This window comes from Enterococcus sp. AZ015, assembly GCF_050499225.1.
Lineage (GTDB): Bacteria > Bacillota > Bacilli > Lactobacillales > Enterococcaceae > Enterococcus_D > Enterococcus_D entomosocium.
In genome coordinates, this window is record NZ_JBMHEX010000001.1 from 1,238,015 (window position 1) to 1,353,357 (window position 115,343).

At 41.9% G+C, this 115,343-nt stretch carries 100 protein-coding genes, 1 riboswitch and 1 other annotated feature (2 of these 102 running past the window's edge); of the genes, 71 read left to right on the forward strand and 29 right to left on the reverse strand.

Features of this window, described 5'->3' with window-relative positions; genetic code table 11:
• The 15 genes from IGK85_RS05840 to IGK85_RS05910 form a co-directional block, all read left to right on the forward strand.
• Positions 1–2,506 carry the 3' portion of a SpaA isopeptide-forming pilin-related protein gene (locus IGK85_RS05840; RefSeq protein WP_429972191.1) on the forward strand. The gene continues 1,070 nt to the left of window position 1, outside the view, so 2,506 of the gene's 3,576 nt are visible here — the last part of the coding sequence; its start codon lies beyond the left edge, outside the window; the stop codon is at positions 2,504–2,506.
• A gap of 54 nt (positions 2,507–2,560) precedes the next feature.
• Positions 2,561–4,429, forward strand: coding sequence for a SpaH/EbpB family LPXTG-anchored major pilin (locus tag IGK85_RS05845; protein WP_008379655.1), 1,869 nt, complete (start codon positions 2,561–2,563; stop codon positions 4,427–4,429).
• A gap of 22 nt (positions 4,430–4,451) precedes the next feature.
• A complete protein-coding gene (locus tag IGK85_RS05850; protein ID WP_008379656.1) occupies positions 4,452–5,357 on the forward strand; it encodes a class C sortase in 906 nt (301 codons plus the stop codon).
• A gap of 423 nt (positions 5,358–5,780) precedes the next feature.
• Positions 5,781–6,647: a ribosome biogenesis GTPase YlqF gene (gene ylqF, locus IGK85_RS05855; protein ID WP_005229614.1), complete on the forward strand. Its 867-nt coding sequence runs from the start codon at positions 5,781–5,783 to the stop codon at positions 6,645–6,647.
• On the forward strand, positions 6,631–7,395 hold the full coding sequence (locus tag IGK85_RS05860; protein WP_005236834.1) for a ribonuclease HII: 765 nt from the start codon (positions 6,631–6,633) through the stop codon (positions 7,393–7,395). Before ylqF ends, IGK85_RS05860 begins: the two co-directional genes overlap by 17 nt.
• 68 nt (positions 7,396–7,463) lie before the next feature.
• Positions 7,464–8,342 (forward strand): DNA-processing protein DprA, encoded by an 879-nt coding sequence (gene dprA, locus IGK85_RS05865; protein ID WP_008379662.1) that lies wholly within the window; start codon positions 7,464–7,466, stop codon positions 8,340–8,342.
• A 142-nt stretch (positions 8,343–8,484) separates the two neighbouring features.
• Positions 8,485–10,563, forward strand: a complete 2,079-nt coding sequence (gene topA, locus IGK85_RS05870; protein ID WP_008379664.1) for a type I DNA topoisomerase — start codon at positions 8,485–8,487, stop codon at positions 10,561–10,563.
• A gap of 152 nt (positions 10,564–10,715) precedes the next feature.
• On the forward strand, positions 10,716–12,017 hold the full coding sequence (gene trmFO, locus IGK85_RS05875) for an FADH(2)-oxidizing methylenetetrahydrofolate--tRNA-(uracil(54)-C(5))-methyltransferase TrmFO (RefSeq protein ID WP_008379665.1): 1,302 nt from the start codon (positions 10,716–10,718) through the stop codon (positions 12,015–12,017).
• Between the two features lie 119 nt (positions 12,018–12,136).
• Entirely contained in the window at positions 12,137–12,562 is a 426-nt protein-coding gene (locus IGK85_RS05880) for a hypothetical protein (protein ID WP_008379668.1), read from the forward strand.
• A gap of 13 nt (positions 12,563–12,575) precedes the next feature.
• Complete coding sequence (locus IGK85_RS05885; RefSeq protein WP_005236824.1) at positions 12,576–14,012, forward strand: flotillin family protein; 1,437 nt, start codon at positions 12,576–12,578, stop codon at positions 14,010–14,012.
• Between the two features lie 196 nt (positions 14,013–14,208).
• Positions 14,209–15,147, forward strand: coding sequence for a tyrosine recombinase XerC (gene xerC, locus IGK85_RS05890; protein WP_081487925.1), 939 nt, complete (start codon positions 14,209–14,211; stop codon positions 15,145–15,147).
• 22 nt (positions 15,148–15,169) lie between these two features.
• A complete protein-coding gene (gene hslV, locus IGK85_RS05895; RefSeq protein WP_005229630.1) occupies positions 15,170–15,712 on the forward strand; it encodes an ATP-dependent protease subunit HslV in 543 nt (180 codons plus the stop codon).
• Between the two features lie 14 nt (positions 15,713–15,726).
• Positions 15,727–17,124 carry an ATP-dependent protease ATPase subunit HslU gene (gene hslU / locus IGK85_RS05900; RefSeq protein ID WP_005236820.1) on the forward strand — a complete coding sequence of 466 codons (1,398 nt, stop codon included), beginning with the start codon at positions 15,727–15,729 and terminating at the stop codon, positions 17,122–17,124.
• Between the two features lie 13 nt (positions 17,125–17,137).
• A complete protein-coding gene (gene codY / locus IGK85_RS05905) occupies positions 17,138–17,929 on the forward strand; it encodes a GTP-sensing pleiotropic transcriptional regulator CodY (RefSeq protein WP_429972193.1) in 792 nt (263 codons plus the stop codon).
• Positions 17,930–17,940: 11 nt separating this feature from the next.
• Positions 17,941–18,816: an aldose 1-epimerase family protein gene (locus IGK85_RS05910; RefSeq protein WP_008379674.1), complete on the forward strand. Its 876-nt coding sequence runs from the start codon at positions 17,941–17,943 to the stop codon at positions 18,814–18,816.
• Between the two features lie 52 nt (positions 18,817–18,868).
• Here IGK85_RS05910 and plsY read toward each other — a convergent pair whose 3' ends face one another.
• Positions 18,869–19,507, reverse strand: a complete 639-nt coding sequence (gene plsY / locus IGK85_RS05915) for a glycerol-3-phosphate 1-O-acyltransferase PlsY (RefSeq protein ID WP_008379676.1) — start codon at positions 19,505–19,507, stop codon at positions 18,869–18,871.
• 284 nt (positions 19,508–19,791) lie between these two features.
• Here plsY and parE point away from each other — a divergent pair, with 284 nt between their 5' ends.
• From parE to efp, 18 genes are all read left to right on the forward strand, one after another.
• Entirely contained in the window at positions 19,792–21,819 is a 2,028-nt protein-coding gene (parE, locus tag IGK85_RS05920) for a DNA topoisomerase IV subunit B (RefSeq protein ID WP_008379678.1), read from the forward strand.
• A gap of 11 nt (positions 21,820–21,830) precedes the next feature.
• Entirely contained in the window at positions 21,831–24,293 is a 2,463-nt protein-coding gene (parC, locus tag IGK85_RS05925; RefSeq protein WP_005236805.1) for a DNA topoisomerase IV subunit A, read from the forward strand.
• Between the two features lie 270 nt (positions 24,294–24,563).
• Positions 24,564–26,792, forward strand: coding sequence for a formate C-acetyltransferase (gene pflB, locus IGK85_RS05930; protein WP_008379680.1), 2,229 nt, complete (start codon positions 24,564–24,566; stop codon positions 26,790–26,792).
• 104 nt (positions 26,793–26,896) lie between these two features.
• Entirely contained in the window at positions 26,897–27,652 is a 756-nt protein-coding gene (gene pflA / locus IGK85_RS05935; RefSeq protein WP_008379682.1) for a pyruvate formate-lyase-activating protein, read from the forward strand.
• A 94-nt stretch (positions 27,653–27,746) separates the two neighbouring features.
• Complete coding sequence (locus IGK85_RS05940; RefSeq protein WP_008379685.1) at positions 27,747–28,676, forward strand: manganese-dependent inorganic pyrophosphatase; 930 nt, start codon at positions 27,747–27,749, stop codon at positions 28,674–28,676.
• Between the two features lie 88 nt (positions 28,677–28,764).
• Positions 28,765–29,574 (forward strand): DUF1803 domain-containing protein, encoded by an 810-nt coding sequence (locus IGK85_RS05945; RefSeq protein WP_008379687.1) that lies wholly within the window; start codon positions 28,765–28,767, stop codon positions 29,572–29,574.
• A 197-nt stretch (positions 29,575–29,771) separates the two neighbouring features.
• Positions 29,772–30,218 (forward strand): hypothetical protein, encoded by a 447-nt coding sequence (locus IGK85_RS05950; protein WP_005236794.1) that lies wholly within the window; start codon positions 29,772–29,774, stop codon positions 30,216–30,218.
• 94 nt (positions 30,219–30,312) lie between these two features.
• Entirely contained in the window at positions 30,313–30,720 is a 408-nt protein-coding gene (locus IGK85_RS05955; RefSeq protein WP_008379690.1) for a hypothetical protein, read from the forward strand.
• Positions 30,721–30,894: 174 nt separating this feature from the next.
• Complete coding sequence (gene glgB, locus IGK85_RS05960; protein WP_051013025.1) at positions 30,895–32,829, forward strand: 1,4-alpha-glucan branching protein GlgB; 1,935 nt, start codon at positions 30,895–30,897, stop codon at positions 32,827–32,829.
• Between the two features lie 42 nt (positions 32,830–32,871).
• The gene (locus tag IGK85_RS05965; protein ID WP_016613232.1) at positions 32,872–34,014 is read left to right on the forward strand and encodes a glucose-1-phosphate adenylyltransferase; all 1,143 of its coding nucleotides are present in this window, start codon (positions 32,872–32,874) and stop codon (positions 34,012–34,014) included.
• The gene (glgD, locus tag IGK85_RS05970) at positions 34,004–35,155 is read left to right on the forward strand and encodes a glucose-1-phosphate adenylyltransferase subunit GlgD (protein ID WP_005236788.1); all 1,152 of its coding nucleotides are present in this window, start codon (positions 34,004–34,006) and stop codon (positions 35,153–35,155) included. The genes IGK85_RS05965 and glgD overlap by 11 nt, the downstream gene beginning before the upstream one ends.
• Complete coding sequence (gene glgA / locus IGK85_RS05975) at positions 35,152–36,585, forward strand: glycogen synthase GlgA (protein ID WP_429972195.1); 1,434 nt, start codon at positions 35,152–35,154, stop codon at positions 36,583–36,585. The genes glgD and glgA overlap by 4 nt, the downstream gene beginning before the upstream one ends.
• A 117-nt stretch (positions 36,586–36,702) precedes the next feature.
• A complete protein-coding gene (locus IGK85_RS05980) occupies positions 36,703–39,156 on the forward strand; it encodes a glycogen/starch/alpha-glucan phosphorylase (RefSeq protein WP_005236786.1) in 2,454 nt (817 codons plus the stop codon).
• An 81-nt stretch (positions 39,157–39,237) separates the two neighbouring features.
• A complete protein-coding gene (locus IGK85_RS05985) occupies positions 39,238–39,999 on the forward strand; it encodes a hypothetical protein (protein WP_035006818.1) in 762 nt (253 codons plus the stop codon).
• A gap of 409 nt (positions 40,000–40,408) precedes the next feature.
• Positions 40,409–43,408 (forward strand): WxL domain-containing protein, encoded by a 3,000-nt coding sequence (locus IGK85_RS05990; protein ID WP_008379703.1) that lies wholly within the window; start codon positions 40,409–40,411, stop codon positions 43,406–43,408.
• Between the two features lie 362 nt (positions 43,409–43,770).
• The gene (locus IGK85_RS05995) at positions 43,771–44,340 is read left to right on the forward strand and encodes a DUF2179 domain-containing protein (RefSeq protein ID WP_005236782.1); all 570 of its coding nucleotides are present in this window, start codon (positions 43,771–43,773) and stop codon (positions 44,338–44,340) included.
• A 104-nt stretch (positions 44,341–44,444) separates the two neighbouring features.
• Entirely contained in the window at positions 44,445–45,383 is a 939-nt protein-coding gene (locus IGK85_RS06000) for a cation diffusion facilitator family transporter (RefSeq protein ID WP_034872243.1), read from the forward strand.
• Between the two features lie 74 nt (positions 45,384–45,457).
• Positions 45,458–46,018, forward strand: a complete 561-nt coding sequence (gene efp, locus IGK85_RS06005; RefSeq protein WP_005229668.1) for an elongation factor P — start codon at positions 45,458–45,460, stop codon at positions 46,016–46,018.
• A gap of 62 nt (positions 46,019–46,080) precedes the next feature.
• Here efp and IGK85_RS06010 read toward each other — a convergent pair whose 3' ends face one another.
• Positions 46,081–47,292, reverse strand: a complete 1,212-nt coding sequence (locus IGK85_RS06010; RefSeq protein ID WP_008379710.1) for a chloride channel protein — start codon at positions 47,290–47,292, stop codon at positions 46,081–46,083.
• A 94-nt stretch (positions 47,293–47,386) separates the two neighbouring features.
• Positions 47,387–47,459: riboswitch (Fluoride riboswitch) on the reverse strand.
• Positions 47,460–47,690: 231 nt separating this feature from the next.
• On the opposite strand from IGK85_RS06010, the gene IGK85_RS06015 reads away from it, so the two are divergent.
• Positions 47,691–48,383, forward strand: coding sequence for a hypothetical protein (locus tag IGK85_RS06015; protein WP_008379712.1), 693 nt, complete (start codon positions 47,691–47,693; stop codon positions 48,381–48,383).
• Positions 48,384–48,466: 83 nt separating this feature from the next.
• Here IGK85_RS06015 and IGK85_RS06020 read toward each other — a convergent pair whose 3' ends face one another.
• Together IGK85_RS06020 and IGK85_RS06025 are read right to left on the reverse strand one after the other, a co-directional pair.
• A complete protein-coding gene (locus IGK85_RS06020; RefSeq protein ID WP_005236776.1) occupies positions 48,467–48,745 on the reverse strand; it encodes a GIY-YIG nuclease family protein in 279 nt (92 codons plus the stop codon).
• On the reverse strand, positions 48,735–49,469 hold the full coding sequence (locus tag IGK85_RS06025; protein WP_005236774.1) for a tRNA1(Val) (adenine(37)-N6)-methyltransferase: 735 nt from the start codon (positions 49,467–49,469) through the stop codon (positions 48,735–48,737). Before IGK85_RS06025 ends, IGK85_RS06020 begins: the two co-directional genes overlap by 11 nt.
• 137 nt (positions 49,470–49,606) lie before the next feature.
• On the opposite strand from IGK85_RS06025, the gene IGK85_RS06030 reads away from it, so the two are divergent.
• Entirely contained in the window at positions 49,607–50,242 is a 636-nt protein-coding gene (locus tag IGK85_RS06030; protein ID WP_005229679.1) for a lysophospholipid acyltransferase family protein, read from the forward strand.
• Between the two features lie 53 nt (positions 50,243–50,295).
• Here the strand turns inward: IGK85_RS06030 and IGK85_RS06035 are convergent, their stop codons facing one another.
• The 3 genes from IGK85_RS06035 to anmK all read right to left on the reverse strand — a co-directional run bounded on the left by IGK85_RS06035 (position 50,296) and on the right by anmK (position 53,983).
• Positions 50,296–51,387 (reverse strand): DUF871 domain-containing protein, encoded by a 1,092-nt coding sequence (locus tag IGK85_RS06035; RefSeq protein ID WP_429972197.1) that lies wholly within the window; start codon positions 51,385–51,387, stop codon positions 50,296–50,298.
• A gap of 118 nt (positions 51,388–51,505) precedes the next feature.
• Positions 51,506–52,801 (reverse strand): PTS sugar transporter subunit IIC, encoded by a 1,296-nt coding sequence (locus IGK85_RS06040; protein ID WP_008379718.1) that lies wholly within the window; start codon positions 52,799–52,801, stop codon positions 51,506–51,508.
• Positions 52,802–52,822: 21 nt separating this feature from the next.
• On the reverse strand, positions 52,823–53,983 hold the full coding sequence (gene anmK / locus IGK85_RS06045) for an anhydro-N-acetylmuramic acid kinase AnmK (RefSeq protein ID WP_008379719.1): 1,161 nt from the start codon (positions 53,981–53,983) through the stop codon (positions 52,823–52,825).
• A gap of 254 nt (positions 53,984–54,237) precedes the next feature.
• On the opposite strand from anmK, the gene IGK85_RS06050 reads away from it, so the two are divergent.
• From IGK85_RS06050 to IGK85_RS06060, 3 genes are read left to right on the forward strand one after another with little or no spacing between them, the layout of a single operon-like run.
• Positions 54,238–55,359 carry an exonuclease SbcCD subunit D gene (locus IGK85_RS06050; RefSeq protein ID WP_008379721.1) on the forward strand — a complete coding sequence of 374 codons (1,122 nt, stop codon included), beginning with the start codon at positions 54,238–54,240 and terminating at the stop codon, positions 55,357–55,359.
• Between the two features lie 2 nt (positions 55,360–55,361).
• The gene (locus IGK85_RS06055) at positions 55,362–58,490 is read left to right on the forward strand and encodes an SbcC/MukB-like Walker B domain-containing protein (protein WP_008379723.1); all 3,129 of its coding nucleotides are present in this window, start codon (positions 55,362–55,364) and stop codon (positions 58,488–58,490) included.
• A gap of 16 nt (positions 58,491–58,506) precedes the next feature.
• The gene (locus IGK85_RS06060; protein ID WP_008379726.1) at positions 58,507–61,671 is read left to right on the forward strand and encodes a DEAD/DEAH box helicase; all 3,165 of its coding nucleotides are present in this window, start codon (positions 58,507–58,509) and stop codon (positions 61,669–61,671) included.
• Between the two features lie 46 nt (positions 61,672–61,717).
• Here the strand turns inward: IGK85_RS06060 and IGK85_RS06065 are convergent, their stop codons facing one another.
• The gene (locus IGK85_RS06065; RefSeq protein ID WP_008379727.1) at positions 61,718–62,452 is read right to left on the reverse strand and encodes an HAD family hydrolase; all 735 of its coding nucleotides are present in this window, start codon (positions 62,450–62,452) and stop codon (positions 61,718–61,720) included.
• 244 nt (positions 62,453–62,696) lie between these two features.
• On the opposite strand from IGK85_RS06065, the gene IGK85_RS06070 reads away from it, so the two are divergent.
• The 5 genes from IGK85_RS06070 (at position 62,697) to pepF (ending at position 69,317) form a co-directional block, all read left to right on the forward strand.
• A complete protein-coding gene (locus IGK85_RS06070) occupies positions 62,697–64,433 on the forward strand; it encodes an ABC transporter ATP-binding protein (protein ID WP_008379730.1) in 1,737 nt (578 codons plus the stop codon).
• Between the two features lie 705 nt (positions 64,434–65,138).
• Positions 65,139–65,537, forward strand: a complete 399-nt coding sequence (gene spxA, locus IGK85_RS06075) for a transcriptional regulator SpxA (RefSeq protein ID WP_003127030.1) — start codon at positions 65,139–65,141, stop codon at positions 65,535–65,537.
• A gap of 152 nt (positions 65,538–65,689) precedes the next feature.
• A complete protein-coding gene (locus tag IGK85_RS06080; RefSeq protein ID WP_008379741.1) occupies positions 65,690–66,340 on the forward strand; it encodes an adaptor protein MecA in 651 nt (216 codons plus the stop codon).
• 100 nt (positions 66,341–66,440) lie between these two features.
• Positions 66,441–67,439, forward strand: a complete 999-nt coding sequence (locus tag IGK85_RS06085; protein WP_035006824.1) for a competence protein CoiA — start codon at positions 66,441–66,443, stop codon at positions 67,437–67,439.
• Positions 67,440–67,499: 60 nt separating this feature from the next.
• On the forward strand, positions 67,500–69,317 hold the full coding sequence (gene pepF / locus IGK85_RS06090) for an oligoendopeptidase F (protein WP_008379744.1): 1,818 nt from the start codon (positions 67,500–67,502) through the stop codon (positions 69,315–69,317).
• Positions 69,318–69,453: 136 nt separating this feature from the next.
• Here pepF and IGK85_RS06095 read toward each other — a convergent pair whose 3' ends face one another.
• Both IGK85_RS06095 and IGK85_RS06100 read right to left on the reverse strand, forming a co-directional pair.
• On the reverse strand, positions 69,454–70,110 hold the full coding sequence (locus IGK85_RS06095; protein ID WP_008379746.1) for a DsbA family protein: 657 nt from the start codon (positions 70,108–70,110) through the stop codon (positions 69,454–69,456).
• A 105-nt stretch (positions 70,111–70,215) separates the two neighbouring features.
• Positions 70,216–70,794, reverse strand: coding sequence for a CYTH domain-containing protein (locus IGK85_RS06100; protein WP_008379748.1), 579 nt, complete (start codon positions 70,792–70,794; stop codon positions 70,216–70,218).
• A 196-nt stretch (positions 70,795–70,990) separates the two neighbouring features.
• On the opposite strand from IGK85_RS06100, the gene IGK85_RS06105 reads away from it, so the two are divergent.
• The 4 genes from IGK85_RS06105 to mgtE are packed head-to-tail and all read left to right on the forward strand — an operon-like array spanning position 70,991 to position 74,748.
• On the forward strand, positions 70,991–71,659 hold the full coding sequence (locus tag IGK85_RS06105; protein ID WP_005236729.1) for a GTP pyrophosphokinase: 669 nt from the start codon (positions 70,991–70,993) through the stop codon (positions 71,657–71,659).
• Positions 71,660–71,664: 5 nt separating this feature from the next.
• A complete protein-coding gene (locus IGK85_RS06110; protein WP_301280263.1) occupies positions 71,665–72,462 on the forward strand; it encodes an NAD kinase in 798 nt (265 codons plus the stop codon).
• Between the two features lie 4 nt (positions 72,463–72,466).
• Complete coding sequence (locus IGK85_RS06115; protein ID WP_008379752.1) at positions 72,467–73,366, forward strand: RluA family pseudouridine synthase; 900 nt, start codon at positions 72,467–72,469, stop codon at positions 73,364–73,366.
• Positions 73,367–73,383: 17 nt separating this feature from the next.
• Positions 73,384–74,748, forward strand: a complete 1,365-nt coding sequence (mgtE, locus tag IGK85_RS06120; protein WP_005229714.1) for a magnesium transporter — start codon at positions 73,384–73,386, stop codon at positions 74,746–74,748.
• Between the two features lie 59 nt (positions 74,749–74,807).
• Here the strand turns inward: mgtE and IGK85_RS06125 are convergent, their stop codons facing one another.
• A complete protein-coding gene (locus tag IGK85_RS06125; protein ID WP_005236722.1) occupies positions 74,808–75,644 on the reverse strand; it encodes an AraC family transcriptional regulator in 837 nt (278 codons plus the stop codon).
• A gap of 144 nt (positions 75,645–75,788) precedes the next feature.
• Between IGK85_RS06125 and IGK85_RS06130 the strand changes: the two genes are divergently transcribed.
• On the forward strand, positions 75,789–77,540 hold the full coding sequence (locus tag IGK85_RS06130; protein ID WP_008379757.1) for an ABC transporter ATP-binding protein: 1,752 nt from the start codon (positions 75,789–75,791) through the stop codon (positions 77,538–77,540).
• Entirely contained in the window at positions 77,527–79,308 is a 1,782-nt protein-coding gene (locus IGK85_RS06135; protein WP_005236718.1) for an ABC transporter ATP-binding protein, read from the forward strand. The genes IGK85_RS06130 and IGK85_RS06135 overlap by 14 nt, the downstream gene beginning before the upstream one ends.
• A gap of 75 nt (positions 79,309–79,383) precedes the next feature.
• Here the strand turns inward: IGK85_RS06135 and IGK85_RS06140 are convergent, their stop codons facing one another.
• Entirely contained in the window at positions 79,384–80,025 is a 642-nt protein-coding gene (locus tag IGK85_RS06140) for a copper homeostasis protein CutC (protein WP_008379762.1), read from the reverse strand.
• A gap of 102 nt (positions 80,026–80,127) precedes the next feature.
• On the opposite strand from IGK85_RS06140, the gene IGK85_RS06145 reads away from it, so the two are divergent.
• The 5 genes from IGK85_RS06145 (at position 80,128) to IGK85_RS06165 (ending at position 85,504) form a co-directional block, all read left to right on the forward strand.
• The gene (locus IGK85_RS06145; RefSeq protein ID WP_008379763.1) at positions 80,128–80,970 is read left to right on the forward strand and encodes a methyltransferase domain-containing protein; all 843 of its coding nucleotides are present in this window, start codon (positions 80,128–80,130) and stop codon (positions 80,968–80,970) included.
• Between the two features lie 354 nt (positions 80,971–81,324).
• Entirely contained in the window at positions 81,325–81,828 is a 504-nt protein-coding gene (gene trmL / locus IGK85_RS06150) for a tRNA (uridine(34)/cytosine(34)/5-carboxymethylaminomethyluridine(34)-2'-O)-methyltransferase TrmL (protein WP_008379765.1), read from the forward strand.
• Positions 81,829–81,845: 17 nt separating this feature from the next.
• Complete coding sequence (locus tag IGK85_RS06155; protein ID WP_008379766.1) at positions 81,846–82,499, forward strand: histidine phosphatase family protein; 654 nt, start codon at positions 81,846–81,848, stop codon at positions 82,497–82,499.
• Positions 82,500–82,519: 20 nt separating this feature from the next.
• Complete coding sequence (gene recD2, locus IGK85_RS06160; protein ID WP_008379768.1) at positions 82,520–85,180, forward strand: SF1B family DNA helicase RecD2; 2,661 nt, start codon at positions 82,520–82,522, stop codon at positions 85,178–85,180.
• A gap of 96 nt (positions 85,181–85,276) precedes the next feature.
• Positions 85,277–85,504, forward strand: coding sequence for a hypothetical protein (locus IGK85_RS06165; protein WP_005236708.1), 228 nt, complete (start codon positions 85,277–85,279; stop codon positions 85,502–85,504).
• Between the two features lie 99 nt (positions 85,505–85,603).
• Here IGK85_RS06165 and IGK85_RS06170 read toward each other — a convergent pair whose 3' ends face one another.
• Positions 85,604–86,227 carry a response regulator transcription factor gene (locus IGK85_RS06170; RefSeq protein ID WP_008379771.1) on the reverse strand — a complete coding sequence of 208 codons (624 nt, stop codon included), beginning with the start codon at positions 86,225–86,227 and terminating at the stop codon, positions 85,604–85,606.
• The gene (locus tag IGK85_RS06175; protein WP_429968718.1) at positions 86,224–87,333 is read right to left on the reverse strand and encodes a sensor histidine kinase; all 1,110 of its coding nucleotides are present in this window, start codon (positions 87,331–87,333) and stop codon (positions 86,224–86,226) included. The genes IGK85_RS06170 and IGK85_RS06175 overlap by 4 nt, the downstream gene beginning before the upstream one ends.
• Before the next feature lie 86 nt (positions 87,334–87,419).
• Here IGK85_RS06175 and IGK85_RS06180 point away from each other — a divergent pair, with 86 nt between their 5' ends.
• Genes IGK85_RS06180 through IGK85_RS06190 form a run of 3 tightly spaced genes read left to right on the forward strand, consistent with a single transcriptional unit; the run spans position 87,420 to position 90,670 of the window.
• The gene (locus tag IGK85_RS06180) at positions 87,420–88,352 is read left to right on the forward strand and encodes an ABC transporter ATP-binding protein (RefSeq protein ID WP_005236700.1); all 933 of its coding nucleotides are present in this window, start codon (positions 87,420–87,422) and stop codon (positions 88,350–88,352) included.
• A 13-nt stretch (positions 88,353–88,365) separates the two neighbouring features.
• Positions 88,366–89,511 (forward strand): ABC transporter permease, encoded by a 1,146-nt coding sequence (locus tag IGK85_RS06185; protein WP_008379777.1) that lies wholly within the window; start codon positions 88,366–88,368, stop codon positions 89,509–89,511.
• On the forward strand, positions 89,498–90,670 hold the full coding sequence (locus IGK85_RS06190; RefSeq protein ID WP_008379779.1) for an ABC transporter permease: 1,173 nt from the start codon (positions 89,498–89,500) through the stop codon (positions 90,668–90,670). The genes IGK85_RS06185 and IGK85_RS06190 overlap by 14 nt, the downstream gene beginning before the upstream one ends.
• A gap of 52 nt (positions 90,671–90,722) precedes the next feature.
• Here IGK85_RS06190 and IGK85_RS06195 read toward each other — a convergent pair whose 3' ends face one another.
• The 3 genes from IGK85_RS06195 to IGK85_RS06205 form a co-directional block, all read right to left on the reverse strand.
• Complete coding sequence (locus tag IGK85_RS06195; RefSeq protein WP_008379780.1) at positions 90,723–91,694, reverse strand: diacylglycerol/lipid kinase family protein; 972 nt, start codon at positions 91,692–91,694, stop codon at positions 90,723–90,725.
• Positions 91,695–92,155: 461 nt separating this feature from the next.
• The gene (locus IGK85_RS06200; protein WP_005236692.1) at positions 92,156–92,404 is read right to left on the reverse strand and encodes a hypothetical protein; all 249 of its coding nucleotides are present in this window, start codon (positions 92,402–92,404) and stop codon (positions 92,156–92,158) included.
• A gap of 16 nt (positions 92,405–92,420) precedes the next feature.
• Positions 92,421–92,933 (reverse strand): membrane lipoprotein lipid attachment site-containing protein, encoded by a 513-nt coding sequence (locus IGK85_RS06205; protein WP_008379783.1) that lies wholly within the window; start codon positions 92,931–92,933, stop codon positions 92,421–92,423.
• 395 nt (positions 92,934–93,328) lie between these two features.
• Between IGK85_RS06205 and bsh the strand changes: the two genes are divergently transcribed.
• Positions 93,329–94,303, forward strand: a complete 975-nt coding sequence (gene bsh / locus IGK85_RS06210; RefSeq protein WP_008379784.1) for a choloylglycine hydrolase — start codon at positions 93,329–93,331, stop codon at positions 94,301–94,303.
• Between the two features lie 59 nt (positions 94,304–94,362).
• Here bsh and IGK85_RS06215 read toward each other — a convergent pair whose 3' ends face one another.
• Positions 94,363–94,890 (reverse strand): FUSC family protein, encoded by a 528-nt coding sequence (locus IGK85_RS06215; RefSeq protein ID WP_005236688.1) that lies wholly within the window; start codon positions 94,888–94,890, stop codon positions 94,363–94,365.
• A gap of 367 nt (positions 94,891–95,257) precedes the next feature.
• On the opposite strand from IGK85_RS06215, the gene IGK85_RS06220 reads away from it, so the two are divergent.
• Together IGK85_RS06220 and IGK85_RS06225 are read left to right on the forward strand one after the other, a co-directional pair.
• Complete coding sequence (locus tag IGK85_RS06220) at positions 95,258–95,956, forward strand: Ig domain-containing protein (RefSeq protein WP_005236686.1); 699 nt, start codon at positions 95,258–95,260, stop codon at positions 95,954–95,956.
• 628 nt (positions 95,957–96,584) lie between these two features.
• Positions 96,585–97,094 (forward strand): QueT transporter family protein, encoded by a 510-nt coding sequence (locus IGK85_RS06225; protein WP_008379785.1) that lies wholly within the window; start codon positions 96,585–96,587, stop codon positions 97,092–97,094.
• A gap of 83 nt (positions 97,095–97,177) precedes the next feature.
• On the opposite strand, the gene cbpA is transcribed toward IGK85_RS06225, so the two are convergent.
• A complete protein-coding gene (gene cbpA / locus IGK85_RS06230; RefSeq protein ID WP_008379786.1) occupies positions 97,178–97,816 on the reverse strand; it encodes a cyclic di-AMP binding protein CbpA in 639 nt (212 codons plus the stop codon).
• A 155-nt stretch (positions 97,817–97,971) separates the two neighbouring features.
• Here cbpA and rpmG point away from each other — a divergent pair, with 155 nt between their 5' ends.
• The 5 genes from rpmG to tnpA all read left to right on the forward strand — a co-directional run bounded on the left by rpmG (position 97,972) and on the right by tnpA (position 101,324).
• Positions 97,972–98,124 carry a 50S ribosomal protein L33 gene (rpmG, locus tag IGK85_RS06235; RefSeq protein ID WP_005229764.1) on the forward strand — a complete coding sequence of 51 codons (153 nt, stop codon included), beginning with the start codon at positions 97,972–97,974 and terminating at the stop codon, positions 98,122–98,124.
• Positions 98,125–98,136: 12 nt separating this feature from the next.
• The gene (gene secE, locus IGK85_RS06240) at positions 98,137–98,307 is read left to right on the forward strand and encodes a preprotein translocase subunit SecE (protein WP_005229766.1); all 171 of its coding nucleotides are present in this window, start codon (positions 98,137–98,139) and stop codon (positions 98,305–98,307) included.
• 119 nt (positions 98,308–98,426) lie between these two features.
• Positions 98,427–98,969, forward strand: coding sequence for a transcription termination/antitermination protein NusG (gene nusG / locus IGK85_RS06245; RefSeq protein ID WP_005229769.1), 543 nt, complete (start codon positions 98,427–98,429; stop codon positions 98,967–98,969).
• A 128-nt stretch (positions 98,970–99,097) separates the two neighbouring features.
• Entirely contained in the window at positions 99,098–100,588 is a 1,491-nt protein-coding gene (locus IGK85_RS06250; protein WP_008379789.1) for a DUF1576 domain-containing protein, read from the forward strand.
• A gap of 283 nt (positions 100,589–100,871) precedes the next feature.
• Positions 100,872–101,324, forward strand: coding sequence for an IS200/IS605 family transposase (gene tnpA / locus IGK85_RS06255; protein WP_008382269.1), 453 nt, complete (start codon positions 100,872–100,874; stop codon positions 101,322–101,324).
• A gap of 146 nt (positions 101,325–101,470) precedes the next feature.
• Here tnpA and sdaAA read toward each other — a convergent pair whose 3' ends face one another.
• Together sdaAA and sdaAB are read right to left on the reverse strand one after the other, a co-directional pair.
• Positions 101,471–102,343 (reverse strand): L-serine ammonia-lyase, iron-sulfur-dependent, subunit alpha, encoded by an 873-nt coding sequence (gene sdaAA / locus IGK85_RS06260; protein ID WP_008381622.1) that lies wholly within the window; start codon positions 102,341–102,343, stop codon positions 101,471–101,473.
• A 13-nt stretch (positions 102,344–102,356) separates the two neighbouring features.
• Positions 102,357–103,022 (reverse strand): L-serine ammonia-lyase, iron-sulfur-dependent subunit beta, encoded by a 666-nt coding sequence (gene sdaAB, locus IGK85_RS06265; protein ID WP_005229781.1) that lies wholly within the window; start codon positions 103,020–103,022, stop codon positions 102,357–102,359.
• Between the two features lie 318 nt (positions 103,023–103,340).
• On the opposite strand from sdaAB, the gene rplK reads away from it, so the two are divergent.
• The 4 genes from rplK (at position 103,341) to rplL (ending at position 105,741) form a co-directional block, all read left to right on the forward strand.
• Positions 103,341–103,763, forward strand: coding sequence for a 50S ribosomal protein L11 (gene rplK, locus IGK85_RS06270; RefSeq protein WP_005229787.1), 423 nt, complete (start codon positions 103,341–103,343; stop codon positions 103,761–103,763).
• A gap of 100 nt (positions 103,764–103,863) precedes the next feature.
• On the forward strand, positions 103,864–104,553 hold the full coding sequence (rplA, locus tag IGK85_RS06275; RefSeq protein ID WP_005229790.1) for a 50S ribosomal protein L1: 690 nt from the start codon (positions 103,864–103,866) through the stop codon (positions 104,551–104,553).
• Positions 104,554–104,616: 63 nt separating this feature from the next.
• Positions 104,617–104,743: a sequence feature (ribosomal protein L10 leader region), on the forward strand.
• A gap of 65 nt (positions 104,744–104,808) precedes the next feature.
• Positions 104,809–105,309, forward strand: coding sequence for a 50S ribosomal protein L10 (gene rplJ, locus IGK85_RS06280; protein ID WP_005236672.1), 501 nt, complete (start codon positions 104,809–104,811; stop codon positions 105,307–105,309).
• Positions 105,310–105,369: 60 nt separating this feature from the next.
• Positions 105,370–105,741 (forward strand): 50S ribosomal protein L7/L12, encoded by a 372-nt coding sequence (gene rplL / locus IGK85_RS06285; RefSeq protein ID WP_003127081.1) that lies wholly within the window; start codon positions 105,370–105,372, stop codon positions 105,739–105,741.
• A gap of 119 nt (positions 105,742–105,860) precedes the next feature.
• Here rplL and IGK85_RS06290 read toward each other — a convergent pair whose 3' ends face one another.
• A complete protein-coding gene (locus IGK85_RS06290; protein ID WP_005236653.1) occupies positions 105,861–106,034 on the reverse strand; it encodes a hypothetical protein in 174 nt (57 codons plus the stop codon).
• Positions 106,035–106,183: 149 nt separating this feature from the next.
• Positions 106,184–107,203, reverse strand: a complete 1,020-nt coding sequence (locus IGK85_RS06295; RefSeq protein WP_008381617.1) for a branched-chain amino acid aminotransferase — start codon at positions 107,201–107,203, stop codon at positions 106,184–106,186.
• Between the two features lie 210 nt (positions 107,204–107,413).
• On the opposite strand from IGK85_RS06295, the gene IGK85_RS06300 reads away from it, so the two are divergent.
• Positions 107,414–108,382 (forward strand): pyridoxal-phosphate dependent enzyme, encoded by a 969-nt coding sequence (locus IGK85_RS06300; RefSeq protein ID WP_005236650.1) that lies wholly within the window; start codon positions 107,414–107,416, stop codon positions 108,380–108,382.
• Positions 108,383–108,477: 95 nt separating this feature from the next.
• On the opposite strand, the gene IGK85_RS06305 is transcribed toward IGK85_RS06300, so the two are convergent.
• The 6 genes from IGK85_RS06305 to IGK85_RS06330 form a co-directional block, all read right to left on the reverse strand.
• Entirely contained in the window at positions 108,478–108,915 is a 438-nt protein-coding gene (locus IGK85_RS06305; protein WP_008381614.1) for a helix-turn-helix domain-containing protein, read from the reverse strand.
• Between the two features lie 9 nt (positions 108,916–108,924).
• The gene (locus tag IGK85_RS06310; RefSeq protein ID WP_429972199.1) at positions 108,925–109,968 is read right to left on the reverse strand and encodes an ATP-binding cassette domain-containing protein; all 1,044 of its coding nucleotides are present in this window, start codon (positions 109,966–109,968) and stop codon (positions 108,925–108,927) included.
• 251 nt (positions 109,969–110,219) lie between these two features.
• Positions 110,220–110,657, reverse strand: coding sequence for a hypothetical protein (locus tag IGK85_RS06315; protein ID WP_429972333.1), 438 nt, complete (start codon positions 110,655–110,657; stop codon positions 110,220–110,222).
• Positions 110,572–111,393, reverse strand: coding sequence for a TPM domain-containing protein (locus tag IGK85_RS06320; RefSeq protein WP_005236637.1), 822 nt, complete (start codon positions 111,391–111,393; stop codon positions 110,572–110,574). Before IGK85_RS06320 ends, IGK85_RS06315 begins: the two co-directional genes overlap by 86 nt.
• Complete coding sequence (locus IGK85_RS06325) at positions 111,390–112,511, reverse strand: hypothetical protein (protein ID WP_008381609.1); 1,122 nt, start codon at positions 112,509–112,511, stop codon at positions 111,390–111,392. Before IGK85_RS06325 ends, IGK85_RS06320 begins: the two co-directional genes overlap by 4 nt.
• Positions 112,512–112,527: 16 nt before the next feature.
• Positions 112,528–113,754: an SPFH domain-containing protein gene (locus IGK85_RS06330; protein ID WP_086299567.1), complete on the reverse strand. Its 1,227-nt coding sequence runs from the start codon at positions 113,752–113,754 to the stop codon at positions 112,528–112,530.
• A 283-nt stretch (positions 113,755–114,037) separates the two neighbouring features.
• On the opposite strand from IGK85_RS06330, the gene dnaX reads away from it, so the two are divergent.
• Positions 114,038–115,343 carry the 5' portion of a DNA polymerase III subunit gamma/tau gene (gene dnaX / locus IGK85_RS06335; RefSeq protein WP_008381605.1) on the forward strand. It continues 416 nt past the right edge of the window, so only the first 1,306 of its 1,722 coding nucleotides appear in the window; the start codon lies at positions 114,038–114,040; its stop codon lies beyond the right edge, outside the window.

Below are 115,343 nucleotides of genomic sequence, written 5' to 3' on the forward strand. Positions count from 1 at the left end.
GGATTGGTCAGGGAGTATGAATGAGATGGGACGCATCACTGAAGTAAAAAAAGGTGTGGATCGCTTTTTGAATCAAATTGAAGGAAGCGGCATTCAAGACAGTGTTTACATGGGCTATGTCGGTTATTCCAGTGATGGTAACAATTACCAAAACAAAACCTGCCAGTTAGGAAAATTTTCTGAAGTCAAAGAGACGATCCGAACGATGACGCCAGAAACAGCAGCTGGGGGGACCTTTACCCAAAGAGGGCTGCGCCAAGCTGGGGATATGCTATCAACGCAAAATGGACATAAGAAAGTCATCGTTTTGCTAACAGATGGCGTGCCGACCTACAGTTATCATGTGTCCAAAGTGCATACACAAGCAGATGGTAGTTATTATGGAACCGCCTTTTCTCTTTCTCAAGACCAGCCGATGAATACTTCACATCTCTACAACGGGTATTTTGCATCTGATCAGTACGGTAACTCTAAATGGATCAACAATACGTTTGTCGCCACGATCGGTGAGGCGATGGCGTTAAAAGAGCGCGGGATTGAGATTCACGGATTGGGGATTCAACTGCAAGGGGATCAAACAGCTGGGTATACAAAGGCCGATGTTGAGAACAAAATGAGACAGATGGTTTCTGCTGATGAAGAGGGGCATCTTTATTATGAGTCAGCCAATGAAGCAGCGGATATTGCCGACTATCTCGAGAAAAAAGCCCTTCATATTTCGGCGACAGTCACTGATGGAGAGATTACTGACCCCATTTCGCAGCCATTTTTATACGAAGAAAATAGCTTGTCCATCAAAAGTGTCGGTTCTGCTGCTCTAACGGTGCAGCCTGAGGTCACGATATCTGACAATACACTCAATGCTTCTGGTCTTTATTTAGGCGAAGGACAGGAACTGCAAATTCATTATCAAGTGCGGATTCAAACGGAAGCAGCGGATTTTAAACCAGATACTTGGTATCAAATGAATGGAGAAACGGTGTTTTATCCGAATCATCAGTCCGATCAAAAGGCATTGTTTGGTGTGCCTTCTGCCAAAGCACCTGGGAAAGAGTTGACGATCAAAAAAGTCTGGGAGGAATACGATGGCGATACGTCAAGTCGCCCAGAATCTGTCTATTTTGAAATAAGCAGAAGCCCAGTTACTAGCAAGGAGAGCTGGCAAACAGGATATCTCAAACTTACTGAGACCGATGCACAAGATCAGACAAGTTGGGAACGAAGCAAGGTTTCCGCGGTTTCTGAAAAGGATGGAACGGATTACGAAGAAACCCGTCTACTGCCGCTTTATAACAATCAAGGAGAAACGTTTAATTATCAAGTCATAAATGAACTGGCAGTATCAGGCTACGAGTCGACAAGAGTGGACGTTTCTACATGGAAAAACACAAAGACGTTTGTGCCCCTCGCATTAAATCTGATCAAAAAATCCGCTGTAGGAGAGGTGAAGCTGACAGGTGCTGTTTTTGAATTGACGGGCGCTGGAAAGACAGTAACCCTTGTGGATCAAGGGGATGGAACGTACGGGCTGCCAGCAGATACTACGTTGCAAAAAAGTCAGACGTATCGTTTAAAGGAAGTCACTGCACCGGCGGGACATCATTTGGCTAAGCAAACAGAGTGGCTGATCCATATTGATGAGCAAGGGCATGCGACGATTGATGGACAACCTGTCACACTGGTCGAGCATACGATTATCCTGGAGATTACCAATCCGTTTACAGAAATTCCAGTCGCTATTCGAAAATATACGTTGCAAAATGAGCAGCAAGTATTGTTAGCAGGCGCTGTCTTTTCTCTGCAACAAAAAACAGCAGGAGGGGATTATCAAGAAATCGCCTCAGAAACGTCGGATGATGTTGGGATGGCTGAATTTACGATCCTTGAGCCTGGCGCTTATCGTATCTCAGAAACAGCCGGTCCGCTCGGATATGATACGGTTGCCGGTGACTATGAATTTGTCGTTGGTACAGACGGAAAAATCCAGTATCAAGGGGAAAATGTCGACGGGGATGCCAACTGTTGGACCCTTACCCATGGCAATCAGTTAAAACCTTTTGATTTGGTGGTCAATAAACAGGATGAACTGGGACAAGCACTTGAGGGGGCAAAATTCCGGCTAAGTGGAAACGGACGGACTGTCGAACTGCCTGAAAACGGAGAAGCACTAGCGGTATTTCACTTCCAAGATCTCACACCCGGCAGCTATACCTTGGAAGAAACTGGTACACCCGCAGGCTATGCAGGTTTAACAGCACCTGTCCAAATCAAGATTGAAGAGGATGGTCAGGTCTTTATCGATGAAGAACGACTACCGAATCTTCTTGTTTCTGGAGAAAAGAACAATCAAATAGAATTGATCGTAACCAATCAAGTGAAAGTGTCTCTTCCTGAAACCGGAGGGAATTGGCATGGATGGATGGTCATTCTTTCAGCAAGTCTGCTAGTCCTTTTAGCTGGTAGCTATTTGCACGTTAAGCGCAAAGATAAGCCTTCATTAAAGTAATTTTTCAATAAGCGAATGAAAAACGAAAAAAAATTTAGAAGAGAGGAAAGAACAATGAAAAAGATTTTTAATCATACGAAAAAGGTTTGTCTCCTATTTTTACTTTTGCCATTTGTCTTTTTTGGAACAAAAAATCAGCAAGTGTCTGCAGAGAGCAATTTGGCACAGATCCATCTCCATAAAAAGAAAATGGTCAATCTGCCAGGTTCATTGATTCAAAATAGTGGGACTGAGATGGAAGAGTTTGATCAATACCAAGGCTTAGCCGATGTCACTTTTTCTGTCTATGATGTGACAGCAGCATTTTATGAAAAACGATCTGCAGGGGCATCCGTTGAAGAAGCCAAGCGTCAAGTTCAAACCTTGACGTCTGGTTCCCCTATAGCTAGCGGAAAAACAGATGCAGCCGGTGATTTGGTTTTTGAATTGCCGAAAAAACAAGCCGATCGGGATGCAGTTTACACCATTGTAGAAGCCCCTAAAGACGGCGTTACAACTGCTGAGAATATGGTGATCGCCTTTCCCGTATATGAAATGATCCAACAAGCTGATGGCTCATATGTTTATGGAGAAGAAGAGCTAGACACGATCCATCTTTATCCGAAAAATATCGTCACAAATGAAGGAACGCTCCTTGTGAATAAGCGAGGAACGGGGGAAAACGAACCGCTGAATGATGCGGAATTTGTTGTTTCAAAGCAAGAAGGACGCGAAAATACCAAGAAATACATTTTAAGTGCAGCCGATGGACTTTATACGTGGACAACTGACAAACAGGCAGCGTACCGTTTTTTGACAGGCAAACATTATGCTGCTGGAGACGCTGGTATCGATGTGAGTGAGAACCAAAAAGGACAGCTAAAGATTGCGCAACTAGAAACAGGCGCCTATCAATTAGAGGAAACGAAAGCCCCAAGTCAAGCCGCCTTAATCGAGGAAGAAAGAATCAAGGATTTCTCGATTGATTCAGGAAGTAACGTTACTGTTGAGCTAACAATCAAGAATGACACAACAAATGTTACAAAAACAACACCACAATTAGACGGCAAAGACGTGGAGATCGGCGAAAGAATCCAATATCACCTAACGGTCAATATCCCATCAGGTATTCAAGATAAAGTAGGAGCAGAAAACAAATACAAACATTTCCAACTGATCGATGCCCATGATCCAGCATTAACTTTTGAAAATACAGCAGAGGGAGAAACGGGCTATGCGTTGTATGACGGAGAAAAGAAAATTGATTCAACGAACTATCAAGTAACGGAAAAAGAGCATGGCTTTACGGTAACCATCAATCCAGAATTTGTGCCGCAATTAACGCCGGGAAATCAATTGCGCTTTGTGTATTATATGTATTTAAATGAACAGGCTATGCCTATCAATGGTTTTACGAATGAAGCAAATGTAGAAACGGATTTCATGACGGACCAAACGCCTCCAAGCGTGGAAGTTTTGACAGGGGGCAAACGCTTCTTAAAAGTCGATGGGGCTGTGACCGCTACCGAAGCATTGGCAGATGCAGTTTTTGTTGTACGGGATCAAGACCGTGATGATGCCAACTACCTGAAAATCGAAGAAGGAACCAAACAGGTATCTTGGGTGCAAACAGCGGATGAAGCGACGAAATTTACCACAGGGACAGATGGATTAGTTGATATCATCGGGTTAAAATTTGGCACCTACTATTTGGAAGAAGTAAAAGCACCAAAAAATTATGTACTGCTAACAAATCGCATCGCTTTTGAAGTACATGAAACGTCTTATGGAACGAAAGAGCAATTGGGAGATCCAGAAAAAGTCCCTAACCGCCGCAAAGGAACCTTACCGGCAACTGGTGGTGCCGGCACGTATTTAATGGGCGCCATCGGAGTGGTGATCGTTGGTTTAGCTGGGTGTTATTTTGTAAAACGGAAAGGGTAAGTAAATGAGATGAAAATGCACGATGACAATCAAAAGGAAAAGAAATGGCACGAAAGTACCTACTCAAAAAGTGACTTTGTTGGATGTTCTAATGGGTATTCTGCTGCTGCTAGGTGTTCTGATCATCAGTTATCCTTTTGTAAGTAATCAGCTCAACACCTTTTTGGATCAACAGTTGATCAGCTACTACCAAAGCCAAGCTAAAAAAATGAGTGAAATAGAAAAACAACAAAAAAGGAACCAGTTGGAACGAGTAAATCAAGAGCTGGCACAGCATCCCAGCAATCCTGGAATCAAAGAAACGCAAGATTTATCAGAAACAAGGGACTCAGAATCAGGCGATACACCTGATTACTATGAACGACATACGATCGGCGTTTTAAAGATCCCCGTGATTGGTGTCGCTCTCCCGATTTTTGATCAAACCACCGATACGTTGTTAAAAAGAGGAGCAACATTATTGGAGGGCGCTTCGTATCCAATAGGTGGTGAAGATACCCATGCAGTTCTGTGCGGACACCGTGGGTTAACGAGTGCAACCCTCTTTACGGATCTGCCTAAGCTGCAGATCGGCGATGAGTTTTATATCGAAACGTTTGATGATACGTTGGCGTATCAAATAGATCAGATTAAAACGGTCGCCCCTGATGATACCGAAGCACTAAAAATTGTCAAAGGCAGTGATTATGTCACCTTACTAACCTGCACACCCTATATGGTCAATAGCCATCGTTTATTGGTTCGCGGCAAAAGGGTTCCTTACAATGAAGAAAATGAAACAAGTGCCGCAAAAAAAGCAAACCAGCAGGATTTGTGGGTGCTGCTAGTTGTAAGCACCATACTATTACTACTCCTGCTGGTGATTAGCAGAATCAAAAGAAAAAAACAGCATGATTTGATCACTCCCAGTGATAAGAAGAAAAGATAGCAGGTTTTCCTCTAGATCCACTAGAAAATGACTTGTTAACCTTACTCAGAACGAAACATGTCGTGTGAAATATGGTACAATAACGAAGATAAAAGGTAGTAAAAAGCAGTCGGTCTAATGGTAAAGGTGTCAGAAAAAAGGAAGAATGAGTGGATAGACAAGCTTTTTCCAACCACTTCCCCAAAATTAAAAAGCGAGAAAGCGCGTATGACGCATGAGAATCGCGCTGAAAGCTTTACCTATGCACGAGGTTGGAACAAGAACATTGTCCTAAAGCAATTTTAGCAAAATGCCCAGTGTGACTAGTTTCTCTGATGGTTTTAGAGCAAATAGTCCTCGTTCTTGTCAGATATATACTGCATGGATTTAGACACTACTGTCTTTTTACCAATTCGAAGAAGTACCAAGGAGGAAAACGTTCAAATGACCATTCAATGGTTTCCAGGCCATATGGCGAAAGCCAGACGTGAAGTAAGTGAAAAATTAAAATTCGTGGATATCGTTTTTGAACTCGTGGACGCACGCTTGCCGATCTCATCCCGCAACCCCATGCTGGACCAATTATTACAGCAAAAACCACGATTGATTTTGATCAATAAAGCGGATTTAGCAGATCCCGTTCAAACCAAAAAATGGGAGCATTATTTCCAAGCACAAGGCTATTTAGCCTTGGCGATCAACGCCCAAGACAATCAAGGCGTCAAAGCCATTGTCCCGACGGCTAAGCAAGTCTTGAAGGAAAAAATCGCTCGTGACAAAGCCAGAGGATTGAAGCCCCGTGCGATTCGAGCGATGGTGATTGGCATTCCGAATGTCGGAAAATCAACCTTGATGAACCGTTTAGTAGGGAAGAAAATTGCTCAGACGGGTAATAAACCCGGCGTGACCAAAGGACAGCAATGGCTGCGTTTTGGGACTGATCTAGAGCTGCTAGATACGCCTGGGATCTTATGGCCAAAATTTGAAGATCCTGAGATTGGTAAAAAATTGGCATTGACGGGGGCTATTAAAGATCAGCTGATCCATTTGGATGATATCGCATTGTATGGACTTGATTTTTTTGCCCGTTATTATCCTGAAAGAATCGCCAATCGTTACCAACTAAAGGCGGAGGAAGAGGCGTTGTTAGCGCCAGACCTGTTGATGAAAATCACTGAAAAACGTGGGTATAAAGATAACTATGATCGAGGAAGCGAGCTTGTTGTCTTTGACATTCGGCAAGGAAAATTAGGCCGTTATACACTAGATCGAGTGGAGGAAATGGAAAGCCAAGATGAAACAACCGATTAAGTCAATCAAAGAGCGATTATTTGATCCAACATTTAATGACCTGGCATTTTTACAGGAATTGCAGGCAGATGAACGCGCGGGGGTCCAAAAGCTACTGCAACAATATGAGAAACAATTAGTTAAACAGCAGCTTTTGCAGGAGAAATACGAAGAAATGATGCGTTTTGAAAACGAAGCATTTCAACAAGGTGCCCGTTTTATCGCCGGTTTAGATGAAGTGGGGCGTGGACCATTAGCAGGACCCGTGGTGTCAGCTGCGGTCATTCTGCCTAAAGAATGTCAGATCTTAGGTCTGAATGATTCAAAACAGCTTTCTGCGAAGAAAAGAGAAGAACTGTTTATCGAAATTCAAAATAAAGCCGTGGCTGTCGGTATCGGTGTGGTTAGTCCTGAAGAAATCGATCGGATAAATATCTATCAAGCGAGCCGCCTGGCGATGAAAGAAGCTTTGATCGACTTAGCGGTCAAGCCGGAACATTTGCTCATTGATGCGATGACCATCGAGACCGACATCCCTCAACAAAGCTTGATCAAAGGCGATGCCCGCTCCATTTCGATTGCCGCAGCAAGTATCATTGCCAAAGTCTATCGTGACAATTTAATGAAAGATTTTCATGATGTGTATCCTTTTTATGGGTTTGATCAAAATGCTGGGTATGGGACCAAAGTTCATTTAGAAGGGTTAGCTGCCCATGGAATTTGCCCTATTCATCGAAAAACCTTTGCCCCAGTTAAACAATACCTATAAATTTCATCCAACCCTCTTTTTTTAGCGAATCTTATAAGTAAGATCACTAAGAAAAGAGGGCTTTGTTTATGAAATATCAACAAGCAACAGATTTTGAAAAACAGTTGATAAAACTGTACTACTGTCAGGGAATCGGTCTGCAAGGTTGCTGGAAGATTATTTGGCATTGGCTGGAAACAAAAGAAATGCGTTGTTCGTTGGAAGAGATGATTGCCATCGGCGTCCTTCCACAGCATAGGACGGTCTTTCGCCGATCGTGGGAGCAAATGACAGAAGAGCATATCACACAAAAGATGGGGGGACAAAACTACCTCACCTTCTTTTCAGCGGAGTATCCGATGCTTTTAAGACAAATTGCGGACCCACCATTATTACTATTTTACGAAGGAAATCTGCAATTGTTGCAAACGCCCATGATTGGATTTGTCGGCGCAAGAACAGCTTCTCGCTACGCGCGTAAAGTTTGCGAAAAGCTGATCCCGCCTTTAGTGACAGAAAACTATACGATCGTCAGTGGATTAGCAAATGGCGTCGACAGTTTTGCCCATGAATCAGCCATCAGAAATCGGGGACAAACCATTGCCGTGATTGCTTCTGGTTTGGAACATTGTTATCCTACTTCTGCGTATCCGTTGTTCCAGCAGATTCGTCAAGAACATCTAGTACTGAGTGAATATTCTCACGACACCAAACCGCAAAGACATCACTTCCCCTTACGCAATCGCATCATTGCCGGTATTTCAAAAGCAATCTGTGTGATTGAAGCTAAAGAAAGAAGCGGTTCTTTGATTACGGCACAATTAGCAATGGAAAATGGCCGAGAAGTTTTTGCAGTGCCTGGTGAAATGATTTCCGATCAGTCAAAAGGTTGTCACCACTTGATTCAAGATGGCGCAAAATGTACGATTAGTGTGTCAGATATTTTACAGGAGTTAGCCTTTTTTTGATTTTTCCAATCAACCTTCCTTGACAAACCTTTTCTTGAAAGCTATGATAAGCTACGATTTGTATGTTTCATCTGCATACGATAGGTTCACTGATTGATAGAATATAATAGTAGGAAAAATTCAGGAAGGAGCCATTCTTTATATGGCATATAAATATTTAGTAATCGTGGAATCGCCGGCAAAGGCGAAAACCATTGAAAAATACCTTGGACGAAATTACAAAGTCGTCGCAAGTGTCGGTCATATTCGTGATCTTCCTAAAAGTAAAATGGGAATTGATGTCGAAAATGACTACGAACCGCATTACATTTCGATCCGTGGCAAGGGCGATGTGATCAAAAGTCTCCGCTCAGCTGCGAAAAAAGCCGAAAAAGTCTACCTCGCAAGTGACCCGGATAGAGAAGGAGAAGCTATTGCGTGGCATTTAGCTTTTCTACTAGGGTTAGATTTAAAAGATAAAAACCGAGTCGTCTTTAATGAGATCACTAAGGATGCGGTCAAGGCAGCTTTCAAAGAACCAAGAACGATCGATGTAGATCTCGTTGACGCTCAACAAGCGCGCCGGATTTTAGATCGATTGGTGGGGTATTCATTGAGCCCGATCCTTTGGCGTAAAGTGAAAAAAGGCTTGAGTGCTGGCCGTGTTCAATCGGTGGCGCTTAAGATTATTATAGATCGTGAAAAAGAGATCCGTGAGTTTGTTCCTGAAGAATATTGGAGCATCGATGGGAACTTTAAAAAAGCCACGAAAAAATTCAAAGCCAATTTTTGGGGCCTAGATGGCAAAAAGAAAAAATTACCGAATGCTGAAAGCATAAAAGAAATCACCGATCGTCTTTCTAGTAAAGAGTTTCAAGTGACGAAGGTTGAAAAGAAAGAACGCAAACGCAACCCGGCGGCACCGTTTACCACCAGTAGCTTGCAACAAGAAGCAGCCCGTAAACTGAACTTTCGAACGCGGAAAACCATGATGGTCGCACAGCAGCTCTATGAAGGGATCGCTCTTGGTAAACAAGGAACCGTTGGTTTGATCACCTATATGCGTACCGATTCGACCCGAATCGCAGACACAGCCAAAGGCGAAGCGGCCGAATTTATTGAAAGTACTTATGGTTCAGAGTTCTCGGCGCACGGTGGCAAAAAACGCGCGAATGCACAAGGGGCACAAGATGCCCATGAAGCGGTAAGACCAACAAGTGTGATGCGTACGCCAGAAGCCATGGAGAAATTCTTAGACAAAGACCAACTGAAACTGTATCGCTTGATCTGGTCTCGCTTTGTGGCTAGTCAAATGACGCCGGCGATTTTGGATACAATGAAAGTTACCTTGGATCAAAATGGTGTCATCTTTATTGCCAATGGTTCAAAGATCAAATTTAAAGGGTTTATGCAGGTCTATGTGGAAGGGCGCGATGATGGCAAAGAAGACAAAGAGAACATTTTGCCAGAGTTAGTTGAAGGAGATGTGGTCCAATCCGTATCGATCGAACCAAAACAGCATTTCACTCAACCACCTGCCCGCTACAGTGAGGCCACCTTGATCAAAACCCTTGAAGAGAACGGTGTGGGTCGTCCTTCAACTTATGCACCAACGTTGGAAACAATCCAACGACGTTATTATGTGAAATTGACACAAAAACGTTTTGAGCCAACTGAACTTGGTGAGATCGTCAATTCATTGATCGAGGAATTCTTCCCGCAAATCGTTGATATGCATTTTACTGCTGAAATGGAAAATAGCTTGGATAGCATTGAAGCTGGGAAAGAAGAATGGGTCAAAGTCGTCGATCAATTCTACCGTCCCTTTGAAAAAGAATTGACGACCGCAGAAGAAAGTATCGAAAAAATCCAAATCAAAGACGAACCTGCAGGCTTTGACTGTGACCTTTGTGGCCATCCAATGGTGATCAAATTAGGTCGCTACGGAAAATTTTATGCCTGCAGCAATTTCCCTGACTGTCGCAACACGAAACCAATCGTCAAAGAAATCGGCGTTGAGTGCCCGGTCTGTCACCAAGGCCAAGTTGTTGAACGCAAATCGAAAAAAAATCGGTTGTTTTATGGATGTACCCGCTATCCGGACTGTGACTTTACTTCTTGGGACAAACCTGTAGGCCGTAATTGTCCGAAATGTGATAATTACTTAGTCGAGAAGAAAGTCAAAGGCGGCAAGCAAGTCGTGTGTATCAATGGGGACTATGAAGAAAATGTGCAAAAATAACTAACAGGATTCCCTGTTAAAAAAAGAATCGGCGCATTCTTTTGAACGGTCAGCCTCGATGTTGGCTGACAAAAGAAAGTGCCGGTCCTTTTGATTAATACAAGCAGTTTCTTATGAGAAGAGGCGAGCTTTTGAAATAAAAGGAGAGCACTATGAAAGAAATCAATGTTATTGGTGCCGGTTTAGCCGGAAGCGAAGCTGCTTGGCAAGCAGCGCAAGCAGGTGTCGCAGTAAAGCTTTATGAAATGCGTCCTAAGAAATCGACAGAAGCCCATCATACAAATAATTTTGCTGAACTTGTTTGTACGAATTCACTTCGGGGCAACAACTTAACGAATGCGGTCGGTGTTTTGAAAGAAGAAATGCGCCGCTTAGATTCAGTCATTATTACCTCTGCAGACAAAACAGCTGTTCCAGCAGGTGGTGCTTTAGCTGTGGATCGTGATGATTTTTCAGAGTTAGTCACCAAACGTGTCAAAGAACATCCTTTAGTCACTGTCATCGAAGAGGAGATCACTGAAATTCCAGAAGGGATTACCGTGATTGCAACTGGACCTTTGACTTCTGAACCTTTATCAAAAGCGATCCAAGCTTTTAACGGATCAGAAGGATTTTATTTCTATGACGCAGCAGCACCGATTATCGATAAATCCACCATCAATATGGATAAAGTTTATTTGAAATCACGCTACGACAAAGGCGAAGCAGCCTATCTGAACTGTCCAATGAACGAAGAGGAGTTTTATGCGTTTCGTGAAGCTTTAGTCAATGCGGAAGTGGCCCCTTTGAAAGAATTCGAAAAAGAAAAATTTTTTGAAGGATGTATGCCAATCGAAGTTATGGCTGGCCGTGGACCGAAAACCATGTTGTTTGGTCCGATGAAACCAGTTGGATTGGAAGATCCGAAAACCGGCAAACGTCCCTACGCAGTGATTCAGCTGCGGCAAGACAATGCAGCTGCTTCTCTGTACAACATCGTTGGTTTTCAAACACATTTAAAATGGGGCGAGCAAAAACGGGTTTTCCGTATGATCCCTGGTTTGGAAGAGGCAGAATTTGTGCGCTACGGCGTGATGCATCGGAATAGTTTTATGAATTCACCAGAGTTGTTACAACAAACGTACCAATCGAAAAAACGTGAAGACCTCTTTTTTGCTGGTCAGATGACAGGCGTTGAAGGGTATGTTGAAAGTGCAGCCAGTGGATTGATGGCCGGGATCAACGCTGCCAAACTTGCAAAAGGGGAAGCGCCGATCATTATGCCACAAGAGACGACAATTGGCAGTATGGCGTATTATATCACTCATGCAGAAGGCAAACACTTCCAACCGATGAATGCCAACTTTGGTTTGCTGCCAGAACTTCCAGAACGAATCAGAGATAAAAAATCTCGTTATGAAGCATTGGCAAACCGGGCATTAGCTGCCTTAGAAGAAGCCAAAGAACAACTATAAGAGCGATGAGTCATCACCTTCTTACTAATAAATGGTAAGAAGGTTTTTTTTTAATTTGTCTTGAAACTTTAATCAAGGTGACTTATGATAGACAGTAACAATGACAGAAGGTGGTGAAGATGGTGATTGGAGAATGGATTCATTTGATTCAAAACTATTTACAGCGTTTTCCTACAGTAATTCAATTTTTAGGATGGCTGATCCTTTTGGTCGGGGTCATTTTCGTTGTCTTTGTTTTATTTAGTTTGCTGTTAGGTCCCATTATGTGGCTTTACAATCGCATCACAGACAAAAACCGCAGCAATGTCATTAGTCGCAATGATTTTGTGATCGGTGAACTGACGGAAAAGATTGTCGGAGATACAATCGGCGAAGTCATGGAGATAGGGAGTCAAGGTGCACGTTCTGTTTATCCTGCACGTTTTTTTCGGGAAGAAGATCGTGAAAACAATGTTCGATTGCCAGTCGGAACCAAAGTCATCATTGTCGATTTTGATAAAAAAGGGATCGCGTTGGTGGTGGAAAGTAAAAATTTTATAGAATAGGAAGTGTTACGTTATGGTGGATACAGGATCAGCAGTAGATTTTTTAAGTAATCCGATTTTATGGGGTGTTGTCCTCGTTGTTTTATTGATCGCTTTTTTGATGATACGCTATCGCATTGGGAAACCCGATGAAGCATTGATCGTTACGGGGTCGTTTTTAGGAAAAGAAGGCATCAAAATCTTAAAAAACAGTGGGACGTTTGTGATTCCTATTGTTCAAAAAGCCCATAAATTAAGTTTATTGACCCACAAGTTAGAGATTGGGACACCAGAAGTTTATACGGAACAAGGCGTACCGATCAAAGCCAGTGCGACGGTGCTTGTAAAGGTCGGCAACAGTACCGAGTCGATCAAGACAGCTGCTGAGCAATACTTAGGCAAATCCACAGGTGAATTGGAAGATGAAGCCCAAGAAGTCTTAGAAGGTCACTTACGGGCGATTCTAGGAACGATGACGGTAGAAGCCATCTATAAAAACCGCGATGATTTTGCGGAACAAGTGCAAGAAGTTGCCTCTACGGACTTGAAGAAAATGGGGTTGGAGATCGTTTCGTTTACGATCAAAGATGTCAGCGACAGCAATGGCTACTTGGATGCGTTAGGACGCCCTCAGATTGCTGAAGTGAAAAAAAATGCCGAAGTAGCGGAATCCAATGCCTTAAGAGAAACTCGAATCAAGCAAGCTGAGAATGAGCAATTGGCACAGCATGAAGAGATCCGTCGCCAAACAGAAATCGCAGAAGCGACAAAAGATATGGCATTGAAACAAGCACAATACAAACAAGAACGCGAAGTTGCGGATGCGAAAGCGGAACAGATCGCAGTCGGCGAACAAATGAAAGTTCAATTGATCGAACAAGAAAAAAATATCGAGATTCAAGAAAAACAAGCGGAATTGACGGAAAAAGAATTGAATGCAACTGTCCGTAAAAAAGCCGAAGCGGATAAATATGTGGTTGAACAAAACGCTTTAGCAGACAAAGCAAGAGAAATCGCACGAGCACAAGCGGAAGCGGAAAAAGTCAAATTAGCTGCCCAAGCAGAAGCCGAACGAATTGAAAAACTAGGTAGTGCCGACGCGGAACGGATCGCAAAAGTCGGTCAAGCCGAAGCGGAAAGCCGTGAAAAGATGGCGATTGCTTTGACCAAACTGAACGAAGCTGGTATTTTGATGGAGTTCATCAAAGTGCTGCCTGAAATCGCGAAAGAGGTCAATGCGCCACTGAGCAATATTGATAAAGTGGTTAGCTTTGGCGGCAATGATGGTCTTCAATCAATGGGGGAAGCTGGTTTAGCGCGAACCTTTGATACGATCAAAGAGACAACCGGATTAGACTTAGTTGGGTTAATCAATGACACGATGTCCACAAAACAAGGAAACAAAGAGCTAGTTCAGGCTGTATCTGAAAGCACTGGTTCGCATCAGCCAACAACTGATCCAATCGAATAAAAGCAAATAAGTGGAAACGTATCAGTCCCTCTTTCTTTTGAGGAGAGGGACTGGTACGTTTTTCTGGCGCATTTAACGGATCTTTCTGAACAAAGATAAGAATCTTACGTAGATTCTTAGAAAGTTTTCACAATTATGTCTAAACTTTGAAATATTGATTAAATTCTGACAATTCATTTGTTTTTTTTTGTGGTCTATGCTAAAGTTATTTCGAATCATGAAAAGGGGGGTTAATTTGCAAACAGATCAGTTTCAAGAAGAGTTTTTTCGTTATCTTATTGTTGAAAGAGGGTATTCGAAAAAGACAAAAAAAGCGTATCAAGAAGATATGGGCGATTTTTTTCACTTCTTAAAAGAGTCTGGCAATGAAGACCCATTAGCAGTGGAATACCGCGATGTTCGCGTCTATCTAAGCTATTTGACGGAACGAGAGTACAGCCGTAATTCCATCAGTCGTAAAATGGCTAGTTTGCGATCTTTTTATCAGTTTCTAACCAAGCATGAGATCGTCAAAGAGAATCCTTTCGCCTACATTCATTTAAAAAAGAAAAACGCCAAATTGCCGCGTTTTTTTTATGAGAAGGAAATGGATGCTCTCTTTCAAAGTGTTGTTGGCGATGAGCCACTACAACAGCGCAATCAAGCATTGTTAGAAGTCCTTTATGGTTCAGGTTTGCGGGTCAGTGAGTGCAGCAGTCTCACACTGGGGGCAATCGATTGGGAAAGTGGCGTATTACTGATCCATGGGAAGGGGAATAAGGATCGCTATGTTCCTTTCGGTAGTTACGCACAAGCAGCAGTCAAACGCTATCTTTCCTCAGGACGCAAACAGCTGATGGAAAAGCAGAACAAGGAACACGAGATCCTTTTCGTGAATCATCTTGGTGACGGGATCACTGCAACTGGGATCGAATATGTTTTGAATCAAATCATTCGAAAAAGCAGTTTAGACAGTAAAATCCATCCTCATATGCTTCGGCATACGTTTGCAACCCATTTATTAAACAACGGCGCCGATATGCGGACCGTTCAAGAATTGTTGGGGCATGCCAATCTATCGACGACACAGATTTATGCGCATGTCACCAAAGACAGTTTACAAAAAAATTATCGCCAATTTCATCCACGCGCGTAAAATTGGTACAGGAGGAACATAAATGAAGTCAGAATTTCATTCAACCACCATCTGTGCGGTTGAAAAAGATGGGAAATTTGCCATGGCCGGTGACGGACAAGTAACGATGGGAGAACAGGTCGTTATGAAAGGAACCGCTCGGAAAGTCCGTCGAATTTACAACGGTGAAGTGATCGTTGGTTTTGCCGGCAGTGTGGCAGATGCCTTTACCTTGGAAGAAAAATTTGAAGGAAAACTAAATGAATACAACGGAAATTTGCAACGAGCTGCAGTAGAATTGGCACAAGAATGGCGGACTCAGCAGTCGATGCAAAAATTAGAGGCGATGCTGATCGTCATGAATGATAAGGAGATGCTTTTGGTCTCTGGGACAGGCGAAGTCATTTCGCCAGATGAAGGGATCTTAGCCATCGGTTCAGGTGGAAACTATGCATTAGCAGCAGCCCGTGCGATGAAACGTTATGGCGGTGAACTATCTGCCAAAGAAATTGCTGAAGGTGCCTTGAATATTGCCGCAGACATTTGTGTCTTTACGAATCACAATATCATTGTAGAAGAGTTTTAAAGAGGGATGACGATATGACAAACCAAAACAAATCACCACGAGAAATCGTGAAAGAATTAGATGAATACATCGTTGGACAAACCAACGCCAAAAAATCAGTGGCTGTTGCTTTGAGAAATCGCTACCGCCGGCTGCAATTAGATGAAAAGATGCAACAAGATGTCACACCAAAAAATATTTTGATGATCGGACCAACAGGGGTTGGTAAAACGGAAATTGCGAGACGCTTAGCAAAGATCGTTGATGCACCTTTCGTTAAGTTAGAAGCGACGAAATTCACGGAAGTCGGCTATGTCGGTCGAGACGTAGAATCGATGGTACGTGACCTCGTTGAGAATGCGATCCAAATCGTGAAAAAAGAACAATATAAAAACGTGCGGATCCAAGCAGAGAAAAAAGCCAACCGTCGTTTAGTAAAAGTCTTAGTTCCTGGTATTAAAAAGGAACAGAAAAAGAATACCAATCCTTATGAACAAATGATGAATATGTTCAACGCCGCACAACAACCAGAAGAGCCAAAAGAAGAATTGACGGATGAGATTCGCAGCAACCGTCAAGCCATTTTTGAGCAATTAGAAAAGGGCCTTTTAGACAACCGGGAAGTGACGATCCAAGTCGATGAGCCGAAAAATCAAGCACCGATGATGAACAATGGCTTAGAACAAATGGGGATCGATTTGAATGAAACCTTAGGAGCATTGAAACCGCAAAAGAAAATTGAACGCACAGTAACCGTAAAAGAAGCACGAGAATTGCTGATTCAAGAAGAATCCTCAAAACTGGTCAACGACGCGGATATTCATAGTGAAGCATTACGTTTAGCAGAATCTAGTGGCATCATTTTTCTAGATGAAATCGACAAAGTATCTTCGAAATCACAGCAGTCAGGAGAAGTTTCTCGTGAAGGGGTGCAAAGAGATATCTTGCCGATCGTTGAAGGATCGCAAGTCAATACGAAATACGGAACCCTACAAACAGACCATATCCTTTTTATTGCTTCTGGGGCATTCCACCTGTCGAAACCAAGCGATCTGATCCCTGAATTGCAAGGGCGTTTCCCGATTCGTGTGGAACTAGATGATTTGACAAAAGAAGACTTTGTTAAAATTTTAACGGAGCCCAACAATGCCTTAGTCAAGCAATACATTGCCTTGTTAGGAACCGAAAATGTCAAAGTAGTCTTTACGATGGAAGCTATCGAGAAAATTGCCGAAATTGCTTATCAAGTGAATCGCGATACCGACAATATTGGTGCTCGTCGTTTGCATACGATTCTAGAGAAACTACTTGAAGACTTATTATTTGAAGCATCTGAGATGCAAATGGGTGAAATCACCATCACAGAAGCGTATGTGGAAGAAAAACTTGCGTCCATCGCAAAAGATGAAGACTTAAGCCGGTATATTTTATAAAGGGAGCGGACCAATGAAAACATTATTAGAAAAGACAAGACAAATCAACGAATTATTGCAGCAAAAAAACACCTTTAATTTAGCTTCTGATTTGCCTTACGATAAGATGGCTGTCATTTTAGGAAACATCCTAGACAGCAATGCGTATATTATTAGCATTGACGGTAGCGTGTTAGGTTTTGTTGAGAACCATGATGTCAATAATGAACGCATCAAAAAAATGTTTGTTGAAAAACAGTTTCCTAAAAATTATACAGATTTAGTCGATCACCTGACTTCCACAGAAGCTAATGTGCCAATCAGTGATGATATGACCGCTTTTCCTGTAGAAGGCCGTGAGTTGTATCCCAACGGACTAACGACCATCGTACCGATTTACGGTGCAGGAGAACGTTTAGGTACGATCATTCTTTCCAGAATCGATAAGTCCTTTGATGACGACGATTTGGTATTAGCAGAATACAGTGCGACAGTTGTTGGTATGCAATTCTTGTACCAAAAATCCCGCAGTATCGAAGAAGATGTTCGCAGTACCACAGCTGTTCAAATGGCAATCAACACCCTTTCTTATAGTGAGTTGAAAGCTGTTCAAGCGATCTTTGAGGCATTAGAAGGCGACGAAGGTCGTCTGACCGCGTCAAGTATCGCTGATCGCATTGGAATTACACGGTCGGTGATCGTAAATGCTTTTCGTAAACTAGAGTCTGCCGGCATTATAGAATCCCGCTCTTTGGGGATGAAAGGCACCTATTTAAAAGTGCTTAACAGCCGCTTTAAAGAGGAATTGACGAAACATCAATATTAGGAGATGAGACCATGACAGTTACCATCACGGCGGGTCATCTGCAAGCAAAAATTGCAGAAAAAGGGGCTGAGCTACAAAGCTTAGTTGATACAAGCAATGACCTTGAATATATTTGGCAAGCTGATCCAAACCACTGGGGAAAGCATGCGCCAATCTTATTTCCGATTGTTGGCGCCTTAAAAGAGGACACCTATCAGCATGAGGGCAAAAGTTATCATTTGCCCCGTCATGGGTTTGCCAGAGACATGGTGTTTACTGTCGTTGAAAAACGTACAGACTATGCCTTGTTTCTATTAGAAAGTTCAACTGAAACCAAAGTGAAGTATCCGTTTGATTTTCAGCTGTATGTCAGTTACGAATTAGGCGGTGATGGCTTAGTCGTCAAATACCAAGTAAAGAATAGCGGTCAAAAAGAACTATTCTTCTCCATTGGAGGACACCCTGCATTCAACGTCCCACTTGAAAAAGGGCTGACATTTGAAGACTACTACCTTTCTTTTTCTCCAAAAAAATCACGAGTGAAATTGCCATTAAAAGGCAATTATATTGATTATGAGCAACGCACACTCGGTCAAACGAATACGGATTTACGCTTGACCCATGACATGTTTGCAAATGATGCGCTAGTTTATGAAACGAAAGGATTACATTCCTACTCGATTCGCAGTGAGAAATCGCCTCATAGTGTCACGTTAAGCTACAATAATATGCCGTATGTCGGTTTTTGGTCCACGTATCCAGTGAAATCGCCGTTTCTATGTATAGAACCATGGTGCGGTATCGCAGACACACTGGAAGCTTCCGGTGAGCTTTCAGAAAAATTGGGTATTCAAGCACTTTCGCCTGAGGAGTTATTTGAAACAAAGTACTCGATCACAGTCAAATAAAAGCAGGCAAAAAGAAGCTGAGAAAAGTCATTGCACTTTTCTCAGCTTCTGCTTATTTGTTCGCTTGACGCTTATTCAGACCAAACGGTACCCGACTTTCAGTCCCGTCTTTAATACGTGAAATATTTTCGCGATGGCGAATAAAAATAAAAATCGTTACGCCGATCGCGATGAAGGTCAGCAGCCAGTTTTGCTCAGGCAATATCGCAGGGGCGATAAAAGGCAAAACGACCGTCGATAAGGTGATCAAACACGCCGCGATCATACTGGTCAGGCTTACCATACTTGTCACATAAAGACAGATAACAAAAATCAATGAAGAATAAATGAAAAAGAGCGGATTGTATCCTAAGAGCATCCCAGCACTTGTCGCCACCGCTTTGCCGCCTTTAAACTTGGCAAAGATCGGAAAGGTATGACCTAAGATCGCGCAGACCCCAAACCAGAGCGGATTGACGGTATGGAGACCAAAGAGGACAGGCAAACTGGTTGCCAAAGTTCCTTTTAAGATATCCATTAATAAAACAACGATCCCGGCTTTCTTTCCTAAAACGCGAAATGTATTGGTCGTTCCCGTATTGCCGCTGCCGAATTGGCGAATATCTTTTTTGAAAAACAATTGGCCAATCCAAACACCCGAGGGGATCGAACCTAAAAGGTAAGCAACAATAAATAAAAGAATCGTATTCATAATAACCAACTTTCTTTGCAAGGCTAGGGCAATTTTAGCATGAAAACGCCTTTCCAACAATAAGAAAATCTTTCGCTAGTCAGGGAAAGAAGAAAAACAGCTTTCCTCGGAGCTGTGAAACACAAACAAGCCATTTTGTGACTCTAGCTTGTGCAAACAAAGGAAAAAGGATAAGATAGTTTAGAAAAATGTTCGCTTGAAAAAAGCGTATTTTGTGTTAAGATTTTTTTTGCAGTCCTTTCAGCAGTAAAAAAGGACTGATCAAGATTAAAGGAGCGGTGGGTTTGGCAAAGAAAACCACAGAATATAATGATGCTTCCATTCAGGTCTTAGAGGGCCTAGAAGCAGTAAGAAAACGGCCAGGAATGTATATCGGCTCGACCGATAGCCGCGGCTTACATCACTTAGTGTATGAAATCGTCGATAATGCGGTTGATGAGGCACTCTCTGGATACGGCAATGAAATCGATGTTACGATCCACAAAGACAATAGTATCAGTGTTCGAGACAATGGGCGAGGAATGCCGGTCGGGACACATGCATCGGGAATCCCTACTGTTGAAGTGATCTTCACAGTGCTACATGCCGGCGGGAAGTTTGGCCAAGGAGGCTACAAAACTTCTGGCGGCCTTCATGGGGTTGGTGCCAGTGTTGTAAATGCTCTATCCAGCTGGCTGGAAGTAGTCATCGTTCGTGATGGCATCGAATACAAACAGAGCTTCAAAGACGGTGGGAAACCAGCGGGTACTTTGAAAAAAATCGGCAAAACTCGTAAACCAACTGGAACCACAGTCACCTTTAAACCTGACGACACGATCTTTTCAACAACCAAATTCTCCTATGAAATTCTCGCAGAACGTTTAAGAGAATCGGCTTTCTTGCTAAAAGGGGTCAAAATCTCCCTGACGGATGAACGTGGGGAAGAACCAATTCATGAAGTTTTTTTATATGAAGAAGGCATCAAAGAATTCGTTGATTATTTAAATGAAGAAAAAGATATCTTGACCCAGGTGGTTTATTTTTCCGGTACCAAAGAAGCAATCGAGGTAGAACTTGCCTTTCAATACAATGATGGCTATTCGGAAAATGTCTTGTCCTTTGTCAACAATGTACGTACCAAAGATGGTGGTACCCATGAAGTTGGGATGAAAACATCAATGACGAAAGCTTTCAATGAATATGCCCGCAAGGTCAATTTGTTGAAGGAAAAAGATAAGAACCTTGAAGGTAGTGATTTTCGTGAAGGCTTAGCGGCCGTGTTGTCGATCCGTGTTCCAGAAAATCTTTTGCAATTTGAAGGACAGACCAAAGGGAAATTAGGAACACCCTTAGCAAGAAATGCTGTAGACAATGTGATTGGCGAGCAACTAGGCTATTACTTGCAAGAAAACAGTGAAATGAGTCAAATGCTGGTTCGTAAAGCGATCAAAGCAAGAGAGGCCCGTGAAGCTGCCAGAAAGGCGAGAGAAGAAAGCCGCACTGGAAAGAAACGCAAAAAAGGTGAGTCACTGCTTTCTGGAAAATTAACGCCTGCTCAGTCTCGTAATCCTAAGAAAAATGAATTGTATTTGGTGGAGGGGGACTCAGCCGGCGGGTCAGCGAAGCAAGGCCGTGACCGCAAGTTCCAAGCGATTTTACCGTTACGAGGCAAAGTTATCAATACAGAAAAAGCCAAGATGCAGGATATTTTGAAAAATGAAGAGATCAATACCATGATCTATACTATCGGTGCCGGTGTTGGCCCAGAGTTTTCGATTGAAGACTGCAATTATGACAAAGTCATTATCATGACCGATGCGGATACCGATGGGGCGCACATCCAAGTGCTGCTTTTAACGTTTTTCTACCGGTATATGAAACCTTTGATCGAAGCGGGAAAAGTATACATTGCTTTGCCACCTTTGTATAAAGTGTCTAAAGGGTTAGGGAAAAAGGCAGTAGTCGAATATGCTTGGACGGATGATGAACTAAGCAAACTGACCCAAAAAATCGGTAAAGGCTATATGCTTCAGCGCTACAAAGGGTTGGGGGAAATGAATGCCGATCAATTGTGGGAAACGACGATGGACCCAGAAACGCGGACGCTGATTCGGGTAAGAATCGATGATGCGGCTCAAGCAGAACGTCGCGTCACCACTTTGATGGGGGACAAGGTAGAACCTCGTCGGAAGTGGATCGAAAGCCATGTTCAATTCAGTTTAGAAGAAGATGGCAGTATTTTGGATAAAAAAGAAGATACGGTACCGGAATTAGTTGATGAAAAGTTAATGGATACCGAACAAGCAGAAAGCAAACATTTAGTTAAGGAATAGGAGGTGGTCTCTTGGAACACAGAAGCAATATACAAGAATTGACATTGGAAGAAGTGATGGGAGATCGCTTCGGTCGATATTCCAAATACATTATTCAAGAACGGGCATTGCCAGATATTCGTGATGGGTTAAAACCGGTTCAGCGGCGCATCTTGTTTGCCATGAACCAAGACGGCAATACGTATGACAAAGGCTTCCGCAAATCAGCGAAATCAGTCGGGAATATCATGGGGAACTTTCATCCCCATGGTGACTCGAGTATTTATGAAGCAATGGTCCGCATGAGCCAAGACTGGAAATTGCGTCAGATTTTGATTGAAATGCACGGAAACAACGGGAGTATGGATGGTGATCCGCCAGCTGCCATGCGTTATACCGAAGCACGACTTTCAGAATTAAGTGGTGAGCTGTTAAAAGATATAGAAAAAAACACCGTCGAATTGGTGTGGAATTTTGATGATACCGAAAAAGAACCAACGGTCTTACCAGCAAAATACCCAAATCTGTTAGTCAATGGCTCAACTGGGATCTCAGCTGGGTATGCAACGGAAATTCCCACCCATAATTTAGGGGAAATCATTGATGGAACGGTCTATTTGATCGACCATCCGCAAGCTTCTTTGGATCAGCTGATGAAGTATATTCCCGGCCCTGATTTTCCAACAGGAGGGATTTTACAAGGGAAAGAAGAAATCAAAAAAGCCTATGAAACAGGCAAAGGCAAAGTGATCCTGCGTTCGAAAACCAAGATCGAAGACATCAAAGGTGGCAAGCAGCAAATCGTTATCAATGAGATTCCCTATGAGGTCAATAAAGCCAATCTAGTCAAAAAAATGGATGAGATTCGTTTGAATAAACGGATCGACGGGATTGCTGAAGTGCGTGATGAAACTGACCGTACTGGTTTGCAGATCGTTGTCGAGCTGAAAAAAGAAGCAAATGCACAAGGAATTTTAAATTATTTATTTAAAAATACCGAATTGCAGATCAACTACAACTTCAACATGGTGGCTATCGACAATATGCGCCCCCAACAAGTCGGTTTGAAACGGATTTTAGAAAGCTACATCAAGCATCGGCGTGAAGTGATCGAAAAACGCAGTCGTTTTGAACTGCAAAAAGCCCAAAAGAGACAGCATATCGTCGATGGGTTAATCAAAGCTTTATCGATTCTTGATGAAGTGATCGCCACCATTCGCGGCAGTAAAGACAAAAAAGATGCCAAAAACAATCTGGTTGTTCAGCACGGTTTTACGGAAGAGCAAGCAGAAGCCATTGTGAACTTACAGTTGTACCGCTTGACCAATACGGATATCACACAATTGCAAGCAGAGGCGAAAGAACTTGCTGAAACGATCGCTGAATTGACAACGATTTTAAATGAGGAAAGTGAATTGCTGAAAGTGATCAAAAAGGAATTGCGGGAGATCAAGAAAAAATATTCGACACCGCGATTGACTGAGATCGAAGCCGAAATTCAAGAAATCAAGATCGAAACACAAGTTTTAGTCGCGCAAGAAGAAGTCGTCGTGACAGTCACAAGAGACGGTTATGTCAAACGCAGCAGTTTGCGTTCTTACGGTGCCTCAAAACCAGAAGAGATCGGCATGAAAGAAGGCGACTCTTTACTTTACAGCAACCAAATGAATACGTTGGATCATCTGTTATTGGTAACCAATAAAGGAAACACGATCTATCGTCCGGTTCATGAATTGCCTGATTTAAAATGGAAAGATCTAGGCGAACATATTTCGCAAACGGTTATGACACTGGCGCAAGATGAAATGATCATTGGGGTCTTTGCCTACAAAGAGATCGATCCGTTGAAAAACTTTGTGCTGATCAGTAAAAACGGCATGATTAAACAAACACGAATGACGGAATTTGAACCTTGGCGCACCTATAAGACACGGCCAATGACGATCATGAAGCTGAAAGATGAATCAGATGAATTAGTCAATGTCTTTTTGACTGATCAAACAGAAGAAATGGATGTCTTTTTAGTCAGTCATCTTGCCTTTGGCTTACGGTATTCGCTTAATGAAGTGCCCGTTGTGGGACCAAAAGCAGCTGGGGTCAAAGCGATGAACCTTAAAGCGGATGATTATCTTATCAATGGGTTGTTAGTTTATTCAGAAGGGGATACACCGATCGTTCTGATTACCCAACGTGGCGCAGCAAAACGCATGCTAGCCCAAGAGATCACCCAATTAGGACGGGCGAAGCGTGGATTGATGGTCTTACGGGAATTGAAGAAAAACCCTCATCGCGTAGTCTATATGGGGAATGGAGAGAACCAGCAGCTACTGGTAACCAACCAAAAAGGACAAGCCTTTGAAGTCATCACGAATCAAATCCCGATCAATGATCGGACCTCCAACGGCTCATTTATCATGGATGAGAAAACAGGGGGGCAAATCTACGAAGTGAAAACACAAATCAGTCCTGCAATCGCAGAGGATTCTGTACTATAAATTATAACAAAGCAACCATTCTGTACCAGTACAGAATGGTTGCTTTTTTGCCTCTTAATTAATCTTTCACATTAATAAAAAACGCACTTTAATAAAAGATTCACATTTGATAAATGCTTATAAATCAACGTTTTTAATAATAAAAATCTTAAAAAAAACTAAATTGTTCAAAATAATTCTTGAAAACACTTGCAATCATTAGGGTGTGTGTTATACTGTTCACGTAAAGCTGTTACATTAGTGAACAGAAAATTTAAGGAGGTCCATCAGATGGAACAATGGAATGGATTTAAAGGAAAAACTTGGAAAGAAGAAGTAAACGTACGCGACTTCATCCAAGAAAACTACACACCTTATGACGGAACAGATGAATTCCTAGCAGATGCTACTGAAGCAACGACGAAGCTATGGGATCAAGTCATGGAACTGAACAAGCAAGAGCGTGAAGCTGGCGGCGTATTGGATATGGATACAAAAGTCGTTTCAACGATTACTTCTCATGGACCTGGCTACTTAGACAAAAACTTAGAAACAGTTGTTGGTTTCCAAACGGAAAAACCATTTAAACGCAGCTTGCAACCATTTGGCGGCATCCGCATGTCAGAACAAGCAGCAGAATCTTACGGCTATGAAATCGATGCGGAAGTTTCTCACATTTTCCGCGACTACCGTAAAACACATAACCAAGGGGTATTTGATGCCTATACACCTGAAATCAGAGCAGCTCGTCGTTCTGGTGTAATCACAGGTCTTCCTGATGCATACGGCCGTGGCCGGATCATTGGTGACTACCGTCGTGTTGCATTATACGGAGTGGATTTCTTGATCAAAGAAAAACAACAAGACCTATTGTATTGCGGAAACGGAACCATGTCTGAAGACATTATCCGCCAACGTGAAGAATTAAGTGAACAAATTCGCGCTTTAAGCGAATTGAAAGAATTAGGAAACATTTACGGATTTGATATTTCTAAACCAGCTCAAACGGCGAAAGAAGCATTCCAATGGTTATATCTTGGTTACTTAGCAGCCATCAAAGAGCAAAATGGTGCGGCAATGTCATTGGGACGTACGTCAACTTTCCTTGATATTTATGTTGAACGCGATTTGAAAAATGGCGTGATCACTGAAGAAGAAGCACAAGAAATCGTTGACCATTTTGTCATGAAACTACGTCTTGTGAAATTTGCTCGGACGCCTGATTACAACGCATTGTTCTCTGGTGACCCAACTTGGGTAACTGAGTCAATCGCTGGTATGGGTGAAGATGGACGCCACATGGTAACAAAAAACAGCTTCCGTTTCTTACACACGCTAGCAAACTTAGGTCCAGCACCAGAACCAAACTTGACTGTTTTATGGTCAACACGTTTGCCTCATAACTTCAAAACATTCTGTGCGAAAATGTCGATCCAAACATCAGCGATTCAATATGAAAACGATGATGTGATGCGTGGACATTGGGGCGATGATTACGGAATCGCTTGTTGTGTATCCGCAATGCGCATCGGGAAACAAATGCAATTCTTTGGTGCTCGTGCCAACTTAGCGAAAACATTGTTGTATGCAATCAACGGTGGGGTCGATGAAAAATCAAAAGCACAAGTTGGACCAAAATTCCAACCAATTACTTCTGAATACTTGGATTACAACGAAGTAATGGAAAAATATGACACAATGATGGACTGGATTTGTGATCTGTATGTGAACACATTGAACATCATTCATTACATGCATGACAAATATTCTTATGAACGCATTGAAATGGCGCTCCAAGATACAGATATTCTACGTACGATGGCTACTGGTATCGCTGGTTTCTCTGTTGCAGTTGATTCATTATCAGCGATTAAATATGCCAAAGTTCGTACGATTCGTGATGAAAACGGCATTGTTGAAGATTACGAAATCGAAGGCGATTATCCTAAATACGGAAACAATGATGACCGTGTAGATGATATCGCAGTCAACTTGTTGAAAGCTTTCATGAAGAAAGTAAAACGCACAAAAACATATCGTGATGCAAAACATACAACTTCGATCCTTACAATCACTTCTAATGTGGTTTATGGGAAGAAAACAGGGAACACGCCTGATGGACGTCGTGCAGGTGCACCATTTGCTCCAGGTGCAAACCCAATGCATGGCCGCGATACGCATGGTGCATTAGCAAGTCTTTCGTCAGTTGCGAAATTACCATATGATTACTCATTAGATGGTATTTCAAACACCTTCTCAATCGTACCTAAAGCATTAGGTCGTGACGATGAGACACAACAAGAAAACCTAGCAACAATGCTAGATGGCTATGCAGCAAAAGGTGGTCACCACTTAAATATCAACGTATTTAACCGTGATACATTACTTGATGCGCAAGCTCACCCAGAAAAATACCCACAATTAACGATTCGGGTTTCTGGTTATGCGGTTAACTTCATTAAATTAACCAAAGAACAACAAGATGATGTCATTGCTCGTACAATGCACGAAGCAATGTAATAAGCAACAACTTCAGGCGGCGGACGGGAAAATCCGCCGCCTCTTGTTTTGAGAGTATCAGACGGAGCATGGTTATCCGTCGTTTCGAAGAAAGGAAGAGCATTATGGCAGTAACAGGACAAGTACATTCAACAGAAAGTTTTGGATCAGTAGATGGACCAGGTATCCGTTTTATTGTATTCATGCAAGGATGCCGCATGCGTTGCCAGTTTTGTCATAATCCAGATACTTGGAAGATTGGCACGGGTATCGAACGAACGACTGATGACGTCTTAGAAGAGGCGTTGAAATATCGCGAATTCTGGGGACAAAAAGGTGGGATCACCGTTAGTGGTGGGGAACCGTTACTTCAAATGGACTTTCTGATCGATCTGTTTCGCAAAGCCAAAGCAGAAGGGGTCAGCACAACACTGGACACTTGCGGAAAACCATTTACACGAGAAGAGCCTTTTTTCAGTAAGTTTCAAGAGTTGATGACTGTGACTGATTTGCTGTTGTTTGATATCAAACATATCGATAACAAAGCCCATAAAGAGCTGACCACCCAATCCAATGATAATATTTTGGATATGGCAAATTATCTTTCAGAGATCAATCAGCCCGTCTGGATTCGTCATGTGCTGGTTCCTTTTAGAAGCGATTATGATGACTTCTTGATCCGTTTGGATGAATTTATCAAGACGTTGAAGAATGTCGATAAAGTTGAGATCTTACCTTATCACACGATGGGGAAATACAAGTGGGATGAGCTAGGCTTGAAATATCCCCTTGAAGGGATCGAACCACCAACCGAAGATCGGGTGAAAAATGCCAAACGTTTGCTCCATGTAGATGACTATAAAGGCTACTTAACCCGTTGATCAAAACAGGAAAGAAGAGATTGCTATTGCTTCTTTCCTGTTTTTTTACTATGATTAGAAAGTGAATATCAATTGAAATAGGAGCGATGAAGAAATGTCGAAAATATTAGTATTCGGTCACCAAAATCCTGATACCGACGCTATTGGTGCAGCGATTGCCTTTGCAAACTTACAAAATCAACTTGGGAAAGACTGTGAAGCGGTGGCGCTAGGTACACCGAATGAAGAAACACAATTTGCACTAGACACCTTTAGCCTGGCTGCTCCTCGTGTAATCGATTCAGTAACTAAGGAAACACAAGAAGTAATGCTGGTGGATCACAATGAGTTTCAGCAAAGTGCGGCAGATATCGCTGATGTTACAGTGTTGGCAGTGGTTGATCATCACCGTATTGCTAACTTTGAGACAGCCAATCCGTTGTATTATCGTGCAGAACCTGTTGGTTGTACCAGTACGATCGTATTGAAGTTATACAAAGAAAATCAAGTGGAAATTCCAAAAGCGATCGCAGGAATCATGCTTTCAGCGATCATCTCCGATACATTGTTGTTCAAATCGCCAACATGTACCGATGAAGATGTAGCGGCAGCAAAAGAATTAGCGGTTTTAGCAGGTGTTGAATTGGAAGCATACGGATTGGATATGTTGAAAGCCGGCACAAATCTTGGAACGAAATCAGCCGCAGAATTGCTGGATCTTGATGCAAAAAGCTTCCCAATGGGCGGGAAAAACATCCGTATCGGACAAGTCAATACAGTCGACCTAAAAGAGGTCTTTGACCGTCAAGCAGAATTGGAAGCTGCCATGAAAGAATCAATGTCAGCAAATGGCTATGATTTGTTCTTGCTTGTTGCTACTGATATCTTAGACAGTAATTCTGAGCTATTAGTTGTTGGTGAACCAATTGCCCCAGTAGAAGCAGCGTTTGAAACGACATTAACGAACCATCGTGCCTTTTTACCTGGCGTTGTTTCTCGTAAAAAACAAATCGTTCCTCAATTAACAGCGGTTTTCGAAGGATAATTAGGATAAATGTCAGAGTGCTGGTGAGATCTGTTTTGGTAGATCAAGCCAGCATTTTTCATGATTTTTTTAATAAGGAGTACACACAGTGAAATTTTTTTATAGTCCCCATTATCGTTCGTTGCAACCGATCCTGGCATCTTCTGAATTCCATGATTTGGTTCATGTGCTTTTAAGCTGTCAGGAACCGCCGACACTACGAGAGCTAAAAGCGAAGTTTCCAGAGGTGTCATTTGATAAAACCCTTGACCGTCTGATCGCATCAGCTTTGATCATCCGCCAAAATCGACGCTATTTTTTAGGTTTTCCTGTTTATACTGAAGAAGATCAAAAGCAGCTGCAAGAAAGTGACGGTTTTTATCAAGATGCCCTTGATTGGTCAACACAAGAAATCGCTGGTTTTCTCAAAAACTTTGCGACATTAAGTAATGAAAAAAAATACTTCTATGGTTGTTTGCAGGAGGTGGAGCAGGGGATTGTTTATTCCTTGGCCCATGAAAGTTTTCAGATGATCTCATACGCAGAAGCGCCATGGCCACCAACGCTGCCGGCTTTTTTTGAAGCAAATCGCCAGCTGCAAAATCTATCGGTTTATGACGAACTAATGGATTTGATCGGCGATGTCGATCCGGTCTATTACTTAGATCAAGTAAGTGTCATCTTTGAACGTATCCGTAAAAACAAAAAAGTGCGTCCGAGTATTTTTCTAGAATCGCTTCAACAGTTGAAAATCGTTAGTTCCGAGCTAGATTTCTTGCTGGAAGAAATAAATTGTGATAATCTAAAAAACGGCCGTTATCCATCTGCTGAAAAGGATATTTTCTTGCAACGATCAGTGCTCGCTCACTTAGCGAGAAAAGCAGGTTCATACAACACGTTTTTTTTCAATGATAATTGAGATTTCTAATAATTATGTTATTTGTTTTAAATTTCCTGAATATTACAAAGCTGTTAGATGTTATTCTAATAGCTTTTTTTCTTGTTCACTAAAATGATAATTTGATGAATAAAAATTAAAATATAACGATCGTTTTGTTTGGAGATTTGATTTCTTGATGATATGATGATTTTAGAACGTTGAAAGGGGATATAAAAATGGAAGGATATAAAACGGTTGATTTTGAACAGTTGGAACGGAATAAAACGAAAGCAGAAATGATTACATTCGTATCAATGTCAGAGATAGAAGCGGCACGGCAAGCAATTACAAATGCGGGGATCGATGAAACGCGTTTTTCTGATGGAGATCTCATTCTCGCATTAAAGCAAAAGGAACGATTTGGGGCAAATACGATCGTTTCAGTGGTTATTGATTGGCTAGTGAATCAAAACTATTTAGTGAATCCCGCGAATGCCCTTCGTTATTTGGCAAAAAAAATGGCAGATGGTCCATTAACGAGTTATAAATTATTGAGTGAGGGAGAGTTTGACTGTGATGGCAATTATTACTTAATTGGTCACGCAGACAAGTCCTTGGCAGTAAATAAAGCCTATAAAGTTTACACCGATGGGCAAGTAAAAGAGCTTTGGCAAGCAAAATAATTGAAGGTGATTTCGGCTCTAGCGAAGAAGGGAAACGGCTGTAGAAGCAGTTGTTTTCGTAAAAGGATCGAAGATTGAAGGTTGTGAAGGACGCGTGAAACTAAACATTCGAATCAGCTTAGCTGGCAGTCATCTTTTGATCGGTGCATTCAGTTTGATCGGTGCATTGCTGACGCTTTATAAAGTACCAACTAGTTTTGGTACGATCCAAGTCATGTTAGGTGAAATTTATTATACCGATACGGTATTTGACCGATTTACTCAGCTTTTCTTATTGGGGATTATTAGTCTTTATACCGTAGTGACGAGTTTTTACGGGTTTCGATTCTGGTGTTTTTGCTCCGCCTCTTCTGCATTTGGGACACTGCTGGCATATGTTGAATTAACTGAGACACTTCCGGTGATGATTGTTTTCATCCTGGTTTTGGCAAGTTTGTTTCAGTTAAGTGTAGTCACATACTTCATTTTCCAAAAGCTAAAAAGTAGAGCTGAAACAGGTTGAACAGATACGTTCAAGCTGTTTTTTTCTGTCCTGAATAATTCGTTCGTATCATAGGGTTATTAGGTTACTAGAATTTTATTTTATGCTATGCTAACAGTAGAGATCGTTTGATTGCAAATGCTTCTCTATGAAAAAATGGGACAATGATCGATCGTTAAAGAATAAGCGATCAAGATGAGTCGAAGGAGGACTGATGAGAGAGTGGTTACCAAACAACAGGTACTGACTGCAGAAAAGGACTTTCTGAGCGGTGAAAATTTTTATGTCCAACATTTCTTAGGAGCCCATCAAGCGGATGACGGCTATGTGTTTCGTGTTTGGGCACCAAACGCTCAACAAGTTTGGCTGGTTGGTGATTTCAACCAATGGACAGACACTTTGCCAATGAATAAAAGGGCAGAATCTGGGGTCTGGGAGATTGAGACCAACCAAGTAAAAGAAGGACAGCTTTACAAATACAAAGTCAAACAAGCAAATGGACGAGAAGTATTGAAGATTGATCCTTTTGCTGTCCATTTCGAAGCTCGACCAGGAACTGCTGCCGTGTTGCATTCGATCCCACAAAAAAAATGGCGGGACGGACTATGGCAAGGCCGCAAAAAAAGACAGAAAATATTTAATCGACCTCTAAATATTTATGAAGTTCATGCCAGCTCGTGGAAGCACCACGAAGACGGCACCCCTTATCGCTTCTCTGAATTAAAAGATGAACTTATTCCTTATGTGAAAAAAATGGGTTATACCCATATTGAATTTATGCCTTTGATGGAACATCCATTAGGTACCTCGTGGGGCTATCAGCTGACAGGTTATTTTGCGCTCAGTTCCTATTATGGGACACCAGAAGAATTTCAAGACTTTGTAGAGGCATGCCATTTAGAAAATATTGGTGTCTTTGTTGATTGGGTACCAGGACATTTTTGTGTCAATGATGACAGCTTAGCTTATTATGACGGCACGCCGACATTTGAATACATGGATGAAAACCGTGCCAAAAATGTTCGCTGGGGTGCGATCAACTTTGATCTCGGCAAACCACAAGTCCAAAGCTTTCTGATCTCAAGTGCCTTGTTCTGGATCGAATTTTACCACATTGATGGTATTCGGGTAGATGCCGTTTCCAACATGATCTATCGCGATTATGATGAAGGTCCATGGGAACCAAATCACGAAGGGGGCAATCGCAACTTTGAAGGCTATTACTTTTTACAGAAGCTTAATTCTGTTATCAAGTTAGCCCATCCAGCAGTGGTCATGATTGCAGAAGAAAGTACGTCTGAAACCAAAATAACAGGAATGGTCGAAGAAGGCGCGTTAGGATTTGATTACAAATGGAATATGGGCTGGATGAACGATGTCCTGCGTTTTTATGAAATGGACCCGATTTTCCGTAAAGATCATTTAAATCTGCTTTCTTTCTCTTTCATGTATCGGATGCAAGAAAATTATATCTTGCCACTTTCTCATGATGAAGTCGTTCATGGTAAAAAAAGTTTGATGCATAAAATGTGGGGGGACCGCTACAAACAGTTTTCACAACTACGAAATCTCTATACGTACATGATGATGCATCCAGGGAAAAAATTGTTATTCATGGGTAGTGAATGGGGACAGTTTTTAGAATGGAAATATGATCATGGGCTTGAATGGGTCGATTTAAACGACACATTAAATGCAAAAATGCAGTTCTTCACCCAGACCTTGAATGAACTATACAAAGAAGAACGAGCCCTTTGGGAATTGGATGATCAAGAAGATTCATTGATGGTGATCGATGCAGACAACTTAGATGAAACGACATTGACTTTCTTACGACAAGGAAAAACGAAAAAAGATTTCTTGATCGTTGTTGTCAATCTGACACCAGTGGAGCGTCACGATTTTGCGATCGGCGTGCCATACGAAGGAACGTATCGAGAGATTTTAAACACTGAACGGGATGTATTTGGTGGAACTTGGGTGGCTAATAACCAAGACTGCCAGACCAGTAATGCCCCTTTTAAACAATACGACTATCAAATCAAAACAATTTTGCCTGCACTTGGGGCTTTGATTATCAAACCAGAAAAAATCAAAATGACTCGTAAAAAAGCAGTAAAGAAAGCATAAAAAAAGAGTAGAGGGGGAACGGTGAGTAGATCACCAAACAAAATGAAAACAGAAATGTTAGCAATGATCCTCGCAGGAGGACAAGGGACTCGTTTAGGGAAACTAACAAAAAATATTGCCAAGCCAGCAGTTCCGTTTGGCGGCAGGTATCGGATCATCGATTTCACGTTGAGTAATTGTGTCAATTCTGGAATCAAAAATGTGGGTGTAGTCACGCAGTACCAACCTTTAGCACTGAACAACCATATCGGCAATGGCGCCAGTTGGGGATTGGATGGAATCAGTACCGGTGTGACGATTTTACAGCCATATTCAAATTCAGAAGGCGAAAAATGGTTTGAGGGAACTGCCCATGCCATCTATCAAAACATCGCCTATATCGATGAGATGGACCCGCAATACGTCTTGATTTTGTCCGGCGACCATATCTACAAAATGGATTACGAAGAAATGCTGGAAAAACACAAAGAAAATGATGCTTCATTGACGGTTGCAGTTCTCGAAGTTCCGATGAAAGATGCTTCTCGTTTCGGGATCATGAATACTGATAAAAATGACCGCATCATCGAATTTGATGAAAAACCAGCCGAACCAAAAAGCAATCTTGCTTCGATGGGGATCTATATATTTGATTGGAGTCGTCTACGCAGTATGCTATTGAGTAACTACACAAAAGACGGCGAAATGGTCGATTTTGGGAAACATGTGATTCCTTCTTATCTAGAAAGCGGCGACAACGTTTTTGCCTATCGCTTCTCTGGCTATTGGAAAGACGTAGGAACGATCGATTCATTGTGGGAAGCCAACATGGAATTTATTGATCCAGCTATGGAGTTGAATATCCGGGATAAAAGCTGGCAAGTGTTCTCCAAAAACCCAATCGCACCGCCGCACTTTGTAACTGAAACCGGTGCTGCTAAAAATTCGCTTGTGATGGACGGCTGCTATGTTGCTGGGGAGATCGAGCACAGTATTTTATCAGAGAATGTGCAAGTGAAAGAAGGCTCGACTATCAAAGATAGCGTAATCATGCCTGGAGCGGTGATTGGCAGAAATGTCAAATTAAATCGAGTGATCGTTGGGGAAAATGCAGTGATTGGTGACGACGCAGAGATCGATGGAACAGACGAAATTGCCGTAGTCGGCTATTCTGAAATTTTAGGGGTGACGATTGATGAGAACTAATAAAATGTGTGCAATTTTAGGGAACCTACAGCGATACCAAGACTTGATGCCATTAACGGAGAATCGTCCGCTGTCGACCTTGTTGTTTGACTGCAAATATCGCTTGCTGGATTTCAATCTTTCAAGTATTGAAAATGCCAACATCAAACAAGTCTACATGATTTTCAATGAAGGAGAGACCCAGTCAGTTTTTGATCATATCGGTGGTGGAAAAGAGTGGAACTTGGACGGTGTTCAAAACCGGTTCTTTATCCACTTATTCCAAGACTCATTGAAAAAGCAAGCCGAAGGGCAAGAGTACTACTATAACGTCATTGACTATTTGGAAAAATCAAAATCAGATCACACTGTATTTATGGGCAGCAAAATCTTATGCAACATCGATTTGCGTGCTTTGCTGAAAATTCATCAACTACAAGGCAATGAAATGACTGTGGTGTATAAACGCATCGGCAGTGACAATGTTTCTGAAAGTGACTTGTTGTTTAATGTTGACAGTGAAGGACACTTAGAAGAAGCGATCCAAGCGAAAAAAGGGGAAGTTGGCTCCCTAGTCAACTTGTGTACGGATATTTTTATCATTCAAACGGATCGTCTGATCGCGGCTCTTAAAGAAGGGCAAAAAGTTGGCGCAACGGCAGATCTCGGTCAATTTTTACGAGAGATGATCTCTGTGGAGAACACTGGCCTATATGAGTACACTGGTTACTTAAGTAACATTTATGATATCTCTTCTTATTATCAAACAAATATGGACATGCTAGATGTGCATAAATTCACCTCATTGCTTTATTCGAATCAAAAAATCTATACCAAATTGAAGAATGAAGTACCAACCTATTACTCGGAAACGTCTGAGGTGAAAAACAGCCACTTTGCTTCTGGTTGCATCGTGGAAGGTATGGTCGAACAGTCACTGGTTGCTCGCCGTACGAAAATCCATCCTGAGGCAAAAGTCAAAGGTGCGATCATTTTCGGGAATAACGAAATCAAAGCAGGTGCCGAAGTCTCTTATGCGATCTTAGATAAAAATGTAACCATCGCAGAAGGTGTAAAAGTGCAGGGAACCAAAGAAACGCCGATTGTCATTAAGAAGAATTCTCATGTGACAGAAGATGTAATCGGAGGAGCAAGCGCATGAAGGTTTTGTTTACAGCAGCAGAATGCGCTCCGTTTTTTAAAACAGGCGGATTAGGGGATGTTGCAGGTGCATTGCCAAAAGAGTTGGTCAAAAAAGGCGTCGAGACAGTTGTCGTCTTACCTTATTTCACGAAAATGCCTGCCGAATACCAAGACCAAATGGAAGATTGTTTTTCCTTTGAAGTGGCGGTCGGCTGGCGCAAGCAATATTGTGGAATCAAAAAATTAGTTCTAGGCGCTGTGACTTATTATTTCATAGACAATCTCTACTATTTTGGTCGCGAACGGCTCTATGATTTTTATGATGATGGGGAACGCTTTGCTTTCTTCCAATTAGCCGTGATCGAAATGATGGAACGCATTGAATTTATTCCAGACATCGTACATGTCAATGATTACCATACGGCGATGATTCCGTTCTTGATCAAAGAAAAATATCATTGGATCCAAGCGTATCAAAACATACGCACCGTTTTGACGATCCATAACATTGGGTTTCAAGGGTGGTATAGTCGCGATATTTTACCGGATCTTTTTGGGATGGGTACGGAAAGATATGATGATGGAACCTTGCGTTTAAACGATTGCTTGAACTTTATGAAAGCAGGAATCTTGTATGCGGACCGCATCACGACCGTCAGTCCTTCCTATAGTGAAGAAATCAAAACAGCTGAGTTTGGTTGTGGTCTTGAAGTCATTTTACGCATGGAAAGTGGCAAGCTAAGCGGTATCTTGAATGGAATTGATTATGAAATGAATGATCCAGAAACCGATCCTCATTTGGACTATCCTTTCAGTGTCGAGGATTTATCAGGAAAAGCTAAAAGCAAGCGAGCGCTACAAGAACAGTTTGGCTTGCCAACTCGTAAAGAGGTTCCGCTGATTTCCGTTGTTAGTCGTTTGACCACTCAAAAGGGGTTCCATTTAGTTCTTGAAGAAATGGAAAACCTCTTGCAGTTTGATGTTCAGTTCATCTTACTAGGGACTGGCGAACATGATTTTGAAGAAGGCTTTCGCTACTTTGCGCAGAAATATCCTGACAAATGTGCTGCCGCGATTTCTTTTGATATTGCATTGGCGCAAAAGTTATACGCAGCAGCGGATCTCTTCTTGATGCCTTCGGCTTTTGAACCATGTGGACTATCGCAGATGATCGCGATGCGCTATGGTACATTACCGATCGTTCATGAAGTCGGTGGCTTGAAAGATACGGTGGATTCCTATAATCCGATCACGAAACAAGGAACCGGCTTTGGCTTCCAAGAGTTTTCACCTTTTTACTTGATGAATGCCTTAAAACAGGGGATTGAATTATATGAATCGGATCCGACAACATGGACGGCATTAGTCAAGCAAGCAATGAAAAAAGATTTTAGCTGGAATCAAAGCTCAGATCTTTATGTTGAGTTGTATAATAATATCAAAGTTTGATTGTTTTAAGACAGAAGAATCCTTGTCTGCAACAGAGCGGCTAGTTGTATGACTAGCCATTCTGGCGGCAAGAATTCTTCTTTTTTATAAACGGTTAGCATAAAGGAGTGTAACCCTATGACAAAAGAACGATTGCGTGATCTGTTAGAAACCAACGTGCACGAACTGTTTGCGATAGAGATCGATGAAGCATCACCGCAGGAATTGTTTCAGGCGCTAGCCAATGTCGTGAAGCAAATGTATTCAGAAGACTGGCGCCAGACCAGAAAAAATCTCTTGTTGGAGGACCAGAAACAAGCGTATTATTTTTCAATCGAATTTTTACCCGGCAAAATGTTAAAGAGTAATCTGTTAAATATGCAGCTGTTGGAGCAAGCGGAAGCCGTTTTTGAAGAGTTAGGGGTTTCACTTGACGATGTTGCAGAGACGGAAAAAGACATGGCTTTAGGCAACGGGGGACTCGGTCGCTTAGCGTCTTGTTTTATGGATTCATTGGCTTCTTTAGGTTTGCCGGGAAATGGCAATGGGATCCGCTATCGCTACGGATTATTTAAACAAAAATTTATTGACGGTCATCAAGTAGAGTTGCCCGATGACTGGTTGCGTTCGGGGAATGTTTGGGAAGTCCGCAAAGAAAGCAAGGCGGTGCCTATTCGTTTCGGGGGCCATGTCTATCTCGTTACCGGAGAGGACGGGAAATTAGCCCCAGTTTATGAAGGTGGCTTTACCTGGCGGGCGGTTCCTTATGATACAGCAATGGTTGGCTACCAAAATCACCATCTCAATACCTTACGTTTATGGAGTGTTGAGGTTCCTGCCGAAGATGAGGCGCACTACGCGACACTAGAATCGCGGCAAGCATTGGAAAATCTGACAGCGGTCTTGTATCCCGATGATTCCAATGAGACAGGCAAACGGACCCGGCTGATGCAAGAATACTTTTTTGTGTCTGCAGGGATCCAAAGTATCGTCCGTTATTATAAAAAATTGAATTTACCTTTGGCCATGATGAGTGAACGAGTAGCGATCCACATCAATGATACGCACCCAGCCCTTTGCGTCCCAGAACTGATGCGCATTTTAGTTGATGAAGAAGGTCTTGCTTGGGAACAAGCGTGGTCGATCACCGTGAAAGTCATGAGTTATACGAACCATACGATCATGGCGGAAGCCTTAGAAAAATGGCCCGTGCGCATGATTGAAGAAGTTTTGCCGAGAATGGATCAGATCATCAAAGAAATTGATCGCCGTTTTGTGGAAACGATGCAAGGGGTCCATCCGCAAGCCTTACTGGAACGGACACGAATCATTATTGATGATCAAGTCCATATGGCACATCTCGCGATCATCGGCAGCCACAGTGTCAATGGCGTAGCCAAGCTCCATTCTGATTTACTAAAATCAGTGGTACTCCATGACTTTTACCTTATTTATCCTGCCCGTTTCAACAATAAGACCAACGGCATCGCGCAACGGCGTTGGCTTCAGCTAGCCAATCAACCGTTAGCCAAAGTATTGGATCAGTCCATCGGTACAAGCTGGCGCAATGATCCATTAGACCTGCAACTACTCAAAAACTATTATGAGGACGAAACTGTTCTCCAACAAATTGCCGACGCAAAAATGAGTAACAAGCGTGCACTGGCACAGTACATTCAAAAAGCAACGGGCATCACAGTAGATCCGACGGCAATATTTGATGTGCAGATCAAGCGTCTGCATGCATACAAACGACAATTACTAAATCTTATGCATATTCTAAAGCTCTACTTTGAGGTCAAAGACGATCCAACTGCTGCGTTTCATCCAAGAGTCTTTCTCTTTGGTGCCAAAGCCGCACCAAGCTATCACTACGCAAAATCGATCATTAAAGTCATCAATGAAGTGGCGAATCTGATCAATCAGGATGAAACCATCAATGATAAAATCAAGGTTGTTTTTTTAGAAAATTACAACGTTTCTTTAGCAGAAAAAATTATCCCAGCAGCGGATGTCAGTGAACAAATATCATTGGCATCCAAAGAAGCTTCAGGGACAAGTAATATGAAGTTGATGCTAAATGGGGCAGTAACGATCGCCACTTTAGATGGTGCCAATATTGAGATTCGAGATGCAATCGGTGATGAAAACATCGCGATCTTTGGGCTAACCGAAGAAGAAGTGTATCAGTATTACGCCCAGCGTAATTATTCTGCCTATGCGTATTATGAGTCAGATCCACTACTACAACGTGTAGTCAATGCCTTTATTGACGGGACAATCCCCAATATCCAAGTAGAAGGACGCGAGATTTTTGATTCACTTTTGAAATACAATGATGAGTACTTTTTATTAAGAGATTTCCACGCCTATTGTGATGCACAGCATCGGGTGGATATTGCTTATCAAGATACTCATCGCTGGCAAAAAATCAGTCTAATGAATATTGCGAATGCTGGGAAGTTTTCGGCGGATGAAACGGTGCGAAATTATGCAGCAGATATTTGGCAGATCGATCCATTATTTGCCCATATCAAAGAACCAAATGCGGCAAGCTTGACGGAGTCAGTGCCTCCAAGGGGAGACAATTGAAGCGACTTCGGTTGAAATGGCGCAGTCTTTCGTGAAATTCTCTTTTATTTGTGGTATGATGAAAAAAATGCATGTAAGAGGATGAGTACAGTGGCAAATTATTTAGATGTGAAACGAAAACACTTCCGTTTTCCTGCTTATGATGATACAGACGGTGTGAAGCTTCAATCCGAGCATCGCCCCGCATTCAGTAAAGCAGATGATTGGATTTTAACCGAAATCAAAGATCCCGTGAGTCATTCTCACAAGGAAGAAAATCAATCTTTGCAGCGTAAAGTGCAGTCCAGCCAACGCGATCGAGGGCACAATGTTCGTCAAAAAGAAGAGCTTGCCAATCACCGTGCCAACTTGCCTCAGTACGGAAAACGTCCGGTGAAAGAGCAGATGCCGACAGGAAAAACCAATTTTTTTGGCAAAGAAGCGAACCATTCTTCTTATCAAGTGACTAGTAAGAAGGAAAAAGCTGAGGTTCCTGTTTCTTCGAAAAAAGAATATTCGGGACGCTCTTACTTCGTGCCTAAATATATTCCTGCATCAATTATTCCAGATGAGCAAAAACCTGAAATTACGCCGAACGATTTGATGGATGCAATGGCAAAAAAACAAGAAAGTTATTTGTTATTTGATACTGAACCAGCAGCTTATCAAGTCAAAGAAGAAAGCGATCCAACCGTCAAAAAATTCAATCGCCACCCCTCTGTTGGGATGACACGCAGCGAGTTTCGAGCCAACAATAAAAAAAATGGTGAGAAAAAACGGTCCGTTTTAGATCGATCATTAAAAGGAATGATTGAAGACGATCAACAAGAAGAATCTTCAAATGGCTATTTTCGTTCTAAATAGTAGAGACAGTTACTCTTAATAGAAGTAGTCCTTTGATCATAACGATGAATGATTTCAGCTAGATGGCGAACATCTAGCTGTTTTTTTTGTGTGCTGAAACTGCCGATTTCACAAAATACTTAGTCGAATTACATTTTTCACCGACTGAGGAATATTCTGATTTTACTAAGCAATAGCGTGGGCTATAGAATAAAGTGAAACGATCAAAACCATCGTTATTTATAATGTTTGTTATTTTAATTGGCGATTTCTTTTGTCATTTAAAATCGATGGCAGGATTGTGGTTTTCTGATCAGCCGTAATTGAAAAAAGGAAGCAAGCGTCCTGATGGTTAAAGCTGCTCTTTGGGAAGGACTGATCCATGATCGATTTCAAGGGAAAGATACGCTGAAAGGTGGGGCATCAACAAATGAACAAGAAAAAGAGAAAGGTATATTTCACCATCATTATTGGCTTACTTGGAGGACTCTACTTTTTTTCAACCATGAGTGTGTTTTCTTCAAACATTTTCTTTGCTGCACAGCTGGAGGAAGAAACGGTTGCGAGTGACCCATTCGAACCGATACGAGAGAAAGAGGCTGAGGGAAAAGTTGCCATTTATTTTGATGAATCAACGAAAGCCGGGACTGTAGGAGACATGTTACTAGTTGCGTTTCATACGGGCCGTCCCATTAGTGAAATAGCGATCCGGTTGCCGCAATCTGCGGTTTTTGTTGAAGAGGAGTTGCCAAAGGGAGTCAAAATTACGTCAACCACTGAAGAGAATGGTTGGAAACTAACGACTGATATCCCTAGAAGTGATTTTTTGGTTCCATTGGTAGTTGATACAGCAGGGGCGTTTCCATTTGAAGTAGCAGAATCAATGATAATACTTGAAATAAAGGAAGCACGGGAGACAAACCCTACGGATACACAAGAGGATGCGCTAACCGATTCGAGTGACTCCACTGACCAATTCGATCAAGAGGACAAAGAGGATCAATTACCAAAAGAGAAGGAAATAGAAAGCCAGATTCCTGACGAATCAGAGTCAGATCCTGGCAATCTATATCTGTTAGGCGACGACGTAAAAAAGAGAGGGGTTGCTAACTGGGTCGAATTTATGGCTGCAATGGTCGATCCGACGGTCAATTATATTTATTTGACAGCCAGTTTTCAAACGAACGATAATCCTCGTTTAGGCATTACGGGAATTGACGGCTGGAGCAGCAGCGCCAATCCTAATGGCGGATTAGCCTATGTTTATATCAATGCCTCGAGAGTTTCAAGAACGTTAATCATCGATGGTCTCGACACCTTTCAGATGGATCTTAGAGCCGTAGCGATCTGTTTCCGCGATTCGAGTGTCAATCCTGATTCCCCATGGGACATTACCTTGCAAAATTTGGAACTTTACCATGGAAACTTTTGGGGGGCAATTGAATATCATGATTTGAACATGTCAAATCAGCAGCGTTCAATCATTCGGTACCACAATCTCAACCATACTGGCAATCAGTTGTTTTACGGTTTGCACTCTCGAGCCAGCTTTTCTGGACATTCGGTTTCACACCAAACGCCTAGATATACATCAGACTTCAATGCTTCTTGGATGATTCACACAAATACTCAGGCGAATTTTGAAATCAACCAAATCGAGCTTCGTGAGGGAGCAAACGTCGAAATGTCGACGATCAGCTCAGGAAATCTTGATTTTTATAATACAAATGCGCGTCTCGTATTAGGGGATAATGCCCGACTATCATTAAATGCCAACGGTTCAGCTGGTGAAGCAGGCGGTGCTAATATTCGCTTTGTCGCTGGCAATGGACGCATTGAGTTAGGAAAAGGCGCGGAATTGACACTAAATACACAAAACAACAGCCCAGCAGTCATCACATCAGGCACGCCCCATGATATTCGCTTAATGGAAAAAAGTCGCTTGTCGATTGCTGCTGCAAACCGAACGTTGTACAGTCATATTTTCTGGTTAAGTGCCAATACGCATGTCACCTTAGAAGACAGCAGCACCTTAGAGGTTGAAGCAACAAATCAAAATACAACCGCAAATATCTTCCACTTCTCTGGCACGACTGGCAATCTCAACGTGGGCAAAGATGCTACCTTAGATATTCGTTCGGACAGCCCACAAGCTGTCCAACGGCTACTTTTCTTTACCGGTGCCAACAATCCCGCAAGATTGACGATCGACGATGCCAAGCGTGTCAATTTGCAAAGAACCCGCCCGATAACGACCACAACAAATGGTCTAATTGAAGGGGGAGGAATCACTGCAAAGAATCAGGCGATTCGCCAGTGGCAGCATGGAAATACAGGAGATCCATCTGATTTTCAGTGGCAACCGATTCTGTCCATGACTGCGGCGATTTCCGGAACCAACACCAATGTGACCAATGTATCTTCACTGAATGAGGAAACAAGTCGAGGGTTTGCCTCGCAGTTTGCTTCTCGTTCACAACGTCTATTATTTGAGAGAATCCCAGACATCACGGTGACCATCGATCCTTTGACAGAAGATAGAACCTTACCTAATGCCTATACGATTTCGGGAACCGCCAATCCTGGTAGCTACCTTCGATTTCAAAGAGAGGGGCTGATGCCAGAACCGACGCTTGAAACGACAGTCGATAGTGCCGGCAATAGCGAGTACTTTCACACACAAGCGGGTGAAAATGGGCACTATTTACTTGATCTATCTGATTTAGAACCTTTCCAGTATTTTACACAAGGTGAGGTGGTCACCTCTCAGGCATTTCTTGATGGTAAATGGGCAGAAGCATCAACCACTGTGGAACCCATTGGTGACGTTGACCCAAAAGATCCCCTTGATCCTGATCAACCGATTCTACCTGAAAATCCACCATTGATACCAGAAAATCGCGGGTTTATCAGTATAGACTTTGTTTCACAATTCGATTTTGGTACAGTACCGATTCGCTCGTCGACAAGCCGCTATCCGGCGCGTCCGCAACGAATTTCTTCAGTGGATGATCATGAATCAACCGAACGACCAAACTATATTCAGGTTTCCGATCGTCGATTTCTCCCAAATGGCTGGACCTTGAGTGCCCGATTATCTGAGGAAGGGTTCGTCAGCACGGATGCGTTTAAGCACTATTTAAAAGGAGCGAGTGTGCATTTGAATAATATTGAAATGGTCACCTCTAAAGAAAATCGCTCTGAAGCACCAGACTACGTTGAAGCAATTGAGCTAGGACCGCAGAACCAAGTGATTGCACGTGCCAATGAAAATCAAGGGACGGGTACTTGGATTCAACGCTATGGAAACGAGCATACCATGCAAAAAAGTGTCGAGCTGGAAATCCCTATTGGCGCGAGGCCGCAAGCAACAAGTTATCAAGGAACCCTTCGTTGGGAGCTGAGTTTCGTACCTGGTGCTGACGAATAACCCCTTGGAAAACAAGTAAGCATGTTCTGCAATCGTGAATATGATCGAACACTGTAAAAGTTGCTCAGACAAAAAGAAGTCCAGTTGCCATTGGGCTTCTTTTTTGTCTGAAACAGACGAGCGGTGGTTTAAACTGCTTTTCCCACTTTGGTGGATATGCTTTTCGATCAATAGAAGAGAGTGAAACCACAGGCAATGGACCAATGAGCAAAATCATGACATGGTAGTGATCAATGAAATCACTTAAGCACTATATCTTCCCCAGTATAAATTTTATTTAGCTATTTTAGTAATTAAATCCTGCTCAAATATTTTAATTTTCTCTTGCCTTTTGATATGCTAAGAACAAGGGGGAATCAAAGATGGAAGTTGATCTACAAATGCTGGCGATGATTTTCTTTATCAATCTCGCCTATGTTACATTGAACACACTGCGATTTTTATTGACAATGAAAGGGTATCGCGTGATTGCCCCATTAGTGAGTATGATCGAAATCACGATCTATATTTTAGGCTTATCTATGGTATTGGATCGTTTGGACAACCCGCTGAATCTCTTATTCTATGCATTAGGTTATGCTGCAGGAGTCAGTATTGGTATCAAAATCGAAGATAAGCTGGCTCTGGGCTATACAATGGTCACAGTGATCCTACCTAGTAATACGGATGAGGAAAAAAGTTTGCCTAAGATCTTACGACAAGAAGGCTACGGAGTTACACAAAGTTATGGAGAAGGCTTAGAAGGGCCACGACTGATTTTAGAGATTCTTTCCCAAAGAAAAAGTGAGAAAAAGCTCTATCAAACCATCAAAGCGGTGGAAGAACGAGCGTTTATCATCAGCTATGAACCCAAGTATATCTCAGGTGGATTTTGGACCAAAAAAATCAGTCGCCGAGAAGCAAAGTTGAAAAAACAAGCACCTGTTGATTGAAGAAACTCAGTCAGCCGTGATTCATTTGAGAAGAATAGCAGAGTAAAAGACAGGGAATTTATTGATGAGAGGAAGCGTAAGGTGTGGAAAAGAAAGCAAATGGTATGATGGCGGTCATCGCTGCCCTGATCTCAAATATTTTGGTGGCTATTAGTAAGTTTGTCGGTTATGCACTAAGTGGCAGTGCAGCCATGTTGAATGAAAGCATTCATAGTGTCGTGGATTGTAGCAACCAAATCTTTTTATTGATCGGGGATAAACGGGCAACAAAGGGCCAAAGTGAACTGCATCAGTTTGGAGAAGGTCGGGCGAAATATTTTTTTAGCACGATCGTTGCGATGATGCTCTTCTTTGGTGGGGGCGCACTCGGTGTGATGGAAGCGGTAGAAAAGCTGCTGCATCCTGCCCATGAAGTTGGTAACGCTTGGTTGGTGATCGCTATTTTGATTTTCGGGATGATCGTTGAAGGAAGTTCGTTGTGGATCGCGATCAAGGAGATCCGCGAACTGAATGTGGAACGTCAACCAATCTATCGTTTTTTGAAAGAAAGTCGGCATAGTGAGATTCTGATCATTTTCACAGAAGACTTTTGTGCAATGATCGGCCTAATGATCGCACTATTTGGTACGATTTTAACCATGATTACGGGTAACGCATTTTTTGATGCCTTCAGTGGTTTATTGATTGGTCTTTTATTGATGGTAGCAGCCATTTTCTTAGCCCGCGAATTTTACAGTCTACTGATTGGCGAAAGTGTCACAAAACGGGATCTAGCAGTGATCAAAAGAGCATTTGAACGGCCAGATGTTGATCGCTTGATTGATGTTAAAACGGTGCATTTAGGACCATCAGAAATTTTGATTGCGGCAAAAGTTGATATTGCCTCGAAACAAGAAGAGGTCGGCTATGAGATCATTAATGAGATTGAAGCCGAGATTCGACACCAGATGGCAGATAAAAAAGTCTATATTTATATTGAGACAGATGAGTATGACCCTCACTATATGGAGAAACGCCGTAAACTTGTGCGACCTTCCCACTGATTTAGCTAGAATAAAGCAGCTTTTTTTGATACAATAGACAAGGATTATCACATAGTGAAGGAGATTTCAAAATTATGATCAATGCAAGTGACTTAAGAGCTGGAATGACATTCGTTCAAGACGGCAAACTTATCAAAGTATTAGATGCTAGCCATCACAAACCAGGTAAGGGAAATACGGTTATGCGTATGAAATTACGGGACGTTCGGACTGGTTCGACTTATGATACAACCTTCCGTCCAGAAGAAAAATTTGAAAAAGCGCATATCGATACGAAAGCTGTACAATACCTATATACAATGGACGATACCGCATTCTTTATGGATCTGGAAACCTATGAACAATATGAAATTCCAGTTGAAGTGGTTGAAGAAGAAATGAAATTTATTCTTGAAAACATGGAAGTAAAAATCCAATTCTTCGGCAGCGAAGTAATCGGCGTTCAACTACCATCAAGCGTAATCTTAAAGGTTGTTGAAACACAGCCGTCGATCAAAGGGGCGACTGTGACTGGTTCAGGCAAGCCAGCAACGATGGAAACGGGCTTAGTTGTCAATGTTCCTGACTTTGTTGAAGAAGGCGAAATGCTAGAAATCAATACAGCTGAAGGTACCTACTTAAAACGTGCGAAATAAGAAAAAAACCGCGACTTGTTCGCGGTTTTTTCTTTTGCTCTGGAGGAGGGATCAAAAGTGAATCATTTCCCGTCTGCCAATGATTTTTGTAAGGGATAAATACTATAGGGTTTACTGATAAAGTAGGCGACGGAGCAGACGATCACAAACAAGGGCAGATTTTCAAAGCCAAAGACTTCCCCACCGATAAAGATCGGTGCAAATAAAGTGCTAGTAGCACTGCCAAAGACACTGGCATAGCCTAGGGCTGCCACCAGTTCGATAGGCAGTCCGAAGAGCGGTGCCAGCACGACGCCCAAAGAGGCGCCGATCGCAAACAAAGGGGTGACTTCTCCGCCCAAAAAACCAATACTGATAGTCAGTACAGTTAACACCATCTTAAGCAGCCAGTCATAAGAATAGATTGGTTGATTCGTGAAACTAGCGCTGATCAAATTCGTTCCTAAACCTGAATAACGACCATGATACAAAAGGACAAAAAGTAAGACTAGCACGAGTGAACCGATGCCAATGCGCCAGAGAGGATGAGGAAAGCGTCGTTTCATGATCCGTTTCATCGTTTCTAATAATCCCGCAAAGCTGCCACCAACAATACCAAATAGTAAGCCAATCAAAAGTAATTTCAGAAAAACAGCCAAAGTCAAATCGGGGGACGGTGACAAAGCAAAACTAAATTTTTCTAATCCTAACAATTGAGAAGTCGTACTAGCGGTGAAAGCAGCCAGCAAAGTTGGTAAGAGGGCATGATGACTGAATTTACCGATGACAAGTACCTCCAGTGCGAAGAACGTCGCAGCGATCGGGGTTTCAAATAAACCAGCAAATCCCGCAGCCATCCCAATCATGATCAGGGTGCTGGCGTACTTTTCTAGTCGCAGCCATTTTCCTAAGCGATTGGCGATGGTGGCACCTAACTGAACCGCAACCCCTTCTCTGCCAGCGCTTCCTCCAAATAAATGCGTCAGCCAGGTTCCCACCATTACAAAAGGAATCAAGCGCAACGGAATGTCTTTTTCTTCTTCATGTCCGACTAAAAACACTAAGTTCATTCCTTGAGGACTCCGATCGCCATACTTTTGGAACAGGTAAGTAAAACAAATGCCGATAATGGGTAAAAAGAGAATCAAGGGCAAAAAATGACTATCACGAAAGGCGCTTAAGGAAAGTAGGATCTTCCCAAAGAAGGTGTCGACGGCTCCAGCGAATACGCCAATAACCAGACTGACCACACCTAAAGCAGTCAGTTCCCAATTAGTTGTTTTTTGTTTCATCATTTCTATCACGATCCTTTAAAAAGAATATAGGAACAATGCTCCTGCAAATACGACGACCTAGTGAAAATAAAAAAATGACTGCTACACACTAAAAAAAGTGGTAGAAGTCATTAGCAAAATTGCGGTTTCAGTAAGAACTGAGGGAGACATTCATTCCCGATTAGCATCAATATTATCTGATAAAACCCTCCTTTTGTCAATGGATGTTTGTTGTGAAAAGCAATTCATCTAACACTTATCTTTTCTACATAGTTATGGTAAAATTAATCTCATAAGAACTTATATGGGAATTGAGCGCCTTGAGGATAATTGGCATGAAAAGGGATGAAAGGACGATCCTTCTACTGTTTGACCAAGGGTAAGACAGTGAGTAGTGAGGAATCGAAGAGGAATAAAAAATGGTTGCATTTATGACGAGCGAAAAATGGCTGCAAAGTGAGCGTTTTTATTATGTGATCCTACCAATTCTCATGGTAGTTGGTCTGATTGCGTTATTAGGGTTCCTGATGGTTCTGCTTTATCGAGAAAACCGCAACCCAAAAGTGACGCTATTGCTTGGCGGCATAGTCGTTACGTGTCTATTAGGTTTTTTTATTGGGGATCAAGTGTATGGTGAATTCAAAACGTATAATGCGCTGATCACACCGAATATCCGAGATCGCGAAAAGATGTTTCTAGGCTATAAATATTACGAATCTGATACTACAGCAATTTATCAGCGCATCCAAAGCAATGAAGCGATTGAAACTTTAGGAATCTATCAAGCAATACCGGTGGAACGGGAGATTGAATTTCTTGGTTCTGCTCATAACTCCGTATATTTTAAAATGGGCGCCCAGGTTTACTATGCTCGCTATCAACCGACTTTTGTGGATGAGGAAACAACTGCTAAACTGCAGGGGGTTCAATACCATTTGACTGATCCTTCCTTTGAAACAATTGGTTTCTATTCCGAAACCAACAACTATTTAACGGCAATCACGATTCCAAAGTCCCAAGAAACCCTCGAATATCAATCCGTTGATTCTGTGATCCCGAAAGAATTTGGGAAAAGTCAAACCCAATGGGCGTTACCGAATAGGAATGAATAATGATAAAAAAACTACCTAAGTCACGAAAGAAAGCTCCCTCAAGAAGGAAACTTCCGTGCGCAGGTAGTTTTTTGCATGCTTGGTCAGAGAACATTGCTTTTCCTATGACTGATCAGGTAGTCCTCTTTCTTTTTGCGAGGCAATTTTTTGAAGGCGGCTTCTGCTTGAGTGGCTTTACTGCGAGTGGAAAAGCTTTCCGCATGGATCATTTGCAAGGGTCTGCGACTAGCGGGACGGGTATATTTTGCCCCGATCCCTTTGTTATGCTCTAATAAGCGGCGACTCAAATCGGTAGTATAGCCGCCGTAAAAGGATTGGTCGTTGCAACGTAAGACATAAAAGTAATGGTTGTCAGCAGCCATAGAGCATCGCCTTCACTTCTGGACTATAAGAGCCCGTTTCATCATAGGTAATGAGAGGAGAATCAATTTTAAACCCTTCCGCCTTACCATCCTTGATTCCTTCAATCAATAAAATATTGGCCTCTTTGCCTACTTTCGGATAGACGAAGCGGACTCGTTTTGGCGCGATTCGATGGGTGCGCATATGGTCCAAAATATCGAGAAAGCGATCCGGGCGATGAACCATCGCAAACCTTCCATTCATTTTTAACGCTTTACTGGCGGTTTGGATCACTTCATCTAAATTTGTGGTGATCTCGTGCCGGGCGATCGCTAAATAGGGATTCGGGTTTTTGATCGCCGTCGGTATATTTTTAAAATAAGGCGGATTGCAGACCAAAAGATCGACGGAATCAGGTTTGATTTTTTGAAAGAGATTCTTCAAATCCATAGGATAGACCGTCAGCTGTTCTTGCAAGTCATTTAATTCGATACTGCGCTGCGCCATATCCGCTAAGCGTTCCTGCAATTCGACCTGATAAATATGAGCAGTCGTTTTTCTGCTGATAAATAAACCGACTGCGCCATTCCCTGCACAAAGGTCAACGATCACACCTCTTTTTGGTACTCTAGCGTAATTGGCTAATAAGACAGCATCTAATGAAAAAGAAAAAACTTCGGAACTCTGAATGATCTTGATGTCATCGGCATACAATTGGTCAATGCGTTCGTTCGGTTGCAACATGAAGCATACTCCTGTTCTAAATTCATTTCAATGTATTATACTACGATTAAGAATAATGGGAAACGCTAAAAAAGGCTTGTCATTTAAACCGTTTTTTTGCATACTTGAATAGGAGAGAAATAGAAAGGAAAATGAGTATGTTTTTTCGCTTTATGCGCGGTGTGGTTCGCGTAGTATTATTTTTGATCAACGGCAATGCTCGTTATCAAAACAAAGAGGTTTTACCTAAAAATGAAAACTATATTTTAGTGGCTCCTCACCGAACCTGGTGGGATCCATTGTACCTAGCAGTGGCTGCTCGGCCAAAGAAATTCAGTTTTATGGCGAAAGAAGAGCTGTTCAAAAACCCGATTTTACGGTTCATTTTGATTCATGCCAATGCTTTTCCAGTCAAACGGGACAAGCCAGGACCGAGCGCGGTAAAGACGCCAGTCAAAATCTTGAAGGAAACCGATCTTAGCTTGATCATGTTCCCAAGTGGTACGAGACATGCAACGGCCTTAAAAGGTGGCATGGCGTTGATCGCGAAAATGGCCAAAGTCAAGATCGTTCCCTCTGTTTATCAAGGACCGCTGACATTAAAGGATTTATTTAAACGCAAGCGAGTGACTGTCCGTTTTGGGGAGCCAATCGATATCAGTGACATCAAAAAGATGGACAAAGAGGGCTTGGCGGAAGTGGAACGGCGCATCCAAGGTGCATTTGACACACTGGATCAAGCGATCGATCCGTCATTTGTTTATCAAATCGATGAGTCCAAAAGAGAAGATTAATACCTAAGAAAAGCCGTTGATCCTTTTGTGATCAGCGGCTTTTTTCTAATGATTTAATCCAACAATTCGAAAGCAAATTTGGTCCATGGTTTCAAATATTCTAACAAAGGCAACTCCTCTTTGGGGATAGCGCCGACTTTGTTTTTTCGGGCGTCTTGGTGAGGGGTCAAAACGATCTGCAATTCGTTTTTGTACTGACCAAAGGCATCATTGCCGATAACGATGTCCCCATAAGCAAACGGTTCATGGTTTGTATGAGGGAGGTTTTCGATGGGACGGTATTTCACCCGTGATTGTGTGGACCGAGCGACTAACGCATTACTGTCACCGCGACGAAAATGATTGGTTTCAGCTAATATCCTCCGTTCGATTTCGCTGGCTTCTGCTTCTACGGAAACGCCAAAGGTCAGTTTGTAGCGATCGATCGCCGCCAGAGCTTTCAGTTCTGCATCCGACGCATAGGCATTGCCAATAATCACCGTATCGATCAACCCAGAAGCAAAAAGCAGCTTTCCTTGCAACGCCAAAGGTAAATCGCGACAAGATTCTAAGGTTGGCAGGCCATCATTGACTTCCCAAGGGCCAATTTTGGCTGATTGACTAGTGATGAAGGCGGCTGTTTTCAACCCATGTTTTTTAAAACGTTGACTGCAGTTGCGGAAAAAAGCCTCCGTTAAGCCTGTGCCTCGTTGGGGGTAAAAATTGTGGCAGCCATATAAAAAAGGTTCATTGGCTTGATAAGAAAGGATATTTTCTAAATAGTTCACATCATTACTCATGTTTAATTCAATCGCCAAGCCGAATGGATTGAAGGTCAGTTGGGCTTCTTTGCTGCCATCAAACCCTTGATCCAAGCGGATACCGTCCGCACCTAATTCTGCAAAGAAGCTTAGATCGTCATAAGAGATCGCCAGATCACTAAAAACAGCTGGGGAAATATCTAAAATCGTTTCAAACCCAAGGTTCTTGGCAAACCCGATAATCGAAGAGAATTTTTTTCTGACGGTCTCTTTGCCTTCACTGACTTCTAGCATACTCATAAATAAGCGAGAGTAACCAAAGGCAGCAGCTTTTTTTAAATAGTCTTGATCCAGCAAAGGATCGCTATGGTCGGGGTAAATCGAAAGGCCAATTTCTCGTTTCAATGGTTTTCCCTCTTTCTAAAAAAATCGTACGAAGCACCTCTTAGTATCGAAAAATGCTGCTGTGGAGCGCTTCTTCCGATTGTCTTGATGGGTGCTTCGTCCGACCTTTATCAACAAATTATTGTGTGACTGGTTGATTTTCTTTTTCCAATTCGTTTTTGTCATAGATTTTTACGAATGGGTAATAGATCAGAATCGATAAAAGAATCAAAAGAACATTCAGCACGATCGCACGCCAATCGCCGCCAGTCGCTAAGAAAGCACCAATTGGTCCAGGCAATGTCCAAGGGGCATTGACCGTGACGGCATTGACTAAACCTGCTGAGGTGGCGACCCATGCAATGACACCATTGATTAAAGGCGCAATGATGAATGGTGGGATCAAGATTGGATTCAAGACGATCGGTGTACCGAAAATCAGTGGTTCGTTGATGTTGAAAATAGCTGGAATTAAGGCTGTTTTTCCTAGTTTTGAACCGAATTCCGATTTTGTGCGAAAAGCTAACAAAATAGCCAAACCAATCGTTGAACCAGCCCCACCGATCCAGATGAACCATTGATAAAATGGTTCGGCTGCAATATTGGGAATCATATCTCCCGATGCAAGCGCTGTTGTATTTCCTTCTAACAACTGTAACCATAATGGACGAGCCAGTGAACCAACGATAGAAGCACCATGGATCCCGAATGACCAGAAGAAGGTCGTCAAGAAGGTGATCAAAAGCACACTTGGCAAGGTATCTGCGGCACTGACTAAAGGATCGACCACTTTTGCCACGATCGTGTGCCAGTCAAAACCGATATAGTAAGTGATCGCGCCCATTCCTAAAATGATCACTAAAGTGGGAGTCAAGGCTTCAAAAGAGCGAGCGACTGCAGGTGGGACTTGTTCTGGCATCGTGATTTTGAATTTCGATTTGTCCGTTAACCGATAGATTTCAACGGCAAGAATCGAGGTGATGATCGCCACAAACATACCAGCACTCCCTAAATTGGCCATTGGCAAGACAAAACCGACCGTTCCGGCAGCATCCAACGCTTCTGCTGGGATATTGACCGGGGTGAAGGTCAGTAAGAAGGCGGTCGTAGCTAAGATCCCGCCTGAAAGACCATCAAGCTTATAAGAGCGAGAAAGACTGTATCCGATCCCGAATGCAGCATACAAGCTCATAATGTACATCGTCATTCGATAAGGCAATAAGATCGTTGTGGCATTGCTAGACAAGAATTGATAGATGCCCCAACTTTGAGGCAGCGGTGGAAAGGCTAAAATCATAAAGAACGAACTGACGATAATCAATGGCAATGTTGAAACGATCCCATCACGAACCGCTCGCAAGTGACGCTGGCTGCCAAGTTTTTCCATCGGTCCTGCCAGATGGCGTTCGATGAATTGAGTGAATTTATCTAACATGGTTTATCCTCCTAAGGTGTTTTACATTTTTGTTTCCCATGGATTCGGAATAATTTTTCCTAAAATCACGCCTTGGGCTGCCCCGGTTGCTGCAGGGGCATTGTTGACACGGCTGTGAAGGGTTTCATTTCCTAAGATGGCGAAAGCCACCGCTTCTTTGGCATCGTTCGAACCGCCAATGTCATCTTGTGTTATAACGGCTACTGTTTCGGGTAAATAGCCTTTGATCATCTCAATCAGCAGATGGTTATGGGCGCCACCACCCGAAAGAATCACTTCAATATCATTTGTTCCCAACTGAGGGAAAATGAACCGTTGGTAACTGTCAGCAATGGAAAATGCGGTGAAATCGGTTAAAGTCCTCACCAAGTCTTCCGATGCTACTTGGGGATATTCGGTCATTAGCTGCTGCACAAAATGTTTGCCAAATTGTTCACGTCCAGTGCTTTTCGGCGGTTGCTGGGACAAATAAAAATGAGTTCTTAATTCCTTTTGCAAGGTGGGTATAATTGCTCCCGCTCGGGCTGTTTCACCAAACGCATCATAAGGCTGACCGAATAGCTGAACCATTAGTTCATCGATGACCATGTTTCCTGGACCTGTATCAAAAGCATATAATTCGCTTAAGCCACCATTTTTAGGCAGAACCGTAACGTTGCCGATGCCGCCAATATTTTGCAATAAACGATTTTTATCGTTTGATTGATAGAGCAGATAGTCCGTATAAGGTACAAGGGGCGCTCCTTGCCCGCCAGCAGCCATATCCATCACTCGGAAATCGGCGACGACTTTCGTTTGTAAGCCATAAGCAATAATCGAAGGTTCGCCAATTTGCAAGGTGCTGTTTTTCGCTGGATCAGCATCGGGGGAGTGCCAGATCGTTTGTCCGTGGCTGGCAACAAAATCAATGCTTTTTTCTTCAATACCGGCTTTTTGGCAGAGGATTTGACACGCTTTCAAAAATTGATACCCTAATTCAGTATTTAATTGGCAGATGAGGGGAACATTTGATTCCACCGGATCACAAGCAGTTTTTATTCGTTCCTTCAATTCTTCATCAATGGGCAGTGTGAGCATTTCCATCAGCTGGACGTCAGTTTCGATACCGCAGCCGTTGATTTTTACTAAAGCAGCGTCGATTCCATCCAAACTGGTTCCTGACATGAGTCCTATTGCAAGCATATCGTTTCTCCTTTCTTTTAGAATAGTGATGAAAGCGATTGTTGAATTCGATTTCACACTCATTGTAAATGAAGTGTAATTATATTTCAAGATATAAATTTATAATTGAAAAAACATTTCAACATAATGATGTTAGGTGTTCGCTATTTTTATCAAAAATGGGTGGTAAATGAAATTTCGCTGGAAGAGAGATGTCTAACGATCAGGGAAAGTGGTATAATGATTGGAAGGATATTTTTTAAGAAGGTGAAGAAATGCGCTTTATACATACAGCTGATTGGCACATCGGAAAAAAACTACATGGCTATGATCTGCTGGAAGACCAACGAGCAATCATTGATCAAATCATAGCGCTAGCAAGAGCAGAAAAGGTCGATGCCATCGTCATTGCGGGGGACCTTTATGATCGTTCGGTTCCTGCTGTTGATGCAGTCAAATTACTAAATGAAAAAATCGCTGAAATCAATTTAACGAATGAACTGCCATTATTGGCTATCTCAGGAAACCATGATAGTCCAACTCGTTTAGAAACCGGCAGTCAGTGGTTTCAACAAACACGCTTTTACCTGTCCACTAGCATCGAACAAAGTTTGCATCCGGTTGAGTTTGACGATACACAATTCTTTTTACTACCGTATTTCGAACCCATCGAGGCCCGCTTGTTTTTTGATGAACCATTAATGAAGATTTCTGATAGTATCCAAAGAGTCATTGAGGAGATGACCAAGAACTTTGACTCGTCCAAAAAGCAAGTGCTAGTGACCCATTTTTTTGTGGCGGGTTCTAGCCAAACAGATTCAGAAACAAAAATTCATGTTGGCGGATTGGACAGCGTACCGACCACCGCTTTTGCGCCTTTTGATCGGGTTGTTTTAGGCCATTTACATGCCAATACGGCTCTCAAACACCCAAAGATCGGGTACAGCGGCTCACCACTGAAATTTTCCCTTTCTGAACGGACGAACCAAAAAGGAATCTATCTTGTTGATACCGTAAAAGATACCAATGAATTTATTCCATTGACACCAAAAAGGGATATCCAGCAGCTGACGGCGTCCTTTGAGGAGTTGATCGATCCGGGTTTTTACCGTGATCTTGATCGTGAGGCGTTTTGGCATTTTCTGCTGACGGATCGTGCTGTGATTCCAAATATGATGAATCAGTTGCGAAAAATCTATCCATTTATTTTGTCTGTCGAACGGTTGAATGGACGAGAACAGACGAAAAAAAGACAATTAACGACACGAGAAACCGATCCGCAGACCTTGATCAGTCATTTTTTTCAAGAAATGACGGGTGATTCATTGCTCGATTCACAAACCAAATGGATCGAACAAGGATTAAATGAAGCATTTGTCGTGGAAAAGAGGGAATAGTCATGCAACCGAAGTCTTTACAAATGAAAAATTTTGGTCCATTCATTGATGAAAAATTGGATTTTAGTCAGCTGCAAGCTGGCGGGTTGTTTTTGATCAGCGGCAAAACTGGTGCAGGAAAAACGACTATTTTCGATGGAATGACGTTTGCCTTGTTCGGTGAAACATCGGGGAATCTGCGCTCAGGCAAAGAAATGCGATCGATGTTTGCTTCACCAACCGAAGAGACCAGCGTCACGTTTACTTTTGAACATCAGCGTTTTACCTACCAGATCCAACGGAAACCGGAACAGACGTTAGCAAAAAAACGTGGTGACGGTGTCACTAACCAAACGGCAAAAGTTCAATTGACGATTTTTGACGCCGATGGCAAAGAGAAAAAGCAGATCAGTAAACGGACAGAAGTTGATGCGTTTATCAAGGATCTGCTGCAGCTGGATGCAAAACAGTTTTTTCAAATCATGATGTTGCCGCAAGGAGAATTTCGTAATTTTCTGATTGCCAGTAGTAACGAGAAAGAACGGGTTTTACGAAATCTATTTGGTACAGAAATGTACCAGCAATTTAATGAATGGCTAAAAGAGCAAGTCAAAGCACAAAGTAGAAAGCTTGAACATCAGCAACTAGTCGCTTCGCAGATCATGGAGCGTTTTGAATGGGAAGAAGTGCAAGAAGTTTTAACGGCTGCGGAATGTCTGACTTTATGGGCGCAAGATTTAGAGAAACAACAGATTCAACTTCAAAAGTTATTGCAGAGAAAAGACAAGGCAACGCAAGAAATGAAAGCTGCGCAAGATGCCTTTTACCGTGCAAAAGAAATCGAAAATGCTCGGATCGAATGGCAAGAACTACAAGAAAAAGCACAACTGTTGAATGCCCAAAAAAACGAGATCGATCAAAAAAAAGCACGATTGACCCAACTTGTGTGGGCGCTTGAACATCAAGAAATCATGCAGCAAAAAGAAGAACGCGTAAATGAAGCGCAGCAAGCAGCACAGCAAATCGACGAAACGAAGCAGCTGTTGCAAGATGTTCAGCGGCAACAAGTAAGCTGGCAAGAACAAAGACCGTTGATCGAAGAGACTAAGAAAAAGCATGAAGCTGCCAATCAAAGAAGCCAACAGATCCAGCAGCAGATTCCATTGGCGCAACGCACAGAAAAGCAGCGAGAAGAAGTGGCACAGCAGGAAAAAGCAGCACAGCAGCAAACGGGCAAATTGACCAAAATTACTCAAGTGCTTGCTAACACCAAAACACAAGAGCAGCAACTGGTAGAAAAAATTGAAACGTTAAGAACATTTCAAACAGAAGCATTAAAACTAGCTGAAACACAATTGCTAATTGAAAAATGGCAACAAGCAAAGGCACTGGTTCGTGAAGCAGAACAAAAAGCAGGGGAACAGCAACAAATTCATTCGGAGTTAGTCCTTGAACAACAGCAATTGACAGCATCCTTGCTGGAGCTGCAAAAAACGCTAAAACAAGAAACCAGTCAAAATGCTCGAATGCAAATTGCGCGGCTTCGCCTTTTACTGGAAGAAAATGAACCCTGTCCGGTTTGCGGATCCTTGGATCATCCGAATGCACAGGAGCATACGACCTATCCCATTGAGGACATTCTTGCGAGTGAGCAAAGACTTGAGCAAATGCAAGAAAAATTGACGATAGTCCAACAGCAGGTATCGGCAAATCAAACGCTTCAAGAACAAGCGTTATTGCGGATCAATGAATGGCAAGCGACAAGCGTTTCGGCGGAAAAGCAAGCGGCTGCTGCTTGGAACGACGTTCAGCAGGCATACGCTAGGTTACAGCCTTTCGAAACGCAAGAGAAGCTTACTGAAGAAACGATTGCACAGGAATTAAAACAACGACAATCTCTCAATCAGCAAAAAGCCTCCTCTTACGAAGCAGCGCAAAAAACATATCAGGCAGTAAAGGGGCAATTGACAAAGTTAGATGAATCCTATCAGCAAGTCAGTGAGCAAGCAAAAAAGGCCGAGGAAGCGCGCCAACTTGCGGCAGGAAAATTGGCCTCTTTGCAAGAACAACTTGCTGGTGCTACTTACCAACAACTACAAGCCGATTTAACGTCAATTCATCTTTTACTAAGGGAATATACGCAACAAATCGAGGCGGATGCACGGCAAGAAGCACAGATCAAAGAGCAGCAAGCGATCCTTTCAGAGAAGTTGAAGAATGTACAACAATTTTTCGAAGAAAAGCAAGCCGCCAAGGCGAAAGCAGAACAACGGCTGATGCAACGATTGCAAGAAGCAGCGATGACTGAAGAAGCAATGCGGGAATTGATTGCCCAAGCTCCTCAAACAACCCTTCTGACAGAAGAAATCAAAACCTATGAGCAAGAAACGGCGTTTGTTCAACAGCGTCTGATATTGCTAGATACCCAATTAAAAGAGCAGGCGGCAATGGATTTAATCCAATTGGAAACGACCTACCTTCAGTTGCAGACTGTGATGGAGGAATTACAGCAAGAAACGGTTCGCAAACAGGAGAAGGTCAACAGCAATCAACGGTTATTTGACGAGTTGCAAGCCATTTATCAGAAAAATGTCGAAGAACTTGCCCAATTAGGCCAACTCCAACAGTTGGCAGAAACCATCAATGGCGAAAACACGAAGAAAACCAGCTTGGAACGGTATGTGTTGCAACAATTTTTGACGGAGATCTTAGAAGTCGCCAATGAACGCTTGTCCCGTTTGACCCGTGGCCGCTATCAATTTGAATTAGCGGATAAAGTTGGGAGCTATCGAAGCTCAACAGGCTTAGAAATTGACATCTATGACGATAATGCCGGTCAAGTCAGAAGAGCACATACACTGTCAGGCGGTGAAAGCTTTATTGCAGCCTTAGCGTTAGCAATCTCTTTAGCAGATGTGATCCAGCAACGAGCTGGCGGGATTGAGATCGAAGCACTTTTCATCGATGAAGGGTTTGGCTCGCTTGATGAAGAATCATTGGAAATGGCGATGGAAGCATTAGAAATGATCGAAAATGAAGGGCGCATGATTGGGATCATCAGTCATGTTCGAGAACTGCGGGCAAGGATCCTGCAGCAAGTGTTCGTAGAAACCAACGGCAGCGGGCAAAGCCGGATCCGAATAAAAGAATAAGGAGAGGAGGGCTCTTATGAAGTGGAGTATTCCAGAAAAAGTAATCGAGCGGGGGAGAACGTATCTTAATGAAGGCCGTGTCCTGTCTGTCACCCCGGATAAAGAAAAAAATGTGTGGCATGCAGAAGTACTCGGAACAGAATTGTATTTAGTTACTTTGGATGCTACTGCCAAAGAAGTGGATTATTGCCAATGTCCCTATTGGGAAGAACATCATTATTGCAAACATACGGTGGCCGTCGAACTCTATTTACGCCAACAAGGAAAAACACGAAAAATCAATGAACAAACCCCCATCAAAAAAGCCTTTTCTGCTTCAGAGATGTTTTCCAATGGTTTTGCCCGCTTAGACAGCGAAAAAGAAGCGAGTAAACCATTACAGATTGAATTTCGGGTAGATACGATTGCGACAAATCCTTATCACCAAGAGATGGATATCTTAGGGGTCTCTTTGAAGGTCGGGCATCGCGGCACGGCCAGGACCTATGTCGTCAAAAACATTTACAAATTTTTACAGATGTATCAAGAGAACAAGCACTATGCGGCCAATAAGCAACAGACCTTTTTGCTTTCTGCGGATGCCTTTGATGAGAAAAATCGAGCTTTATTGAATCGATTGACAGGAATCGCGCAAACCCAACAATTAATGGGGCAAGCGGGCATTCAAATCAATGGCAAACTTGACAAAAAATACTTGCTGCTGCCCGTTGAATTCGGCAAGGAACTGCTATTGCAATTCAATGATGTCTACACGCAAATCACCATTGGTGAAACCAAGGTCAACCAAGTAGACTTCCAATCGGGGGAACCATTGACGTTTTCAGTTACAAAAGAAGCGGATCATTTTCCGCTGCAGTTCGTAAAAGACTTCGACCACTTACTTAGTTATTATAACTGGGGGCTGTTGGACGGAACATTTTATGAATTGACTGTCGAGCAAAAGGAGATCTATGTCACGATGCAGCAGCTGTTTAAACGTTTTGAACAGCCAATCATTGATTATCCAAAAGAAGAGCTGGCGAATCTCTTTATGAAAGTTTTGCCTTATTTGCGAAAAATTGGGCGTGTCCAAGTGGCTCCTGAGGTTCAAAATGACATCGAAGAATCTGAATTGAAAGCAGTTTTCTCCTTGCGGAAAATCAAAGGTCAAGTAGATCTACAAGTTGATTTTACTTATGGAGAAGTCGTTTTTTCAAGTGATGAAAAACATCAATACATGCCAGAAAATCATCCAGAGATTTTACGTGATTTCCAACAAGAAGCACGGATCGAAGCCATTATTGAAACCTTTGGCTATCAAGCCAGCAGCAAAAATTGGCAAAAAAATCTACCACTAGGTGAGCAACTCTATACCTTTTTTACGAGAGAGATCCCGGTCTTGAGACAATTAGGGGAAGTGCGGATCGGCAAGAAGCTGCGGGAACTCTACCTTGATGCCCAGCATCATCGACCAGAAATCGTGATTGAAGAGAATGGTTCTTGGTTGGATATCAAGTTTGATGTTAGCGGCATTCAAGAATCAGAGATCAACGATGTTTTGCGGAGTCTGTTGCAATCTGCGCAATTTTATACCACAGAAAATGGGCAAGTTCTTTCGCTGGAGTCGGAAGAGTTTCAAGAAGCAAGTGCTGCCCTCAAAAAATTGCGGCTCTCGTTAGATACGAAAAACGGGGCAATCCAAGTCCCATTGAATCAAGGGCTATTACTGCAAGAACAGTTTGCCGATCAAGCGAGTTTTAGCACAGGCTTTCAGCAAATGACGAAAGATTTGATCCATCCAGAAAACTTTGAGGCACAGTTGCCAGACAACTTGCATGCTGAGTTGCGGCAGTACCAAGAAGTTGGCTTTCGTTGGCTAAAAATGTTGAGCCATTATCAATTTGGCGGCATTCTTGCTGATGAAATGGGGTTAGGGAAGACCGTCCAAACCATTAGCTATTTGCTTTCTGAGAAACAAGAGCATCAAAAATTGAATGCGTTGATCGTGGCGCCAGCCAGTCTAACATTCAACTGGCAGCAAGAAATCAAACGGTTCGCACCTTCAATTTCAGCGACTGTCATCAGTGGAACGAAAGAAGAGCGAGAAGCGCAGATGGCGCAATCAGCGGACGTCCGAATTACTTCGTATGCAAGCTTGCGTCAGGACATTGATGCCTATCAAGCACTAGAGCTATCGTGTTTGATTTTAGATGAAGCACAGATGGTCAAAAACAGCGCGACCAAAACGGCACAGGCATTGCGATCCTTGGAAGTTCCGCAGCGGTTCGCCCTCAGTGGCACACCGATCGAGAACAATTTAGAAGAATTGTGGTCCTTGTTCCAAATGATTATGCCAGGCTTTTTCCCCAACAAGCAGAAATTTAAGGAACTATCTACACAGGAAATTGCAAAAATGATCAAACCCTTCATTTTGCGAAGAGATAAAAAATCTGTGTTACATGATTTACCGCAAAAGCTGGAAACAAATTATTACAGTGTCCTAACAGAGGAACAAAAGAAAATTTATTTGGCGTATTTGCGACAAATGCGAGAAGAAATCGCGCAAATGGATTCTACGTCTTTCCGCAAAAATCGGATCAGTATTTTAGCTGGCTTGACTCGTCTACGGCAAATCTGCTGTGACCCTCGATTATTCGTGGAGGACTACGAAGGGTCTTCTGGGAAACTTGAGCAGGTCAAAGATTTACTCTTAGCAGCCAAAGAAAATGGCCGTCGTGTCCTGCTATTTTCTCAGTTCACCAGTATGCTTTCGATTATTGAAGAAGAATTAGCCCAGGAAGGGTTTGAATCCTTCTATTTGCGTGGCAGCACACCGCCGCAAGATCGTTTGACGATGGTCAATGCTTTTAATAGTGGCGAAAAAGATGTCTTCTTGATCTCATTAAAAGCAGGAGGAACTGGACTAAATCTGACTGGTGCAGATACAGTGATTTTATACGATTTATGGTGGAACCCAGCAGTGGAAGAACAAGCCGCTGGACGAGCCCATCGGATTGGTCAAAAAAATGTAGTCGAAGTCTGGCGAATGATCGCCGAAGGAACCATTGAAGAACGAATGGATGCATTGCAACAAGAAAAACGTGAGCTTTTCCAAAAAGTGATTCAAGGCAATGAAACCCAACTTCAACAAATGACCGAAGAAGATATTCGCTTAATTTTGAGTATCGGCGAAGAACATTAAGCATTCAAAAAAACATGGACCCGCTTGAAGCGAAGGTCCATGTTTTTTAGTTATAGGCGTATGCAGGAAGCTGCAAGAGGGCGTCAATACTTTCTTGGAGCTGCGAGAAAGCAGTGATCGACACATCGGGCAAATCTTCCAATCCATTAGGCGCCTGACGAAGACGATGATTGAACCACAAGGCTTGCCAACCGGCTTTTTTGCAGCCCACTACATCATTATCAAAGTTGTCACCTACGTACAGTGTTGTTTCTGGATCAAGAGCAAAGGCGGTTTCTGCCAATTGGAAAATTTCTAGCTCTGGTTTCTGATAACCGGTTGCTTGTGAAATGATCATATGCTCTGGTTTGATCCATCGAGTCAGTTGCAACTGATTCAACTTCTTTTGTTGGTGGTCGGTGGGACCGTTAGTAATAATTCCTAATTTGATTGGCAATTTGGACAAATAACTCAAGGTTGACTCAACTTTTGGATGTAGCGTGATAGCATCTAGTTCTTGTTCATAGCACAGCTGAAACTGGCAGCTTTCTTCCATAGTAATAGGGAAATAACCTAAGTCCGTTAGAGAATGAGTCAGCCGGTAATAACGAAAATGCTCCAGCGTCCATTCATTCGCCAATACCCTTCCAAACTGTTCATCGCTATGTACGCGAAAACGCAAATAAAGAGCGGTTAGGTCCTTGCGGGCAATTTGTGGAAAGCATGAGGTTATGGCATTACGAAATGGTTGTTGCTGGTCATATAAGGTATCATCGACATCAAAAAGAATACTAGTGATCAAAAGAGACACGCCTTTCAGAGTTAGTGAAAATTTTCAGTTTGTTTTCGAATCAATCATAAGCCATTATGACTCTAAAAAAAAGAGGGAAAGCCTTGTGAAATAAAGGTTTTATTTACTGTTTTTAGAAATCCGCGTCTTGATAGGTTTTCAAAATTATAGTGAATTTTACCCATTTTCACATGTTTCTCATTTTGCATTTCTTCAAAGAGTTGCTTATAATGAAAGCTATTGAGGAGGGGGAAATGTGTTAAAAAGGTTTTTTCGTTATTATCGACCGTATCGGTCACTATTTATGCTAGATTTTACTTGTGCGGTATTTGCTGGTTTATTAGAACTGGCCTTTCCCGTTGCCGTCAACCAAGTAATCGATAAGATCATGCCCCAGAACAACTTTCGCTTGATACTATTGGCTTGCTTAGGCTTGTTCTTGTTTTATGTGATCAATACTGTGTTGCAATATATCGTGGTTTTTTATGGTCATAAACTTGGGGTCAATATTGAGACAGATATGCGTCAAGAACTGTTTCAACATCTGCAGACCCAATCTTTTGAATATTATGACAATCAAAAGACCGGCAAGCTGATCAGTCGCTTGACCACGGATCTCTTTGAAATCTCTGAAGTCGCTCACCATGGGCCAGAAGATGTTTTTATTACCATTATGACTTTGGTGGGGGCATTCCTATTGATGTTGAATATGCACGTTCAATTAGCGATAGCGACATTTGCGTTGATTCCATTGATTACGATTGCCTTGGTTTTTTTCAATAAGAAAATGACCAAAGTCAATACACAGATCTATGACAACCTCGGTGAGTTCAACGCCGGAGTGGAAGCATCTGTTAGCGGTATTCGAGTGACCCAATCGTTTGCTAATGAAACGTTCGAACATAAACGCTTTGATGGATTGAGCGAAATCTATCGGCAATCGAAGATCCTTTTTTATAAGGTAATGGCGATCAGCTCAGCGTATAATTACTTTCTGATTCGCTTGATCAACTTGTTTGCTCTGATTTTTGGTGCTTACTACGTGATTCGTGGTGAACTGACGAATGGCCAGTTTGTAGGGTTTATTTTATTATCGAATGTCTTTGTTAGACCAATTGAGAAGGTCAATACGATGATTGAAAGCTATCCGAAAGGCATCGCTGGCTTCAAACGATTGACCGAAGAATTGGATAAAGAACCGACGATCAAAGACAAACCAGGGGCACGGGTTGTTCAATCATTAAAAGGGGATATCGTCTACCAAGATGTTTCTTTTTCTTATGCGGATGCGACGAAAGTCTTGAATCACATCGATTTATCGATCAAAGCTGGCGAGACGATCGCCTTCGTCGGGCAAAGTGGCTCAGGGAAAACCACGTTATGCAACTTGTTGCCGCGTTTTTATGAAGTCACTGAAGGCGCCATTACGATTGACGGCATCAATATTCAGGAGATGACCTTGGCTTCTTTACGTCAGCAGATTGGGACTGTGCAGCAAGATGTCTTTCTTTTCCCGGGAACGATTCGAGAAAATATTGCTTATGGCAAACTTGATGCAACAGAAGAGGAGATTTTAAAGGCAGTTAAATTAGCACACTTAGAAAAGGTCATCGATCAAATGACGGATGGGTTAGATACGGTCATCGGTGAACGAGGAGTCAAATTATCCGGTGGTCAAAAGCAGCGGGTAGCGATTGCTCGGATGTTCTTAAAAAACCCGCCGATTTTGATATTAGATGAAGCAACATCAGCGTTGGATACGGAAACCGAGCAAGTGATTCAAGAGTCATTGAATTCTTTGGCAGATGGCCGTACAACCTTGATCATTGCCCATCGCCTCGCAACGATCAAACATGCGACACGCATCATTGTCGTTAGTGATAAAGGCATCTTAGAAGAGGGGACCCATGAAGATTTGATGGCGAAAAAGGGACATTATCGCGCATTGCATGATGCGCAATTCGCTCGTGATGGAGAACCTTCTCTCCCTTAGAAGAAAGAAATGAACGATCAATCCAAGAAAACACTAGTCTTTTTATACTTTGTCAGGAAAAAGCATAAAAGACGGGTTTCTTAGGTTGATCGTTTTTCACTAAATTTTTGTGAGAAACCCTTTTCATTTATAAGCAGATATTCATTTCTCCTACTGTTTTATTGTCGATTATGACAGAAATGCTTGTATGGTTTTCTGATTAAAAAGGAATGTGATACAATGGAATCAAGAATGAAGACATTGGTTGAGAATCTTCTCTGGAAAAAATAACATATATTTTTATTGTAGCCCTGTCGTTTCCAAGGCAACAAGGGATCGTGAAATTTTTCCTTTGAAAACGATTGAGCCATGGACTTGGTTTTTTTCTCCATTTTTTTGATTACACATGTAATTACAGAGGGGAAATTAAAAAACGCGGGATTCAACTAAAAGAGTATTTTAATATTCTGACATCTTTTTGATACACCTTTGACACACTGTTGTATAAAAGAAGTAATATTAAAAAAAAATTTGATTTTTCTCATTTAAAAATAAACTTTTTGAGTGAAACCTTTTGCCTAAAAGGTTTCGCTTTTAATATAACTTTCGAGTTTTATTAAAAAATATGAGATTTAGACTAGATTTTTTTTAGTTAAACCTGTATAATTGAAATCAAGCGAGGGAACAGGACTTGCTTGATTGAAAATTAAAAAGGAGAGATGCACGTTGTTGACACTATACACTTCCCCAAGTTGCACATCTTGTCGCAAAGCTCGTGCGTGGTTACAAGAGCACGAAATCCCTTTTGTTGAAAGAAATATTTTTTCAGAACCGTTAAATATTTCTGAGCTTAAGGCAATTCTACAAATGACAGAAGATGGCACAGAAGAAATTATTTCCACCAGATCCAAAGTATTCCAAAAGTTGAATATGGATCTAGATGACCTGCCCCTAAAAGATTTATTGACACTTGTTCAAGAAAATCCAGGATTATTGCGTCGGCCAATTATGATCGATGAAAAACGATTGCAAGTTGGGTTTAACGAAGATGAAATTCGTCGGTTCTTACCTAGGGATGTTCGCCAACTGGAACTAAGACAAGCGCAATTAATGGCAGGCTTATAAATTTGACTTCATCGACTCGCTTTCTCGTAGAAAGTGAGTCTTTTTTTGAGTTTTTACGTTTTTCTTAAGAGGATATTCGTTTTCTCTTTACTTTTTATCAGGTTTCGATACAATGAACCTATAGTGAGTAGCAAAAGTGAGGTGTAGCTAATATGGAAATGGAACATATCAATGAGAACACCATTCGTGTATTGATCAAAAGTGAAGACTTAGCTGCGAGAGGCATCACTTTTCTTGACCTTCTAGGAAATCACAATGAAATTGAAAACTTCTTTTACAGTATTCTTGAAGAAGTTGATATTGACGAAGAATTTAAAGGCAGTGAAGCTGTAACTTTCCAAGTCTTGCCTAAAGGCGATGGGTTAGAATTGTTTATTAGCAAAAATCTTCCACCAGAAGGAATGGAAAATTTTGATGAAATGAACGATGAAGCGAATGAAGACATTACCGATATGTTGAAAAAACATGTGGCGGCTCAATTACAAGAGTCAGAGCAAGCAGAAGAAATCGGCAATCGTTTTGTATTCGAGTTGTTGCGATTCGAAGATATGATTCAATTGGCATCCGAAGTATATTTGGATTCCGTTGCAACCAATCTTTACCAAATGGGCAATCATTATTATATTGAAATTCGATTTATGGATGCAGATATTACTGATATTGAAGTGGAAAATGCACTTTCTTATTTGATGGAATTTGCCCAAAGGACTTCAGTGACGCCCGAAGTTTTATCAGAATACGGTGATTTGATCATGGAAAACGATGCACTTGAATTGACTCGTTTCTATTTCAAGAATGATTAATGAATGAAAATCATTTCCAGCCAAGGACATTTTGACAATGTTTTTGGCTTTTTTAATTGTGTTTGACGAATCTGGCGTACCTCTTATTGAGGTGAGCCAGATGTTGAAAGCGTTGAACCAAAGAAAAGAAGTCATCCTAGCGAAAGGGGCAAAGAAATCCTCGGGCCCTTTTTATTGCCCAGGCTGTCAGAAAGAAGTGATTTTGAGGCAAGGACTTAAGCGACAGTCCCACTTTGCCCATCAAGCCACCACTGATTGTCAGACATACAGTGAAGGGGAGACGAAGGAGCACTTGGAAGCAAAACAACTTTTGTTTGAATGGTATCAAGAGATGGATATTGAACTTGAAGCCTACTTGCCGCAACTTCAGCAGCGACCTGATCTCTGTTACAAAAATATTGCCGTTGAAGTCCAGTGTTCTTCACTCAAGTTTTCACGATTTCTGGAACGAACCAGCACTTATTTAGCAAATGGTTATCAGCCTTGGTGGATCCTAGGGACCAAAATGTATCCGAAACGCCATTGGTCGCTTTTGGCAAAAGCCTGCTGTACTTATCCGTCTACTGGCTTTTGCTTGTGGCTCATTGATACGCGAAATCAGGCATTGGTGCGGCTGCACCAAATCAAATGGCACTATCAAGAAGGGGTAATCAGTCGACGAAGCGCTATACAAAAAGGGGAGCCATACAGGAAAGAGACACTTCGACCTTTGTACGAAGCAGATGAATCAGATACCCACCATTCTATTGAATGGGTAGCGGTCGATTATCGTTTGTGGGTGATTCGAAAACTGCGAAACAGACTGCCTAAAATCAGAGAGATTCAAGAAATAGTATACCCGTTGAATGGGAATGTCTCACAGTTGCCTCTTTGGTGCTATTGTGAAAGTCGGTTTGGCTTTTTATTTGAACACCACATACTGATTTTTCGCTTTCTCTATTTAAGTGAATGTCCCATTAGTTTTGAACAGTGGTTGATTCAGTTGAGGAAGCTGCATTGGCAATGGTGCTTTCCTTTGCTTGATCAAAGAGAAATATTGAGAGAAATCTTTCAAGAATGCCAATATTTAGAAAATTCGGTTTCTTTTTCAAGCCAATGATTTGGTTTCGTTGAAAAGTGTGATAAGATATTTTTAACCAATGAACAAGGAGTGAAGGGAATGTCAGAAACAAAACAATTACCAGCACGTGAATCGATTCCAGTCGAAAAAACGTGGGACTTAACGAAAATCTATGCCGATGATGCGGCTTTTGACATAGAATTTCAAGAAATCCAAGCACAGCTTAAAGAAGCTAGCAGTTACCAAGGCACTTTAGCAGATGGGCCACAAGCCTTCCTATCCGCTTTAGAATTTGTCTTAGATCTTTCTCGCCGTTTAGAGAAACTGTATGTTTACAGTCATTTGAAAAATGATCAAGATACCGCTAATACGACTTATCAAGGCTTATATGCGAAAGCCAGCAGTTTAGTTGCGCAAGTAAGTGAAGCCGTTGCTTGGTTTGATCCCGAATTATTGACGATGTCCGATGAAACGATTTGGGGCTATTTCGATCAAGAACCGAAACTAGCTGTTTATCGTCATATGATCGAAAAAACTATTAACGAGCGGCCCCATGTTTTGCCTGCCGATCAAGAAGCGCTATTGGCCGGAGCAGGCGAAATTTTTGGAGCATCCGGCAACATTTTTTCTGTTTTAAACAATGCTGATTTGGATTTTCCAGTAGTTGAAGACGAAAACGGGGAAAAAGTACAGCTATCTCATGGTGTATACGGTGAGTTGATGGAAAGCACGGATCGGTCTGTTCGGGAAGCGGCCTTTAAAGGTCTCTATGGCGTTTATGAGCAATTCCGCAATACCTTTGCCCAAACCTTAAGTACGAATATCAAAGCCCACAACTTTAAAGCCAAAGCCCGTAAATACGACTCGGCACGCCAAGCCGCTTTGAGTGCCAATCATATTCCTGAAAGTGTCTATGATACCTTAGTGGACGTCGTTAATCAGCATTTGCCATTATTACACCGATATATGGCATTAAGAAAACGCCTGTTGGCTGTCGACACGCTTCATATGTATGATGTGTACACGCCGATTTTAGGGGAAGCATCGATTCGCTATACCTATGAAGAAGCAGTCGAAAAAGCGAAAGAAGCGCTAAAACCATTAGGGGAAGAGTATCTAGCTGTAGTTGAAGAAGCCTTCAGCAATCGGTGGATCGATGTCGTTGAAAACAAAGGCAAACGCAGTGGTGCCTATTCTTCAGGTGCTTATGACACACTGCCTTATATCTTAATGAACTGGAATGATCGATTGGATCAACTCTTTACCCTCGTTCATGAAATGGGACACAGTGTGCATAGTTACTTCACACGGAATAACCAGCCTTATGCCTATGGGGATTACTCGATCTTCTTAGCAGAAATCGCTTCAACCACGAATGAAAATATTTTAACGGAATACATGCTTCGGACTGAGACTGATCCGCGGGTCAAAGCCTATGTCTTGAATCATTTTCTTGATGGATTCAAAGGAACGATTTTCCGTCAAACGCAATTTGCCGAGTTTGAACACTTCATGCACGTGGAAGATGCGAAAGGAACGCCGTTGACCAGTGAATTCTTAAGCGAGAACTATGCCGAGTTAAATGCAAAATACTACGGACCATCAGTTGAAAAAGATCCGGAGATTCGTCTTGAGTGGTCACGCATTCCGCATTTCTATTACAATTACTATGTTTACCAATATTCAACTGGTTTTTCGGCAGCTTCTGCTTTGGCGAAGAAAATCTTAGCTGGCGAACCGGATGCCTTAACTAACTATTTGAACTATTTGAAAGCCGGACGTAGTGATTATCCAATCGAAGTCATGAAAAAAGCAGGCGTAGATATGACGAAAGCAGATTATATTGAAGATGCAATGAAAGTATTTGAGCAACGCTTGAATGAATTGGAAGAACTCGTAAAAGAAATCGAAGCATAATTGAAAAGAGTACAAACCAGTCCGAAAAGGATTGGTTTGTTTTTTTTGTTCCTCCTGCAATGAAAAACGCTGCGCAGCGAGCCAAACACAAGATCATCGTTTGGCTCGCTGCGCAGCGTCGCTATTGAATAGGGTTTCATAAAAGAATCAACCCTCGATCAATTTCATGAATAGTGGAAAGTTTTGGTGCTTTCAAAGACTGAGCTTTTTGCATAAATGTATCGAGTTCTGTTGCTGTACCACAGACGAGAGGAAGACTTCTCAGTTCCTCTGATCCTTCTAAAAGGACCCCATATTCTTCTTCACTTGAAAAATCATACACCACAGCAGAAGGTGTGATCGTGATGCCCATGTCTTTCGCTACCCTCTGATCGGTGGCAAAGTTCTTTTTCACTAACTCAGATGTACGATCTTCTAGGAACATCTCTAAATCACCGTTCGTTTCTGAAAATAGATCTTTCACTAAGGTGTCGCAATATTCCTGTTTTTCGATCCCTATCCGTTGTTGCAGTTTCAATAAGAAATCCCGAGCAATTTTTTTTCCTTGCAACTGGGCTGCTTTATAATCCAATGACGCAGCATAGATTTGGTTGGTCTGTTCATTTCGCAAGACCAAATCCGCCTTATTCATGGACAAATAGTCCATTGAAACACCTACGGAAAACAAGTTAACGAAAGGCAGGATCTGCAAATGGATTTTTTTGCGGCTCGTGTTTAATTTGTTGAGAATCTCTTTTTCGATATCATAACAAATAGGCCCAATCGGATTAATAAATAAAAAAAGTTCGATCATTTGAATCTCTCCCCAATTAAGATTCTTGAGTAACTTGAAAAACAAAATAAGTATGTTTTATTAAATATAGCAAAAAAACGCGAAAAAAGTAAGCAAAAGGGCATCCTACAATGATTTTTCTTCAACGGCTCGAATGATCTTGTTTTTTGCTGGTCGGTAAGGAACACCAAAAGAATGCAATAACGATTGAAAGGCAAATTTTCCTTGAATTGGCTCACTGACTTCTAGCTCTAACTCATAATCATGCTGTTGACCATACCAGCTTTCATCCAAAGCAAGTAATCCTTCATTGATCGGAAATTCCGCCCGTTTCGTTTTTAATGCTGCGATCATGTGTAATGAATCAGGTTCGATATTCGCTGCTTTTAAGCGTTGAGCAACCACACCTGTTTTTAAAATTTTTTCTGACGCGATCAATGACGCTGCGGTTTCGATTGTCAAAGGATCAGTCGTTTCTAACAGACCGTGTTCAATGGGGGTCTTTAGCGTTAATTCTGCATTGGTAGGAGTCGTGCGAATGCGTAAGCCAAAATGCTTTTCTCGCAGTTTAAAGTCTTGCGTATCAAAGTAATAATTGGTTTGCGTCTTGAAGGCTTTTTCTGACAATTTGTAATAAGCAAGCAACTGGTGGTATTCTTTTTCCGTCAACATTGTTTTATATTCAATCTCTACTTGTTCGACCATTGATTTTCACTCTCTTTCTATTGCAAACATAGTGTACGCTGTTTCAGCTATTCCGTCAAAGAAACTAAACAAAGAAAAGCGGAAACGATTGGGGCAGACAAAAAAATCTTTTGTTTCTGCACTTCTGTCCATTCAGTTTTATTCCAAGAGTATGGTAGAATAAGAGGTATGTTATGAACAGAATCGAGGGAGAAGAATGATTCGAGATTGGGAAGAATTCTTAGCGCCTTATGAACAGGCGGTTTCAGAATTAAAAGTAAAATTAAGAGGCATAAGAAAACAATATCGGGAACAAAACAAACATGTTCCCATTGAATTTGTCACGGGGCGTGTCAAGCCAGTAGATAGCATTTTAACAAAAAGCAAATTACGAGGAATCGCACTGGATCGTCTTGAAGAAGAAATGTCTGACATCGCCGGTTTGCGAATCATGTGTCAGTTTGTGGAAGACATTCACCAAGTCGTTGAACTGTTGCGGACACGTAAAGACATGAAAGTCATTATTGAACGTGATTATATTACCAATAAAAAAGTCAGTGGTTACCGCTCGTATCATCTGGTGATCGAGTATCCAGTTCAATTGATCGATGGAGAAAAAATTATCTTAGCAGAGGTACAAATTCGTACATTGGCGATGAACTTTTGGGCAACGATTGAACATTCATTGAACTACAAATACCAAGGGGAATTTCCCGATGAAATTAGCGAGCGACTACGACGTTCGGCAGAAGCAGCCTACCAGCTAGATGAAGAGATGTCTAATATTCGTGAAGAGATCCAAGAGGCACAGCGGTTGTTTTCTCATGGGAAAGGCAAACGCGGCGGACATGACACGCCCAAGTTGCCGAAGGAGGAATCAGAATGAAAGGCATCCGCGTGGCAATCGTCCATAATCAAGAAAGCAAGTCAGTAGAAGTGACGAAGCGTTTAACTGTCCTCCTGGAGCAGTCTGAAAACAAGATCGATCAAGAGAACCCTGAATTAGTGATCTCTGTTGGTGGAGATGGTACGCTTCTTTCTGCTTTTCACTTGTTCAACCATAAGTTAGATCAAGTACAATTTTTAGGGGTCCATACGGGACACCTCGGCTTTTATACAGATTGGCGTGACTATGAATTGGATGAATTGGTAGAGTCTTTATGCAATGACCATCAAAAGAGTGTCAGTTATCCTTTATTGGATGTCCGAATCACTTATGCAAATGGCAAACCAGACAAGCATTTCCTGGCATTGAACGAATCAACGATCAAACGCGGCAATCGCACCATGGTTGCCGATATTTCTATTAAAGAAGACCTCTTTGAAAAGTTTCGCGGGGATGGCCTCTCGATCTCAACGCCAACCGGCTCAACTGCCTATAACAAAAGTGTTGGTGGGGCAGTATTGCACCCAAGTATCAATGCGTTTCAATTAGCAGAGATTGCTTCTTTGAACAATCGCGTCTTTCGGACACTTGGATCACCGATCGTCGTGGGTCATCACGAGTGGGTCAAAGTGCAACTGCAACAAAGTACCGACTATTTAGTGACGATTGATCAATTTACCATCGAGCAAGAAGAAATCGATGCAATCTATTACCGGATTGCCGACGAACGGATTCATTTTGCGTCTTATCGGCATATGCATTTTTGGAATCGTGTCAAAGATTCCTTTATTGGAGAAGAATAAACTCATGGAATTTACGTATCAATATACCGGACAAGGGCAGCAAGTCAAATATTTTTTGAAGGAACAAGGAGTATCCAAAGGTCTGCTAGCGAAAATAAAATTTCAAGGCGGAAAGATATTTGTGAATGACCACGAGCAAAACGTCTTGTTTTCTTTGGCGCAAAATGATAGGGTAACTATTGTAATTCCTCCTGAAGGGGAACATGAAACGATGCTGGCTGATCCGACACCTATTGAGATTGTGTATGAAGATGCCCATCTGTTAATCGTGAATAAGCCGGCTGGCATCTCATCGATTCCTGCGCAATATCATCCGACTGGCACGATGGCCAATCGAGTCAAGGCCTACTATCAAGCGCAACACTATGAAGATCAAGTGATCCATGTAGTGACTCGCTTAGACCGTGACACATCAGGATTGATGCTTTTTGCAAAACACGGCTTTGCCCATGCGAAGCTGGATAGCCAGTTACGGAAGAAGCAAGTTGTTAAAAAATATCAAGCCCTCGTTGCGGGAGATCTTTCCGCATTATCCGCCCATAGCGAGATCGATTTGCCTATCGCTAGGGACCTGACCTCGCTTTTGAAACGCAAGGTCAGTGAAGAAGGAAAAGAGGCACGTACGGAGTATTGGCTAAAACAGCGCAATTCAGATTGCGCATTAGTCGACATTCAACTACACACAGGCCGGACACATCAAATAAGGGTCCATTTTTCTGCGATCGGTTGTCCCTTACTAGGAGACGAGATGTATGGGGGATCAATGGCTTTTGGGATCAGACGACAGGCACTTCATTGCTGTCAGCTGCAATTTCAGCATCCCTTTACGAATGAACCGTTGGCTTTTGAACTGCCTTTACCTGCAGACATGGCCGCTGTTTGTTCAGCTATCGATAAGCAATAACAAATGAGGTGAAGAGATTGGATGAAAATCAAGAATTAACCGAACGATTTGATCAACTGAATCAAGCACTAAAAGACAATGATATCCAGGGATTTCGTGAGGCATTCTTGGATCTGCATATCTACGAGCAGGGTCAATTCTACCAATCTCTAGAAGCAGACGATCGACAAATCGTCTATACGTATCTATCGCCGAAAGAATTGGCAGACATGTTTGACGTCATTGAAGAAGACGATGAAAACATGGTGGACTATCTTTCAGAAATGCGGCCTGCATATGCTGCAACGATGTTAGCAGAGATGTATACCGATAATGCTGTCGATCTACTGAATACATTGGACAAGAAACAAACGGCCAAATATTTGAGTCTGATGACTGCTGAAGCCGCTAGCGAGATCAAAGAACTATTGCATTATGAAGATGAAACAGCTGGATCATTGATGACAACCGAGTTTGTTTCCATTGTTGCCAACCAAACGGTTCGTTCAGCGATGTATGTCTTAAAAAATGCCGCAGATGTTGCTGAGACGATTTATTATATTTACGTCGTGGATACCGACAACAAACTTGTGGGCGTTATTTCTTTAAGAGACTTGATCATCAATGATGAAGATACCATGATTGCTGATATTTTGAACGAGCGGGTGATGTCGGTTCATGTTGGAGATGACCAAGAGGATGTCGCTCAGACCTTCCGGGATTATGACTTTCTCGCATTGCCAGTCACCGATTATGACGATCACCTATTAGGGATCGTGACCGTCGATGATATCATCGACGTTATCGATGATGAAGCAGCCAGTGATTACTCGGGTTTGGCAGGGGTCAATGTAGAAGAAGTCAGTGAAAACCCGATCAAAGCTTCTTCGAGAAGGTTACCTTGGCTCATCACCTTACTCTTTCTCGGAATGGCAACCGCCAGTTTAATCAGCCATTATGAAGAGTTAGTTAGTGAAGCAAGTATTCTCGCCGTCTTTATCTCACTGATCACCGGAACTGCCGGCAATGCCGGTACCCAGTCTTTAGCGGTAGCCGTACGCCGCTTGGCGATCAATGATGATAAAGAAAATAGCTTTATGAAAACAGTGGTCGGTGAGGTGCTTACAGGACTTTTCACAGGAGCTATTACCGGATTGACGATTTTTGCTATTGTGGCTGTCTGGAAACAAAATCCGATTCTAGGGTTTGTGATCGGGATGGCTATGATGTGTGCCATCACAGTAGCCAACTTAGCGGGAAGTTTGATTCCGATGCTAATGGATAAGCTTGGGTTTGATCCGGCAGTGGCGAGCGGTCCGTTTATTACGACCCTCAGTGATTTGACCAGTGTTTTGATCTATTTCAATATTGCCAGTCTTTTTATGAACTATTTTATTCAATGAATAAAAAATAAAAGCAAGCCGATGATTTTTCTTCGAGTGAAGAATCATTGGCTTGCTTTTTAATTTTTTGGTTTTGGCAACACCCCAGAAGGAGAGACGCCATAAAGTTTTTTAAAAGACTTGCTAAAGTGATAGGCATCTTGATAGCCAACTGCAGAGGCGACTTCCTTGATCGTGAGGTTGTCATTTTTTAGCATGTCTTTGGCACGTTTTAGGCGGATTTCTATCAAATAGTTAATGGGGCTGACTCCTGTCGCTTCTTTAAAAATCTTGGAAAGGTACGTCGGACTGAGAAATTGATCTTGTGCCAGTTTTTCCAAGGTGATTTCTTCTTTATAATGATTTTCCAAATAATAGACGGTATAGTTGACGATTTGTTGTTGTCTTCTTTGGCTTTTGGAAAGGTAAGGAACGACATTGATGTGGTCTTCATTTAGTCCGCGTAAAATATAGACGAGCATCTCCATCAAGACAGCTTTTTGCATCAACTGAAACTCATCCCGCTCTTCACTGCTTTCTCGCACCAACTGCCACGCTTTTTCCAAAACTTGATGATGGTATTTGCCTAATTCTAACAATGGGTGTTTGTTGGGGAAAAAATTTCGCTTGAATCCTTCCAAGGAAATATTCTTCAGTCCAATATGCAACTGGTGGGAGCGAGTGCCTTTAGGCTGTAATTCGCAGTGGTCGACACCAGGATTAAAAAGCATGACACTGCCAGCACGAATTTTCTTCGCTGGTTCTTTTTCAAAATAATACGTACTTTCTCCTTCTAACAAGACGCTGATTTCTAAAAAGTCATGATGATGCATTTCTCCATGACTTTCTGCTTGCGTCCATGGGTCAAAGAGATAGATGATTTCGGGATTGAAGGTCCGAGGGTTAACTAAATTCATGGCTGATTCACTCCAATTGGGTGCCCATCTCCGATAAAAAAAGGGAATGGTGCTTCTTACTAATATTTTACATCAAAATGAGTAAGAAAAACCATTCAAATCGCTTTTCAAAACGCTAAGCTTAACAACGAGAGGGGGAATTAGATGAGTAATACACAATGGATCTGGCGCTATGCCAAAAAGAACCGCGGAAAAATCATATTGGCGATCCTGTTTTTAGTGATCAATGCAGCGCTGATCATTGTTAATCCGTACTTGGGAGGAATGGTGATCGATGATGTCATCAATCAGCAAAAAACGCACTTATTGATTCCATTACTGTTGATCATGATCGCAACGACCGTCATTCGCACCATTGTCCGCTATAGTTATCAAATTTTATTTGAACGGGTCGGACAAAATACGCTATACGATTTACGGGAAGACTTGTATCAGAAACTGCAGGAATTGGATTTCGACTTTTTTAATCACACACGGGTGGGAGATATTATGGCACGAATGACCGGGGATACTGATGCCATACGCCACTTTGTTTCTTGGGTGACCTATAATATCGCTGAATGTATCTTGTGGTTCTTTTCTGCGGTGGTGGTCATGAGCTTTATTGATTGGAAATTGATGTTGGCATTGGTGGCTGTCACACCGATCATTTTTCTGTTGACGAATCGCATGTCTAAAAAAGCACACCCACTGTTTTTTGATATTCGTGAGAGCTTTTCGCGCTTGAACTCAATGGTAGAAGAAAATATTGGTGGCAATCGGGTGGTGAAAGCTTTTGCTCGTGAAAATTTTGAGATCGAAAAATTTCGCTCCTACAACGAAGATTTTAAGACCCGCAACATGGCATCTGCCAAAGTTTCCCGCACTTATCTGCCATGGCTTGATGGCTTAGCAGGAAGTTTGTCAGTCATTGCCTTAGTCTTAGGCGGAATTTTCGTAATCAATGGGGAGATGACATTAGGTGATCTCGTTGCATTTAATGGCTATCTATGGATGTTGAATAACCCTATGCGTATGAGCGGTTGGTTGATCAACGATGTTCAGCGATTTTCTGCAGCTTGTATCAAAATTCGACAAATGCTAGCACAAGAATCGAAAATACCGGTTCACCAACAAGAAAAATTAGAACCGATCAAAGGGTTTGTGGAATTCAAAGATGTCTCGTTCCACTTTTCAGATGACCCGGATCAAAATGTGTTGGAAAACATCAACTTCACCATCGGGCCGGGACAAACGTTAGGGATTTTAGGCGAAACTGGGTCTGGGAAAACGACCTTAGTGAATTTAGTCGGTCGTTTTTATGACCCGACTGAAGGGGAAGTATTCATTGATGGGAAAAATGCCAAAGAGTATCCTGTGCGCCAAATGCGGGAAAACATTTCAATGGTGATGCAAGATGTCTTCTTGTTTTCTAATACCATCTCTGACAATATTGCTTTTGGAAATCCTTTAGCAGATGAAGGCTTTATTCGGCAAATGGCGGTAGTCGCCGATGCAGATACCTTTATTTCTCGAATGCCTCAAGGCTACGAGACGATTGTCGGTGAACGAGGCGTCGGACTTTCTGGTGGTCAAAAACAACGGATCTCCCTCGCACGGGCTCTAGCGAAAGATCCATCGATCTTGATTTTGGATGATACGACATCTGCCGTCGATATGGAAACAGAATCGAAGATCCAACAAGAACTAACGAAATTAACTGGAGAGAAGACAACGTTTATCATTGCGCATCGCATCTCCTCCGTTCGAGAAGCCGATCAGATCTTGATGATGGAAAAAGGGCGGGTCGTTGAACAAGGCACCCACGAAGAACTTGTCAAACTGCGAGGTAAATACTATGAAGTGTATCAAAAACAATTAGGCTTGTCAGGAGGTGAAGAAGATGGCGAGAAATAAATTTGATGTGGATGAGGAATTAGACCAGGAATTTAGCTGGAAGGATTTCAAGCGTTTGTCCCAATACGTCGTACCGTATAAAAAAAGCATTGGGAAAGTACTATTTACGATCATCCTGGCAAACTTAGCAGGAATGCTGGCGCCCGTTTTCACGAAGATCGCCATCGACTCATCGATTCCAGAGAAAAATGTCAATCAATTGCTGCTTTTAGGAGCTGCCTTTCTAGTGACCTTGATCGTTATTGGCGTCTGCATGCGTTATCGTATTTACCATATCACGAATATTGGGCAAGATGTTTTGAAGGATATGCGCTTTGATATTTTTGAACATCTGCAGCGGCTGCCGTTTTCTTATTTTGATACAAGGCCCCATGGCAAGATCTTGATCCGCATCGTAAACTATATCAATACACTGAGTGACCTGTTGAGTAATGGCCTGATCAATTTGATTTCCGATGTTTTCAACGTCATCATCACCTTGATCTTTATGTTTGCGATCGACTTCAAATTGACCCTATATTCCCTTGCGTTGCTGCCAATTTTGTTCATCATGGTGATGGTAATCAAAAATAACCAGCGCAAAGCCTATCAGGAGTTGAGTAATAAACAGTCCAATTTAAATGCTTACATTCATGAAAGTATTGCCGGCATCAAGATTACCCAATCCTTCGCACGGGAAGAAGAAAATGCAGAGATTTTCCAAGAAGTCAGCAATGATTATCGGACTTCCTGGATGAAAGCTGTCAAAATTCAGTTTCTTATGTGGCCTGGGGTGCAAAACATTTCAGTCATTACGACTTGTTTGATTTATTTTGTCGGCATTCGCCAAATCGGTGTCGCTGTCAGCACAGGTACTCTGATCGCTTTTATCAGTTATATCAATAATTTCTGGAATCCAGTCATCAACATCGGGAATTTTTATAATTCTTTGATTACAGCAACAGCCTATCTTGAACGGATTTTTGAAACGATGGATGAAGTCCCAGATATCGAAGACAAACCAGATGCAAAAGTATTGCCGACGATGAAAGGGACCGTTGATTTTGAACACGTGACCTTCCGATACGAAGAAGGCAAAAACATTCTTTCTGATGTCAATTTTCACATCGAACCCGGGGAAAGCATTGCCTTGGTTGGCCCTACTGGTGCAGGAAAGACCACGATCATCAATTTGCTGAGCCGCTTTTATGATGTCAATGAAGGCAGTGTTAAAGTAGATGGGATGGATGTTCGTGACGTGACGCTGGAATCGCTGCGTTCACAAATGGGGGTCATGCTGCAAGATACTTTTATTTTCTCAGGAACGATCATAGAGAATATTCGCTATGGAAAATTAGATGCAACAGAAGAAGAGATCATCGAAGCAGCGAAAATCGTCCGTGCTCACGACTTTATCACGGAGTTGAAAGACGGCTATCAAACCGTCGTCGAAGAACGAGGAAGCACTTTATCTGCAGGGCAACGGCAACTGATTTCCTTTGCCCGAGCGTTGTTGGCTGATCCAAAAATTTTGATCTTAGATGAAGCGACCTCAAGTATCGATACGAAGACAGAAGAATTGCTGCAAGAAGGATTGTTGAAGCTGTTAGAAGGCAGAACCTCCTTTATCATTGCTCACCGCTTATCCACGATCAAAAATTCTGATCGAATCTTTTACGTGGCGGGGGGAACGATCGCTGAATCTGGTAACCATGATCAGCTAATGGCACAAAAAGGCTTGTACCACCATTTGTATCAATCACAATACGACTTACTGCAAGCCATATAAAAAGAATCCCCACAAATGATTGAAACGCATCGTTTGTGGGGATTTCTTTGCGTGATTCTTTTGTGTCCCTCAAGCTTAATCGTTAAGGTCAACGATTCTGGTTCCATGAACTTCTTTTACACCTAGTATATCAGCAACTTGTTGGGCATTTTCATAGGAAATGCCACCGCCAGGTAAGATCTTTAAACGCTCACCAGCATAGGCGATCAATTCTTTCAGACGATCGAAATTTGCTTCGATAGGGGTGCCTGCAGTACCACCATGGGTCAAAATCCGCTGTACGCCATGCTCAGCTAACCAATCGATCGCCTTGAATTGACGCGCTGCAGGAATCGCGTCGAATGCCATGTGAAAAGTAACTTGCAAGCCTTCTGCAGTTTCTAACAATAGCTCCAATGCTTCTTCGTCCAACCAACCGCTAGGTGTTAAGCAACCTAGAACAACGCCGTCTGTTCCTAATTTTTTTGCTTCGATCAAGTCGGTATGCATGATTTTCAATTCTGTATCATTGTAAACAAAATCACCGCCCCGAGGTCGAATGATCGTCATAACGGGTATTCCTTTTTCGCCAGCATATTGCAGGACTTCTTCTTGCACGCCGGTACTTGGTGTTGTTCCGCCGACTGCTAAATTATCACAGAGTTCGATACGCTTTGCACCTCGGGCGATTGCTAAGGGAATATTGGTATAATTTTCTGCACAAAATTCTTTTAACATGATTTACCTCCAATAGATGGGTGTTCAATTGATTTGTTATTCTATCCACTAGCATTCTACCACAAGAATATGCTAAAGTAGAGCAGAGATGAGGGAAGTTGAATGTTAAAAAAAATCGATCGCGGGCGCCTTTTTTTAAACGCCCATTATCACTTATTTGAATGTCCGTTGTGCCGCCAAGCATTTTTCCCGACCGAAAATGGCTTGGTTTGTCCAAATCGTCATCGATTTGACTTATCAAAGAAAGGCACACTTTTCTTTTTGGATCATCAAGTTAAAGCAGATTATGATCAAGCACTGTTTTTGCCGCGTCAACGTATGATCGCTAGCGGCATGTATGCACCAGTCCTTGAGACTATCAAAGCAGCTTTGGGGGATGCTGAGTATCTTTTAGATGTCGGTTGCGGTGAAGGCAGTTTCCTTGCACAGATGGTCAATGAAAAGACCCAAGCGGCTGTCGGTTTTGATATAGCCAAAGACGGGGTCTATCTAGCTACCAATCAAAACGTACCCGCTTTTTGGTGTGTGGCGGATCTGACTAAGTTACCGTTTGCTGAAGCGAGCTTTGATACGATTTTCAATCTGTTTTCACCGTCAAATTACGGGGAGTTCAACCGCATTCTAAAAAAGGGTGGCCAGTTGGTCAAAGTCGTCCCAGCAGCGGATTATTTAAAAGAACTACGAGCCGCTTTTTATCCTGATGACGAAACAAAACAGCAGTATTCGAATGAACGGGTCGTTAGCAAATTTTTTGAACACTATCCCACCGCATCCCGTCAAAGAGTAACGCATGTTTTTGCGATCCCTGAAGAAAATCGGCAAGATTTACTTGCCATGTCGCCGTTAGAGTGGGGGGCTTCGGAGGAAAGGAAAGAAAAGCTGCGGCAGACCCCTTTGACACAGATCACTGTTGATGTTGAGGTGTTGATTGCGAAAATTTCCTGAAAATATTTTGAACTTTTTTGTTATTTACTCTTGCAATCATGCCATGGGAGTGATATATTGTTCTCAAGTCATTTTTCATTGGTTTTTATCAGGTTCCTGTTCTGATAAAAGTTAGTGAAAAGAGCTTCACTAACGTAACGACTCGCAGTGATCGACACCGAGTTGGTACGTTTTTTTTTATGCCCAAAAAAGCACACAAAAAATGTTGTTTCTAGAAAAACAAGTGTGCCAAAATATGGTACTATAGAAGTTATTGAAGAAGCTATTGAGAATGAAATGGAAAACGTAAGGTGTAAAAACACAAATCAATGCGAGAACCGATCGGCAATATCCGATCGAAAGGAGTTTTTATCTATGAATCACATCGTTCTTTTTGAACCTCAGATCCCGGCCAATACGGGGAACATTGCACGTACTTGTGCAGCAACAAATACTCATTTACACTTAATAGAGCCACTAGGCTTTTCAACGGATGACAAGCAATTGAAGCGGGCAGGACTTGATTATTGGCATGATGTCAATATCACCTATCACAAAGATTTGGCTACTTTTATGGACTTTTTAGGAGAGCGTCCGTTGTACCTGATCTCGAAATTTGCCAATCGCGTGTATTCTGACGTCGATTATACCGCAGATGATGATCAGTTCTTTATTTTTGGGAAAGAAACGACGGGGCTTCCGGAAAGCTTTATGCGTGAGCATGCCGAAAAATGCCTACGCATTCCGATGAATGATGAGCATGTTCGTTCCCTAAATCTATCAAATACGGCTGCTTTGATCATTTATGAAGTTTTGCGGCAGCAAGGCTTCCCACAGCTGGAATTGACACACCATTATGAGAACGACAAACTAGATTAAGAAACGAGGCTTGTTCGATGCAATTATACTTTACCCGTCACGGAAAAACAGAGTGGAACCAAGCACGCCGCTTTCAAGGGATGCTAGGGGATTCACCGTTATTGCCGGAAAGTCATGAAGAGATCAAACTGCTCGGTGATCATCTGGCTGCTATTCCTTTTGAGAAGATTTATTCAAGCACGTCTTTACGAGCAAAAGTAACTGCCCAAGAGATCCAAACAAGGCTCCATCACCCTGTTGAAATTATTTATAATGAGAACCTGCGTGAGATCGGACTTGGTGAATTAGAAGGACGTTCTATCGATGAAATGCATGAGAAGTATCCTCAACAATTGACTGATCTGCGTAATCATCTTGATCGCTACGATCCCAGTGCCTTTAAGGGAGAGCCGATCCAAGAAACATTGAGCCGGATCGAGACCGTCGTCATGGATGCGGTGATGCAGCATGAAGGCCCATTATTGTTCGTCGGTCATGGGGCATCCTTTACGGCTGCTATCCAGTGGCTTGCAGGCAAACCATTAGCCGAATTAAGAGAGCAAGGTGGACTAGTCAACAACAGCTTAAGCCTTTTAGAGACCAATGACCAAAAAGTACTGCCTTTTGAGCTGAAACTTTGGAATGAAGCAAGCTTTTTAAGCAATCAGGCAGGATTAGACGCTTTATTGTAAACCATGAAAGGAGCGGCACCATGATTCCAGAAAGAACGTTTTTTGTCGGCCATGTTGCCGCCATCTTTTTCCAGAATCCCAGCAATTTTTATAAAGTACTATTAGTTAAAGTCACTGAGAATAATGCCGACTACAAAGACTCGGAGATCGTCGTTACTGGTAGTTTCGGCGAAATCCAAGAAGAGGAAAAGTATCGGTTTTTTGGTGAGCTGGTCAATCATCCCAAGTATGGCGTCCAGTTGAAGGCCGAAAGCTACCAACAAGAACAACCGACCTCTGAACAAGGGTTGATCGCCTACCTTTCTGGAGAAAAATTTCCTGGGATCGGCAAGAAGACCGCTGAAAAAATCGTTGATCTTTTAGGAGAAGAAGCGATCGACCGGATGCTGGAAGAACCAACATTGTTGGAGCAGATTCCAGGATTGAATGAAAGTAAGCAAAAAATGATTTTAGATACCGTTCGGCAAAATCATGGGATGGATCAAGTGATCGTTGGCTTGAGCCGTTATGGTTTTGGTAGTCAGCTTTCTTTTGCAATCTACCAAGCCTACAAAAATGAGGCGCTATCCATTATTGAGGAGAATCCATATCAGCTGGTGGAAGACATTGAAGGCATTGGCTTTAAACGTGCAGATGGCATCGCTGAACAGCTGGGGATCGAGGCTTCGTCACCGCAACGGTTTCGAGCGGCGGTCTTGCATCAAATCTTCGCCCAGTCCTTGCAGACGGGCAATACCTTTATCCACGCCCAAGATTTGTTAGAGCAGACACTGCGCCTATTAGAAACGAGCCGCCCCATTGAGATTGCGCCTGACGATTTGGCATCAACGATCATTCATCTAGTGGAAGAAGGAAAGATCCAACAAGAAGAAACCCGTTTATATGAAAATAGTTTGTACTTTTCTGAATGGGGAATTGCCAGTTCCATCGAACGCTTGCTTTCCCGCAAAAAAGAAATCGTCTATCCTGAGAAAAAAATCAGCAAAACGTTACGTAAAATAGAAAAGCACTTAGGCATCACCTATGGTTCCTCGCAAGAAGAAGCGATCAAAGAAGCAATCCGATCGCCATTGTTTATTTTGACAGGTGGCCCAGGTACCGGGAAAACAACAGTGATCAATGGGATCGTACAATTATTTGCTGAGTTGAACGATTTGGACTTAGAACCATCAAAATACAGCGACGAAACCTTTCCGATTCTCTTGGCAGCACCGACTGGTCGAGCCGCCAAACGGATGAACGAAACGACTGGTTTGCCAAGTGGTACGATCCATCGTTTGTTAGGATTGAATGGCCGTGAAAAAGCACCATCGATTAGTCCCAAAGAGTTAGAAGGCGGTTTACTGATCGTCGATGAGATGTCAATGGTCGATACGTGGTTGGCGAATACGCTCTTTAAGTCGATCCCTACAAACATGCAAGTGATTTTTGTGGGGGATAAAGATCAGCTTCCTTCTGTGGGACCAGGACAAGTCCTTCATGATTTGCTAGCGATCGATGCGATCCCGAAACAAGAATTGACGGAAATCTATCGTCAAGGAGATGGATCAAGTATTATTCCACTGGCCCACGCCATCAAAAACGGGCAGCTGCCTGCTGATTTTACACAAAACCAAAAAGATCGTTCTTTCTTTGCGTGTGATGCGTACAAGATCGAACCGTTGATCGCTCAGATCGTGAAACGGGCGAAAGACAAAGGTTATACGCCGCAAGATATTCAAGTGTTGGCGCCGATGTATCGTGGGGCAGCTGGGATCGATGCTCTGAATAAAATGATGCAAGAGATTTTTAACCCCAACGATGGAACCAAAAAAGAGGTCACCTTCAATGATACGGTGTATCGTATCGGCGATAAGGTCTTGCAGTTGGTAAACTCTCCTGAAGATAACGTGTTTAATGGCGATATGGGCCAAATCGTTGGGATCACTCTAGCCAAACAGTCGGAAGACAAGGTTGACGAACTGGTCATTCAATTTGATGCCAACGAAGTGACCTATAAGCGTAATGAATGGAACAAGATCACATTATCCTACTGTTGTTCGATCCATAAATCCCAAGGTAGTGAATTTCAAATGGTTATTTTGCCGATGGTTCATCAATACCAACGTATGCTGCAGCGCAATTTGCTATATACCGCTGTGACTCGCAGCAAAGAGATGCTGATTTTACTTGGTGAACCGCAAGCCTACCAAACCTGTGTCAGTCACGAATCTGCCACTCGCTTAACGACATTAAAAGAACGTATCAATGGCACGGAAGAAATGACGCCGCTGCAACGGGCGAAATTGGCTCAGTTTGAGGAAGCCGATGATCCGTTTTATAATGATTCCTCTGAGAACACGAAGGCAAAAATGGTAGCTTCGAAGCCAAAGGAAAATCCTAGCACTGAAGCTGCTGCTAACCAGCAAGCGACAGAAAAGTCACCAGATAGTGGGTTGGACTTGTTTGCTTTTGCCGAGCCTGAGCCGTCGGCATCAGATCAGACAGAAACGGCCAAGCCTCTGTCAGGGGATAAGGTCCTAAGTGAAGGGACTACGAGGGAAGAAGCACTCATCGAAGAAACGCAAAACGATGGTGTGCTGACCTTAACGATGGTCAAAAAGCATTTAGTAGATCCAATGATTGGAATGAAGGACTGTTCTCCGTACGACTTTATGCCCGTAAAAAACGAGGGATTATAACGATGAGAAAATGCTAAAAATGGGTTGTTAGTGAGCGCTTTCTTTTGGTTTTTCAGCTTCTTATGCTAAGCTGAAATCAAAAGGAGGCGTTACATTATGGCGAAAGAAACCGAAGACAAATTAGCAAAACTCGCAAAAGAATCTGGCAACGACTTTAAGAAATTGGATGAGATGGAAAAAGAATTTAAATTAGATGAAAGCCCTGATGCAGAACGAGGCGAACGGGAAGAATCAGGATTAGAAAAAACGTTAGATAAGGCGCCGATTTTCCCGCCTAACACACCAAATAACCCAACGAATCCTGGCAGTCCTGGAAATCCATGATTTTCTACCAAGAAGAAACCAACTGTTGAATAATCGAATAGAAAGAAACCTGAAGAATGCAAAGGCGCATTTCTTCAGGTTTTTTGTGTCTAACGAGACTCACTGTAAATGCTGATAAAAATAGATTGCTAATTGCGTGCGATCCCGTAACCCCAGCTTTTCTAGTAATTGGCTGATGTAATTACGAACGGTTCCATCACTCAAATACAAGGCATCGGCGATTTCTTTATTGTTTTTACCCGCTGCTACTTCTTTGATGATCGCAAATTCACGTTCGCTAAAGGAAGCTTGATTGTCAATTGATGGTTCGTTCTTCATTAGCTGTGTGAAGGTCTCAACGATTTCATTCCCAAAGACAACTTGGCCATTATAAGAGGCTTTGACAGAAGGGATGATTGCCTGTAAATTCTGTTTGATCAAATAACCTTTCACACCGATGGAAAAGGCTTCTCGAATGTATTCTTCATCTTTGAAGGTAGTCAATAGCAAAAGGATCGCGTGGGGAAATTTAGCCAGTATTTCTTTGGCAGCATCGATCCCAGTTTGTTCCGGCATGCGGATGTCCGTCAGCAAAACGTCAGGACGATGAGTTTCATAGAGGTCAATGGCGTCTTTGGCACAATGACCGATGCCTAATACACGAATTTCTTCTGTGCTTTCTAAAATGGTTTGCAACGAGGTCGTCACAAACGGATCATCGTCAATAATAACTACAGTAATCATTGGTGTTCCTCCTTTGGTAAAATGATCGTCAACTGAAAGCGTTGGTTTTCTTGTAAGATATGAACTTGTCCTTGTTGTTCTTGGACCCGTTGACGCATCGTTTTCAGACCGATTCCAGTTTTAGCAATTTGAGATTCGCGGACGCCATCATTGGTGATTTGCAAGCGGAAAAAAGCAGGCAGTGTCCGAAAATGCAAGACAACGGTTTTGGCATGACTGTGTTTGATGCTGTTGGTCAAGGCTTCTTTGATCACCATTAAGAAACAATTTTGCTGGGCTTCGTTCAATCCTTCAAATAAGGTTCCTTCAATCGTGACTGAAGATGGAAAATCAGCAATCAGAAACTCTAAGGACTGTTGGAAAGTAATCGATGTCTCATGGAGATCATGAACGCTTTGGCGGATACGATCCATCCCAGTGTGAACCGTAGCACTCAAATTTGCTAAGGGCTCATTCAGTTTTGGTTCTTGATTGATCATTTCAAGTGCGCCAATCTGCAAAATGGCACTCGACAGCAGATGGCCAACATTGTCATGGATATCTCGCGCGATTCGATTTCGTTCTTCGGCAATTTGTAAGGCCAATTTTGTTTCTTGTGATAAGGCTAGTACTTTGTTTTGCTGCGATAATTGCTGCTGTTTTTCCCAATGAGTATCTTTTGAAGCGATGTACTTTTTCTCAAGAGCAGACATTCGCTGTTCTTTTTTACGTAAGTAAAAAGCAAAAAGCAACAAAAGGATGACAAAGGCGATCTTGGAGGGGGATTGATTGCCAACTGTTGGGATCAATAAAAATCCTAATAAAGATAGAATGTCATCTTTTCTTTCTTCAGGAGCGATCACCCGCATCATTGCAGGCAGAAAGAGGGCAAGCTCTGGCCAAAAAGTACATAGAAGCAATAGAATAACTTGAAAAAACCAGCTTGCTTTCCTTGGCAATAAATAACTGACACCAGTGAAGAAAATAGCGATCAGCAAAAAAATGACTTGTACGGCAACAAATCCTTGATTTACCAATAGAAGCAACGAGATTGCGAGTAGAAAGCCAGCTTCGCTGAGTAGTCGAGATTTGGACATGGCAGACTCCTTCATTGTGACAAATGTCATAGTTGATTTGGTCAATCGTCACTAGTTTCTTTTCTTAAACTTTATTATAGTCAGATTAACAAGAAATTTGGAAGGAGTTTTTCATCATGATTATTGAAATTGATAAATTAGTTAAACGCTATGGGGATTTTGTGGCATTGAATCATTTTGATCTGCAAGTACAAGAAGGGGAAGTTTTAGGATTATTGGGACCAAACGGTAGTGGGAAATCGACTGCTATCAATTGTATGCTCTCTTTGCTAAATTATGACAAAGGCACCATTAAACTGTTTGGATCAACCATGACCCCTGAAAACTATGCCGTTAAAGCAATGATCGGCGTCGTTCCTCAAGATGTTGCCGTCTTTGAAGAACTAAGTGTACAAGAAAATATCGATTATTTTTGTGGTTTATATGTTGCTGACAAAGAGAAACGGCAAGCATTGATCGAAGAAGTCATACAATTAGTGGGATTGGAAAATTTCGTGACTTTCCATCCAGGTGAGCTGAGTGGTGGCTTGAAACGACGGTTGAATATTGCCTGTGGGATCGCTCATAAGCCACGCTTGATTTTTTTAGATGAACCAACAGTCGCCGTCGATCCCCAAAGTCGTAATAAAATTTTGGAAAGCATCAAAGAGCTGAATCGCCAAGGAGCAACGATCGTTTATACGACCCATTACATGGAAGAAGTGGAAATTCTTTGTGACCAGATCGTGATTATGGATCAGGGACAGGTGATTGCCAAAGGGACCAAGGAATCTCTGAAAGACATGGTACGCACGGCAGATCGTTTGACCATCGACATCCCCTTACTGCCAGACCATGTATTGGCTACAATTCAAACCACCATTACTGCTGACGGGATCGTTTATAAAGAGGGACAGCTCCAAGTAACAACGACGGAACTCAATACGGTCTTGCTCCCCATTTTGACGCTCTTACAAGCAGAGAAAATCAGTTACGGAAAAATTGCAACCAAAGAAGCGACCTTAAATGATGTCTTTTTAGAGATCACGGGCAAGGAATTGAGAGACTAAAGGAGGGGAAAACATGTTTTGGCATTTTTACAAATATCGCACAAAAGTGCTGTTGCGAAATAAATCCATGCTGTTTTGGACGTTGGCGTTTCCCATTCTCTTAGGCCTAATGTTTATGGCGGCCTTTGGGGAGATCGATCAAGCAGGAAATTTAGAGACAATCACGACGGGAATCGTAAAAAACGGGGATCAATCAGCGCTTTCGGAAAATTTTTCCGCGGTCCTTGAACAAGTGGAAATCAATGAAAAACCATTATTTGATCTTAAGGAACTATCAGAAGCAGAGGCAGTTGAAGAGCTGAATGCGGGTGATTTAGCTGGGTTTTATCTGATAGCTGACGAAACGATTTCACTCCATGTGGGGCAAGCGGGCATGAGTCAGACGTTGATGAAAAATGTAATGGATCAATTTTTACAACGTACAGCGATTATTTCTAGTAAAGCAGCAGAACTTGAAACGCTTGATCTTGCACCAATTATGGCCGCGTTTGAACAGGAAGCGACTTTTCAAGAAGTGAATGCTGATCGTGACATGAGTGTTAAAAGTTTTTATTTCTTTACTTTGATTGGGATGGCGATCCTCTATGGGACGATGTGGGGTGTTCGCAATGTTCAGGATCAGCAAGCCAATCAATCCGCGAATGGGATTCGGCTTTCCTTGATACCAAGAAAACGCACATTGGTTTCAAGTGCGAATTTAGCGGCGAGTTTTACGATTGTGTTAGTAGAAGTCTACATTATTTTAGCGGTTTTTCGTTTTGTCTATCAAGTAGACTTTGGTGAACGATGGCAGTGGCTACTACTGGTTGCCGCATTGGGATCATTGTGTGCGATTTTGCTAGGAACATTGATTGGAAATCTGACGCCAAAAATGAATCTGGTGCAAAAGGATGGCATTTTGATTTCCGTGACGATGGCGATGAGCTTTTTTGCCGGGATGATGGGCTCGGAACAAATCAAGTATTGGCTTGATCTACATGTGCCGATACTGGGGCAAATAAATCTCGTCAATTTGATCAGTGAAAGTCTCTATCAATTATACTACTATACAGATCTGGCTAGCTTTTATACCAATCTTTTATGGTTGACTGGCTTTATCGTCCTTTTCGCAATTGGAAATGCTTGGATCGAAAGAGGGGTGCGCTATGACGCTTTATAAAACGATTTGGACTTTACTGAAGGCCAATAAGTCGAACTTACTAATTGGAGTACTGATCACTGTGGGAGTTACATTCTTTTATGCACAAAGCATCGACGTCGAAAACACCTCTTTACAAGAAGCCAACATTGCTTTGATCAGTGAAGAGGAGTCGCCAGTCGTTGACGGTCTTCGGGACTACTTGAAGGAGAAGCAGACCTTGGTCACTTTGGAGGGTACCTCACAAAAAGAAATTGATGATGCCCTTTATTTTAATCGCATAAACATCGTCTTGCATTTACCAGTAGATTTCACGGAACAGGTGGAGGCCGGCCAGATGCCAGCAATCGAGATTCAAAGCCGGCCAGATGCTTTCTCTAAAACCATTGTCACCCAGCAAGTGAACACGTACTTACAGACGCTTTTGCTTTTTAAAGAAGAAGGTAAAACAGTTAGTGAGGCGATAGAACAAGCACAAACAGCGCTAGCCGTCACTGGGCAAGTTGAACTCAGTACAGAATATAGTCAACGAATGAAAAAAATGTTAACAGGCATGACCTTTAACTTATTGTCATATGGTCTCTTTCTATCAATATTTAGCGGGTTTGGCGTGATCAATATGGCCTTTAATCGCAAAGCAATCAGCAAGCGAAACCAGAGTGCCCCTCTTGCTAAACGTGTCTTACAGCGGAAAATCCTGTTAAGCTTGATCAGTTATTCGCTGCTCTTAACTTTCGGCTTTTTATTACTGATGGTGTTATTAGTGATCCGCACGTCTTGGGATACAGCAGCTTGGTACCACATTTTGAACACGTTCTTGTTTTTATTGCCAGTCATCAGCTTCTCGGCGTGTGTCACTTCCCTGGTGAAAAATTCAGAAGCAATCGGCGGGATCAGCAATATCTTTATAACCGGCAGCTGTTTTATCGGTGGTGTCTTTGTATCAGCTAATTTCCTGCCAGATATCGTCAATAAAATCGCGGCGTTTACACCAACGTATTGGTTTGTTCAAAACAATACCTTGATTAGCGAGACCCTCACGTACAATCAAGGGTTTACTGAATCGTTTTGGTTCAATGGCTTTGTCTTGGTTGCATTTGCAGCAGTATTTTCAATGATTCATTTTGTTTTGGGAAAAGAAGGAAGTCCTCGTTGGCAGTACAACTCAGCGGAAAACTAACAGGTACACAGAAAAAAACGATACAAATCGTTGCTGATTTGTATCGTTTTCTTTATGGGCACCAAAATAATTGATTGGCAGTAGTAAAGGTAATATCAAAGGGACGTTGGCCCATTTCTTCGCCATCTTCTTGTCCATGTTGGGGCACGGTAGAGATAATTCTCAGCTTCGACGTGGAGAGATGATGAAAGTAGCGTGAATTCATGTGTTTCTTACGCATCAGTAAACCGATCAGCCAGAAAATCTTGAAAATCGACACACGCTCAACGAGTACGAAATCAAACTTTTTCTCTCTGACTGAAGCGGTTGGGGCGATTGCAACACCGCCGCCAAAGTAAGGATGATTGGTCGTGGTGCACAAAAAAGCTTTTTTATAACTGAATTGTTGCCCATTACACTCGACTAAGATCGGAAAACCTCTTTGAAGAAACAAAACGCGGATAATTGCAGCGATATAGGAAAAGGAGCCGAGGTTGAACTTATTAAGACTGCTTTTTGCCACAGAGTGATTGGTGGTATAGACGATTGCCGCATCAAGACCAATACCCACATTATTAAGAGCGATGCCGTTTTCCTCTTGGATCTGCTCTTCATAGCGGATAATGGCCAATTCTTGGGGCTTAGTAGTACCGGCAATTTTCCAAAACGCTTTTTCCGGCTCTCGTGGCAGATCGATACTTCGCGCAAAATCGTTTCCCGAGCCAGCGGGGATGTAAGCAACGGGAATTTGTTGTTGTTCCAGTTGTAACTCTGATACTACTTGGTGCAGCGTTCCATCACCGCCGATAACCACCAATAATGGATAAAGCATCTCGCCATTTTCTAAATAGACATCATCCCAAGGCAAAAGGCGTTCTTTTAAGAGTTTTCTGGTAATGTTCCGTTCGTCGCCGGGTGATTTGGTTAGATAGATTTGATGGGGGAAACGATGTTTTTTTACGATTCTTTGCACACGTTCCGCCGCTTTTTTTCCTCGTCCACTACCTGAAGCAGGGTTTACGAGGAAGTGATAATAATAGTTCATTTTATGAATAGCTCCATATCGTTTTTTCGTTCAATGCGGTTAATTATAGCATGTTTCGACAGAAGACGGGGAGACGATGCCTGAAAAAAGAGCAAAAAAATAGATTCGACGATTGTGCTTTCTGGGTTTTCAAAGGTTCTTATGTCCACTTTGATCCTCAGGTAATGATGCCCATCGCCGAATCCTATTCAATTAGTAAGGAGTAACTCAAATTCCCACATCCTTTGTCTTTTATTCTAAGTTCACAACAATTCTTTTCTTGCAGAACCTGCTTCGTCTGCTTTACTGGGAATCCTTGCTCCTTACACTTATAGTATAGCACATTTTTCTCTTTTAGCAATCGCTTACATGATTTGGTTGTTGTCTTTTAGATAAATTTAAATAGTTTAAATAAAAGATAAAGGAAAAGCAAAACCGAGTTTTCATTCGATTTTGCTTTTATGTCTTTTAGAAAGTAGCAGTCATTCTTTTTTTGGATTTTTCACAAAAATTAAAATCAAAATTGGAACCACTAAAAATATAATCGCATTATTGATTATCAGCACATCGTAATTACTAAAATTAAACGGATTATTTTGCCATGTTTGAAACATAAATCCCAGTAAATTTTGAGTATGGGCAAGATAAAATAAAGCAGAGGTGCCTAGTATGTTAAGGATTATTGTGATCACACATAAAATCCGTACTAGCTTAATTAGTACTTTTTTCATAGGAGAGCTCCTTTAGTTATTGCTGCATTTCTGGTAGATTGGCGAAGGCTTCAGTTAGTTTCACAGATTCTTCTAAAATATCCATATAGATATCGTAGTAAGCCCAGCCGTCACCTAGATCAGCCGCTTCAATTGTCTCAGTGGTTGTTTGAAATTCTCTCATCAAATCAGTGTAGCTACGCATAACAGAAGTGTAAGCGGACAAATCATAAGTTTCAGGATTGGCAATATACCCTTCAACTTCTGCGATCAGATCAGCGTACGTATCAGATAATTTTTCAAGTTGTGCTTCCAATTCATCAGAAGCTTGCTCATTCGCTTGGCTGTCAATTTCTTCTTCTGAGCTCTCATTAGTTTCAATCTCTTCTTCTTCAGAAGCAGCGACATCCTCAGAATCTTCGGAGCTTTCCATTGTTGTTTCAGTTGTTTGTTGTGACGATTCGACAGTATCACTTTCCACATCTTCACTAGAGCAACCAGCCAGGAATAAAGTGGATACTAGTACAAAACCAAATAAAATCTTTTTCATTTTTAAACCCCTTTTTTTCAAAATAAATTGTAATATTTTGCTTATATTATAATTTATGAAGAAATATTTTTTTTGTATCTAAAAAAGAACATATCCTTTCTTTTTTAGATACTTTATTTATTTTACCTTGAAAAGCCTCACGAATAAAGAAGTATCTGGTTATTTTAACCATTATTTAACTATGTTTATGCGTATTGTTATAAATAGTGATAAAAAAAGCGTTTTTTTATTTTGTGTAAAAATTCGAAAGGTTTGCATTTTATTGAGAAAAGATATTAAAATAACTATAATATATCTAATTATCTTTTTATTATTATTTATTGCTTTTTCCTTGTTAAAAAAAAGCGATAGGAGTAAATTAGAAGTGTAAAAAACTTATTTTAGGAGGAAGTATTATGTGTACTGCGTTAACTTATGTAACGAAAGATCATTATTTTGGCAGAAATTTTGATTATGATGTTTCTTATAAAGAAGTAGTGACCATTACTCCGAGAAATTATCCATTCAAATTTCGCAAAGTAAGTGAAATAGATCACCATTACGCAATGATTGGGATTGCTGCTGGTGTCGCTGAGTATCCACTGTATTATGATGCGGTCAATGAAAAAGGTTTAGGTATCGCTGGATTGAATTTTCCAGAAAATGCTGTCTACAATGAATTTCAAGAAGGAAAAGAGAATGTTACGCCTTTTGAGTTCATCCCATGGCTCTTAGGACAATGCGCTACTGTCGAAGAAGTAAAAGGGCTATTAGCCAATGTCAATCTCGTTCGGATCAATTTTAGTGAAGATTTGCCTCTATCGCCTTTGCATTGGATGATTGCTGATAAAAAAAGTGCCATCGTTGTGGAAAGTATGAGTGATGGCCTTCATATTCATGAAAATCCGGTGGGAGTTTTGACAAATAATCCGCCATTTGATTATCAATTGTTCAATTTGAATAACTACCGTGTGTTATCATCGAAAACTCCGGAAACCCATTTTTCTGACAAGCTGGATTTTGATGAATATAGTCGTGGAATGGGCGGCTTAGGTCTGCCAGGAGATCTTTCTTCGATGTCTCGCTTTGTCAAAGTAGCTTTTACCCGATTGAATTCCGTTTCTGGAGAATCTGAATCCGAAAGCATTAGTCAGTTCTTCCATATTTTAGGTTCGGTTGAGCAACAAAAAGGACTTTGTGACATAGGCAATGAGCGCTATGAGTACACGATTTATTCTTCTTGCTGCAATACAGATAAAGGAATCTATTACTATCGTACGTATGAAAATAGTCAAATCGTTGCAGTTGATATGAATAAAGAAGATTTGGAAGGTAATGTACCGATTTCTTATCCATTAATTGAAGACCAACAAGTTCTTTTCAGTAACTGATCCATTCTTAAAAAACCATCTCAAAGCTGTTTTGAGATGGTTTTTTTCCTTTTCCATTTTTAAAATGAATCACTCTCATTTGTTGTCGTCTTCGTCCCTGCGGTACTTTTATTCGGAAATGGAAAAAAGCGGTTCACCAATATTGCAATCGTCATGCCGATAAAACTATCAACAATCCGATTAAAAGCATACAAGTAAGATTCAGTTTGAGGAATCATAAATAAAATCGTCAATAGTGTGGCACAAGCACCAACTGTTCCCTCGGAGTAATCAAATTTGACCAATAAAGCGATCATTAACATGATCACTAAAGGGATTGCAATCATTTGAATAAAGGACGAATGTCCGAAAAAGTTAAATATCGCAATACAAAATACAGAAGCGATTGCGCCGAAGCTGTTACCGGCAATCCGATGTTTCCCGTATTTGACGGTATTCTCATGATCTTCTCTTAATGTGAAAACAGCTGTGATCGTTGATACGACGTAGGTTTCACGATTCAAAAGAACACTAATCAAAATACAGAGGAATACACTGATTCCAGTTTTTACATTTCTTAAGCCAAAGGTCAATCCAAATAAGTTCAATCATGCCATCCTCTCAAAACAAATTTCAACGAAGTCGATTATACCACATTGCAGACGGTCAATTGCTTAGATTTTCAGAAAAATGAACAACGATTCTTTCATCGTACGTTGACAGGCAAATTTTATCAGTCGTCGAGAAGCTAGCTTGATACCATGCAATTTTCAACTTTGAGTGTTGAAAGGAATACAATAAGTGACCCCAACCCTAAATGAATTGACTTTCGTTGCCATCGCTTAAGACTCCTTTTTTTATTTCTCAGTCTGTTCAACGTTTAAATAAGTGTTTTGATAAAAAAATATTTATTGTTCATAAAAAGTTTGTTTTTTAGATATTATATTGAGATAATCAAAATAAGGAGGGTTTAAAATGAAAAAAGTGTCAATACTATTTGTTCTTTTACTTGGCTTTGTTGTTTTTCCGATGACAGTTTTTGCTGCATCTTCACCAAGTGTGAGCTATCAAACAAATATCCAGTCTCAAGGGTGGCAATCATGGAAAACAAACGGTCAGACGTCAGGGACCACAGGGAAAGCCAAGCGACTTGAAGCAATCAAGATAAAAATTACTAACGAAAAATACAAAGGGAATATTGAATATAAAACCTCCATTCAGAAACAAGGCTGGGAAAAATCGTTTAGAAAAAATGGGACTCTGTCTGGTACAAGTGGAAAAGGACAACGGTTGGAGGCGATCCAAATCAAACTCACCGGTGAGATCGCTAAGTATTACGATGTCTATTATCGAGTCAATGCACAACAATTTGGCTGGATGGGGTGGGCGAAAAACGGACAGTCTTCAGGAACGTCTGGCTTTGGTTTTCAACTGGAAGCAATCCAGGTCAAACTGGTGAAAAAAGGTGGGAAAGCACCTGGAACGACGAATGATGCATTTAGAGATGGACTGAAAAAATATGTAGACAAACGGGGCAAAGGGCTGATCAAAGGCTCCAAACAAAAGATTTATCATATACCGGGGAGTCAATATTATAATAAAACGACCAGTCCAATTCGGATGTTCAAGACAGAGGTGGAAGCCTACAAAGCGGGCTTTCGACCAGCTAAATAGAGGTGTGGCAGGCATTCGCTGAGTAAACATCTATGAGAAATTGCTTTACCAAAAAGGTAACGAGGCAACGAGAAGAAAGCTATTTTTGATCAAAAAGTAACTGAATCGTCTGATTCATTCTAAACATCCCTTTCCGTTAGCGAAAAGGGATGTTTTACGTATTCAAGATGATTTCTGTGCGTAGATCCGACGAATCTTAAAGTAATTCAGCACTTAACCTTTCATCACGAGATGCGCCTTGATTTAGCGAGGTTTCAACACAAAGCCACTATCTTCATCGTTCATTTCTTCGGTAGGCGTAAAAATAATATTTTTCCCATCTCTTTCAAGGGTAAAGATTGAATCACAAGCCATTAGGAAATCTGACGATGGATGATTCATTGATAGTCGAATAGGGATAGAAAATGAAAGCTGCGAAGTGTTTCTTTGAATCAACGAATGAAGGAACAGAGGGAGCAATTCCATCTGCATAAAGTTTTGTCAGGTGATTTCGAGATGATTTGATGATTAAATGGCCGGTTTAACATTGATATATGGCTATTAATGTGTATAATAAGTACTTGTGCGAAGCGCACCGCGGTTCATCAACCATCCCGCGTAATCAAAACTCGGAGAAAGTAGGGATCAAATGGAAAAATCAACAAATCTAACCAATCAACGTTTGCGTGTCGTCGCAGCCAATGGGATCATTATGGCACTTTATGTTGCTGTAACGGTTCTAGTCTCACCCGTTGCCTCAGGAGCGATTCAATTTAGGATATCTGAAGGATTGAATCACTTGGTCGTTTTCAACAGAAAATTGATGTGGGGTGTCGTTGGCGGGGTTGTAGTGTATAACATGTTCTTCGGAATGGGGATCTTGGATGTCGTATTCGGCGGTTTCGGAAGCTTCTTGGCTTTAGGAGCAACTGCATTGGTATATAAGAAGATTCCAAATGTTTTCGTAAGACTGGCATTTAATACCATTGTTTTTTCATTAAGTATGTTCCTGATTGCGATTATGCTAAATATCACCTTAGCATTGCCTTTCTGGCCAACATTTGCAACAACGGCATTGAGTGAATTTATTGTAATGACGATTACGGCACCGGTGATGTATATCATCAATCGTGCCGTTCGCTTCGATAAGCGCGTGTAAAAAAAGCTTGTTTTTTGCTTTGATGGTTCTCAAAAAACAAGAAAAAAGATCATTCCTAAGAAATGAAGGAATGATCTTTTATTTTATTCTGCTTTTAAGTCTTCGATCTCCACAACTTTGAAGTTTTTCGCTTCTAGTTGCGCCACGATCTTGTCGCATAATTCTTTTGATGTGTTTGCTGGTAAAGTGATCATCGTACGACGAATAAATTCGTCTTTACCGATGTCGAGAGTGATACAGCTAGCGATACTGCTGTATTTTGCGATTATTTTTGAGATAACCGCTAAGTCGCCTTGTTGACCTGTCGATGCGATCGTCAACACATAGCTTCCTTGTTCGACGCTCCATGATTGTGACAACATATTCAATAAGGAACTATGAGTCAAGATACCGTAAAATTGATTGTTTTCATCTAGTACCGCAATATAAGGCAATTCTTTGATTGTAAAGAAAACCTTAAAAAATGAAGAGTTGACATAAATGAACTTCGTCGCATTTTTTAGCAGATAGGTGACGGGTAAAGTCATGTCACCGCCATTTGCTTTATGGCGATAGATGTGCATTTTATAAATATTCCCTCTAAAAATCTTTCCTGATTCATCTAGGATAGGCACACAACGATAACCAGACTCTTCTAAAATTGCCAGCGCTTCTTCTAAGGTAGCTGTTTCCTTTACCGTTGTTAAATCGCGTTTTTTGTAGACCATTGTTTTTAATAACATAATTTTCCCTCCCAAATACCCATTTAACACCATTATCATACCACAAAATCAGCAGAAACTATATTTATACGACAGAAAATCAAAAATTGACACAATCTTAAATAAATGGTATTTTTAGTGTTGGAAAACTTTATAAAAAGGGGGAGGACACTAAGATGGCAACGAAAAAAGCTGCTTTGGCTTGTTCTGTCTGCGGATCCCGCAACTATTCAAAATCAGTCAGTGAAGGTAAAAAAGGCGAACGCCTTGAAATCAACAAATTTTGCAAGTATTGCAATCAATATACTTTGCATCGTGAAACGAAGTAAGGAGGGAATCGAATGAAATTTTTGAAAAATGTTGTTGAAGAAATGAAAAACGTTTCTTGGCCATCAAAAAAACAATTACGCAAAGATACATTTGTGGTGATTCAAACAACCATTATTTTTGCATTGATGTTCTTTGTGATGGACACACTGATTCAAACGGTCTTCAATTGGATCCTAAAGTAACACTTCTTACTGATAGCGCTAGTCATTTATCACAAATCGTGCTATAATCGCTTTGAGGAAAAACTTCGGTGCAGCTGAGGTTTTTTTATTTTACAAAAAAGATGGGGAGTCCGAAAAAAATGGAATCTTTTGAAAAAAATTGGTATGTACTGCATACGTATTCTGGCTATGAAAACAAAGTAAAAGCGAACCTAGAGTCACGTGCACAAAGCATGGGGATGGGTGATTATATTTTCCGTGTCGTCGTTCCCGAAGAAGTAGAAACAGAAGAAAAAAACGGCAAAACCAAAGAAATCGTTCATAAAACATTTCCTGGCTATGTATTAGTTGAAATGGTCATGACGGATGAATCTTGGTACGTGGTTCGGAATACACCAGGAGTGACTGGTTTCGTTGGCTCTCATGGTGCAGGAAGCAAGCCAGCGCCTTTATTACAAGAAGAAATCAATTCAATTTTACGTTCGATCGGTATGAGTACTCGGACAGTTGAACTGGAAGTCGAAATTGGCGAAACCGTCAAAATCATCGAAGGTGCGTTTTCTGGTCTAGAAGGACAAGTAGCAGAAATCGATGAAGAAAAACAAAAACTAAAAGTGAACATCGATATGTTCGGTCGTGAAACCAGTACAGAACTTGATTTTGAGCAAGTAGATAAAATTTAACTGCTGGATAGACTAGCATGAACGGCTCATTTACGGTAAAATAACAGTAATGAGAATAAAGTGGACCAATTCGTTGGCCCACTTTTTTTCTCAAAATGAGTAAGCGCTTTATAAGAGGAAGGGGTCTTATGTCAAAATTATTTGCTTTTTTTAGAGTAAAGTTTCACAATGATTTTCATCCCCATACTAAAGGGATGATCTCTGTACATAATGGGTATAGCTTGTTGTTTCTTTTTAATTTGCTGCTGTTTTTCTTTGCCATGTTGTTTTTCGATCCAAGGGTGGCAGTCGAAGAGCTCAAGTTGATTTTATTTTCGGAAAGTCATCTTGTGACAGATTATATTGCTATGACTTCTGTAGGGTCGGCTTTATTAAACAGCAGTTTGATGACGTTTGTAGCGATCTCGATTTGTTATCATTATCGGGTGCCGATCACAGGAGGCGCGGTGTCTGCTATCTTTATGGTGACTGGGTATGGTTTTTTTGGGAAAAATCTACTAAATTTTATCCCGATATTTTTAGGCGTCCGTCTGTATTCGTATTTTATGAATGAACCATTGAAAAAATTTCTGTTGATTGCATTGTATGGATCGTCGGTTTCTCCAATCGTCAGCTATTTTGCATTCAATGACTCACTACCGCCTTATTTTAGCTTGGTGATGGGGTACGGTATTGGAATTTTTACCGGTTTTTTGATGGTTCCCATGGCCTTATATTTTCAAGGACTTTTTCAAAGCGTCAGTTTATACAGTGCTGGATTCACTTCAGGAATGTTGTGTACATTAGTCGCCGCTATCTGTCGGATGTTTGGCCTAACGATTGAGCTAAGAACATTGGTGTCGCAAGAACAGCAGCCGCGTTTGATTCTCATGATGCTGGTTTTAGGAAGTGTGTTCGTAGGCTATGGGTCGCTGATGGCAATCAAGAAAAAACGATTGAATATGCGAGCGATTTGGTCTCATAGTGGCAAAATCGAACGAGATATCTTACGTGATACCGGCGTTTATAATACGATGATCAACATGGGATTGATGACGTTTTTGCTTGTGGCATATGTCGTCAGTATTGGTGCGGTTTTAAATGGACCAGTTATCGGTGCGATCTTTTGCGTCATCGGCTTTTCTGCTTGTGGCTCTCATGTCTTTAACTCGCTGCCTTTATTGGCAGGGGTGACGATTGCCAATCTATTGAGCGTATACACCATCAACGAGACGGTTACAGTCACGTCAGCGATTTTTGCGATGATGCTCTGTGCAGTAACAAATGCCTATGGCTGGAAAGGCGGCTTGGTGGTCGGTTTTGTGCACGCCTCAATGGTACTGAATATTGATTTCTTACATGGAGGTTTGAATCTGTATAACAATGGTTTTTCTGGCGGGCTAGTCGCCATGATGATCATTCCCTTATTGGATCTCAGCAAACAGCTTTGGCAAAAATCAGCCGATCAGGCGCAAGCTACCAAGGATGAAAAACCACAAATGGACTTGAAAGCACAAGAAAGCGAGCAGCCATTGGTCCCATTGGATCAAACAGAAGGAAAACCTAAATTTTCCGAGCCTGTGAAGGTATTAAAACCCGTTGCCCAAAAGAAACACTATAGGGTAGGCGAGTGGGAGTAGAAAAACCGCCAATGTCATTTGTTACTTGTTTAACAAGTAGGGAGTGCTTGCCTTTTCGTCGTTGGAAATAATGGGAAAATGAAAACCAACCAAGAACAAGCAAAGATTGGTTGTTCTTGGTTGGTTTTTATTAATGACTTTAGTCAGTTTCGTTCGCGTAGCGTACGAAACAAAAAAACCGCGCGTTTCTACGCGTGGACGAAATAGCTTTAGCGATAAAAAACTCCTTTCGATATACTAATAGTGGCTACCAACCGCATATCAGATCGAAAGGAGTTTTTTTATGTCTAACGACGATAAAAGTTTAGCACATACCAGATGGAATTGTAAGTATCACATAGTCTTCACCCCGAAGTATCGACGAAAAGTGATTTATGGAAAGTTAAGAGTAAGTATTGGTCAGATATTAAGAAAATTGTGTGAGATGAAGGATGTTGAAATCATTGAAGCTCATGCCATGCCTGACCATATTCATATGTTAGTAAGAATACCACCAAAGATTAGTATTTCTAGTTTTATGGGCTACTTAAAAGGACGAAGTGCAACCTTAATCCATGAAAAACATGCGAATTTGAAATATAAGTATGGGAATAAAAGCTTTTGGTCCAAAGGATACTACGTGAGTACGGTTGGGTTAAATCAAAAAACAATCGAAAAATATATTCGAGAACAAGAAGCAGATGATCGAATAAGAGATAGTATAAGTAAACAAGAGTATGTAGATCCATTTAAATAGTTAAAGAGAGATAGGGCTGTGAGCGGTTGGTGGTCATTTAAAAAGCCCCTTTTAAGGGGCTAGCGAGTGGTGAGCCCTTCTAGGGCTGTTAAAAAGCCACCCGTTTCACGGGTGGATATTTACTCGTGTTCATTTCTAAAAAAACATCAACGATTGGCTTCTAAGATTTCTGCCTGTAGGCGTTGGGCAGTCGGCGTCATGGCTAGACCGCCTTCAGCCGTTTCTTTGAAAATGCTAGGCATTTGCCGACCGACTTGATACATCGCTAAGACCACTTCATCAGGTGGGATGACACTTTCGATTCCTGCTAATGCCATGTCGGCAGAGATAAAGGCCTGGGAAGATCCCAGGGCATTGCGTTTCACGCAGGGGACCTCGACTAAGCCCGCGACAGGGTCACAAATCAAGCCCATCATATTTTTTAAGGTGATCGCCACCGCTTGAGCCGCTTGGTGAGGGGTGCCACCTTTTGCACAAACCAAAGCCGCCGCTGCCATTGCGCTAGCAGAACCGATCTCTGCTTGACAACCGCCTTCGGCACCGGAAATCGAGGCATTGTTGGCAATCACCAGGCCGAAGGCGCCGGCTGTAAACAAAAAGTCGACTTGTTGCGCTCGAGTCAGTGCCAAACGCTCACGTACGGCCATCAATACACCAGAAACAACACCCGCACTACCGGCAGTCGGTGTTGCACAGATCAAGCCCATTTTCGCATTGACTTCGTTGACTGCAATGGCATTTTGGACCGCTTGTAGAATGGTTTCTCCGCTTAAAAAATCACCGGCAGCAAGGTAGTCGTTCATGCGAGTCGCATCGCCGCCGGTCAATCCCGTCACCGATTTTACACCAGCGACACCTTCAGCGACTGATTGTTCCATAACAACTAAATTCTTTTCCATGATTGCAAGGATCTGTTCGCGACTACGACCAGTATTTTCTGCTTCGATCGCAATCATCATCTCTGCAACGGAAGGATAATTTTTACTTTCTATTACTAACTCTTCTATTGTATAGAACATGTGCTTATCTCCTTTAATCAAAATACGCAGCGCTGTAAACGTGCGGCAAAACTTTGATTTGTTGCGCCAGCTGATCATTGCGCTGATCGACTTCGATGATCATGATTGCTTTATCACCGACAGCTTCTCTCGTAACGGTCATCGTACCGATATTGATTTGAGCCTCTGATAGTAAATTGGTTACTTTCGCAATCATTCCCGGAACATCTTGATGGACGATCACATAAGTAGGGGTACCCAGTGTCAGAGAAATTTTGAAGCCGTTAAGCTCTGAGATTTGAATGTTGCCACCACCGATCGAGATGCCAGTGACAGATAGTTTGTGGCTACCTTTTGTCAAAATCATCTTGACCATATTCGGATGTTCCGCTTTTTCTTTTTTAGGGACGAATAAGACTTCGATCCCTTTCTCATAAGCGATTTTTAAAGAGTCCGCTAGGCGAGCATCATCTGGCTCCATGCCTAAGAGACCGCCAACTAACGCAATATCGGTTCCATGACCGCGATAGGTTTTAGCAAACGATTCATACAACAGGATATCTACACTGTCTGGCTGTTCGCCAAAAATACTGCGAACGATTTTTCCGATCCGGGCAGCACCGGCGGTATGAGAACTGCTGGGACCCACCATGATGGGTCCGATTATGTCAAATACACTGCGGTATTTTAATTGTTCCATTTTTTTCACCTCGATAGTAGTAAACGAATAGGGAAGAATTCCAGTAGTAGTGTAGCATAAAAAAATGAGAGAATGAAAAAAGCAGACCAAAAGCAAGTGATTTTTATTTCTTTTTTTAGCGATGGACTAACGAAAAGCGCTGGTGAGCATTTTTTCAAAAAAATCAGCTGAAAAACCTTGAATTATTCCATAAAGATGCTATAATATTCCAGTGTGCTTTCGTCACACGTTTTTTGTGTGTGCACATGAATCACCAAAGTGGGAGGAGAAATTTGGATCTCCAATTAACCACATCACGGACTCAAGGAGGTATGTCTCGTGGCAAAAAAAGTAGAAAAAATCGTTAAATTGCAAATTCCTGCAGGTAAAGCAACACCAGCTCCGCCGGTAGGTCCTGCGCTAGGTCAAGCGGGTATCAACATCATGGGATTCACTAAAGAATTCAATGCTCGTACAGCTGATCAAGCAGGTTTGATCATTCCAGTAGTGATCTCTGTATACGAAGACCGTTCATTTACTTTCGTTACAAAAACACCACCAGCAGCAGTATTGTTGAAAAAAGCAGCAAACGTTGAAAAAGGTTCAGGCGAACCAAACAAAACAAAAGTTGCAAAAGTTTCACGCGATCAAGTAAAAGAAATCGCTGAATTGAAAATGGAAGACCTAAACGCAGCTGACGTTGAAGCAGCAATGCGCATGGTTGAAGGAACTGCACGAAGCATGGGGATCACTGTAGAATAATTACAGCCCTAAGGAAGTAGCTTCTCAGTCGGCTTCATATTGAAAAATATGGGACACGTGGGAGGTTCTACCGTTATAACCACATCAAGGAGGAAACAAAATGGCTAAAAAAAGCAAAAAAATGCAAGAAGCATTGAAAAAAGTTGATGCTACAAAAGCTTATTCAGTTGAAGAAGCAGTAGCTTTGGCAAAAGAAACAAATATTGCAAAATTCGACGCAACGGTTGAAGTTGCTTACAAATTAAACGTAGACCCTAAAAAAGCGGATCAACAAATCCGTGGCGCGGTTGTATTACCAAACGGTACTGGTAAAACACAAACAGTTTTAGTTTTTGCTAAAGGCGATAAAGCCAAAGAAGCAGAAGCAGCTGGTGCTGATTTCGTTGGTGACGACGATATGGTTCAAAAAATCCAAGGTGGCTGGTTCGATTTTGACGTTGTTGTTGCAACGCCTGACATGATGGCTACTGTTGGTAAATTAGGTCGTGTATTAGGCCCTAAAGGTTTGATGCCTAACCCTAAAACTGGTACAGTAACAATGGACGTAACAAAAGCAGTTAACGAAGTAAAAGCTGGTAAAGTTACTTACCGTGTTGACAAAGCTGGGAACATCCACGTACCAATCGGAAAAGTTTCTTTTGAAGATGACAAATTGATTGAAAACTTCAAAACGATCCATGAAACATTGTTGAAAGCTAAGCCTTCAGCAGCAAAAGGTCAATACATGAAAAATATCTCAGTTACAACAACATTTGGTCCTGGGATCCATGTAGAACAAGCTTCTTTCTAATTTAATACAAAAATTCAAAACTTTTATTGACTTGACTACCTTATCTGTGGTAAGGTAGTCAAGGTTAAAAGTTTAACTGTACCGAAGACAGTAGGTGGCATTTGCCTTAATTTCCTACCGAGGACGTTTATTGAGAATCTTCAATAGTCCCTCTATGTCTACGGTGGCATAGAGTTTTTTTATTGTCCTTTATAGGACAAAGGAACAGTTTGTTTCGAAGAAACTCTTCCATCAAAATCAGGAGGTGAAATATAAATGAGTGAAGCAGCTATCGCTAAAAAATCCGCGATCGTTGATGAAGTGAGTGCAAAATTCTCTGCAGCCGCATCTGTAGTCGTTGTTGACTACCGTGGACTAACTGTTGATGAAGTAACTCGCTTACGTAAACAATTGCGTGATGCAAACGTTGAGATGAAAGTTATCAAAAACTCAATTCTTTCTCGTGCTGCTGAAAAAGCTGGTCTAGAAGGTTTAGGTGAAGTATTCACTGGCCCTACTGCCGTAGCATTCAGTAACGAAGACGTTGTTGCACCTGCAAAAATCATTAACGATTTCGCAAAAGACGCAAAAGCTTTAGAAATCAAAGGCGGTATCATCGAAGGCAAAGTTTCTTCATTGGAAGAAATTACTGCATTGGCGAAATTGCCAAACCGCGAAGGACTTCTTTCTATGTTGCTATCTGTGCTACAAGCACCTATCCGCAACGTGGCTTACGCTGTCAAAGCAGTGGCAGAAAAAGAAGAAGATGCAGCATAATTGCCGCATAATTTTTCAGTATTAAAAACTAAACTACTTACTTAAATGGAGGAAAACAAAATGGCATTGAACATTGAAAACATTGTCGAAGAGCTAAAAGGCGCGACAATCTTAGAATTAAACGATTTAATTAAAGCTATCGAAGAAGAATTTGGCGTATCTGCTGCAGCTCCTGTAGCTGTAGCTGGTGGAGCTGGCGATGCTGGTGCTGCTGAAGAACAAACTGAATTCACTGTAGAATTGACTGCAGCTGGCGATCAAAAAGTTAAAGTTATCAAAGCAGTTCGTGAAGCAACTGGCTTAGGCTTGAAAGAAGCAAAAGCAGTCGTTGACGGAGCTCCTTCAGCAGTTAAAGAAGGCATCTCTAAAGACGAAGCTGAAGCATTGAAAGCAGCTTTAGAAGAAGTTGGCGCTTCAGTAACAGTTAAATAATTTTTCTTAGTGTCAAATCCTTTCGTATGAAGGGGTTTGGCGCTTTTTTTGTTAGAGGCTGAGATTCCTAAAAAGTAATAAGCAGCGATCCTCGTTTTTTTATGAGCGAGGATCGCTGCTTATTTTTTTCGAAATTGTTGGAATAAGAACACGAAAATAAAAAAGAAAAATGCTTCCCACAACGTTGTGGTCCAACTAAAGCTGCGGTTAATACCAAAAACGAGATTACCAATATTGGAAACCACCAAATACAAGGCTGTTGCTAGCAAAGAATAGCCGAATCGTTTGCCCATCATTACGCCTCCCTTTGCTATGATTGTAACAAGTCAAAAGAGTTGTGGCAATCAATTCTGATGCAGTGATGATAAATTGATCGATAGAAAGAGAAAAACCGAACGGTCCGTAGTGATCGTTCGGTTGAAGAGGATGTAGCCCGGTTCGCTTAATCCAATGGAACATCAAAGATCCAACCGGTTGGTGCCGAAATATCGCCGAATTGAATGCCGGTCAATTGGTGATACAATGCTTTTGTTTGTGGACCAACTTCCGTTTCGCTATAGAACACATGGAAATCCTCGCCGTTTTGGATCCCGCCGATCGGGGAAATAACAGCAGCTGTTCCGCAGGCACCCGCTTCGACAAAACGATCCAGCTCATTGAGATAAACATCACCTTCCACAGGGGTCAATCCTAATGAATGTTGCGCTAGATGCAGCAATGAATATTTTGTGATACTTGGTAAAATAGAAGGAGATTTTGGTGTCACAAATTCATTAGCAGCCGTGATCCCGAAAAAGTTGGCAGAACCGACTTCTTCGATTTTGGTATGCGTTTCTGGATCAAGGTAGATGCAATCGGAAAATTTCCGTTGATGGGCTTCGTATCCAGGTAACAAACTCGCCGCATAATTTCCACCAACTTTGGCTGCGCCAGTACCATTTGGTGCCGCGCGATCATAATCAGAAACAATGAAATTGGTTGGTGTCAATCCGCCCTTAAAGTAAGGTCCGACCGGCATACAAAAAACCGTAAAAATATACTCTGGTGCTGGGCTGACACCGATATTTTCTCCGACGCCAATCAATAGAGGACGAATATACAAGGTGGCGCCGCTGCCATAAGGCGGAACATATTCCTGATTTGCTTTTACTACTTGTTTTACCGCATCTAAGAAAAAGGCCTCAGGAACCTCTGGCATACGCAGGCGATAGGCACTGCGGTTCATCCGTTTGCTATTTTCGTCTGGACGGAACAAATTGATGCCGCCATCTTTTCTTCGGTAGGCTTTTAGTCCTTCAAAACATTGCTGTCCATAATGAAGAGCGGTTGATCCCTCGTGGATATGCAGATAATTATCCTCGGTAAGTTCGCCTTCATTCCAAGAACCGTCTTTCCATGTTGCCAAAAAACGCCATGGCGTTTTGATATAAGAAAACCCTAAATTTGACCAATCGATTGTCATTCGTTCACACCCTTTTTTAATTTTTCTAAGTATAGCACTTCAGAAAAGAAATGTCATTATTTTCTGAAAATTCTTCTGTAAGAATATTTGGTGACAGTGACGTGTAAAGAAAGGGGAACCGATCTTTGCTTGTACGAGTTCCCCAGATTGTTTTTCTACAAGTTCTGTGCTTCAATGAGAGTATAAAAAAACAAAAAAGGGGGAACGTTTGTGATTGAGGAAGTGTTGACGGACAGTCTGGGGATCGCTGCTGCGTATCGACGATTGAAACCAATCATGATCCATACACCACTTGCACCAAGTAATATTTTAGGCAAAGAAAAAGAGGGCACGATATTTTTGAAATTAGAAAATCTACAGCGTACCGGCTCCTTTAAAGCGCGGGGGGCGTATAACAAACTCGCGTCATTGACTGATGCAGAAAAACTTCGCGGTGTCATTGCCTGTTCTGCAGGAAATCATGCGCAAGGTGTTGCTCTCGCCGGATCGTTACTGGGGATCAATGTCCGAATCTTTATGCCATTAACGGCTGCCAAAACAAAAATAGAGGCGACAAGAAGTTATGGCGCACAAGTCGTTTTAGCAGGAGAGACGTTTGATGAAACCAAACAACTGACACTAGACGCCATGAAAGATAGTGGCGAAGTATTTGTCTCTCCCTTTGATGATCGTGCAGTAATGGAGGGGCAAGGAACGATTGCGATCGAACTGTTGGAGGATCTTCCAGATGTTGATAATGTCATTATTCCCATCGGCGGTGGTGGGTTGATTGCTGGGATTGCTTTAGCCTTAAAAGAACTTCGTCCAGAAGTCAAAATCATCGGCGTTCAATCCTATGGCGTTTATGGCATGATCGCCTCACTTTGGCAGCAAAAGCTAGTAGCCAATCGCCGCAGTAGAACGATCGCCGATGGCTGTGATGTTGCTTTGGCAGGGGAACTGACCTATGATGTTTTAAAGACCCGTATCGATGAAACGGTCTTAGTTGAAGAATCCGATATCGAACAAGCGATCCATTACTTAGCATTGAGGGAAAAAGTCATCGCAGAAGGGGCTGGTGCATTAAGTACGGCGGCGATTTTAAGCGGACAGATCGATCATTTGCTTCGAGGAAAGAAAACTGTGGCATTGGTCTCCGGCGGCAATATTGATTTCTCTGTGTTTAAGGAAATCATCTGAGTGCAACAAGCCTTCCAAAAAAGAAAGAAGAGACCTGATTAGACATTCTCCTAATTGGGTCTCTTCTTTTAAATTCAAAGCAGGCGCTCAGATGATTACTTTGGGAGAGAAAGTATTGTTTCGATCCACTGTCCAAAGGTTGTTACATATTTCAACGGTCCGACCAATGTAAATCGTGCCATCGTTGGGTTGATTTTTTCAAAGTAAAAACGCCGACTTTCCCCTGAGTAAAGTGCATTGAACTCATCAATAACGATTTTTTTTTGCTGTTGTAGCAATTCCTCTGATTCAATAAAGAAATCGATGGCAAGTAAGCTTTCGGGTATCTGTTTTTCTGAACGTATTGAAGCAAAAGAAAGCAGGGGATCTTCAAATGGTTCGCCCATCAACGAAGCCACATCTTTGTAAGAAAAGCGCCACTGCCCGCCAATTTTTGTCCCTTTAAGTTGGTTGGTCTTTTGATAATTTCGGATGGTTCGAGTCGTTACGCCCAGTTTTTCAGCGACTTCTTCAACGGTATAATAATCTTTCATCGGTTCCTCCTACAAAGCGATTGTACGATCACAAAAGCGTTGCTCCTCTTTCTTATGACTAGTATAGATGATCATGCGTTTTTCTGCATGTTTTTTTAAACACTTCATAATCTTTTCGGCAGCTTTATCATCAAGGCTGCTGGTAGCTTCGTCTAAAAGAATGATTTCGGCATCACTTAATAATATGCGAGCTAGAGCGATTCTTTGCTTTTCTCCTCCAGACAAGTCGGCACCATTTTCCGTAAGCCTGCTAGTCCATGAGCGCTGTTGAAAAATGGGCGCTAAAATACCAGAGGTTTCGATAATTGTTTTTTCTTCTCCCGTCATTTTTCTTCCCCATACAAGATTTTCTTCAATTGTCCGAGAGAGAATCGTAGGGTCTTGAGCAAGGTAGAGGGTTTTATCTGTTTCAGGGTTTCTTGGCTTGATGCGTTTACTCTTCGTTGAAAGCGAAATTCCTTCTGATGGATAAAGGCCAGCAATTGCCTTTAAAAACGTTGATTTTCCTTTTCCTGAAGCGCCAGCCAAGTAAATATGTTCACCAGGTTTCAAGGTTTCTTCAATGGGAAAGGAAAAGCTGTGGTTGCCAATGGATACGACAGGGTGGTCGAAAGTAAGACTCAGAGTAGCTTCACACGTTTGGTTCCAGCGGTCATCGGGAGCAGCCAATTCTTCGTTAACAAAACGTTGATTGGTCCTCAGAGTAGCTGTATCAAGATTGATTTTCGTTAAACCACTTAATGCAGAAAAGTAAATGGGTAATAGCACGCCAATCAAAATCAACGCAGAGGTTGGCAGTTCATCTTGTAATATTCCTTGAATCATAAACAAATAGACGCCGATCTGGGCGATCTGATTGATCGCATTAAGGACTAAACTAGTCGTTTGGGCAAAAGTATTGGTGTTTGCTAATGTTTGATACATCGATGTCAATTGAGAGGAAAACAGCTGCTCAAGAACAGCGTCACTCCATTGCTTCATTGTATCAATATGGGACAATGTTGTTAACATTTCCTTATTGCTAAGAGCAAATGCTTCTTGCATATTTTTCATCTTAATACTCAACTGTTGATTGATCCATCGAAACCCAAAAACATTGATGGGAAATAGCGATAGTAAAATGAAACCCAGTAAATAATGCAATTGGAAACACAAAAAAAGTGGGATCAGCAATAAGAAAAAGCAGCGAATGGCTTCGCTAAAACTACCGCAAATAAACAAGTATAAGGAATCAACAATGCCAAAAATGCGGTTTAATAGATAAGTGGGCTCCTTTTCAGAGAGTTCTACATAACTCTTCCTTTTCATTTTTTTAACAATTCTAAGAGATGGCGAACATTCATCGAAGCTGCATAGCGCTCTTTCATCACAATCAATAAGAATTGCGCGCAATAAGTAATACTTAATATGAACGCTAATAAGCCGACGAGATGATCAAAGCGAAGTGCGTGATCTTCTTGTAGAAGCAAAGGGAAAGCGAGGTTTGTCAGGACAGTCAAAAAAACTAGCAAACTACTCAAACTGATAAAAAGTTTATTGTTTCTAATAATTTCAAACATAAAATCAACTAATTTCCTATATTTTCCTAAATGGTAGATGTTTTTATGAAAATTGTCAACAAAAAAAGAGTTCCTGATTAAAGGAACTCTTGAAAAATCAAAAGCTGCGTCCGCCGCCGCCGAATGTTCCGCCACCAGAAGAGTGGGTCGTACTGCCACCGCCGCCGCCAGAAAAACCGCCACCACCGCCTCCACCATTATTCGAAGGACGGGGGATGCGTCTGGTTGTGACAAAGGAATTGACTAAGCGATCTTCTTTTTGGGTCAGATCAATACTTGATTTTTCTAGATAGTTAAATTTGTAGCCGCCCATTTTTAATTGGTAACGGGATTTAACAATGATGAAAAAAGCGATACTGATCACTGCCGCGATCGCTAAGCAAATAGCAATTTCTAGTGGCGTTATCACTTTGTAATAAGTAATTTTTCCGGTATCACGATCGATACGATAATGATCGGCAGGAACACCTGCTTCCACAAAACCCTCTGCTTTTTGCAGATAGACCAATGCAGCTTGATAATAATTTCCCTCTGCCATCTGGTCAAATACCGCATCAAGTAGCTTATCTAGACGTGAATCGGTAAGATAATCGATCATATTTCCGGAAGTCGAAACGTGAAATTTCCGTTGCGCCATATCGATCACCAATGCCGAACCGTTGTTGTCGTTGCCGATCCGTCTTGAAAGATATCGATCAGTGTACAACTCGATATCTCCCGTATTGCTGTTTGTTGTTTGAATAAAAACTTCGCCTTTGATCTTTGCATTCAGCGCTTCTGCTTCTTCGTTCAACTTCTGGATCTCTTGTTCGGTAAAGAGTCCAGCGTGGTCTGCGACTGTCTCTTCGGCTGCGAAGGCGGGCAGGGCGGTTAAGAAAAAACCAACCAGCAGTAACAACAAATAAGATAGTTTTTTCATAAGAAATACGCTCCAATCAATGCGAGGATGGTCGTTGCCGCGAAAATTGCGCCACTGACGATTCCCAAGCGCTTGTAACTAATCGGTAAAACACCGCTGACTTTTCCGGTTTGCCCATTCATCGCATAATAAAAGGCACTCTTGTTTTCATCATCGGCTCGATAGGTCACTAGCCATACAGGAAGCAAAACGTAGTTGTTTTCTTCTTTTGTTAGATTGATGGAACGATTGTTGCGTTTAAAACTAGTATAGCCATTGACGGTACCTGCTAGCAGATTTTCAGCATAACCCGATAATTCGTTTTTGACTTCGTCAGAAAGATCAATGTATTCAATGTCTCTTTTTTCTGCTTGGAAGCCGGCTAAATATTGACTGCGAAAATTAACAGCTTTTTCAAGGGGAAACGGCTGAACGCCAGTCACCATTTTTTGCTGAACGTTTTTTGACAGCGCATGCTTGAGCAATTCATTCACCTTGATTTTTCCTCGTCGCAAGACATCGTATTGTTTGTGCTCAGTATATTCAATATCACCAACGCGCCAAATACGCAAAGAGGTACCCATACCTGAAAGCGAGCCATTCATCTCAGCATCGACGACCCAATAAGGGAAGTACACACCAGTCAATTTCTCTACTTGTGCTTGATCGAAGAAATCCCGTGGCACAAATTTTTTCTTTTGCGCCCATTCTAAGAATTTCGCAGTTGCTTCTTCCTTTTCGATGGCAAAAGGGAGGACTTTGTTAGGTAAAAATTCTCCTGAAAGCCGTCCCGACAAAACGACCGGGTTATGGCAAAAGTAGCAATAGGTTGCGGCTGTAGTCGCATCCGTCACGATTTCAGCACCGCAGCTGGGGCAGGTGAAAAGGTCCATCTGCCCCGCTTGTGCATCGGCTTGCTCTCTAACTTCTTCTTGAAGGGACGGTTCAGTCTCGGTCGCTGCAGAAGGATCTGAGACAGGAGTATCGGCCATCTGCGCTTCTTTTTGCTTTTCTTCGAAGGCAGTGACTTCGTCTTCAGTAAAAATACTCAGACAAAATGGACAATGAAATTTTTGATCACCAGGTTCAAAGGTTAAAGCGCCCCCACAATTGGGGCACTTATGTGTGATAACATCCATCAGCAATCCTCCTCAATTAGTCTACTGGGACACCTTTGAAAGGTTTGCCGCAATTCGGACAGAATTTTGGAATGCCGTTGGCTAAATCGATCACTTCACCACAATCGCTGCATTTCATTTTCAGGCTTGGTCCATCGCTCGTTGGTTTTGGCGTCCCGCAATTGCTGCAGAATTTACCAGTATTAGAGGTGCCGCATTGTGGACAGTCCCAATGATCTGCGTTGTTTTGTGCAGAAGCCTGTTGCTGCATTTGCTGTTGGTTGTTTTGTGACGCTTGGTTCAAATAACCGCCACCAGCGTTCATCCCCATGCCCATGCCAACAAACCCAGTCGTAGCCCCAGCGGCATTGCTACCGGCAGATTCCATACCACGAGCAACCGAACCTTGAACATAGCCTTCACGAATCGAAGGGTCGCCTAACATTGCCCCTTGGTTCCGCATGTTGATCAGTTTTACGGAATCATCCGTATAAGAGATGCTTGCGACGGCAACAGAAACGATTTCCATGCCGCGGAGTTCTCGCCAGCTGTCATCAAGAACCGTTCCCATATATTTGCTTAATTCCATGCTCTTAGATGGAACGTAAGAAATTCGTTCGCCATCAGCGGACATTTTGTTGATCGCGGTTTGTAGGGCGGTCAAAAATTCAGCTAAGTACTGCTCATTGATGTCGTTGATATCGACTTGACTTTTGTTTTTTGGGATCGCATTCGTATAGAACAAAATTGGATCGGTAATTCGTAAGGAATAGTTTCCGTGCGCCCGTAAGAATAGTTCTGCGTTATAAAAGTTGTCAAAATAGTTCAAAGGCGATGAAGTACCGAAGCGAATTCCTTTGATTTCTTGAAGATTGATATAAAAAACTTGTTGTTTTTGTGGTGTAACGCCGCCAAACTTAAAGCGGTCGAAGGTTTCAGAAATCGCATCTTTCAGTGAACCGTTCAACATCGAAGGCGCTAATTCATTTTTGACGGTATAGTAGCCTTCTTCAGCGGTATAATCGATGATTCGCCCGCCATCAACCAATAACATCATCATATTCGGATAGACATGGATCACTGACCCATCAGTGATGACATCTTCCGTGCCTTTTCTGTTAGAACCGCGTTTGTCATTACGCCGCACTTTGACACCTTTTGTCATTACTGTCGAATCGCTCATATTGTCAGGCTCGATCACCTCTAGCCATTGATCTGCTAATCCGCCGCCAATTGCGCTTGTTGCCGCTTTGATAATACCCATTTTCAGTCCTCCTTTAAATTGTTTTCATCACAATAGATGAACGTAGATTCATTATACCATAGGAGGTGAGATTTACGTTATCAGTCTAAAGTTGGAGAAGAGGAATGGTCTTTTTTCTTGAAAATAGGGAGGAATAAAAGGATATAGTGAGTGAAAGCGCGCGGAATGGCTCTTCGAATTAAATTTCCATTTCTTTTGAGATTCCACCACGCAAACGGTGGTTTTTTTAGCTGATATTACGTATAATAGAAGGTAGCGAATTTTGAAATGAGTGTGGAAAACTATGGCCTATCAAGCATTATATCGTGTTTGGCGTTCTCAGCGTTTTGATGATGTTGTCGGACAAAAAGCAATTACCCAAACCTTAAAAAATGCAATCGATCAAAATCAAATCTCGCATGCTTACTTGTTTACGGGCCCTCGAGGAACCGGGAAAACAAGTGCAGCGAAAATTTTTGCCAAAGCCATCAATTGTCCGAACCAAGTCAATGGCGAGCCTTGCAATGAGTGTGACATGTGTCGCTCAATCACAGCAGGAACGCAAGAAGACGTGATCGAAATCGATGCGGCAAGTAACAACGGTGTAGAAGAAATTCGCTTTATTCGTGATCGTGCGAACTATGCACCGACCCAAGCAGAATACAAAGTTTATATCATTGATGAAGTGCACATGCTGTCAACAGGCGCATTTAATGCATTACTAAAAACATTGGAAGAACCACGGAAAAATGTTGTCTTTATTTTGGCAACAACAGAGCCCCATAAGATTCCAGCAACGATTATTTCCCGAACCCAACGATTTGATTTCAAACGGATCAATACGCAAGACATCGTGGGTCATTTGGAAACGGTCCTTACTACTAGCGAGATCAATTACGAAGCAGAAGCTTTACAGATCATTGCGCGAGCCGCAGAAGGCGGTATGCGGGATGCCTTGAGTATCACCGACCAGGCGATCGCTTTTAGTGATGGAACCGTAACGACCCAAGATGCTTTAGAAGTGACGGGCAGCTTGTCCTATGAAATGATGGACCGTCTGATGCAGGCTTGTGGGGAAAAAGAAGTTGCCGATGCGTTAGCGACCTTGCGGGAGTTATTAGCCTCTGGTAAAGAAGCCCGCCGTTTATTGGAAAACTTGTTGGTTTATTGTCGAGACTTGCTGATGTATCAACAAGCGCCGCAGCTGCTATCTGAAAAGTCTCTGCAGTTGACTGGAGCGTTTCAAACACTGGCAAAAATTACCCCGCCAGCAAAAATCTATCACTGGATCACGGTCTTAAACGATACGCAAAATGAAGTACGATTTACGAACAATCCTACGATCTATTTGGAAGTGGCTGTGGTCAAATTAGCCAATGATCCAGAAAGTGCTGCTGTTGCCAGCAATTCAGCTGACAATAGTCAAGAAGTGGCGCAGTTACGTCAAGCACTGCAAAAACTTCAGGCAGAGGTGCAACGACTGCAAGAGAATCGACCGACAGGTGCCGTTGCTGAAACCACCGCGCCAGTGAAGAAAACCAAGGCGACCACTACGTTCCGTTTACCAAAGGAACGCGTGTTCCAAGTGCTGAAAAGTGCAACGAAGAAAG

Excerpts from the sequence above, each read along its gene's own strand:
- tnpA (WP_008382269.1), top strand. The coding sequence starts at position 100,872 with ATGTCTAACGACGATAAAAGTTTAGCACATACCAGATGGAATTGTAAG.
- IGK85_RS05850 (WP_008379656.1), top strand. The coding sequence starts at position 4,452 with ATGACAATCAAAAGGAAAAGAAATGGCACGAAAGTACCTACTCAAAAA.
- plsY (WP_008379676.1), bottom strand. The coding sequence starts at position 19,507 with ATGAATACGATTCTTTTATTTATTGTTGCTTACCTTTTAGGTTCGATC.
- codY (WP_429972193.1), top strand. The coding sequence starts at position 17,138 with ATGAAAACATTATTAGAAAAGACAAGACAAATCAACGAATTATTGCAG.
- IGK85_RS06200 (WP_005236692.1), bottom strand. The coding sequence starts at position 92,404 with ATGAAAAAAGTACTAATTAAGCTAGTACGGATTTTATGTGTGATCACA.
- IGK85_RS06080 (WP_008379741.1), top strand. The coding sequence starts at position 65,690 with ATGGAAATGGAACATATCAATGAGAACACCATTCGTGTATTGATCAAA.
- IGK85_RS06130 (WP_008379757.1), top strand. The coding sequence starts at position 75,789 with ATGAGTAATACACAATGGATCTGGCGCTATGCCAAAAAGAACCGCGGA.
- IGK85_RS06100 (WP_008379748.1), bottom strand. The coding sequence starts at position 70,794 with ATGGTCGAACAAGTAGAGATTGAATATAAAACAATGTTGACGGAAAAA.
- IGK85_RS06015 (WP_008379712.1), top strand. The coding sequence starts at position 47,691 with ATGGTTGCATTTATGACGAGCGAAAAATGGCTGCAAAGTGAGCGTTTT.
- dprA (WP_008379662.1), top strand. The coding sequence starts at position 7,464 with ATGAAATATCAACAAGCAACAGATTTTGAAAAACAGTTGATAAAACTG.
- IGK85_RS06305 (WP_008381614.1), bottom strand. The coding sequence starts at position 108,915 with ATGAAAGATTATTATACCGTTGAAGAAGTCGCTGAAAAACTGGGCGTA.
- trmFO (WP_008379665.1), top strand. The coding sequence starts at position 10,716 with ATGAAAGAAATCAATGTTATTGGTGCCGGTTTAGCCGGAAGCGAAGCT.
- bsh (WP_008379784.1), top strand. The coding sequence starts at position 93,329 with ATGTGTACTGCGTTAACTTATGTAACGAAAGATCATTATTTTGGCAGA.
- glgB (WP_051013025.1), top strand. The coding sequence starts at position 30,895 with ATGAGTCGAAGGAGGACTGATGAGAGAGTGGTTACCAAACAACAGGTA.
- IGK85_RS06105 (WP_005236729.1), top strand. The coding sequence starts at position 70,991 with ATGATTCGAGATTGGGAAGAATTCTTAGCGCCTTATGAACAGGCGGTT.
- IGK85_RS06085 (WP_035006824.1), top strand. The coding sequence starts at position 66,441 with ATGTTGAAAGCGTTGAACCAAAGAAAAGAAGTCATCCTAGCGAAAGGG.
- IGK85_RS06040 (WP_008379718.1), bottom strand. The coding sequence starts at position 52,801 with ATGTTAGATAAATTCACTCAATTCATCGAACGCCATCTGGCAGGACCG.
- IGK85_RS06185 (WP_008379777.1), top strand. The coding sequence starts at position 88,366 with ATGTTTTGGCATTTTTACAAATATCGCACAAAAGTGCTGTTGCGAAAT.
- topA (WP_008379664.1), top strand. The coding sequence starts at position 8,485 with ATGGCATATAAATATTTAGTAATCGTGGAATCGCCGGCAAAGGCGAAA.
- pflB (WP_008379680.1), top strand. The coding sequence starts at position 24,564 with ATGGAACAATGGAATGGATTTAAAGGAAAAACTTGGAAAGAAGAAGTA.
- IGK85_RS05880 (WP_008379668.1), top strand. The coding sequence starts at position 12,137 with ATGGTGATTGGAGAATGGATTCATTTGATTCAAAACTATTTACAGCGT.
- trmL (WP_008379765.1), top strand. The coding sequence starts at position 81,325 with ATGAATCACATCGTTCTTTTTGAACCTCAGATCCCGGCCAATACGGGG.
- pflA (WP_008379682.1), top strand. The coding sequence starts at position 26,897 with ATGGCAGTAACAGGACAAGTACATTCAACAGAAAGTTTTGGATCAGTA.
- IGK85_RS06095 (WP_008379746.1), bottom strand. The coding sequence starts at position 70,110 with ATGATCGAACTTTTTTTATTTATTAATCCGATTGGGCCTATTTGTTAT.
- IGK85_RS05860 (WP_005236834.1), top strand. The coding sequence starts at position 6,631 with ATGAAACAACCGATTAAGTCAATCAAAGAGCGATTATTTGATCCAACA.
- hslV (WP_005229630.1), top strand. The coding sequence starts at position 15,170 with ATGAAGTCAGAATTTCATTCAACCACCATCTGTGCGGTTGAAAAAGAT.
- IGK85_RS05980 (WP_005236786.1), top strand. The coding sequence starts at position 36,703 with ATGACAAAAGAACGATTGCGTGATCTGTTAGAAACCAACGTGCACGAA.
- IGK85_RS06290 (WP_005236653.1), bottom strand. The coding sequence starts at position 106,034 with ATGGGCAAACGATTCGGCTATTCTTTGCTAGCAACAGCCTTGTATTTG.
- IGK85_RS06125 (WP_005236722.1), bottom strand. The coding sequence starts at position 75,644 with ATGAATTTAGTTAACCCTCGGACCTTCAATCCCGAAATCATCTATCTC.
- sdaAA (WP_008381622.1), bottom strand. The coding sequence starts at position 102,343 with ATGTTCTATACAATAGAAGAGTTAGTAATAGAAAGTAAAAATTATCCT.
- IGK85_RS05995 (WP_005236782.1), top strand. The coding sequence starts at position 43,771 with ATGGAAGTTGATCTACAAATGCTGGCGATGATTTTCTTTATCAATCTC.
- IGK85_RS06310 (WP_429972199.1), bottom strand. The coding sequence starts at position 109,968 with ATGAAAAATATGCAAGAAGCATTTGCTCTTAGCAATAAGGAAATGTTA.
- sdaAB (WP_005229781.1), bottom strand. The coding sequence starts at position 103,022 with ATGGAACAATTAAAATACCGCAGTGTATTTGACATAATCGGACCCATC.
- IGK85_RS06140 (WP_008379762.1), bottom strand. The coding sequence starts at position 80,025 with ATGTTAAAAGAATTTTGTGCAGAAAATTATACCAATATTCCCTTAGCA.
- IGK85_RS06330 (WP_086299567.1), bottom strand. The coding sequence starts at position 113,754 with ATGGGTATTATCAAAGCGGCAACAAGCGCAATTGGCGGCGGATTAGCA.
- hslU (WP_005236820.1), top strand. The coding sequence starts at position 15,727 with ATGACAAACCAAAACAAATCACCACGAGAAATCGTGAAAGAATTAGAT.
- rpmG (WP_005229764.1), top strand. The coding sequence starts at position 97,972 with ATGGCAACGAAAAAAGCTGCTTTGGCTTGTTCTGTCTGCGGATCCCGC.
- IGK85_RS06135 (WP_005236718.1), top strand. The coding sequence starts at position 77,527 with ATGGCGAGAAATAAATTTGATGTGGATGAGGAATTAGACCAGGAATTT.
- rplA (WP_005229790.1), top strand. The coding sequence starts at position 103,864 with ATGGCTAAAAAAAGCAAAAAAATGCAAGAAGCATTGAAAAAAGTTGAT.
- glgA (WP_429972195.1), top strand. The coding sequence starts at position 35,152 with ATGAAGGTTTTGTTTACAGCAGCAGAATGCGCTCCGTTTTTTAAAACA.
- IGK85_RS05985 (WP_035006818.1), top strand. The coding sequence starts at position 39,238 with ATGAGTACAGTGGCAAATTATTTAGATGTGAAACGAAAACACTTCCGT.
- IGK85_RS06205 (WP_008379783.1), bottom strand. The coding sequence starts at position 92,933 with ATGAAAAAGATTTTATTTGGTTTTGTACTAGTATCCACTTTATTCCTG.
- IGK85_RS05910 (WP_008379674.1), top strand. The coding sequence starts at position 17,941 with ATGACAGTTACCATCACGGCGGGTCATCTGCAAGCAAAAATTGCAGAA.
- IGK85_RS06155 (WP_008379766.1), top strand. The coding sequence starts at position 81,846 with ATGCAATTATACTTTACCCGTCACGGAAAAACAGAGTGGAACCAAGCA.
- IGK85_RS06180 (WP_005236700.1), top strand. The coding sequence starts at position 87,420 with ATGATTATTGAAATTGATAAATTAGTTAAACGCTATGGGGATTTTGTG.
- cbpA (WP_008379786.1), bottom strand. The coding sequence starts at position 97,816 with ATGTTATTAAAAACAATGGTCTACAAAAAACGCGATTTAACAACGGTA.
- IGK85_RS06055 (WP_008379723.1), top strand. The coding sequence starts at position 55,362 with ATGCAACCGAAGTCTTTACAAATGAAAAATTTTGGTCCATTCATTGAT.
- IGK85_RS06220 (WP_005236686.1), top strand. The coding sequence starts at position 95,258 with ATGAAAAAAGTGTCAATACTATTTGTTCTTTTACTTGGCTTTGTTGTT.
- IGK85_RS06060 (WP_008379726.1), top strand. The coding sequence starts at position 58,507 with ATGAAGTGGAGTATTCCAGAAAAAGTAATCGAGCGGGGGAGAACGTAT.
- IGK85_RS06195 (WP_008379780.1), bottom strand. The coding sequence starts at position 91,694 with ATGAACTATTATTATCACTTCCTCGTAAACCCTGCTTCAGGTAGTGGA.
- IGK85_RS05950 (WP_005236794.1), top strand. The coding sequence starts at position 29,772 with ATGGAAGGATATAAAACGGTTGATTTTGAACAGTTGGAACGGAATAAA.
- pepF (WP_008379744.1), top strand. The coding sequence starts at position 67,500 with ATGTCAGAAACAAAACAATTACCAGCACGTGAATCGATTCCAGTCGAA.
- IGK85_RS06010 (WP_008379710.1), bottom strand. The coding sequence starts at position 47,292 with ATGATGAAACAAAAAACAACTAATTGGGAACTGACTGCTTTAGGTGTG.
- rplL (WP_003127081.1), top strand. The coding sequence starts at position 105,370 with ATGGCATTGAACATTGAAAACATTGTCGAAGAGCTAAAAGGCGCGACA.
- glgD (WP_005236788.1), top strand. The coding sequence starts at position 34,004 with ATGAGAACTAATAAAATGTGTGCAATTTTAGGGAACCTACAGCGATAC.
- ylqF (WP_005229614.1), top strand. The coding sequence starts at position 5,781 with ATGACCATTCAATGGTTTCCAGGCCATATGGCGAAAGCCAGACGTGAA.
- IGK85_RS05885 (WP_005236824.1), top strand. The coding sequence starts at position 12,576 with ATGGTGGATACAGGATCAGCAGTAGATTTTTTAAGTAATCCGATTTTA.
- IGK85_RS06250 (WP_008379789.1), top strand. The coding sequence starts at position 99,098 with ATGTCAAAATTATTTGCTTTTTTTAGAGTAAAGTTTCACAATGATTTT.
- rplJ (WP_005236672.1), top strand. The coding sequence starts at position 104,809 with ATGAGTGAAGCAGCTATCGCTAAAAAATCCGCGATCGTTGATGAAGTG.
- IGK85_RS06175 (WP_429968718.1), bottom strand. The coding sequence starts at position 87,333 with ATGACATTTGTCACAATGAAGGAGTCTGCCATGTCCAAATCTCGACTA.
- recD2 (WP_008379768.1), top strand. The coding sequence starts at position 82,520 with ATGATTCCAGAAAGAACGTTTTTTGTCGGCCATGTTGCCGCCATCTTT.
- IGK85_RS06165 (WP_005236708.1), top strand. The coding sequence starts at position 85,277 with ATGGCGAAAGAAACCGAAGACAAATTAGCAAAACTCGCAAAAGAATCT.
- IGK85_RS05845 (WP_008379655.1), top strand. The coding sequence starts at position 2,561 with ATGAAAAAGATTTTTAATCATACGAAAAAGGTTTGTCTCCTATTTTTA.
- efp (WP_005229668.1), top strand. The coding sequence starts at position 45,458 with ATGATCAATGCAAGTGACTTAAGAGCTGGAATGACATTCGTTCAAGAC.
- IGK85_RS06170 (WP_008379771.1), bottom strand. The coding sequence starts at position 86,227 with ATGATTACTGTAGTTATTATTGACGATGATCCGTTTGTGACGACCTCG.
- IGK85_RS05965 (WP_016613232.1), top strand. The coding sequence starts at position 32,872 with ATGAAAACAGAAATGTTAGCAATGATCCTCGCAGGAGGACAAGGGACT.
- IGK85_RS06190 (WP_008379779.1), top strand. The coding sequence starts at position 89,498 with ATGACGCTTTATAAAACGATTTGGACTTTACTGAAGGCCAATAAGTCG.
- IGK85_RS05990 (WP_008379703.1), top strand. The coding sequence starts at position 40,409 with ATGAACAAGAAAAAGAGAAAGGTATATTTCACCATCATTATTGGCTTA.
- IGK85_RS06115 (WP_008379752.1), top strand. The coding sequence starts at position 72,467 with ATGGAATTTACGTATCAATATACCGGACAAGGGCAGCAAGTCAAATAT.
- anmK (WP_008379719.1), bottom strand. The coding sequence starts at position 53,983 with ATGCTTGCAATAGGACTCATGTCAGGAACCAGTTTGGATGGAATCGAC.
- IGK85_RS06225 (WP_008379785.1), top strand. The coding sequence starts at position 96,585 with ATGGAAAAATCAACAAATCTAACCAATCAACGTTTGCGTGTCGTCGCA.
- IGK85_RS06030 (WP_005229679.1), top strand. The coding sequence starts at position 49,607 with ATGTTTTTTCGCTTTATGCGCGGTGTGGTTCGCGTAGTATTATTTTTG.
- IGK85_RS06295 (WP_008381617.1), bottom strand. The coding sequence starts at position 107,203 with ATGACAATCGATTGGTCAAATTTAGGGTTTTCTTATATCAAAACGCCA.
- IGK85_RS06050 (WP_008379721.1), top strand. The coding sequence starts at position 54,238 with ATGCGCTTTATACATACAGCTGATTGGCACATCGGAAAAAAACTACAT.
- IGK85_RS06320 (WP_005236637.1), bottom strand. The coding sequence starts at position 111,393 with ATGAAAAAACTATCTTATTTGTTGTTACTGCTGGTTGGTTTTTTCTTA.
- nusG (WP_005229769.1), top strand. The coding sequence starts at position 98,427 with ATGGAATCTTTTGAAAAAAATTGGTATGTACTGCATACGTATTCTGGC.
- IGK85_RS06025 (WP_005236774.1), bottom strand. The coding sequence starts at position 49,469 with ATGTTGCAACCGAACGAACGCATTGACCAATTGTATGCCGATGACATC.
- IGK85_RS06000 (WP_034872243.1), top strand. The coding sequence starts at position 44,445 with ATGATGGCGGTCATCGCTGCCCTGATCTCAAATATTTTGGTGGCTATT.
- secE (WP_005229766.1), top strand. The coding sequence starts at position 98,137 with ATGAAATTTTTGAAAAATGTTGTTGAAGAAATGAAAAACGTTTCTTGG.
- IGK85_RS06145 (WP_008379763.1), top strand. The coding sequence starts at position 80,128 with ATGTTAAAAAAAATCGATCGCGGGCGCCTTTTTTTAAACGCCCATTAT.
- IGK85_RS05940 (WP_008379685.1), top strand. The coding sequence starts at position 27,747 with ATGTCGAAAATATTAGTATTCGGTCACCAAAATCCTGATACCGACGCT.
- IGK85_RS06325 (WP_008381609.1), bottom strand. The coding sequence starts at position 112,511 with ATGGATGTTATCACACATAAGTGCCCCAATTGTGGGGGCGCTTTAACC.
- xerC (WP_081487925.1), top strand. The coding sequence starts at position 14,209 with ATGCTAAAGTTATTTCGAATCATGAAAAGGGGGGTTAATTTGCAAACA.
- IGK85_RS06020 (WP_005236776.1), bottom strand. The coding sequence starts at position 48,745 with ATGGCTGCTGACAACCATTACTTTTATGTCTTACGTTGCAACGACCAA.